Annotated in this window: 93 protein-coding genes, 1 pseudogene and 2 riboswitches (2 of these 96 cut by a window edge); of the genes and pseudogenes, 65 read left to right on the top strand and 29 right to left on the bottom strand. The window is 71.0% G+C overall.

The features are described from left to right. Positions 1-1,827: the 5' portion of a glycine--tRNA ligase gene (locus tag AC07AZ_RS23000; RefSeq protein WP_478850584.1), read on the bottom strand. The gene continues 1,206 nt to the left of window position 1, outside the view; only the first 1,827 of its 3,033 coding nucleotides appear in the window; it begins with the start codon at positions 1,825-1,827; its stop codon lies beyond the left edge, outside the window. A 1,023-nt stretch (positions 1,828-2,850) separates the two neighbouring features. On the opposite strand from AC07AZ_RS23000, the gene AC07AZ_RS22995 reads away from it, so the two are divergent. From AC07AZ_RS22995 to AC07AZ_RS22955, 9 genes are all read left to right on the top strand, one after another. Next, on the top strand, positions 2,851-5,046 hold the full coding sequence (locus AC07AZ_RS22995; RefSeq protein ID WP_478850582.1) for a peptidase domain-containing ABC transporter: 2,196 nt from the start codon (positions 2,851-2,853) through the stop codon (positions 5,044-5,046). Further along, on the top strand, positions 5,034-6,362 hold the full coding sequence (locus AC07AZ_RS22990) for a condensation domain-containing protein (protein ID WP_478850580.1): 1,329 nt from the start codon (positions 5,034-5,036) through the stop codon (positions 6,360-6,362). Before AC07AZ_RS22995 ends, AC07AZ_RS22990 begins: the two co-directional genes overlap by 13 nt. Before the next feature lie 76 nt (positions 6,363-6,438). After that, entirely contained in the window at positions 6,439-6,687 is a 249-nt protein-coding gene (locus AC07AZ_RS22985; protein WP_478850578.1) for an acyl carrier protein, read from the top strand. Positions 6,688-6,693: 6 nt separating this feature from the next. Continuing rightward, on the top strand, positions 6,694-8,106 hold the full coding sequence (locus AC07AZ_RS22980) for a class I adenylate-forming enzyme family protein (RefSeq protein WP_478850576.1): 1,413 nt from the start codon (positions 6,694-6,696) through the stop codon (positions 8,104-8,106). Continuing rightward, positions 8,093-9,838: an AMP-binding protein gene (locus AC07AZ_RS22975; RefSeq protein WP_478850574.1), complete on the top strand. Its 1,746-nt coding sequence runs from the start codon at positions 8,093-8,095 to the stop codon at positions 9,836-9,838. The genes AC07AZ_RS22980 and AC07AZ_RS22975 overlap by 14 nt, the downstream gene beginning before the upstream one ends. Continuing rightward, positions 9,835-10,770 (top strand): JmjC domain-containing protein, encoded by a 936-nt coding sequence (locus AC07AZ_RS22970; protein WP_478850572.1) that lies wholly within the window; start codon positions 9,835-9,837, stop codon positions 10,768-10,770. Before AC07AZ_RS22975 ends, AC07AZ_RS22970 begins: the two co-directional genes overlap by 4 nt. 305 nt (positions 10,771-11,075) lie before the next feature. Beyond that, positions 11,076-11,807, top strand: a complete 732-nt coding sequence (locus AC07AZ_RS22965; protein ID WP_478850570.1) for a LuxR C-terminal-related transcriptional regulator — start codon at positions 11,076-11,078, stop codon at positions 11,805-11,807. A 239-nt stretch (positions 11,808-12,046) separates the two neighbouring features. After that, positions 12,047-12,778, top strand: a complete 732-nt coding sequence (locus AC07AZ_RS22960) for an AfsR/SARP family transcriptional regulator (protein WP_478850568.1) — start codon at positions 12,047-12,049, stop codon at positions 12,776-12,778. A gap of 187 nt (positions 12,779-12,965) precedes the next feature. Continuing rightward, a complete protein-coding gene (locus tag AC07AZ_RS22955) occupies positions 12,966-13,160 on the top strand; it encodes a hypothetical protein (RefSeq protein WP_478850566.1) in 195 nt (64 codons plus the stop codon). A gap of 491 nt (positions 13,161-13,651) precedes the next feature. On the opposite strand, the gene AC07AZ_RS22950 is transcribed toward AC07AZ_RS22955, so the two are convergent. The 4 genes from AC07AZ_RS22950 to gcvT all read right to left on the bottom strand — a co-directional run bounded on the left by AC07AZ_RS22950 (position 13,652) and on the right by gcvT (position 18,138). After that, positions 13,652-15,019: an L-serine ammonia-lyase gene (locus AC07AZ_RS22950; protein WP_478850564.1), complete on the bottom strand. Its 1,368-nt coding sequence runs from the start codon at positions 15,017-15,019 to the stop codon at positions 13,652-13,654. Between the two features lie 110 nt (positions 15,020-15,129). Beyond that, positions 15,130-16,428 carry a serine hydroxymethyltransferase gene (glyA, locus tag AC07AZ_RS22945; RefSeq protein ID WP_478850562.1) on the bottom strand — a complete coding sequence of 433 codons (1,299 nt, stop codon included), beginning with the start codon at positions 16,426-16,428 and terminating at the stop codon, positions 15,130-15,132. Between the two features lie 14 nt (positions 16,429-16,442). Beyond that, complete coding sequence (gcvH, locus tag AC07AZ_RS22940) at positions 16,443-16,820, bottom strand: glycine cleavage system protein GcvH (protein ID WP_356048207.1); 378 nt, start codon at positions 16,818-16,820, stop codon at positions 16,443-16,445. A 199-nt stretch (positions 16,821-17,019) separates the two neighbouring features. After that, complete coding sequence (gene gcvT, locus AC07AZ_RS22935) at positions 17,020-18,138, bottom strand: glycine cleavage system aminomethyltransferase GcvT (RefSeq protein WP_478850560.1); 1,119 nt, start codon at positions 18,136-18,138, stop codon at positions 17,020-17,022. Between the two features lie 37 nt (positions 18,139-18,175). Next, positions 18,176-18,288: riboswitch (glycine riboswitch) on the bottom strand. Next, positions 18,289-18,387, bottom strand: a riboswitch (glycine riboswitch). Positions 18,388-18,558: 171 nt separating this feature from the next. Here gcvT and AC07AZ_RS22930 point away from each other — a divergent pair. The 10 genes from AC07AZ_RS22930 (at position 18,559) to AC07AZ_RS22885 (ending at position 30,184) form a co-directional block, all read left to right on the top strand. After that, positions 18,559-19,233, top strand: a complete 675-nt coding sequence (locus tag AC07AZ_RS22930; protein WP_478850667.1) for an AAA family ATPase — start codon at positions 18,559-18,561, stop codon at positions 19,231-19,233. A 69-nt stretch (positions 19,234-19,302) separates the two neighbouring features. Next, a complete protein-coding gene (locus AC07AZ_RS22925; RefSeq protein ID WP_478850558.1) occupies positions 19,303-20,094 on the top strand; it encodes an enhanced serine sensitivity protein SseB in 792 nt (263 codons plus the stop codon). Positions 20,095-20,219: 125 nt separating this feature from the next. Beyond that, positions 20,220-21,023: an enhanced serine sensitivity protein SseB C-terminal domain-containing protein gene (locus AC07AZ_RS22920; RefSeq protein WP_478850556.1), complete on the top strand. Its 804-nt coding sequence runs from the start codon at positions 20,220-20,222 to the stop codon at positions 21,021-21,023. Positions 21,024-21,419: 396 nt separating this feature from the next. Beyond that, positions 21,420-22,418, top strand: coding sequence for an ABC transporter permease (locus AC07AZ_RS22915; RefSeq protein WP_356048215.1), 999 nt, complete (start codon positions 21,420-21,422; stop codon positions 22,416-22,418). Positions 22,419-22,476: 58 nt separating this feature from the next. Beyond that, positions 22,477-24,222, top strand: a complete 1,746-nt coding sequence (locus tag AC07AZ_RS22910; protein ID WP_478850553.1) for an ABC transporter substrate-binding protein — start codon at positions 22,477-22,479, stop codon at positions 24,220-24,222. Between the two features lie 69 nt (positions 24,223-24,291). Then, a complete protein-coding gene (locus AC07AZ_RS22905; protein ID WP_356048219.1) occupies positions 24,292-25,299 on the top strand; it encodes an ABC transporter permease in 1,008 nt (335 codons plus the stop codon). A 5-nt stretch (positions 25,300-25,304) separates the two neighbouring features. After that, entirely contained in the window at positions 25,305-26,402 is a 1,098-nt protein-coding gene (locus AC07AZ_RS22900; RefSeq protein ID WP_478850665.1) for an ABC transporter ATP-binding protein, read from the top strand. Beyond that, the gene (locus tag AC07AZ_RS22895) at positions 26,399-27,979 is read left to right on the top strand and encodes an ABC transporter ATP-binding protein (protein ID WP_478850551.1); all 1,581 of its coding nucleotides are present in this window, start codon (positions 26,399-26,401) and stop codon (positions 27,977-27,979) included. The genes AC07AZ_RS22900 and AC07AZ_RS22895 overlap by 4 nt, the downstream gene beginning before the upstream one ends. 109 nt (positions 27,980-28,088) lie before the next feature. Further along, complete coding sequence (locus AC07AZ_RS22890; RefSeq protein WP_478850549.1) at positions 28,089-29,480, top strand: M1 family metallopeptidase; 1,392 nt, start codon at positions 28,089-28,091, stop codon at positions 29,478-29,480. Positions 29,481-29,527: 47 nt separating this feature from the next. Next, complete coding sequence (locus AC07AZ_RS22885; RefSeq protein ID WP_478850547.1) at positions 29,528-30,184, top strand: trimeric intracellular cation channel family protein; 657 nt, start codon at positions 29,528-29,530, stop codon at positions 30,182-30,184. Here the strand turns inward: AC07AZ_RS22885 and AC07AZ_RS22880 are convergent. Beyond that, positions 30,093-31,337: an alpha/beta hydrolase gene (locus AC07AZ_RS22880; protein ID WP_478850545.1), complete on the bottom strand. Its 1,245-nt coding sequence runs from the start codon at positions 31,335-31,337 to the stop codon at positions 30,093-30,095. The genes AC07AZ_RS22885 and AC07AZ_RS22880 overlap by 92 nt on opposite strands. 124 nt (positions 31,338-31,461) lie before the next feature. Here AC07AZ_RS22880 and AC07AZ_RS22875 point away from each other — a divergent pair, with 124 nt between their 5' ends. Together AC07AZ_RS22875 and AC07AZ_RS22870 are read left to right on the top strand one after the other, a co-directional pair. Continuing rightward, on the top strand, positions 31,462-32,319 hold the full coding sequence (locus tag AC07AZ_RS22875) for a thioesterase family protein (protein WP_478850543.1): 858 nt from the start codon (positions 31,462-31,464) through the stop codon (positions 32,317-32,319). Positions 32,320-32,523: 204 nt separating this feature from the next. Continuing rightward, entirely contained in the window at positions 32,524-32,886 is a 363-nt protein-coding gene (locus tag AC07AZ_RS22870) for a hypothetical protein (protein WP_478850541.1), read from the top strand. 77 nt (positions 32,887-32,963) lie between these two features. Here the strand turns inward: AC07AZ_RS22870 and AC07AZ_RS22865 are convergent, their stop codons facing one another. Then, positions 32,964-33,587 carry a TetR family transcriptional regulator gene (locus AC07AZ_RS22865; protein WP_478850539.1) on the bottom strand — a complete coding sequence of 208 codons (624 nt, stop codon included), beginning with the start codon at positions 33,585-33,587 and terminating at the stop codon, positions 32,964-32,966. A 145-nt stretch (positions 33,588-33,732) separates the two neighbouring features. Between AC07AZ_RS22865 and AC07AZ_RS22860 the strand changes: the two genes are divergently transcribed. From AC07AZ_RS22860 to AC07AZ_RS22850, 3 genes are all read left to right on the top strand, one after another. Further along, positions 33,733-33,900 (top strand): hypothetical protein, encoded by a 168-nt coding sequence (locus tag AC07AZ_RS22860; RefSeq protein WP_478850538.1) that lies wholly within the window; start codon positions 33,733-33,735, stop codon positions 33,898-33,900. Positions 33,901-33,932: 32 nt separating this feature from the next. After that, entirely contained in the window at positions 33,933-34,199 is a 267-nt protein-coding gene (locus tag AC07AZ_RS22855) for a DUF4190 domain-containing protein (protein ID WP_478850536.1), read from the top strand. Positions 34,200-34,446: 247 nt separating this feature from the next. After that, positions 34,447-35,616, top strand: a complete 1,170-nt coding sequence (locus AC07AZ_RS22850) for a cysteine desulfurase family protein (RefSeq protein ID WP_478850534.1) — start codon at positions 34,447-34,449, stop codon at positions 35,614-35,616. 45 nt (positions 35,617-35,661) lie between these two features. Here AC07AZ_RS22850 and AC07AZ_RS22845 read toward each other — a convergent pair whose 3' ends face one another. Both AC07AZ_RS22845 and AC07AZ_RS22840 read right to left on the bottom strand, forming a co-directional pair. Continuing rightward, positions 35,662-37,239: a multicopper oxidase family protein gene (locus AC07AZ_RS22845; protein WP_478850532.1), complete on the bottom strand. Its 1,578-nt coding sequence runs from the start codon at positions 37,237-37,239 to the stop codon at positions 35,662-35,664. Positions 37,240-37,468: 229 nt separating this feature from the next. Beyond that, on the bottom strand, positions 37,469-38,128 hold the full coding sequence (locus AC07AZ_RS22840) for an N-acetylmuramoyl-L-alanine amidase (protein ID WP_478850530.1): 660 nt from the start codon (positions 38,126-38,128) through the stop codon (positions 37,469-37,471). A 60-nt stretch (positions 38,129-38,188) separates the two neighbouring features. On the opposite strand from AC07AZ_RS22840, the gene mnmA reads away from it, so the two are divergent. The 5 genes from mnmA (at position 38,189) to AC07AZ_RS22815 (ending at position 45,510) form a co-directional block, all read left to right on the top strand. After that, the gene (gene mnmA / locus AC07AZ_RS22835; RefSeq protein ID WP_478850528.1) at positions 38,189-39,319 is read left to right on the top strand and encodes a tRNA 2-thiouridine(34) synthase MnmA; all 1,131 of its coding nucleotides are present in this window, start codon (positions 38,189-38,191) and stop codon (positions 39,317-39,319) included. A 115-nt stretch (positions 39,320-39,434) separates the two neighbouring features. Further along, positions 39,435-40,721: an AAA family ATPase gene (locus tag AC07AZ_RS22830; RefSeq protein WP_478850526.1), complete on the top strand. Its 1,287-nt coding sequence runs from the start codon at positions 39,435-39,437 to the stop codon at positions 40,719-40,721. After that, complete coding sequence (locus AC07AZ_RS22825) at positions 40,718-41,575, top strand: RloB family protein (protein ID WP_478850524.1); 858 nt, start codon at positions 40,718-40,720, stop codon at positions 41,573-41,575. The genes AC07AZ_RS22830 and AC07AZ_RS22825 overlap by 4 nt, the downstream gene beginning before the upstream one ends. A gap of 124 nt (positions 41,576-41,699) precedes the next feature. Next, positions 41,700-44,312, top strand: a complete 2,613-nt coding sequence (locus AC07AZ_RS22820; RefSeq protein WP_478850523.1) for a type I restriction-modification system subunit M — start codon at positions 41,700-41,702, stop codon at positions 44,310-44,312. After that, positions 44,302-45,510: a restriction endonuclease subunit S gene (locus AC07AZ_RS22815; protein WP_478850521.1), complete on the top strand. Its 1,209-nt coding sequence runs from the start codon at positions 44,302-44,304 to the stop codon at positions 45,508-45,510. Before AC07AZ_RS22820 ends, AC07AZ_RS22815 begins: the two co-directional genes overlap by 11 nt. 14 nt (positions 45,511-45,524) lie before the next feature. On the opposite strand, the gene AC07AZ_RS22810 is transcribed toward AC07AZ_RS22815, so the two are convergent. After that, entirely contained in the window at positions 45,525-45,713 is a 189-nt protein-coding gene (locus AC07AZ_RS22810; protein WP_478850519.1) for a DUF397 domain-containing protein, read from the bottom strand. 12 nt (positions 45,714-45,725) lie between these two features. Next, entirely contained in the window at positions 45,726-46,574 is an 849-nt protein-coding gene (locus AC07AZ_RS22805) for a helix-turn-helix domain-containing protein (RefSeq protein ID WP_478850517.1), read from the bottom strand. Between the two features lie 303 nt (positions 46,575-46,877). Between AC07AZ_RS22805 and AC07AZ_RS22800 the strand changes: the two genes are divergently transcribed. From AC07AZ_RS22800 to AC07AZ_RS22790, 3 genes are all read left to right on the top strand, one after another. Further along, positions 46,878-47,405: an ATP-binding protein gene (locus tag AC07AZ_RS22800; RefSeq protein ID WP_478850515.1), complete on the top strand. Its 528-nt coding sequence runs from the start codon at positions 46,878-46,880 to the stop codon at positions 47,403-47,405. A 165-nt stretch (positions 47,406-47,570) separates the two neighbouring features. Beyond that, a complete protein-coding gene (locus AC07AZ_RS22795; RefSeq protein ID WP_478850513.1) occupies positions 47,571-51,131 on the top strand; it encodes a type I restriction endonuclease subunit R in 3,561 nt (1,186 codons plus the stop codon). A gap of 49 nt (positions 51,132-51,180) precedes the next feature. Further along, positions 51,181-51,912, top strand: a complete 732-nt coding sequence (locus tag AC07AZ_RS22790) for a M48 family metallopeptidase (RefSeq protein ID WP_478850511.1) — start codon at positions 51,181-51,183, stop codon at positions 51,910-51,912. A gap of 97 nt (positions 51,913-52,009) precedes the next feature. Here AC07AZ_RS22790 and AC07AZ_RS22785 read toward each other — a convergent pair whose 3' ends face one another. Further along, positions 52,010-52,789, bottom strand: coding sequence for an alpha/beta fold hydrolase (locus AC07AZ_RS22785; protein WP_478850509.1), 780 nt, complete (start codon positions 52,787-52,789; stop codon positions 52,010-52,012). 38 nt (positions 52,790-52,827) lie between these two features. Continuing rightward, a complete protein-coding gene (locus AC07AZ_RS22780) occupies positions 52,828-53,151 on the bottom strand; it encodes a DUF427 domain-containing protein (RefSeq protein ID WP_478850507.1) in 324 nt (107 codons plus the stop codon). Positions 53,152-53,201: 50 nt separating this feature from the next. Here AC07AZ_RS22780 and AC07AZ_RS22775 point away from each other — a divergent pair, with 50 nt between their 5' ends. The 9 genes from AC07AZ_RS22775 (at position 53,202) to gatB (ending at position 64,293) form a co-directional block, all read left to right on the top strand. Beyond that, the gene (locus tag AC07AZ_RS22775; RefSeq protein WP_478850505.1) at positions 53,202-53,741 is read left to right on the top strand and encodes an LOG family protein; all 540 of its coding nucleotides are present in this window, start codon (positions 53,202-53,204) and stop codon (positions 53,739-53,741) included. Positions 53,742-53,759: 18 nt separating this feature from the next. Then, positions 53,760-54,458: an SDR family oxidoreductase gene (locus AC07AZ_RS22770; protein WP_478850503.1), complete on the top strand. Its 699-nt coding sequence runs from the start codon at positions 53,760-53,762 to the stop codon at positions 54,456-54,458. A gap of 219 nt (positions 54,459-54,677) precedes the next feature. Continuing rightward, complete coding sequence (locus tag AC07AZ_RS22765; RefSeq protein WP_478850501.1) at positions 54,678-55,679, top strand: methionine synthase; 1,002 nt, start codon at positions 54,678-54,680, stop codon at positions 55,677-55,679. Between the two features lie 15 nt (positions 55,680-55,694). Further along, a complete protein-coding gene (gene ligA, locus AC07AZ_RS22760; RefSeq protein ID WP_478850499.1) occupies positions 55,695-57,887 on the top strand; it encodes an NAD-dependent DNA ligase LigA in 2,193 nt (730 codons plus the stop codon). Between the two features lie 258 nt (positions 57,888-58,145). After that, entirely contained in the window at positions 58,146-60,386 is a 2,241-nt protein-coding gene (locus AC07AZ_RS22755) for a putative bifunctional diguanylate cyclase/phosphodiesterase (protein WP_478850497.1), read from the top strand. 340 nt (positions 60,387-60,726) lie between these two features. Continuing rightward, positions 60,727-61,023, top strand: a complete 297-nt coding sequence (gene gatC / locus AC07AZ_RS22750; RefSeq protein ID WP_018531282.1) for an Asp-tRNA(Asn)/Glu-tRNA(Gln) amidotransferase subunit GatC — start codon at positions 60,727-60,729, stop codon at positions 61,021-61,023. A gap of 7 nt (positions 61,024-61,030) precedes the next feature. Then, a complete protein-coding gene (gene gatA, locus AC07AZ_RS22745; RefSeq protein WP_478850494.1) occupies positions 61,031-62,524 on the top strand; it encodes an Asp-tRNA(Asn)/Glu-tRNA(Gln) amidotransferase subunit GatA in 1,494 nt (497 codons plus the stop codon). After that, complete coding sequence (locus AC07AZ_RS22740; protein WP_356042466.1) at positions 62,521-62,763, top strand: hypothetical protein; 243 nt, start codon at positions 62,521-62,523, stop codon at positions 62,761-62,763. Before gatA ends, AC07AZ_RS22740 begins: the two co-directional genes overlap by 4 nt. 15 nt (positions 62,764-62,778) lie before the next feature. Continuing rightward, positions 62,779-64,293, top strand: a complete 1,515-nt coding sequence (gatB, locus tag AC07AZ_RS22735) for an Asp-tRNA(Asn)/Glu-tRNA(Gln) amidotransferase subunit GatB (protein ID WP_478850492.1) — start codon at positions 62,779-62,781, stop codon at positions 64,291-64,293. Between the two features lie 62 nt (positions 64,294-64,355). Here the strand turns inward: gatB and AC07AZ_RS22730 are convergent, their stop codons facing one another. Continuing rightward, a complete protein-coding gene (locus AC07AZ_RS22730) occupies positions 64,356-65,159 on the bottom strand; it encodes a methyltransferase domain-containing protein (protein WP_478850490.1) in 804 nt (267 codons plus the stop codon). A 129-nt stretch (positions 65,160-65,288) separates the two neighbouring features. On the opposite strand from AC07AZ_RS22730, the gene AC07AZ_RS22725 reads away from it, so the two are divergent. From AC07AZ_RS22725 to AC07AZ_RS22700, 6 genes are all read left to right on the top strand, one after another. After that, positions 65,289-65,657 carry a hypothetical protein gene (locus AC07AZ_RS22725; protein WP_478850488.1) on the top strand — a complete coding sequence of 123 codons (369 nt, stop codon included), beginning with the start codon at positions 65,289-65,291 and terminating at the stop codon, positions 65,655-65,657. A gap of 190 nt (positions 65,658-65,847) precedes the next feature. Next, positions 65,848-68,085 carry an MMPL family transporter gene (locus tag AC07AZ_RS22720; RefSeq protein ID WP_478850486.1) on the top strand — a complete coding sequence of 746 codons (2,238 nt, stop codon included), beginning with the start codon at positions 65,848-65,850 and terminating at the stop codon, positions 68,083-68,085. A 153-nt stretch (positions 68,086-68,238) separates the two neighbouring features. After that, positions 68,239-68,883, top strand: a complete 645-nt coding sequence (locus AC07AZ_RS22715) for a hypothetical protein (protein ID WP_478850484.1) — start codon at positions 68,239-68,241, stop codon at positions 68,881-68,883. A gap of 196 nt (positions 68,884-69,079) precedes the next feature. Next, positions 69,080-69,265: a hypothetical protein gene (locus AC07AZ_RS22710; protein WP_478850482.1), complete on the top strand. Its 186-nt coding sequence runs from the start codon at positions 69,080-69,082 to the stop codon at positions 69,263-69,265. A 125-nt stretch (positions 69,266-69,390) separates the two neighbouring features. Continuing rightward, a complete protein-coding gene (locus AC07AZ_RS22705) occupies positions 69,391-72,450 on the top strand; it encodes a helix-turn-helix transcriptional regulator (RefSeq protein WP_478850480.1) in 3,060 nt (1,019 codons plus the stop codon). A gap of 43 nt (positions 72,451-72,493) precedes the next feature. Further along, a complete protein-coding gene (locus AC07AZ_RS22700; RefSeq protein ID WP_478850663.1) occupies positions 72,494-72,685 on the top strand; it encodes a DUF6191 domain-containing protein in 192 nt (63 codons plus the stop codon). Positions 72,686-72,761: 76 nt separating this feature from the next. On the opposite strand, the gene AC07AZ_RS22695 is transcribed toward AC07AZ_RS22700, so the two are convergent. Then, complete coding sequence (locus AC07AZ_RS22695; RefSeq protein ID WP_478850661.1) at positions 72,762-73,904, bottom strand: PQQ-dependent sugar dehydrogenase; 1,143 nt, start codon at positions 73,902-73,904, stop codon at positions 72,762-72,764. Positions 73,905-74,450: 546 nt separating this feature from the next. Beyond that, positions 74,451-75,449 (bottom strand): aldo/keto reductase, encoded by a 999-nt coding sequence (locus AC07AZ_RS22690; RefSeq protein WP_478850659.1) that lies wholly within the window; start codon positions 75,447-75,449, stop codon positions 74,451-74,453. Between the two features lie 76 nt (positions 75,450-75,525). Between AC07AZ_RS22690 and AC07AZ_RS22685 the strand changes: the two genes are divergently transcribed. From AC07AZ_RS22685 to serA, 6 genes are all read left to right on the top strand, one after another. After that, positions 75,526-76,476 carry a 2-hydroxyacid dehydrogenase gene (locus tag AC07AZ_RS22685; protein WP_478850478.1) on the top strand — a complete coding sequence of 317 codons (951 nt, stop codon included), beginning with the start codon at positions 75,526-75,528 and terminating at the stop codon, positions 76,474-76,476. Between the two features lie 472 nt (positions 76,477-76,948). Continuing rightward, positions 76,949-79,936, top strand: coding sequence for a putative bifunctional diguanylate cyclase/phosphodiesterase (locus AC07AZ_RS22680; protein ID WP_478850476.1), 2,988 nt, complete (start codon positions 76,949-76,951; stop codon positions 79,934-79,936). A gap of 238 nt (positions 79,937-80,174) precedes the next feature. Further along, positions 80,175-82,028 (top strand): acetolactate synthase large subunit, encoded by a 1,854-nt coding sequence (locus tag AC07AZ_RS22675; protein ID WP_478850474.1) that lies wholly within the window; start codon positions 80,175-80,177, stop codon positions 82,026-82,028. A 20-nt stretch (positions 82,029-82,048) separates the two neighbouring features. Continuing rightward, positions 82,049-82,573: an acetolactate synthase small subunit gene (gene ilvN, locus AC07AZ_RS22670; RefSeq protein WP_478850472.1), complete on the top strand. Its 525-nt coding sequence runs from the start codon at positions 82,049-82,051 to the stop codon at positions 82,571-82,573. Between the two features lie 119 nt (positions 82,574-82,692). Further along, complete coding sequence (gene ilvC, locus AC07AZ_RS22665; RefSeq protein ID WP_478850470.1) at positions 82,693-83,691, top strand: ketol-acid reductoisomerase; 999 nt, start codon at positions 82,693-82,695, stop codon at positions 83,689-83,691. 299 nt (positions 83,692-83,990) lie between these two features. After that, positions 83,991-85,580, top strand: coding sequence for a phosphoglycerate dehydrogenase (gene serA, locus AC07AZ_RS22660; protein ID WP_478850468.1), 1,590 nt, complete (start codon positions 83,991-83,993; stop codon positions 85,578-85,580). Positions 85,581-85,714: 134 nt separating this feature from the next. Here the strand turns inward: serA and AC07AZ_RS22655 are convergent, their stop codons facing one another. Continuing rightward, positions 85,715-87,232 (bottom strand): MFS transporter, encoded by a 1,518-nt coding sequence (locus AC07AZ_RS22655; RefSeq protein ID WP_478850466.1) that lies wholly within the window; start codon positions 87,230-87,232, stop codon positions 85,715-85,717. 96 nt (positions 87,233-87,328) lie between these two features. On the opposite strand from AC07AZ_RS22655, the gene AC07AZ_RS22650 reads away from it, so the two are divergent. Next, on the top strand, positions 87,329-87,919 hold the full coding sequence (locus AC07AZ_RS22650; protein ID WP_478850464.1) for a TetR/AcrR family transcriptional regulator: 591 nt from the start codon (positions 87,329-87,331) through the stop codon (positions 87,917-87,919). Positions 87,920-87,941: 22 nt separating this feature from the next. On the opposite strand, the gene AC07AZ_RS22645 is transcribed toward AC07AZ_RS22650, so the two are convergent. Continuing rightward, positions 87,942-89,165 (bottom strand): PucR family transcriptional regulator, encoded by a 1,224-nt coding sequence (locus AC07AZ_RS22645; RefSeq protein WP_478850462.1) that lies wholly within the window; start codon positions 89,163-89,165, stop codon positions 87,942-87,944. Between the two features lie 164 nt (positions 89,166-89,329). Between AC07AZ_RS22645 and AC07AZ_RS22640 the strand changes: the two genes are divergently transcribed. From AC07AZ_RS22640 to AC07AZ_RS22630, 3 genes are all read left to right on the top strand, one after another. Continuing rightward, the gene (locus tag AC07AZ_RS22640) at positions 89,330-90,256 is read left to right on the top strand and encodes a proline dehydrogenase family protein (protein ID WP_478850459.1); all 927 of its coding nucleotides are present in this window, start codon (positions 89,330-89,332) and stop codon (positions 90,254-90,256) included. Positions 90,257-90,294: 38 nt separating this feature from the next. Beyond that, on the top strand, positions 90,295-91,926 hold the full coding sequence (pruA, locus tag AC07AZ_RS22635; protein WP_478850456.1) for an L-glutamate gamma-semialdehyde dehydrogenase: 1,632 nt from the start codon (positions 90,295-90,297) through the stop codon (positions 91,924-91,926). A gap of 470 nt (positions 91,927-92,396) precedes the next feature. Beyond that, a complete protein-coding gene (locus AC07AZ_RS22630; RefSeq protein WP_356042501.1) occupies positions 92,397-92,528 on the top strand; it encodes a hypothetical protein in 132 nt (43 codons plus the stop codon). 102 nt (positions 92,529-92,630) lie between these two features. Here AC07AZ_RS22630 and AC07AZ_RS22625 read toward each other — a convergent pair whose 3' ends face one another. Then, positions 92,631-94,193: a purple acid phosphatase family protein gene (locus AC07AZ_RS22625; RefSeq protein WP_478850453.1), complete on the bottom strand. Its 1,563-nt coding sequence runs from the start codon at positions 94,191-94,193 to the stop codon at positions 92,631-92,633. A gap of 142 nt (positions 94,194-94,335) precedes the next feature. Here AC07AZ_RS22625 and AC07AZ_RS22620 point away from each other — a divergent pair, with 142 nt between their 5' ends. The 3 genes from AC07AZ_RS22620 (at position 94,336) to cimA (ending at position 99,052) form a co-directional block, all read left to right on the top strand. Further along, a complete protein-coding gene (locus tag AC07AZ_RS22620; protein ID WP_478850451.1) occupies positions 94,336-95,379 on the top strand; it encodes a 3-isopropylmalate dehydrogenase in 1,044 nt (347 codons plus the stop codon). Between the two features lie 250 nt (positions 95,380-95,629). Further along, positions 95,630-96,721 (top strand): branched-chain amino acid aminotransferase, encoded by a 1,092-nt coding sequence (locus tag AC07AZ_RS22615; RefSeq protein ID WP_478850449.1) that lies wholly within the window; start codon positions 95,630-95,632, stop codon positions 96,719-96,721. A 726-nt stretch (positions 96,722-97,447) separates the two neighbouring features. Then, the gene (gene cimA / locus AC07AZ_RS22610) at positions 97,448-99,052 is read left to right on the top strand and encodes a citramalate synthase (RefSeq protein WP_478850447.1); all 1,605 of its coding nucleotides are present in this window, start codon (positions 97,448-97,450) and stop codon (positions 99,050-99,052) included. A gap of 47 nt (positions 99,053-99,099) precedes the next feature. On the opposite strand, the pseudogene AC07AZ_RS22605 reads toward cimA, so the two are convergent. Continuing rightward, a pseudogene (locus AC07AZ_RS22605) lies at positions 99,100-99,659 on the bottom strand (glucosylceramidase); the annotation flags it as partial. Between the two features lie 264 nt (positions 99,660-99,923). On the opposite strand from AC07AZ_RS22605, the gene AC07AZ_RS22600 reads away from it, so the two are divergent. The 3 genes from AC07AZ_RS22600 to AC07AZ_RS22590 all read left to right on the top strand — a co-directional run bounded on the left by AC07AZ_RS22600 (position 99,924) and on the right by AC07AZ_RS22590 (position 105,174). Then, positions 99,924-102,947 carry a glycoside hydrolase family 3 protein gene (locus AC07AZ_RS22600; protein WP_478850445.1) on the top strand — a complete coding sequence of 1,008 codons (3,024 nt, stop codon included), beginning with the start codon at positions 99,924-99,926 and terminating at the stop codon, positions 102,945-102,947. A 63-nt stretch (positions 102,948-103,010) separates the two neighbouring features. Continuing rightward, positions 103,011-104,384 carry a hypothetical protein gene (locus AC07AZ_RS22595; protein ID WP_478850443.1) on the top strand — a complete coding sequence of 458 codons (1,374 nt, stop codon included), beginning with the start codon at positions 103,011-103,013 and terminating at the stop codon, positions 104,382-104,384. A 205-nt stretch (positions 104,385-104,589) separates the two neighbouring features. Further along, a complete protein-coding gene (locus AC07AZ_RS22590) occupies positions 104,590-105,174 on the top strand; it encodes a YdeI/OmpD-associated family protein (RefSeq protein WP_478850441.1) in 585 nt (194 codons plus the stop codon). Between the two features lie 76 nt (positions 105,175-105,250). Here the strand turns inward: AC07AZ_RS22590 and AC07AZ_RS22585 are convergent, their stop codons facing one another. Beyond that, positions 105,251-105,871: a YceI family protein gene (locus AC07AZ_RS22585; protein ID WP_478850439.1), complete on the bottom strand. Its 621-nt coding sequence runs from the start codon at positions 105,869-105,871 to the stop codon at positions 105,251-105,253. A 459-nt stretch (positions 105,872-106,330) separates the two neighbouring features. Here AC07AZ_RS22585 and AC07AZ_RS22580 point away from each other — a divergent pair, with 459 nt between their 5' ends. Next, on the top strand, positions 106,331-107,938 hold the full coding sequence (locus AC07AZ_RS22580; protein WP_478850437.1) for an acyl-CoA carboxylase subunit beta: 1,608 nt from the start codon (positions 106,331-106,333) through the stop codon (positions 107,936-107,938). A 65-nt stretch (positions 107,939-108,003) separates the two neighbouring features. After that, positions 108,004-108,195 carry an acyl-CoA carboxylase subunit epsilon gene (locus AC07AZ_RS22575; RefSeq protein ID WP_478850435.1) on the top strand — a complete coding sequence of 64 codons (192 nt, stop codon included), beginning with the start codon at positions 108,004-108,006 and terminating at the stop codon, positions 108,193-108,195. A 182-nt stretch (positions 108,196-108,377) separates the two neighbouring features. Here AC07AZ_RS22575 and AC07AZ_RS22570 read toward each other — a convergent pair whose 3' ends face one another. The 8 genes from AC07AZ_RS22570 to AC07AZ_RS22535 form a co-directional block, all read right to left on the bottom strand. After that, positions 108,378-108,959, bottom strand: coding sequence for a GTP-binding protein (locus AC07AZ_RS22570; RefSeq protein WP_026248371.1), 582 nt, complete (start codon positions 108,957-108,959; stop codon positions 108,378-108,380). After that, positions 108,940-109,521, bottom strand: a complete 582-nt coding sequence (locus AC07AZ_RS22565) for a DUF742 domain-containing protein (protein WP_478850433.1) — start codon at positions 109,519-109,521, stop codon at positions 108,940-108,942. The genes AC07AZ_RS22570 and AC07AZ_RS22565 overlap by 20 nt, the downstream gene beginning before the upstream one ends. Positions 109,522-109,615: 94 nt before the next feature. Beyond that, positions 109,616-110,029 carry a roadblock/LC7 domain-containing protein gene (locus AC07AZ_RS22560; protein ID WP_356035147.1) on the bottom strand — a complete coding sequence of 138 codons (414 nt, stop codon included), beginning with the start codon at positions 110,027-110,029 and terminating at the stop codon, positions 109,616-109,618. A 10-nt stretch (positions 110,030-110,039) separates the two neighbouring features. After that, complete coding sequence (locus AC07AZ_RS22555; RefSeq protein WP_478850431.1) at positions 110,040-113,336, bottom strand: nitrate- and nitrite sensing domain-containing protein; 3,297 nt, start codon at positions 113,334-113,336, stop codon at positions 110,040-110,042. A gap of 376 nt (positions 113,337-113,712) precedes the next feature. After that, a complete protein-coding gene (locus tag AC07AZ_RS22550; protein ID WP_356035143.1) occupies positions 113,713-114,288 on the bottom strand; it encodes a GTP-binding protein in 576 nt (191 codons plus the stop codon). Further along, a complete protein-coding gene (locus AC07AZ_RS22545) occupies positions 114,269-114,664 on the bottom strand; it encodes a DUF742 domain-containing protein (RefSeq protein WP_030611532.1) in 396 nt (131 codons plus the stop codon). Before AC07AZ_RS22545 ends, AC07AZ_RS22550 begins: the two co-directional genes overlap by 20 nt. A 111-nt stretch (positions 114,665-114,775) precedes the next feature. Next, positions 114,776-115,189, bottom strand: coding sequence for a roadblock/LC7 domain-containing protein (locus AC07AZ_RS22540; RefSeq protein WP_030611534.1), 414 nt, complete (start codon positions 115,187-115,189; stop codon positions 114,776-114,778). A gap of 9 nt (positions 115,190-115,198) precedes the next feature. After that, a protein-coding gene (locus AC07AZ_RS22535) for a sensor histidine kinase (protein WP_478850428.1) crosses the window boundary here: on the bottom strand, positions 115,199-115,343 show its final stretch. The gene runs 3,692 nt beyond the window's last position; the window shows 145 of its 3,837 coding nt (coding positions 3,693-3,837); its start codon lies beyond the right edge, outside the window; the stop codon is at positions 115,199-115,201.

The following is a 115,343-nucleotide window of genomic DNA, read 5'->3' as shown; positions in this document are numbered from 1 at the left end:
GTGCTTCCGCATGACGGTGACGAGGATGTCCGCGGGCAGCGTGAGGTACTTCGGGTCGAAGTCCCCGAGGATCGGAGTGGGGGATTCGACCAGGTTGGTGATCTCGTCGATCAGCGCGCCGTACTGCTCGGTCTGGATGTGTCCGCCCGCGGCCTCGGCGAGTCGCGACGCGCCGTCCACCACGAGGCGCCGCCGCTCCGCGGCGTCCGCGAGGATTCCGTGCTCCTTCAGAAAGGGCAGGTATCCGTCCGCCGTCGGCACCTCCGCCGTGGGAGGCACCGCCTCACGGTGAACCTGTGTCGTACGTCCCGACGTCAGGCTGGACACCGTGAAAGGGACGACCCGCTCTCCCAGCAGAGCCATGATCCACCGGATCGGACGGGTGAAGGAGAGCCGCGGAGCGTTCCACCGCATGTTCTTCTCGGAGCGAAGTCCGGTCACGACCTCCGGGAGGAGAGCCGAGAGGACCTCCTCGGCCGAGCGCCCGACCACCTGCCGGGTGAGCGCGACATGCTCGTTGGCCCCGACGGTGACGCGACCGAGATCCGCCGGTTCGGCACCGTTGCTCCTGGCGAAGCCGATGGCCGCCTTGGTGGGGTTTCCCTCCGCGTCGAACGCCGCCGAGACCCGGGGCCCGCGCACGGTCTGTTCGTAGTCGGCCTCCCGGGGTTCCACACCGACGACGGTTGCCACCACGCGTCGGGGGCTGGCGTCGACCCTGATCTCACCGTGTCCCAGCCGGGTGGCGCCCAGTTTCTCCGTCAACGCGTTACGCACCGCCTGAGAGGTCCGGGTGACCTCGGCCGGCGGCATCTCCTCCACGCCGATCTCCACCACGAGGGTGGCCGGCCCCGGCTCGGCCGGCGGGGCCACCGTGCCCTGCTCGGCCCCGACGGGTTCCGCGGCCCCCGTCCGGTCCGGAGCCTCACCCAACGCGGTGTCGGCCGGGGCGGAGTCGCTGCTCGACACGCGGCCCAGGGGAAAACCGAGTTCCTCGCGCCGCGCGACCCACAACTCGGCGACCTCGTGGGCCAACCCGCGCATCCGGGCGAAGGAACGTGCCCGCTCCGTGGTGGAGATGGCGCCTCGCGCGTCGAGCACGTTGAACGCGTGCGAGCACTTGAGGACGAAGGAGTACGCGGGGACGGGAAGTCGCGCGTCGAGCATGCGGCGTGCCTCGCCCGCGTAGGCCTCGAAGAGGCTCCGCTGGGTCTCCAGGTCGGCCTCGTCGAGGTAGTAGCGGCTCATCTCGTACTCGGCCTGGCCGAACGCCTCGCCGTAGGTGACACCCGGCGCGTACTGGAGGTCCTTGAAGTGATTGACGCCCTGAAGCGCCATCAGGATGCGTTCCATGCCGTAGGTGATCTCGACGGACACCGGGTCGAGGGTGATACCGCCTGCCTGCTGAAAGTATGTGAACTGGGTGATCTCCAGACCATCGAGCCATACTTCCCAGCCGAGCCCCCAGGCGCCCAGCGCCGGGGACGCCCAGTTGTCCTCGACAAAGCGAATGTCATGTGCGGCTGTGTCGATGCCCAGTGCCTGCAGACTCCCCAGGAAAAGCTCCTGCGCGTTTCCGGGCTCGGGCTTGAGGATGACCTGGTACTGCGTGTGGGTCTGCAGCCGATTCGGGTTCTCGCCGTAACGTGAGTCGTCGGGCCGGACGCTCGGTTCCACGTATGCGACACGCCACGGCTCCGGTCCCTGGACCCGCAGGAACGTAGCGGGGTTGAGCGTGCCCGCACCCACCTCGGTGTTCATGGGCTGAACGACCAGACACCCGTGTTCGGTCCAGTACTTGTTCAGCACCAGCATTGCTTCTTGCATCGTCAACACCGAGATCATTCCTCCACGGGTACGGCACATGCTCAGAGCATCTCCCGGCTGAGGCTCAGGAGACCATGGGCTGCGGGAGTCTACCAATCAGAGCGTTTCCGCTCGGCATCGCCGGGGAGCCAACAGGCGCCACGTCCGGGCCAATTGCGACCGGCCGCGCGGGCCGGTCGGCGTTCCCCCCCAGTGGCCGAGACCTGTCGGCGGCCGTCGCCACGGGCCCCGTCGTCCTCGACCGCGTCCCACCGCCGGACGCGCGCGTGCCCGGCGGCCGAACAGGACGGGGAACTCGAAGATCTAGGGAATCCACTAGTCTTTCCGGGCCGCCGTTCGGCCAGTCGATTTTCATGCGACCATGGGTGTGGACGTATATGCGGAACTTTCCTTCCTGCCCGCGCTATTCAGTTCGCAGTGTCGGCGGGCGGGAATTTGTACTCGGCGTGGATTCAGTATAACGCGGGTGGCGAATCGAGGCTTGACCGATCGGATGATGCTCTCTATGGTTCAGTCGTTCGGTCATCCGGACGTGAAGTGAATGCATTACACCCCCTGTGCTTTCTCCCGTCGGGTGGGTCGGTGCCTGTAGTGGATTTCGTCCGGGCATCGCTTTTCGGTGATTTCTTGGTGTGGCTCGACACCGTTCTCTGGTTACAGATTCCGATCCACGGATGCGAAGAAGCCCCTGCGAAAGAGAGAAGTCATGGAAAACTTCGACGACATCGACATTTCCGACCTGTCGGAAGAGGAGCTGGACGACATCGTCGGCGGCCAGTTCGGGATTTCCCTCACCTGCGTCATCTGACGATCTGAAGTCCGCGGTCCGTCCGCCGAAGGGGCCTGCGCTTCTTCGGCGGACGGGTCGACGGCTCACGTCCGGACGTCCTGCCGCGGGCGGACAGGCCAGTGACTCACAACGGGAAGGGACCCATGCCTGGCGATTCGCGTTTCAACGCCGAGGCGCTTGAACACCATCGCAGGAGCGATGGCCTCGGACCGGTCTTCGGCCACACTCCTGCCGTGACCCGGCCCAAGGGAGTAGTCGAGCGGATCACGGCGGTCCGTGAGCGGTTCAGGCGACGCCCACGCGGTCCGCGGCTGCAGGTCTGCTTCCAAACCCAGGTCAGCGACTGCGGTCCCGCCGCTCTTGTGACCGTGCTGCGCTACCACGGCGTGGACGTCTCCCTCGACGAGATCCGCGCGCGCGCGGGTTCCGGACGCAATGGCGCGTCGGCCCGCACCCTCCTGGAGATCGCCCGCGAATACGGCGTCAGGGGCCGCGGCGTACGCGCTGGCACGGAAGCCCTGGCCCGGCTCTCCCCCGGTTCGATCCTCTTCTGGAACTTCAACCACTTCGTCGTCCTGGAGGGAACCGGTAAAGACCATGTGGATGTCATCGATCCTGTCCATGGACGCCGCAGGCTCACCAGGGCAACGGTCGCCGAGTCCTTCACGGGCGTGGCCCTGGACTTCGAGCGGCCGCTCCAAGCCGGCCCCGGTCGGCGTCGACGCGGCAGTGAACTCCCCGGCCCCTGGCACCGCTTGCGGCATTTTCTGCCGCACGGCCGGGAACTGGCGCTGATCCTCGCCTCCTCCGCCGGACTCATGGCCTTCGAACTCGCCCTGCCACTCACCGCCGGATTCCTGGTCGAGCGCGTCCTCGGCAACCGGTCCACCGGGGGAGCGTGGACGGCCTGCGCCATCCTGGCCGGTCTGGTCGTCCTCTATTTCTCCTTGTCCGTGGCGCGATCGTTTCTGGTCACCAGGCGCCAGGCCGTCATCGAGAAGCGGCTCACCCTGGGCATCGTAGGACATATGGCGGACCTGCCCTACGACTTCTTCACCGTGCGCAACTCGGGTGATCTCGCGCTACGGGTCCGCACCGGCAACGTGCTCGTCCAGGTCCTGAGCCTCACCGCGGTCTCGGCCGTCTTCGACAGCCTGCTCATCGTCGTCTACCTGGTCGCCATTGCCGTCGCGAACCCGCTCCTGTCGCTTCTGGTCACCGTGCTGGTCGTCGTGCAGACCGGCATCCTCGTGCTGACCTGGCGCCGGCAGACCGGGCTGAGCCAAGAAGTCCTCGAACGCCAGACCAAGGCCCAGGAGGAACTGGTGGAGATGCTGGAGAGCATCACCACCCTCAAAGCCGCCGGCATGGACGGCCGGGCAGTGGAGCGCTGGTCTCACACCTTGGTCCATGAGGTCAACAAGCGTCTGAGCGCCCGCCGCAACCTCGCTCTGTTCGCGTCCCTCAGCCGCACGCTGCAGTTCGCCGCGCCCCTGATAGTGCTGGTCGCCGGGATCTGGCTGGTCCTGAGCCACCGCTACTCGCTCGGCGAGGCCATGGGCTTCATGACACTGACCATCGCTCTGTTCATCCCGCTGGAAGGCCTCTTCGACGCCGGCTCCCAGCTGGCCGCGGTCCGGCCCACCCTCGCCAAACTCGACGACGTCCTGCGAGCGGCTCCCGAACCGCGGGGTGCCTTCGCCGAGACCGGCGTGGCCAGGCCCGGCCGGATCAAGGCCGAAGCGGTCGCCTTCCGCTATCCGGGGGCTCCGCGGGCCACCCTCGACGACGTCAGTTTCGAACTCGTTCCAGGGCAGTTCATGGCCATCATCGGCCGTTCGGGCTCCGGGAAGTCCACCCTCGGCATGCTGCTGGCCGGACTGTACACACCCACCGGCGGCACCCTGACCGTCGACGGTACCGACCTGGCCGAACTCGACCGGCCCACCTACCGGCGGCGCATCGGCTACGTCAACCAGAACGCGCACCTCTTCGGCGGCACCATCCGGGACAACATCCTCTTCGGCGGCGACGACATCAGCAAGTCGGATCTGATCACGGCGGTCGGGCTGGCGCACATCCACGAGGAGATCGAAGCCATGCCCATGGGGTACGACACCCTCGTCGCCCCCGGCGGCCACGGGCTGTCGGGAGGACAACGCCAGCGGATCGTGCTGGCCCGGGCGCTGGCGAAGAAGCCCGAACTGGTCATCCTGGACGAGGCGACCAGCGCCCTCGACCCGGCTCTCGAGGAAACCATCATGCGGGGGCTGCTGGACGCGGGGATCACCGTCGTCGTCATAGCCCACCGCCTGACCGTGATGGACGAGGCGGACCAAGTCGTCGTCATGCGCGACGGACGCATCGTCGAGGCGGGTTCCCCCGCCGTCCTCAAGGAGAGCGGAACGGAGTACCTGTGCCTGGCCTGATGGGCCCACGGGTCCGTACCCCGTTCCCCCTGACCTACGAGCAGGAGTGGTTCCACACCAAGACCCTCTCCAGCGGCTGGTCCCACAAGAACACTCAGCTCGCGTTCGAGATCCTGGGCGACCTCGACACGGACGCCCTCGCCGCGGCCGTACGTGCCTTCGTGGTCCGGCACGACGCCCTGCACCTCCAGATGGATCCGGTGCCGGGCCCGCACCCGCTGCAGTGGACCCGGGGCATCGAGGCCGAGGAGGAAGTCGTCCGACGGGTGAAGGTGAAGGCCGCCTCGCCCGCACAGTTCTCCCACTACGCCTCGGTCCTCTTGTCCCGCGACTGCGTCACCCCGTGGTCGTACGGCACACAACGGCCGTTCATCATCAGGCTGCTGCGCTACGACGAGAACCACCACGCGCTGCTGGCCACCTTTCAGAACCTCGTCTTCGACGGCCGGGCCCATCACCTTTTCGGGCATGAGGTCTGGCGCGATTACCAGACCCTGCGCACCGGCGGGTCCCCGCCGGACACGGCCCCCTCGTTCGCCGACGCGGCGGTCCGGCAGCGGGAGCGGACGAGCGAGCGGCTGCGCGAGCAGGCGCTGGCGAGCTGGCGAGAACGCCTGGCCTTCATGACCCGCGCCTCCTGGCCCCGGACCAGCCCCGCCGGGGCCGACCGCGCCGAAGGAGGCATGGTGAGCGCGGAGCTGCCGGCCGCGACGGTCACGGCGCTGCGTGGTCTGTGCGCCGAGTTCCGCTTCACCGTCCTGCAGTCGGCGGTCGGATGGTTCGTCACAGCACTGGCCGCTCGAACCGGCATGTCCGAAGTGGGACTGTGGACCTCGATGGACTCGCGTGCGTCCCGGGACATGGACGTGGTGGGCATGTTCGCCGGCTCCTGCCCCCTGACCTTGCGCGACGCCGACGCCGACGCCTTCTCCGTGCGGACACAGTTGCGTGATCAACTGCTCAACGGGCTCCGGCACCAGAGGCTCGACGCCGAGGACCTCACCGCGCTGACCCGGGAGGCGGAGGAGACCGGCGGCGCGCCCGTCAGCCGCGACATCTACGTCAATCTGCGCCGGTTCGAAGGGAACTCCGCGGTCGCGGAAGACACCGGCGGTCTGCGGATCACGGCTGACGCCTACCCGCTGCACAGGATCACCTTGCATGACACCTTCGCACTTCACCTCCGGTGCACCGAGTTCCGCGACAGCCTGTCCATCGACCTCCTCTACGACGGGCACCGAGCCGACCGCCGGCTGGCACGGTCGGTCCTGGACGACATGGCCGCCGGCCTGGCGGCCACCGTGCCCGCCGGATGACCGGGCAAAGGCGGTGAGGGCCGTCCGCCTCCGCCGTACCCGATTGCGACCCACGCCCCCCAGCAGAGAAGGCGCCATGTCCGACACGCCGATCGACGAGGTACTGACCGCCGTGAGCGAGGTGTTCGGCAGGCCGGTCGTGCCCGAGGACGATTTCTTCGCCCTCGGCGGCGACTCCATCACCGCGGTCGAACTGAGCCTCCGTCTGGAGGAGAGCCTGGGCGTCGAGGTCGACGTCGAACTGGTCGTCAGTCTCCCTGACCTCGCGGCACTCGCCGCCGCGCTCGCGCAGCCCTCTCCCGCCTCGCCGACATCCAAGCACTGAGGAATCATGAAGCCTTATCTCTGGGACCCCTGGGCCACCGCGCGGACCCACCCGGACCGCGTGGCCGTGATCGCCGACGGCGAGCAGAGCACGTACGGCGATCTCACCGGCCGCGCGGATGCCCTGGCCCGGGGGCTGCGCGCCCACGGGATCCCGGACGGCGCGGTCGTGTCGACCGACATCCCCACCGGACCGGCCTTCTTCGCGCTGGCCCTGGCCGCGCTGCGACACGGCTTCGGTCTCTTCCCCATCGACCGTGAGCTGCTGGAGATTCCCATGGGATCGTCCCTGCTCGCCTCGGTGTCCACAGCCGCGCACATCAGTGCGCAGCCCTGGGCCGACGGCCCCGCCCTGCCCTGCCCGGTCGTGACCGACACGCAGTTGACGGCCCGGGCGGACGGCCCCGGCACGCCCGCGACGCCGCCCGCCGCGGGCCGCCTCGTGTTTGCCACCTCCGGCACCACCGGACTGCCGCAAGCGGTGGCGCGGACACGTCCACGCAGGCCGTACCGCGGGGTCGCGGTCGTCGAACGCTACGGCGCCGGAGCCGGCCGGGGCCCGCACCTGATGGCCAACCCGACCTACCACCTGGGCACTCTCGGCCCCGCCCTGTACGCGCTGCAGGCGGGCAGCACGGTCGTCGTCCAGCGAACCTGGTCCTGCGACGCCTTCACGGAACTGGCGGACCGTCACCGTGCGGACAGCGTCATGGTCAGCCCCGACCGCCTGACCGACCTCGTCGAGGCCGGCGCGGCACCGCGCCACCCCTTCCAGGTCGTCTTCCACGGCGGAGCCGCCTGCCCACCTGGGGTCAAGCGCGCGGCCATCGACCTGTTCGGGCCGGTCCTGCACGAGTACTACGGCACATCCCACGGTGTCATCACCGAGATCACGACGGCGGAGTGGCTGGCCAGGCCCGGGTCGGTCGGGCGGCCCCTGCCGGGGATCCGTGTCGAGATCTCGCGGGAGGGCCGGCCCGTGCCCGCGGGCGAGACCGGGGACATAGACATCCGGCTGCGGGCGGCCGACCGGGATCCGTCCGACACCGGCGTGCTGAAGACCGGGGACGTGGGCCATCTCGACGACGAGGGATATCTGTTCGTCCTCGGCCGGGCCGAGAACCCGCAGGAGATCCGGATGGCGCGACTCGAGCACGACATCCGATTGCTGCCCGGAGTCACCGATGCCGCCGCCGTCGACGGCGCCGTAGACGGACCGGTGTGCTTCGTGGAACACGGTCACGGTACCGACTTCCAGGACCCGGTGCCCGCCATCGAGGCCACGGCGGAACAACTGGACCTGCCCTGCCCGCGCGTCGTTCTCGCGGTTTCGGGCTCCCTGCCCCGTACGCCCAGCGGCAAGCTGAGGCGGGCCGATCTCGGCGTCCTGGCCCGGAGCGCTCCCCATGGCCCCCGGTAGCGGAGGACCAGCCCACGACTCCGTCACAGCCGCCGGATGGCTCCGGCACCACGCCCGGCACCGGCCGGACGCCATCGCCCTGACCAGCTGGGACGAAGGGGAGATCCGGCGTCGTACGACCTTCGGTGAACTGGACCGGCTGGTGGACACCGTCGCCCGCGCGCTGCGGGGCCTGGACGCCGAACCCGGACAACGGGTGGTCCTGGTCCTGCCGAACGACGAGACGTTCGCCGCCGTCCTGCTGGCCGTGATCGGCACCAGACTCGTCGCGGTTCCCGCCCCGGGCCCGCGCACGATGCGGGCCGAGGCGTTCGAGCAGAGACTGCGGACCATCGTTCGGGACTGCTGCCCGGCTCTTGTGATCACCACCGAAGCGTGGCGGGACACGGTGCGCCCCGCGCTGGAGGACTCCGCAACGCGGGTCCGGATCCGCACCTGGGAGGAGCTGCCGGCGGTCGCCGCCGCCCTGCCGGAGGGCAGCGGCGCGCCCGACGCACGGGTGAGCCCGCGAACACCCGCGTTTCTCCAGTACACCTCCGGATCGACCGGCTCTCCCAAGGGCGTCGTCATCGGTCACCGCGCACTGCGGTCGAGTTGCCGCCAGGCGGCCGCCTGCTACCGCGAGAGCCCGGCGGACGTCGCCGTGACATGGGTGCCGCTCAGCCACGACATGGGTCTGATTACCGGAATCCTCAGGCCGCTGTTCAGCGGATACGAGTCCGTGCTCATGCCGACCGAGCGCTTCGCCCGCCGCCCGGCGGAATGGCTCTCCGCTCTCACCGTCTGCCGCGGCACGCTGTCCAGCGCTCCCGACTTCGCGTACGACCTGTGCGCGCGCAAGACCACCGACGACGAGATGGCCACCCTGGACCTGCGTGCCTGGCGGGTCGCGCGCAGCGCGGGAGAGGTGGTCCGCACCGCCACCGCCGAGCGGTTCGCCGCCCGGTTCGCGGCAGCGGGGTTCCGGGCCGAGGTCCTGTGTCCCTCGTACGGGATGGCGGAGGCGACCCTCACGGTCACCGCCACCACCCCCGAACTCCCGCCGCTCCGCCTCGCCGTCAGTACCGAAGCACTGCGTACGGGCCGCGCGGTCCGCGCCGCGCGGGGAGCCCCCTCCACCACCCTGCTCTCCTCGGGCGTCCCGCTGCCGGGAACCCGGGTACGCATCGGCGACGGCCGCCAGGACGAGCACCGCGTGGGAGAGATCCACATCCGGGGCCCGCAACTCTTCAGCGGCTACTGGTGCAAGCCGGTCCGGCGATCCCGTTGGCACCCCACCAGGGACCTGGGGTTCCTCGACGGCGGCCAACTGTTCGTCCTCGGACGGGCGGACGACGTACTCGTGCACCGTGGCCGCAACTTCCACCCGGCGGACATCGCCGCGGCCTGTGCCGCCGTACCGGGCCTCAGACCGGGGCGGTGCGCCGCCTTCACCGTCGAGGACGAGGCGGCCGGCGACCTCCTGTGCCTGGTGTCGGAAGTGACCGGCGGCCCCGGCGCACCGTCCCCCGCGCACGTGGCCGCCCAGGTGCGGCGCCGGCTCGCCCAGGTCCTCGACCTGTACGTCTCCGAGGTCGCCCTGCTGCCCGCGGGCGGCCTTCCCGTTACGACCAGCGGCAAGGTGCGGATCTCCGAGACGAAACAGCGCTTCGAGCGAGGCGACCTGCCCGTTCTCCGGCCCCACGTGCCCCGGCGCACATCGTCTGAGCACAGAGAGGAACGCATGACATGACCATTGCGCACTCCACGACACTGTCCCGGTGGGTCGGCGACCCGGTGGCCTTCGCCGCCGACCACTGGCGCCGCCGCCCCGGTGTCTTCACTCCCGGCGGCCCCCTCGTCAGTCCCTTCACGCCGGCCGACGTGGACGACGCCCTCGCCAGCGGCTTCCTGCACGAGCCCTACTTGGAGATGACCGGCGCCGAGGGTCCCCTGCCCGCCGACACCTACTTCTCGGCACGTTCGGTCCGAGGCGTCTCCCACCCGGGGTTCGCTGACCAGAAGAAGATACGGGGGCTGATCGAGCAGGGCGCGACCGTGCTCATGCACAGGGTCGACCAGTGGCACGGCCCCACCCGCGATCTCCTGGCACGTCTGTCGGCCGAACTCCAGCGGCCGGTGGAGGCGTTCTGCTTCGTCACCCCGTCCGGCGCCCAGGGGGCTCCACTGCATCGCGACGACGCCGATGTGCTCGTTCTCCAACTGGCCGGCAGCAAGGACTGGCGTGTCTGCGAGGGACCGGCGAACGGTGAATGGCGCGAGGGAAGTGTGGAAGGGGAGAAGCCGGCGGAGGTGCTGCGCGCCACCGTGCACGCCGGGGACGTCCTGTACATCCCACGCGGCTTCGCCCACGAGGCCGTCGGGAGCGGCGGCCTGTCCGTGCACCTGTCACTGACGATCCGTGAGGTCCACAAGGGCGATCTGTTCCGCAGCCTCCAGAAGCTCACGGCCAGGGCGATGAACGTCGAAGCGCGCCCGCTGGACGACGCAGCCGTCCTCGCCGCCGCCGCCGCCATGCTCGAGCACGTGAACAAGGCACTGGCCGGTCTGACCCCCCAGGACCTGGTGGACCACGCCAGGCGGACCAGGCTTGCCGCCCTGCCCGATCCCGGCGCACCGGTCTCCCTCGGTGACCTGGCTGGCGGATACGCCGATCCGCGGTGATCCCGCGCGTCCCGACGGCGGAAGCCGCACCGGTCGCCATCGGGCGTCCGCGGCTGTGCTGACACCCGCGGCTGTGCTGACACCGGGCACCGGTGCGCGGACCCCGGCCGGCCCGTCGTCGTAGCGGCTAGGGGACCGGATGGTCCGCCCGCGCCCGGTGCCGCTCCGCTCGCTGCACCCGGGTGCCGGCCGCCGTCCCGCAGCCATCCCTCGGAAGCGGCCCCGGGACCGCGGGGTTCCGGGTGCGGGCAGCTCCCGCGCTCATCGATTCCGTACTGATCGTGCGCTGATCGCCGTGAGCCACTATGGCCGTAACCGAACAGGTCGGGCGCGTGCAGCGCTCCATGCCGAGCGGCGTCTACGACAGGTCTCCCCTGCGAGTCGCCGTCAATCGGGCCGGCAGGGTGCAGTCGAAAGCCACAGGAGCACGAATGGGTCATTCTGCGCTGACAACGGACAGAGAGGTCTTGGTTTTTCTCGACCGCAAGCACCAGATGCAGTACGGGAGTCCGGAATTCTTCCGGCAGTTCGGCGGGTCGGGCGAGGAACTGTACGGAAGGCCGTTCCGCTACCTCATAGAATCGGACCTCCGCGAGGCTCTCGACCGCGGCCTGAACCAGCTGCTCGTCGGAGACCGGGACCAGTTCAGTCACCGCATAGCACTGCGGCGACGGTCTGCCACACCACTCAGTGCCGTGCTCACGGCGACAGCCCTGTGGGGAAGTTCGCCGAACAGGGCCGTGGCCATACAGCTCTTCCACCCCACGGACCCCGCCGGGCCGAAGACTGTCAGCGAGAGTCTGGTCATCGGTGAGATGGCGGCGAAAATCCTCGAAGGAACCGCGGCAGGACTGACATCAGAATTCCTGGCCTCACGCTTATTCGTCAGCCCCAAGACCATCGATTACCACATCTCGCGCATGCTCCGGCAGTTCGGCATGCCGAATCGGGTGGCGCTGATCGCGCTGGCCTACTCGACGGGAATGCTGCAAACCAATTCGTGGCCGCCCCGGGTCGCCGATGAGTTCATAAAATAGGAATCCGGATGAGTCTATGCCCTGCCCCTCGTCTGACTCGCGGCCCGTCATCAGGACGCGTCGCTATTTCCCCGGATGGTCCTTGTTTCTCGTAAGGGGTAGGAGTGGAGCTCATGCGCAGAGCGTGGCAGGGCGGCGGAACGTCCCGTTCGGACGCCGACCCGGACGCGGGGGTCGATACCGGCCCCACTCAGCTGAATCTCTTAGGGCCGCTCGAGATCCTCGTGTCCGGTGCCACCGTGTCCCCGGGAGGGGCGAAACCGCAGATCCTCTTCGCCTACCTGTGTCTCCACGCCAACCGGCATGTCTCGGTCGACAACCTCATCGAGGCCGTCTGGGGGGAGGCGCCACCCTCGAGCGCCAAGAAGAACATTCAACTGTACGTGAGCCGTCTGCGCCGGCAGTTCGCCTACGCGACCGGCGTCCGTCTGATCACGACCAGCGATGGGTACCAGCTCACAGCCGAGTCCGATCAGGTCGACCTGGATCGGTGCCAGCAACTGTGGCAGCTCGGCCAGGAAAGCCTCCACAACGGTGCGCCCAAGGAGGCCGGCAGGCTGCTGCGTGAGGCGATCCGGTTGTGGCGGGGCAAGCCTCTGAGTGGCCTCACCCACACTCTGGTCATGCAGGCCGAGGCCGCCAGGCTGGAACAGTTCCGGCTCGGACTGCTGATGAAGTACTTCCAGGCGCAGCTAGCGGACGGCCAGCACTTCGAGATAATCCCCGAACTCCTCGCCACGGTCGCTGATTACCCGCACCAGGAACGACTGCGCGCGGATCTCATGATGGCCCTGTGGCGGTCCGGCCAACGCCACGCCGCGCTGGCCACCTATCGCGAGGCGTACCAACTGCTGGCCGACGACCTGGGAATCTTCCCCGGACGGCAGTTGCATGCGCTGCACCAGGCGATCCTGGCCGACGACGCGGAGATCATGGGTGGCTTGACGACGGACCGGAGCGTCGCTCCATGACGTCGTTCACGGCCCGCGGGAAGGCGCTCTCGTCGCGGAGGCGGTCGTCGCGGAATTGGGCACAGCAACCACCGATTCACCGCCCGACCTGCACATTGATCACCTGTTGATCACGGTCTGCCAGCATGGCCAATCGCGGCGGGCCCCGTGGCACGCGGCGCAGAACTCACCAGAACGGATACATGAAGTGAAGCGATACAAATCCGGCGCTCCGCTGCGTCGGTCTCTCCTGGTCGCCGTCCTGGCGCTGCCGTTCATCCTGGCCGTCGTCATCGGCGGTTCCCCCGTCAGCGCTGTGGCGGGCCATCCGTCATCCGGCACGGTGAAGCACCACGACTGGGCGGCCGACGACCCGACGAGGTGGAACGGCACGGGGTCGTGACTCCCCTGGCCCACCTCGTGACCGGCCGGCGACAGGCGGTCGGCGCGGGCGATCGCCAGGTCACGTCCGCTGAAGTGGTGTATCGACGGCCACTCGGTGATCTCGTTTTGAGGCTGTGCGGTCCTACCTTGGTCGCGGGTTGGACCGGCCGTCGTAAGGTCCGGAGACCCAGAGGCACCGGGTAGGGCTTCTCTGCGGCTGCCCTCGATGGTTCCACTCACCTGGCCACCCGGCGTCTCACGACGACTCGGCCGCTGATCAGGAGCTGCGAACGCCTTCGAGCGGATCGCTGAGCAGGACCACGCCGGCGAGGTCGTCCGGGAGAACAGCACATAGAACGACCGGAGGAACTGGTGGCCCGGATCTGGGCGGGTACGGACATCGGCAAGACTCATCACCGTTGCGTGGCATACCTGGCGTCGGCCCGCTGCCGGCGCCGAGTTCCTTGCGGCCACCGCCGGCGACATGAGCCGCTACGGCAGCCCATCCGCTCAGCACTCGATGATGTTCACAGCCAGCCCGCCCCGGGCCGTCTCCTTGTACTTGACGCTCATGTCCGCGCCGGTCTCCTTCATCGTCTTGATGACCTTGTCCAGGGACACCAGGTGCGAGCCGTCGCCGCGCATCGCCATGCGGGCCGCCGTGACCGCCTTCACCGCGGCCATGCCGTTGCGCTCGATGCACGGGATCTGGACCAGACCGCCGACGGGGTCGCAGGTCAGGCCGAGGTTGTGCTCCATGCCGATCTCGGCCGCGTTCTCGACCTGTTCGGGGCTGCCGCCGAGGACCTCGGCGAAGGCGCCGGCCGCCATCGAGCAGGCCGAGCCGACCTCGCCCTGGCAGCCGACCTCGGCGCCCGAGATGGAGGCGTTCTCCTTGAACAGCATGCCGATCGCGCCGGCCGCGAGCAGGAAGCGGACCACGCCGTCCTCGTCGGCGCCGGGCACGAAGTTGATGTAGTAGTGCAGGACCGCCGGGATGATGCCGGCCGCGCCGTTGGTCGGGGCGGTCACCACCCGGCCGCCGGCCGCGTTCTCCTCGTTGACCGCCATCGCGTAGAGCGTGATCCACTCCATGGCGTGCGCGAGCGGGTCGCCCTCCGCGCGGAGCTGGCGCGCCGACATCGCGGCCCGGCGGCGCACCCGCAGCCCGCCCGGCAGGATGCCCTCGCGGGACATGCCGCGCGCCACACACGCCTGCATGACCCGCCAGATCTCCAGGAGACCGGTGCGGATCTCGTCCTCCGTGCGCCAGGCCCGCTCGTTCTCCAGCATCAGCGCGGAGATCGACAGACCCGTCTCCTGCGTCAGGCGCAGCAGCTCGTCGCCCGTGCGGAAGGGGTACTTGAGGACGGTGTCGTCCAGCTTGATGCGGTCGGCGCCGACCGCGTCCTCGTCGACGACGAAGCCGCCGCCCACCGAGTAGTACGTCTTGGACAGCAGCTCCGCCCCCGAGGCGTCGTACGCCCACAGGGTCATGCCGTTCGCGTGGTAGGGCAGGGTCTTACGGCGGTGCAGGACGAGGTCGTCGTCGAAGGAGAAGGGGATCTCGTGCTCGTCCAGGAGGCGGAGGCGGCCGTCCTGCCTGATCCGCTCGACCCGTTCGTCCGCGCCCTCCACGTCCACCGTCCGCGGGGAGGCGCCCTCCAGGCCGAGCAGCACCGCCTTGGGGGTGCCGTGGCCGTGGCCGGTCGCGCCGAGGGAGCCGTACAGCTCGGCGCGGGCCGAGGCGACGGAGCCCAGCAGGTCCTCGTTGCGCAGTCGGAGGGCGAACAAGCGCGCCGCCCGCATCGGGCCGACCGTGTGGGAGCTGGACGGGCCGATGCCGATCGAGAACAGGTCGAAGACCGAGATGGCCACGGTGACTCCTCAAAACGGGGGTGGAACATGGGGCGGGGCACCGCGCGCGCCGCAGCAGCATGTGCTTCCAGTGTGCGCGGTGCCCCGAACAAACGGGACTGGCTGCCCGACTAACGGGACTGGCTGCCCAGCGTGGGATACAGCGGGTGCTTCTCGGCCAGGGCCGTCACCCGGGTCTTCAGGGCTGCCACGTCGGCCTCCCCGAAGGAGGCGGGCGCCTTGAGGGTCTCCGCGATGATGTCCGCGACCTCCGCGAAGTCCTCGGCCGTGAAGCCGCGGGTGGCGAGGGCCGGCGTGCCGATGCGCAGACCGGAGGTCACCATCGGCGGCCGCGGGTCGTTCGGGACGGCGTTGCGGTTGACGGTGATGCCCACCTCGTGGAGGCGGTCCTCGGCCTGCCGGCCGTCCAGCTCGGACTCGCGCAGGTCGACCAGGATCAGGTGCACGTCGGTGCCGCCGGACAGCACGTTCACGCCGGCCTCGCGGGCGTCCGGAGCCGTCAGGCGCTCGGCCAGCAGCCGCGCGCCCTCCACCGTACGCCGCTGGCGCTCCTTGAACTCCTCGCTCGCCGCGACCTTGAAGGACACCGCCTTCGCCGCGATCACGTGCTCCAGGGGACCGCCCTGGAAGCCGGGGAAGACCGACGAGTTGAGCTTCTTGGCGAAGTCCTGCTTCGCCAGGATGATGCCGCCGCGCGGGCCGCCCAGCGTCTTGTGGGTGGTGGAGGTGACGACGTCCGCGTACTCCACCGGGTTCGGGTGGAGTCCGGCCGCGACCAGGCCCGCGAAGTGCGCCATGTCGACCCACAGATAGGCGCCGACCTCGTCCGCGATCCGGCGGAACTCCGCGAAGTCCAGCTGCCGCGGATACGCCGACCAGCCGGCGATGATCACCTTCGGGCGGTGCTCCTTGGCGAGCTGCTCGACCTCGGCCATGTCGACCAGGCCGGAGTCCTCCACGTGGTAGGCGACCACGTTGAACTGCTTGCCGGAGAAGTTCAGCCGCATCCCGTGGGTCAGGTGGCCGCCGTGCGCCAGGTCCAGGCCGAGGATGGTGTCGCCGGGCTGGGCCAGCGCGAACAGGGCGGCCTGGTTGGCGGAGGCACCCGAGTGCGGCTGCACGTTGGCGTACTCGGCGCCGAACAGCTCCTTGACCCGGTCGATCGCGATCTGCTCGGCGACGTCGACGTGCTCGCAGCCGCCGTAGTAGCGGCGGCCCGGGTAGCCCTCGGCGTACTTGTTGGTGAGGACCGAGCCCTGCGCCTCCATGACCGCCACCGGGGCGAAGTTCTCCGAGGCGATCATCTCGAGCGTGGACTGCTGGCGCCGCAGTTCGGCGTCGACCGCGGCGGCGATCTCCGGGTCGAGCTCGTGCAGCGGCGTGTTCAGGTGCGACGTGTGATCGGACATGGGGCTACGACTCCTCAGCCGGCGGAAAAGGCGGTGTACTCGTCGGCGGAGAGCAGGTCGGCCGGCTCGTCCGTCACGCGTACCTTGAACAGCCACCCGCCCTCGAAGGGAGCGGAGTTCACCAGCGACGGGTCGTTGACGACGTCCTCGTTGACCTCGGTGACCTCGCCGGACACCGGGGAGTACAGGTCGCTGACCGACTTGGTCGACTCCAGCTCGCCGATGGTCTCGCCCGCGGTCACGGTGGCACCGGCGTCCGGGAGCTGGACGAAGACCACGTCGCCGAGCGCGTTGGCCGCGTGCTCGGTGATGCCGACCGTCGCGACGCCGTCCGCGGCGGCCGACAGCCACTCGTGCTCTTTGCTGTAGCGCAGCTGCTGGGGGTTGCTCATGGCCTGAATTCTCCTGTACGCGGGGGAGTGCTGGTGAATGGGAAGGGGGGTGAACACGCGTGAGCAGGCACGATGTGCCCGACATCACGTGCGGACGGCTGCGGCCGTGCGGATGGCGGCCGCGACGGTCACGGCCGGGACGGTGACGGCCGTGCCGAGGCCGACGGTGTCACGTCCGCCGGCCGGTGGGACGACAGTGTCACTTCCGCCGCTTGTAGAACGGCAGAGCCACGACCTCGTAGGGCTCGTGGGTGCCCCGGATGTCCACGCCGACCCCGGGTGAACCCGGCCGCGCGTGCGCCGCGTCGACGTACGCCATCGCGATCGGCCGGCCGAGCGTGGGGGAGGGGGCGCCGGAGGTGACCTCGCCGATCACCTCGCCGCCGGCGACCACGGGGTACCCGGCGCGCGGGACGCGGCGGCCCTCGGCGACCAGGCCGACCAGGACGCGCGGCGGGGTTCCGGCCGAACGCTCGGCGGCCTCGCTCAGCGCCTCGCGCCCCACGAAGTCGCCCTCCTTCTCGAACTTCACCACCCGGCCGAGCCCGGCGTCGAAGGGGGTGAGCGAGGTCGACAGCTCGTGCCCGTACAGCGGCATGCCCGCCTCCAGGCGCAGCGTGTCCCGGCAGGACAGGCCGCAGGGGACCAGGCCGGCGCCCTCGCCGGCCCTGGTCAGCGCCTGCCACAGCTCGACGGCGTGCTCCGGCTTCACGAACAGCTCGAAGCCGTCCTCACCGGTGTATCCGGTGCGCGCGATCAGCGCGGGGACGCCGGCGACGGTGCCGGGCAGGCCCGCGTAGTACTTCAGGCCGTCCAGGTCGGCGTCGGTGAGCGACTTCAGGATGCCGGGGGACTCGGGGCCCTGCACGGCGAGCAGCGCGTAGCCGTCGCGGTCGTCGCGTACCTCGGCGTCGAAGCCCGCGGCCCGCTCCACCAGGGCGTCCAGGACCACCTGGGCGTTGGAGGCGTTGGCGACGACCATGTACTCCCGCTCCTGGAGCCGGTACACGATCAGGTCGTCGAGGATGCCGCCGTCCGGCCGGCAGATCATGGTGTAGCGGGCGCGGCCCACGCCGATCGTGCCCATGTTGCCGACCAGGGCGAAGTCCAGCAGGGCCACGGCCTCCGGGCCGGTGACGGTGATCTCACCCATGTGCGAGAGGTCGAAGAGACCGGCCCGGGTGCGTACGGCGTTGTGTTCGTCGCGCTCGGAGCCGTAGCGCAGCGGCATGTCCCAGCCGGCGAAGTCGGTCATCGTCGCGCCCAGCGAACGGTGCAGGGCGTCGAGCGCGGTATGACGGGGTGCGGTACTGCTCATCGGTCGGTCGTCTCCCAGGGCATGACGGCGAGGTCGTTCCTCCCCATCTGTCATCGGAACCTGAGAGGTTCGCCATGACCCGCGAAACGGTCGTCATGGTTTGCACCTTGGGTGGAGCCACTGTCGCAGCGGCCCGCTTTTCAGATGTGCCTCGCCCGCGCGGTAACGGGGCCTGAGAGATTCAAGGGAGGGACTTGCTCCTTCGGCGCCCCGGCGACGTGCTGCCGAGGACTCTCCCGCGCGGATTCAAGCGGCCGGTATGCAGTTGGCGCGGCCATCATTGCACGGCTCACCCGAACCTGGCAGACCACCTCTGTGACCGGCTTGTGGCAGGAAGCGCACGAAAACGCGAGACACCGCGCATTGCCTTCTCTTTACACTTGGCGGGGAGGGTACTCGTGCCCACCCCAGGGGAGGACGATCACGGTGAAGAGGACCACTGCGTACGCCGCGACCTCGGCCGTCGCGCTGCCCGAGCAGCCTTCGGCCCCGGCCCGCGGGGCGTGCGGGGCACGCCCGGCACCCGTCCTGCGCGACCTGCGCGAGCGCGGCGGCCACAGCCCGCACGCCCTCCTCTTCGGACCCCGCGACCTCGTCGTGATCACCGGGCTGCCCGGCAGCGGCAAGTCCACGCTCATGCGGCGTACCGTGCGCGGCCTGCGCGTCGACTCCCAGGACACCCGCGACCGCTGGGACTCCCGGACGCCGCGCCTGCTGCCGTACGCCCTCTACCGGCCGCTCGTACGGCTGGCCCACTACGCCGGGCTGCGCCGCGCCCTGCGCACCGGCGAGGGCGTCGTCGTGCACGACTGCGGCACGCAGGCGTGGGTGCGCGGCTGGCTGGCCCGCGCGGCCCGCCGCCGGGGCGGCACCCTCCATCTGCTGGTGCTCGACGTCCCGCCCGAGACCGCGCGGGCCGGCCAGCGCGAGCGCGGCCGGGGCGTCTCCCGCTACGCCTTCCTGCGCCACCGCACGGCGGCCGGCCGGCTGCTGCGCTCGGCGGAGCGGGGCGACCTGCCCGACGGCTGCGGTTCGGCGGTCCTGCTGGACCGCGACGCGGTGGACGTGCTCGGCCGGATCGGTTTCACCGGCTGACCCGGCGCGGGGCGCCACCCGATAGCCTTTCCAGCCAACCAGTGGTTCTCGGCAGGCGGTCAGACACAGATGGACTTCCCGGCGGACTTTCCCGCGAACTTCCCGGCGCAGGCACACCCCCATCCGCACGGCGGATGGCCCGGCAACGAGCTGGAGGAGGTGCTCTCCGCCGCCCTCGGCATGCCCGCGGCCGGGGGGCGGATCATCGAGGTGCTCGGCCGCAGCTTCGTCTGGGTGCCGCTGCCCGCCGGCGGTGGTCCCCGCAGCGGCCCGCTCGACCTGCCCACGCTGGAGATCGAGGGCCAGACCTACGTGCCGGTCTTCAGCTCCGAGGAGCAGTTCCGGCAGGTCACCGGCTCGCACCTGGCGTACACGATCGCGCCCGCCGTGGAGTTCGCGCGCGGTCTGCCACCGCAGGTGGGCATCGCGGTCAATCCGGACGGCATGGTCGGCGTGCCGCTGCCGCCGCCCGCCGTGGCCGAACTGTGCCGCGCTGGACGGACCCCGCTGGACGGCCCGGCGACCGGCGGCCGGGTCCGGCTCTTCGAACCCGACTGGCAGGACGACCCGGTGGACTTCCTGGCCGCCGCGTCGGCCGAGTTCGCCTCGACGGGCGTCGTGCGCACCGCCCGCCGCTGCCTCGCCGCCATCGAGACGGCCGACCCGGTGATGTTCGTCGGCGTCGAACTCTCCCAGTGGGAGGGCGACTTGAGGGCCCTGCCGACGGAGGCGCTGGGCCGCGCCCTGGCCCGCGTCCCGGTTCCCTGGCCGGTCAACCTGGTGCTGATGGACCTGACCCAGGACCCGGTCGCCGAGTGGTTGCGCGGACAGGTCCGCCCCTTCTGGCAGTACGGTCCCTAGGTGCCGCTGCCGCCGGGGGCCGCGGCCGCGGGAGGGCGATGAGCCGTGCGCTCCTGGGCGGTCGCTGTCGGCCGGGCCGCCTAAGCTGGTTTCATATCCGGAGTCTTCCGAAGGGGCGGTAACAGGTGAGCGCGAGCGGCACCGCCGCGGCCGGGCAGGTCGAGCACATGCTGCGCCAAGTGACGCCCGGGCGTTACGACGCCTACGAGGCGCTGCTCCGCGCCCTCGCGACCCCTTCCTCCGGCCAGGTCTGGATGCTCCTGTGGCACGGCCAGGCCGGGTCGCCCGACGCCCAGTACGGGAACATGGAGGTCGACGGCCACGGCTACGCCCCCTGTGTCACCTCCGCCCAGGAGCTCTCGGCCAGCGGCTGGAACCGGTCGTACGAAGTGGTCGACGCCCTGGACGTGGCCCGCACCCTCTATCCCGACCACTACGGCCTCTGGCTGAACCCGCACGCCCCCGGCGGCGGACTCGGCATCCCCTGGCTGGACCTGCGGCGGATCACGACCGGCCTGGAGCGCCAGCCCGCCGGGCCGCTCCGGCTGTCCGAACCGGGCATCGAGATCCCGCAGTTCTACGCCCTGCTCGTACAGAACGCCCACCGCACCCCGGCCGTCCGCGCGTTGCGGCGCGCCTGGGTGCAGCCCGCGCTGGGGGCGCCGTATCTGGCCATCGGCCTGGACGTGTACGACACCAGTCCGCCCGCGGTGGACTCGGTGCGGGCGATGATGCAGCAGTCCATCGGCGCCGTCCCGGACGGGCTGCCGGTGTCGACGGTGGCGATGTCCGACGAGTACGACCCGGTCGCGATGTGGATGCGGGCGAGCGCCCGGCCGTTCTACGACCGGGAGGCGCACGCCGCGCCGTCCCAGGCGCCGGCCCCGGCGGCCGGCTACGGGTATCCGCCGGCCCAGGGCGGATACTGATCCGGAATCGGACGGCCGCCGCGTCCGCATTTCGGTGACCGCGGCCTCACGCACAGTTCTCCGCGCGTAGATGTGGGTGGAACCTACCCTTCTGTCCCGGTTGTCCCAACTGACACACGTCCGACCCCCGTTACCCACTGTCCGCATAACGGAATCCCCCAGATAGCATCACAGTTGCGCATACTTTCTCCATCAGGTCTGGCACGTGATCGTGAAGCCGTTGAAGACTCGCCTCTCAGGCGCGAGGCCGTCGATCCCCTGAGCGACATCAGCGCGGGATCAGCGTGGCGGTGGCCGTACCCACCGCGGCCGCCACGCACCAGTACCAGCAGATCGAGCCGCCGACAGCGGCGGTAAATGGGGCCGGTCACCACCGGCGAGAGGGGTCAGGTCACTGTGACCGCACCGATCGAGACCACCGGGGCGGCAGCCGAGGCGCAGCCGGAGGCTGTGCTCATCGGCGCCGGGAAGGGGCAGATCGAGGGCCGTTCCCTTGGACAGATCGCCTGGTCCCGCTTCAAGAGGGACCGCATCGCCGTCGCCGGCGGTGTCATCGTCGTCCTGCTGATCCTGGTCGCGGTGCTCTCCCGGCCCATCCAGGCCCTGTTCGGCCTGGACCCCAACGCCTTCCACCAGGACCTGATCGACCCCAACACCTCGCTGCCCAAGGGCGCCTGGGGTGGCATGAGCTGGGACCACCCGCTCGGTGTGGAGCCGAAGTTCGGCCGTGACATCGCCACCCGCATCCTCGAGGGTTCCTGGGTCTCCCTGGTCGTCGCCTTCGGCGCCACGATCCTGTCCAACACGATCGGCGCGGTCCTCGGCGTCGTCGCCGGCTACTACGGCGGCCGGGTCGACACCGTCATCAGCCGGCTGATGGACACCTTCCTCGCCTTCCCGCTGCTGCTGTTCGCCATCGCCATCTCGGCCACGCTGCAGGGCGGCGCCTTCGGCCTGGAGGGCCTGCCGCTGCACATCAGCGTGCTGATCTTCGTCATCGGCTTCTTCAACTGGCCCTACCTCGGCCGCATCGTCCGCGGCCAGACGCTGGCCCTGCGCGAGCGGGAGTTCGTGGACGCCTCCCGCGGCATGGGCGCCAAGGGCCCGTACATCCTGTTCCGGGAGCTGCTCCCGAACCTGGTCGGCCCGATCATCGTCTACTCGACGCTGCTCATCCCGACCAACATCCTCTTCGAGGCCAGCCTGAGCTTCCTCGGTGTCGGCATCCAGCCCCCGCAGGCGTCGTGGGGCGGCATGCTCAACCAGGCCGTCGACTTCTACCAGGTCGATCCGCAGTACATGATCGTGCCCGGCCTCGCCATCTTCGTGACCGTGCTGGCGTTCAACCTGCTCGGCGACGGTCTCCGCGACGCTCTCGACCCGCGCAGCCGCTGACCAGCGGCTACAGCGAGAGTCCATCAAGTTTTCACCAATGGAGGGGAAGCAGACCATCATGCGAAGGTCAGCGCTGGCCGCAGTTGCGGCCATCGGCGGAGCGAGCCTGCTCATCGCAGGCTGCAGCAAGGCCGATGACACGAATGACAACGACGGAAGCAAGTCGGCTGGGGCCAACGCAGCGACCAAGGACGTCGTCAACGCCTCGACCAAGAAGGGGGGCACGGTCACGTACGAGTACTCGGACGTGCCGGACTCCTTCGACCCCGGCAACACGTACTACGCGTACATGTACAACCTGAGCCGGCTCTACGCCCGCCCGCTGATGACCTTCAAGCCCGCCGCGGGCGAGAAGGGCAACGAGCTGGTCCCGGACCTCGCCGCGAGCGCGGGTGTGCCGTCGGACGGCGGCAAGACCTGGACGTACAAGCTGCGTACCGGCCTGAAGTACCAGGACGGCACCGCGATCACGTCCAAGGACGTCAAGTACGCGGTCGAGCGCTCCAACTTCGCGCGTGACGTGCTCTCCCTCGGCCCGAACTACTTCCAGCAGTTCCTCCAGGGCGGCGACAAGTACAAGGGTCCCTACAAGGACAAGAAGGGTCTGTCGTCCATCGAGACGCCGGACGACAACACGGTCGTCTTCCACCTGAAGACGGCGTTCCAGGAGTTCGACTACCTGGTCGCGACGCCTCAGACGGCCCCGGTGCCCGAGGCGAAGGACAAGGGCATCGACTACGTCAAGAACATCGTGTCCTCGGGTTCGTACCAGTTCCAGAGCTACGACGAGGGCAAGCAGGCCGTCCTCGTCCGCAACAAGAACTGGGACGCGAGCACCGACCCGCTGCGCAAGCAGTACCCGGACAAGATCGTCGTCAACCTGAAGGTCAACGCGGAGACCATCGACCAGGACGTCCAGGCCGGTGACGCGATAGACCTCGGCGGTACGGGTGTCCAGGCCGCGACGCAGGCGAAGGTCGTCAACGACGCCTCGAAGAAGGCCAACACGGACAACACCTACGGTGGCCGTCTCGTCTACATGGCGATCAACACCAAGGTGAAGCCGTTCGACAACGTCGCCTGCCGCAAGGCCGTGCAGTACGCGATCGACAAGGTCTCGGTGCAGACCGCCGAGGGCGGCCCGATCCGCGGTGACGTGGCCTCCACCGTCCTGCCGCCCGACATCCCGGGCTACGAGAAGTCGGACGTCTACGCGTCCGCCGGCAACAAGGGCGACGCGGCCAAGGCCAAGGACCAGCTCAAGGCCTGCGGCAAGTCGACGATCAGCACCAACATCACCGCGCGCAGCGACCGCCCGCAGGAGATCGACGCGGCCACCGCGATCATCAACTCGCTGAAGAAGGTCGGCATCAACGCCAGCCTGAAGCAGTACCCGTCGGGCAAGTACTTCACCGACTACGCGGGTGTGCCGAAGTTCACCGAGAAGCAGAACATCGGCCTGATCATGATGCAGTGGGGTGCCGACTGGCCGTCGGGCTACGGCTTCCTGCAGCAGATCCTGAACGGCAGCGCGATCGGCGCGTCGGGTAACACCAACCTGTCGCAGTACGACAACAAGGACGTCAACTCGCTGCTGGAGAAGGCGATCGGCACGCAGGACAAGACCGCGCGTGACGCCCTCTACACCGAGATCGACAAGAAGACCATGGACGACGCCGTGCTCGTCCCGCTGACCTACTTCAAGGTCCTGCTGTACCGCCCCACCACCTACACCAACCTGGTGTCGACGGCGGCCTTCAGCGGTCAGTACGACTACCTCAACATCGGCTCGACCAAGAAGTAGCCCCGGAAGGCAGGTGAAGGCATTGGTGCCCGCGGGCCGTGAGGTCCGCGGGCACCAGCGCCGATCCCCGTGATCTCGTACATCCTCCGTCGGACGATCGCAGCGGTGATCCTGCTGCTGGTCGTCTCCGCGGTCACCTTCGCCATTTTCTTCCTGCTGCCACGGCTCGCCGGCCAGTCCGCCGACCAGCTGGCGCAGCAGTACATCGGCAAGAGCCCGTCGAAGGCAGACATCGCCGCGGTCAAGCAGAACCTCGGTCTGGACCAGCCCCTTTATGTCCAGTACTGGCACTTCATCAAGGGGATCGTGTCCGGCGCCACCTACAACCTGGGCCCCACCACGGCACACTGCAGCGCGCCGTGCTTCGGCTACTCCTTCAAGACCCACGTCGAGGTCTGGCCGCAGCTGACGTCCCGTCTTCCGGTGACGATCTCGCTGGCCAGCGGTGCCGCCGTGCTGTGGCTGGTGTCCGGCGTGGCGGTCGGTGTCGTCTCGGCGCTCAAGCCCCGGTCGTTCTTCGACCGGTCCTTCATGGGGGTCGCGCTCGCCGGTGTCTCGCTGCCCATGTTCTTCACGGGCAACCTGGCGCTGCTGCTCTTCACCTACCAGTGGCCGATCTTCGGCCGCACCTACGTCCCGTTCACCGAGAACCCAGCGCAGTGGGCCAACACGCTGTTCCCGGCGTGGTGTTCGCTCGCGCTGCTGTACTCCGCCATCTACGCGCGGCTCACCCGCTCGGGCATGCTGGAGACGATGAACGAGGACTTCATCCGCACGGCCCGCGCCAAGGGCCTGCGGGAACGCAGGGTCGTGGCCCGGCACGGCCTGAGGGCCGCACTGACCCCGATCATCACCGTCTTCGGCATGGACCTCGGTCTGCTGCTCGGCGGCGCGCTGATCACCGAGACCGTGTTCTCCCTGCACGGCATCGGCGAGTACGCGGTGAAGTCCATCGAGGACAACGACCTGCCCCCGATCCTCGGCGTCACCCTGCTCGCCGCGTTCTTCGTCGTGATCGCAAATCTCCTGGTGGACCTGCTGTACGCCGCCGCCGACCCGCGGGTGAGGCTCTCGTGACCGAACTGACCCCTTTGTCTGCGAACGGCGCCGCCGTGGGGGAGCCCGTCGGCTCGCCCCCGGCCGCACCCACCGCCTTCCTCGAGGTCCGCGACCTCAAGGTGCACTTCCCCACCGACGACGGCATCGTCAAGTCCGTCGACGGACTCAGCTTCCAGGTGGAGAAGGGCAAGACCCTCAGCATCGTGGGCGAGTCGGGCTCGGGTAAGTCCGTCACCTCGCTGGCGATCATGGGCCTGCACCGGCTCGGCGCCCGCGGCAAGAACGTGCGGATGTCCGGGGAGATCTGGCTCGACGGCAAGGAACTGGTCAACGCCGACCCGGACGAGGTGCGCAGGCTCCGCGGCCGTGAGATGGCGATGATCTTCCAGGACCCGCTGTCCGCGATGCACCCGTACTACACGATCGGCAACCAGATCGTGGAGGCGTACCGCGTCCACAACGACGTCAGCAAGAAGGTCGCCCGTACCCGGGCGATCGAGATGCTCGACCGGGTCGGCATCCCCGAGCCGGCCAAGCGGGTGGACGGCTACCCGCACGAGTTCTCCGGCGGTATGCGCCAGCGCGCGATGATCGCGATGGCGCTCGTCAACAACCCCGAACTGCTCATCGCGGACGAGCCGACGACCGCCCTGGACGTGACCGTCCAGGCGCAGATCCTCGACCTCATCCGGGACCTGCAGAAGGAGTTCGGCTCCGCGGTCGTCCTCATCACCCACGACCTGGGTGTCGTCGCCGAGATCGCCGACGACGTCCTGGTGATGTACGGCGGCCGGTGCGTGGAGCGCGGTCCGGTGCACGAGATCTTCGAGAAGCCGGAACACCCCTACACCTGGGGTCTGCTCGGCTCGATGCCCCGCATCGACCGGGACACCTCCGACCGGCTCATCCCGGTCAAGGGCCAGCCGCCGAGCCTCATCAACGTGCCGTCGGGCTGCGCCTTCCACCCCCGCTGCCCGTACGCGGACATCCCCAAGGGCGATGTCACCCGTACCGTGCGCCCGGAACTCCAGCAGGTCGTCGGCGGGCACTGGTCCGCCTGCCACCTCTCGCCGGAGGACCGTACGCGGATCTGGACCGAAGAGATTGCGCCGAAGCTGTGAGTGACACGAAGAAGACGGACGAGGCGCCCCCGATCCCGCACCAGGCGTCGGCTCCCGACGAGCGCGAGGTACTGCTCAAGGTCGAGGGCCTGCAGAAGCACTTCCCGATCCGCAAGGGTGTGCTCCAGCGCCAGGTCGGCGCGGTCAAGGCGGTCGACGGCATCGACTTCGAGGTGCGCAGGGGCGAGACCCTGGGCGTGGTCGGCGAGTCGGGCTGCGGAAAGTCGACCATGGGCCGGGTCATCACCCGGCTCCAGGACCCGACCGGTGGAAGCATCCACTTCGAGGGCCAGGACATCACGCGGCTGAAGGCGGCCGGGATGCGTCCGCTGCGGCGGGACATCCAGATGATCTTCCAGGATCCGTACGGTTCGCTGAACCCGCGGCACACCATCGGCGGGATCGTCTCGACGCCGTTCCGGCTCCAGGGCGTCGAGCCCGAGGGCGGTGTGAAGAAGGAGGTCCAGCGGCTCCTGGAGCTGGTGGGCCTGAGCCCCGAGCACTACAACCGCTACCCGCACGAGTTCTCCGGCGGTCAGCGCCAGCGCATCGGCATCGCCCGCGCGCTCGCCCTGAAGCCGAAGCTCGTGGTGGCGGACGAGCCCGTCTCCGCGCTCGACGTGTCCATCCAGGCGCAGGTCGTCAACCTGATGGACGACCTCCAGTCCGAGCTCGGCCTGACGTACGTGATCATCGCGCACGACCTCTCGGTCGTCCGGCACGTCTCGGACCGTATCGCGGTGATGTACCTCGGCAAGATCGTCGAACTCGCCGAGCGCACCGCCCTGTACGAGTCGCCGATGCACCCGTACACCAAGGCGCTGATGTCGGCCGTGCCGGTGCCCGACCCGCGGCGCCGGGGTGCCAAGAGCGAGCGCATCCTGCTCAAGGGTGACGTGCCCTCGCCGATCTCGCCGCCGAGCGGCTGCCGGTTCCACACCCGGTGCTGGAAGGCGACGCAGGTCTGCCAGACCACCGAGCCGCCGCTGCTGGAGCTGAAGCCGGGTCAGCGCGTCGCCTGCCACCACCCGGAGAACTTCGAGGACCAGGCTCCACAGGACAGCGTCCTGCTGTCCGCGGCCAAGGAGGCCGCGGAGCTGGTGCCGGACGCGGTGCTGGAGGAGTCGGCGGAGACGTCGGCGGCGCTGGCGGCCGAGGTCGGTGCGGTGTCCTCCGAGGAGAAGGCGGCCCCCGAGGCGGCTGTCTCCGAGACGGTCGTCCCCGAAGCGACCGCCCCCGAGGCGACTGCCCCCGAGGCGACGGCTGCGGAGGCGACTGCCCCCGAGGCGACGGCTGCGGAGGCGACCGCCCCCGAGGCGACTGCCCCCGAGGCGACTGCCCCTGAGGCGACGGCTGCGGAGGCTACTGCCCCTGAGGCGACGGCTGCGGAGGTGACCGCCCCCGAGGCGACGGCTGCGGAGGCGACCGCCCCCGAGGCGACCGCCCCCGAGGCGACGGCTTCCGAGGCCGCCGTGACGCCCCTCTCCAAGGAGCCGGAGGCCGCGGCCCCGAAGTCCCCGGCGGCGACGGACCAGGAGTCCCCGGTCGCGACGGACCAGGAGTCAACCGACAAGTAGCGCATGACAAGTTGGCAAAGTCATGCACATGCCCGAACGGGAGAGCGCAGAGTCGGCCGTGTCCGTCTGATCCACCCGATCAACACGAACACGCTCGAAGGGACGACTCGTGAAACTCTCCCGTTCGGCACGCTTAGGGGCCCTCGCGACCGCGACGGCCTCTTTCTTCGTCATCGCCGCCTCCTCCGCACCCACCCCCGGGGCCGACGGCATCGGTGACCCCTACTTCCCCCAGCTCGGCAACGGTGGCTTCGACGCCCGCCACTACGCGCTGGACGTGGCCTACAACCCGGACACCGACCGGCTGGACGGCCGTACGACGCTCACGGCGCGCGCCACCCAGGCCCTGTCCTCCTTCGACCTCGACCTCCAGCAGCTGACGGTCACCAGGGTCGAGGTGAACGGCAGACGGGCGCAGTTCACCCGTGCCGGGGACGAGATCCGCGTCACCCCGCGCGACGCGCTCCGCAAGGGCCGGATCTTCACGGTCACCGTGACCTACGGCGGCGTCCCGGAACCGCTCAGCGGACCCATCGTCTTCGGCTCCGACTACGGCTGGATGAAGACCGGCGACGGCGTCTTCGTGGCCTGTGAGCCCAACGCCGCCTCCACCTGGTTCCCCTCCAGCGACCACCCCTCCGACAAGGCCACCTACGACATACGGGTCAAGGCGCCCAGGGGCCTGACCGCCGTCTCCAACGGCCGGCTGGTCTCGGCGTACGACAAGGGCTCCTCGACCTACACCCACTGGCGCGAGTCGAAGCCGATGGCGACCTACCTGGCGACGGCCACCATCGGCCGGTTCGACGTGAAGAGCGGCACCACGCCCGGCGGAACCCCCATCTACGTCGCCGTCGACCCGGTGCTCGCGGGCAGCAACAGCGTCGACGTGTACGCCGTGACGGCCGAGGCCACCGACTACTGGTCGCAGGTCTTCGGGCCCTATCCCTTCGAGGAGACGGGTGCGATCGTCGACGACATGCCGCAGGCCGGGTTCTCGCTGGAGGTGCAGTCGAAGCCGGCCTACTCGGCGGTGCGCAACGAGACGACGATCGTGCACGAGCTGGCCCATCAGTGGTTCGGCGACTCCGTCTCGGTGGCGCACTGGAAGGACATCTGGCTCAACGAGGGCTTCGCGACCTACGCCCAGTGGCTGTGGGCCGAGCACAAGGGCACCCGCTCGGCACACGACTCCTTCCTCGCCGGGTACAACGCCCGCCCCGCCGACAACGCCTTCTGGCAGATCACCGTCGGCGACCCGCAGCGCGACACGATGTTCGCCTCCGCGGTCTACCAGCGCGGCGCGATGACCCTCCAGGCGCTGCGTGAGCGCATCGGCGACACCGCCTTCTTCCGGCTCCTGCCCGCCTGGACGAAGCTGCACCGCTACGGCAACGCGGACACCGGCGACTTCATCCGGCTCGCGGAGAAGGTGTCCGGGCGGCAGCTGGACGACCTCTTCCAGACCTGGTTGTTCACGACAGGGAAACCCGCCCTCTAGACCTTGCATCGTAAGGTCCACACCCGTTTTCGGGTAAGAATGTAGGGGTGTTCCAGCAACTGTTCAGTCCCTCCGTCCAGCACACGCTCGACCTCGTCGGCATCTTCGTGTTCGCCATCTCCGGCGCGCTGCTGGCCGTCCGCAAGAACTTCGACGTCTTCGGCATCGCCGTCCTCGCCGAGGTCACCGCGCTGGGCGGAGGGCTGTTCCGGGATTTGGTCATCGGGGCCGTCCCGCCCGCCGCCTTCACGGACCTCGGCTACTTCACCACCCCGCTGCTCGCCGCTCTCCTCGTCTTCTTCCTGCACCCGCAGGTGGAGCGCACCCAGGCCGCGGTCAACGTGTTCGACGCGGCCGGCCTCGGCCTGTTCTGCGTCGCCGGGACGGTGAAGGCGTACGACTACGGGCTCGGCCTCACCGCGTCGGCCGCCCTGGGCCTGGCCACCGCGGTGGGCGGCGGCGTGCTGCGGGACGTCCTCGCCAACGAGGTGCCCTCGCTGCTGCGCTGGGACCGCGACCTGTACGCCGTCCCTGCGATCGTCGGCGCCACCCTGGTCGCCCTGTGCATCCGCTACGACGCCCTCACCCCCTTCACCAGCGGGTTCGCCGTCGTCACCGCCTTCGTGCTGCGGCTGCTCGCGATGCGCTTCCACTGGCGAGCGCCGCGCGCGTGGAACCGCCGGTCGACGGTGCGCGAGGAGTAGGCGCGCGAGGAGCAGCCCCGCGCGGGGCGGGGCGTTCGCCCATCTCCTCGGTCAGCCAGCGGAAGGCCGGGACCACCTGCGGCCGCCACAGCGCCATGGTGTGGCCGCCCGCGCTCTTCGGGATGTACACCACGTGCACCGTCGTCGGTGCCTTCGCGGCCTGTTCGAGGGCCACGCCCGCCTCGTAGCCGTCATGCGGCTGACCGGAGACGTAGAGGGCGACCTGGGGCGGTACGGTCGCCCGGCGCAGCAGCAGGTAGGGGTTGTTCGCGCTGCGGAGGGCGGGGCTCTGCGCGGCCAGCGAGGCGCGTTCGCCGATCGGGTCGTTGTAGCCGGACATGCTGACCGCGGCCCGGTAGCGGTCGGGGTGGGCCAGGGCCAGCTTCGCCGCGCAGTGCCCGCCCGCCGAGTACCCGGCCACCGCCCAGCCCGCCGGCGCCGCCTGGGTCCGGAAGTTGTCCGTGACCATCCGCGGCACGTCGACGCTGAGCCAGCTGTCCGCGTTCACCGTGGCCGGGACGTTCGCGCAGCCCGTGTCCACGCCGGCCAGCAGGTTGGTGCGCGGCGCGACCAGGGTGAACGGCGCGACGCGCCCGTCACGCATCAACGGCAGCAACTGCTCGTGCGCCTGCAGCGACCCGAACCACGCCTTCGCCGACCCGGGGTAGCCCGGCAGCAGCTCCACCACCGGGAACCTGTGGTGGCGGTAGGCGGGCTCGCCGTACTGCGGCGGCAGCCACACGTAGACCTCGGCGTTCACCCCGGACACCCGGCCCCGGAGTTGGGTGACACGCACTCCGCCGGCGGCGTGCATGCCGGGACCGTCGGCCGCGGCGAACCGCTGGGCCGTTCTGGGCAGCCGGGTCAGCGTGATGCCGCCGGTGCCGTCGGGGCCCAGGTCCACGGCCCGCTGGACGTGGTCGCCCGTGCCGAGCAGGTCCGCCCAGTTGTCGTAGAGGCTGTTCTGGTTGTTGACCAGCACGAACACCAGGGCGACCGCGGTGCCCTGGGCGAAGAGCAGCATCAGTGCCCGCGCCGCGGTGCGCAGGGGCCGGGGCCCTCGCAGTCGCGACCACAGGACGAACGGCAGCAGCAGGGCGAGGACGGCCAGCGCCACGAGGGTGTAGAGGAACGAAGTCCCAGTGAGGCTCATGTCCCTGCAGAGGGGCGGACGGGGCTCCGGGTTTACGGACGAGTAGGGACACTTACCAAGATATTGCCCTTGTCTCACCTTGGCAAAGCTACCGCTTAGTATTTTGTTGTTGTAGCGTTCGGGCATGCCAGAAGCAGCCTCCGCGATCACCCGGGCCACGATCGGCGACAGCGAGTTCGACCGGGACACCGCGCTCACCCCACGCGAACCCGGCGTCTACGACACCGACCTCTCGGCGGGCTGGACGATCATCAGCGCCGTCAACGGCGGCTATCTGCTGGCCGTCATCGGCCGCGCGCTGGCACACGCCCTGCCGCACTCCGACCCGTTCACGGTCTCGGCGCACTACCTGACGGCGTCCCAGCCCGGACCGGCTGTCGTGCGCACCGACCTCGTCCGCACCGGGCGGACCCTGTCGACCGGGCAGGCCTCCCTCTTCCAGTACGACGACCAGGGCCGCGAGGTCGAACGCATCCGTGTCCTCGCCTCCTACGGCGACCTGGACGCGCTCCCCGACGACGTCCGGACGACGGCGCGGCCGCCGGCGATCCCGCCCATGGAGCAGTGCTTCGGCCCGGAGGACGGGCCCGCCCCGATCGAGGGCAGCTCGGCCATCACCGACCGGCTGATGCTCAGGCTCGACCCGGCCACCCTGGGCTGGGCGCTCGGCTCGCCCTCCGGCAACGGGGAGATGCGCGCCTGGTTCGGGCTCGCCGACGGCCGGGACGCCGATCCGCTCTCGCTGCTCCTCGCGGTCGACGCGCTGCCGCCGACCGCCTTCGAACTCGGCCTGACCGGCTGGGTGCCCACGGTCGAACTGACCGTGCACGTCCGCTGCCGGCCGGCCCCGGGCCCGCTGCGGGTGTCGATCGGCACCCGCAACCTCGCCGGCGGCTTCCTGGAGGAGGACGCCGAGGTCTGGGACAGCGCGGACCGGCTGGTGGCGCAGTCCCGGCAACTGGCGCGCGTGCGTCTCGGCTGAGCAAGGACCGGCGGCGACCCGTGTCACGGAGCCGTACCGGTGGGCAGCGGCGGGGGAACGGCTGCCCCGCAGGTCGGCGGGGTGCGTTGAGGCGCGCTTTGCCCTACGTACAGGCGGCCCACAGGGCGGTCCCAACTCAGCCCTAAGCGCCCTTGGTTGAGTGCCCTCCTCACGGTTCCCCCATCCGATGTGGAGTTGTCCCTCATGCAGCGTGCCCGTCTCGTCCCCGCCGTCGCCCTGCTGGCCCTGTCCCCGCTCCTGCTGACGGCCTGCGGCGGCGGCGACTCGTCGTCCTCGACCACCGGTACCTCGGGGCAGCAGAGCTGCCAGGCACCCTCCGGCATGCCGAGCGGCAACCCCTCGGGAAGGCCCGGTGGAGCGCCCTCGGGAGCCCCGTCGGGCGCCGCCTCGGGAGCGCCGACCGGCACCCCGACCGGAACGCCGTCGGGCATGCCGAGCGGTGGGCCCGGGGGTGGCCAGGGCGGCCCCGGTGGAGGCCAGGGTGGCGGTCAGGGCGGTGGCTGCGGTGGCGGGCCGGGCGGAGGCGACCAGGCCCCGCAGGGCTGACCCCGGATCCCGTACGCCGGACGGCGGCGCGCCCGAACCCGGGTGCGCCGCCGTTGTGTTGCCCTTCCCGCGGCTCGTCAGGCGAGCCAGTGCCTGCGGCCGAGGCTGATCAGCCGCAGCTGCTGGGTCGCGAGCCGGGTGACGTGGTCCCGCTTCTCCGGGGCCTCCAGCGCCTCCAGGAACAGCGAGGCCGTGATCAGCATCTGGTCGACGTACAGATGGGCGAGCATGAGCAGGTCGTCGTCGTTCCATCCGGCCGATTCGGGGTCCTTGGCCAGCTCGTCCCTCACCTCCTCGGCGAACCGGACCAGTTGCTGCCGGATGGCCTCGCGCACCGGCTGCACCCCGCCATGGCGTTCGCGGGCGATGAAACGGACGTGGGCGGGGTAGGCGTCCACGTGACCGGCGATCAACTCGATGGCACGGTCGATGCGTTCGTCGCTGTCGCCAGCCGTGGACACCGTCGTCCGGATCATCGGGTGCAGGCTGCCCAGCGCCTCCTCGACCAGGGCCACTCCGAGGTCCTCGGTGGAGCGGAAGTGCCGGTAGAAGGCCGTCGGGGCGACGCCGACGGCGCGCGTGACCTCGCGCAGGCCCAGGCTGCTCAGGGACTGCTCCTCCAGGAGCGTCAGCGCGGCGTCCAGGAGCGACTGCCGGGTCTTCTGCTTCTGGGCCTGCCGGATGCCGAGGGTGTGACTCATGCCATGCAGTTAACAACTGTTCTCCGGAATTGAAAAGCCGTGCGGCACGCTAGACTCTGGAGTCAGTGAACAAGTGTTACTACAACCGTTCACCCAAATGTAACGAGCGGCATCTCGCACGCATCTCGGAGGGGGATCTCATCCCATGCTGTTCCTCGTCGCCGCACTTCTGCTGCTCGGCCTCGTGATGGGCACCGTGGCCCACACGTCGCTCACCGTCACCGTCGTCGCCGCCGCCGTCATCGCCGTCTGGCTCGCCGTCTTCGCGCTCCGCGAGCGCCACGGCCGCCGACGTCACACCTCGACCCACTGAACGCCGTCCCACGTCACCGGGAGCTGACTGACATGCAACTCACCGCATCGGCCACGAGCCACACCGGGGCCCGCGACGCCGACGGCATGGCCGTCGCGTCCTTCATCCTCGGTCTCCTCGGCCTCCTCGTGCTCAACGTCTTCCTCGGCCCGATGGCCATCGCCCTGGCCGGTGTGGCCCTGTGGCGCGGCACGGCCCGCCGCGGCCGTGCCATCCTCGGCCTCGGCCTGGGCGTGGCGGACCTCCTGGTCCTGGCCGCCTTCGTGCAGGCCGACAGTTCGCTGTCCTGGAGCCTGTGACCACCGCGGGCCAGGTGGGGTGCCGCGCCTCGCGGAAGCCCAGAGCCGCGAAGCCGCGGGGCACCGTGCTCCGCCGGATGTGCGACGCCAGGTGCGAGACGGCGGGAGGCGGCCGGGGACGAGCCGCACACCGTCGCACCCGCGCTCCGGGCAGGCCGGTCACCGAGGCCGGTGACGGGGTCCCCGTAGAGCTCCGGGCGGCCTGTCGCCGGGGCCGCCGACCGGGTCCCCGTAGAATCGGGTCACCATGGCATACCTCGACCACGCCGCGACGACCCCGATGCTTCCCGAGGCAGTCGAGGCACTCGCCGCGCACCTGAGTGTCACCGGCAACGCCTCCTCCCTCCACGCATCCGGCCGACAGGCCCGCCGCACGGTCGAGGAGGCCCGCGAGACCCTGGCCGAGTCCCTCGGCGCGCGCCCCAGCGAGGTCGTCTTCACCTCCGGCGGCACCGAGGCCGACAACCTCGCCGTCAAGGGCCTGTACTGGTCCCGCCGCGACGCCGACCCGGCCCGGACCCGGGTGCTGGCCGGCCCTGTCGAGCACCACGCCGTCCTCGACGCCGTGCACTGGCTCGGCGAACACGAGGGCGCCACCGTCGAGTACCTCCCGGTCGACTCCTACGGCAGGGTCCACCCCGAGGCGCTGCGCGAGGCCATCGTCCGCAACCCCGACGACGTGGCCCTGGCCACCGCGATGTGGGCCAACAACGAGATCGGCACCATCTCCCCGGTCCGCGAACTGGCGGACGTCGCCGCCGAGTTCGGGATCCCGTTGCACGCCGACGCGGTGCAGGCGTACGGCCAGGTGCCGGTCGACTTCGCCGCCTCCGGCCTAGCCGCGATGGCCGTGTCCGGTCACAAGATCGGCGGCCCGTACGGCATCGGCGCCCTGATCCTGGGCCGTGAGCACACCCCCGTGCCCGTGCTGCACGGCGGGGGCCAGGAGCGGCACGTCCGCTCCGGAACCCTCGACGTGCCCGCGATCGCGTCCTTCGCGGTCGCGGGCACGCTGGCCGCCGAGCGGCGCGAGTGGTTCGCGCGGGAGGTCGGCGCCCTGCGCGACAGCCTGGTCGAGGCGGTCCGTACGGCGGTCCCCGACGCCATCCTCGGCGGGGACCCGGCACCCGGCGGCCGCCTCCCGGCCAACGCCCACTTCACCTTCCCGGGCTGCGAGGGCGACTCGCTGCTCCTGCTGCTGGACGCCCAGGGCATCGAGTGCTCCACCGGCTCCGCCTGCACCGCGGGCGTCGCCCAGCCCAGCCACGTCCTGCTGGCCACCGGAACCGACCCGGACCTGGCCCGCGGCACCCTCCGCTTCTCCCTCGGCCACACCTCCACCGGGGCCGACGTCGAGGCGGTCGCCAAGGCGATCGGTCCGGCCGTGGAGCGGGCCCGCGCGGCGGGCCTCACCTAGGGAGGACCTCCCGTCCCTATCAGGCCGCCTCCCGGGGCCCGGCGCTCAGCTGTCCAGCACCATGAGGGACGCCATCATGCCCTCGTCCTCGTGCTGCAGCAGATGGCAGTGGAGCATGTACATGTAGGTGTCGTCGGAGAAGTCGGTGAACTCCATCGCGATCTTGATGGAGCCGCCGCCGACGACCTCGAACGTGTCGTACCAGCCGAGCTGGACCCCGGTGGGGCTCGCCCCGTTGATCGAGACCAACTGGTAGGGCACGTCGTGCAGATGGAAGGAGTGCTCCAGCTGGGAGGCGTTGGTGATCGTCCAGATCTCCTTGGCCCCCAGCGTGGTGCTGATCATGGTCATGCCGGACATGGTGAGCCCGGCCTGACCGTTGATCTTCATCGTCGCGCCCGTGTTGCTGAGCGTGATGGTGCGGGCCGTGAAGTCGCCGGTGTCGTACCGCTCGATGGTGTTGAGGCTGCTCGGCAGGTCGTCCGGAGTGTCGCTGCCGCCGGCCGCGACCGTGAGGAAGTCGTACGTGCCGGAGCCGCCGCGGATCCAGCCGGTCGTGATGACGACCTGGAGGGTGACGTCCTCGGTGACGTCCATGACGAACTCGGCGCGGGCCCCGGCCACCAGGCGGATGGTGTCCACCGAGGTCGGCGCCGTCAGATAGCCCTGGTCGGTGGCGATCTGGGTCAGCTTGCCGCCGTCGCTGCGCTGGAGGGTGATGATGTCCGACGGCGAGGCGTTGAGCGCCCGGAAGCGGTTGCGGGTCTTGGTGGCGGCGAAGGTGAGCGTGGTGTCGTCGACGTTGGCGCCGTTGACCAGCACCGGGAAGCTGAGGCCGCTGGCGAGGTAGCCGGCCTGGTCGTACTTGATGTCGCCGGCGCTGTCGACGGCCAGGCACTGGAAGACGAGCGGGATGTCGTCGACGCCGTAGTCGCTCGGCAGGGCCGCGGAGGCGGTGGAGTCGTCCTCCACGATGATCATCCCCGCCAGCCCGTGGGTGGCCTGCTTCGCCGTGGTGCCCAGGGCGTGCGGGTGGTACCAGAGGGTCTTGGCCTCGTCCAGGACGGTGAAGGTGGGGGACCAGGTCGCCCCGGCGGCGAACGCGTTCTGCGGGCCGCCGTCCATCGTGGGCGGGACGTGCGCGCCGTGGAAGTGGACGGTGGTCTCCTCGGTGAGGCTGTTGGTGATGTTCAGCAGGATCTTGTCGCCGTTGGTCCACTTCATGGTCGGGCCGAGGAACGACTGGTTGTAGCCGGCTGTGGTGCTGGTGACTCCGCTGAGCACCTCACCGGTGCCGGCCTTCGCCTCCAGGGTGAAGGTGGTGGTGCCGTCGGCGGTGGTGCCTTCGAGGAGTTCGGGCACGGGCAGCGTGCCCGTGCCGGTGGCGGCTCCGGCCTTGTTGCCGCCCGCGTCGGTCAGCAGCCCGAAGGTCGCCCCCGCCGCCCCGACGGCGCCGAGGCCGACTCCGGCCATCCCGCCGAGGAAGCGGCGCCGGTGCATTCCCTTCCCGCTCCGGGCCCTGGCCGTCCCGGTGTGCTCGCCCCTGCCGCCCCGGTCGCTCCTCGCGTGGGCGCCCCTGCCGTCTCGCTCCGCGCCGGACGCGGGCTCTGCGCTGTTCGTCATGGCCGTGGAGCCTCGACGTAAGGGCTGTGTGAGGACTGGGGCGAACCTGGCAGCGAGCCGGGCCGGCTGTGAGAACGCCCAGCGCGGGCGACGCCGTCAACTACGCTGGAAACAAGGTCGGTTGGCGGATCGCAGGTCACGCTCGGCGGTCGGGACGCAACGGACACGCGGCCGTCGGCGATTGGTCACCATATGACGCCCATGTGGGCTGCGTCACACAGGTTCCCCGCTACGCGGTCGCTGTCCGCGCCTCGCGCACCAGGCGGAGATACCGCTTCCAGTCCCAGTGCGGCCCCGGGTCGGTGTGGTCGGTCCCCGGCACCTCCGCGTGCCCGATGACGTGCCCGCGGTCGACGGGGATGCCGTACCGCCCGCATATCCCCGCCGTCAGCCGCGCGGAGGCCGCGTACATCGCGTCGGTGAAGTCCTCGGGCCGGTCCACGAAACCCTCGTGCTCTATGCCGACGCTGCGCTCGTTGTACTCCCGGTTGCCCGCGTGGAAGGCCACGTCCAGCTCCCGGATCATCTGGGTGATGCGGCCGTCCTGCCGGACGATGTAGTGGGCCGCGGCGCCGTGCCCGGGGTCCTGGAACGCCTTCACCGCGCTCGCGAAACCCCCCTGGGTGACATGGACGACGACCCGGTCTATGGCGTAGTCGTCGGGCCGGTCCGCCCGCCGCCAGTTCGCCGGGGAGGCCGCCACCCACCGCGCGCCCCGGAAGTCGACCGCGCCCGCCACCCGCGGCTTCTCCACGCCGGGCAGCCGCCACCACAGGTGCGCCAGCTCGTCGCGCGCGAGCGCGGCCGTGCCGGCGGCGGCCGCGGCCCCGCCGATGAGCAGGGCGCGCCGCCCGATGCGCCGGTCGGTGTCGCGCTGTGTGTCCCCCATGTGATCGAGAACGGATACTCGCGGGTTCTGGTTCCCGCGCCCCCTTACCCTTGAAGGGCTATGACTGACACCCCGCAGCTTTCCCGTCCGCTCCGTGTCCTCGCCGCCATGTCGGGCGGTGTCGACTCGGCCGTCGCCGCCGCGCGCGCGGCCGAGGCGGGCCACGACGTGACCGGCGTCCACCTCGCGCTGTCCGCGAACCCGCAGTCGTTCCGTACGGGCGCGCGGGGCTGTTGCACCATCGAGGACTCGCGTGACGCCCGCCGCGCCGCGGACGTGATCGGCATCCCGTTCTACGTGTGGGACCTCGCCGACCGCTTCCGCGAGGACGTCGTGGAGGACTTCGTCGCCGAGTACGAGGCCGGGCGCACCCCGAACCCGTGCCTGCGCTGCAACGAGAAGATCAAGTTCGCCGCCCTGCTCGACAAGGCGCTCGCCCTCGGCTTCGACGCGGTCTGCACCGGCCACTACGCCCAGGTCGTCGTCCGCGAGGACGGCAGCCGCGAGCTGCACCGCGCCTCCGACATGGCCAAGGACCAGTCGTACGTGCTCGGCGTCCTGGACGAGCGGCAGCTCGCCCACGCGCTGTTCCCGCTCGGCGACACCCTCACCACCAAGGACGAGATCCGCGCGGAGGCCGAGCGCCGGGGCCTGGCCGTGGCCAGGAAGCCGGACTCGCACGACATCTGCTTCATCGCCGACGGCGACACCCAGGGCTTCCTCGCGAACCGCCTCGGCAAGGCCGAGGGTGACATCGTCGACGAGTCGGGCGCCAGGATCGGCACCCACGAGGGCGCGTACGGCTTCACCATCGGCCAGCGCAAGGGCCTGCGCATCGGCACCCCGGCCGCCGACGGCAAGCCGCGCTACGTCCTCGACATCTCCCCGGTGGACAACACGGTGACGGTCGGCCCGGCCGCCGCCCTGGACGTCGGCGCGCTCACGGCGATCAGGCCGCGCTGGTGCGGAACCGCGCCGAGCGGCCCGGGCACCTACACCGCCCAGCTCCGCGCGCACGGCGGCGAGACGGAGGTGACCGCCGAACTGGTCGAGGGCACCCTCCAGGTGTCGTTCGCCGAGCCGGTCCGCGGAGTCGCCCCCGGCCAGGCGATCGTGCTGTACGACGGCACGCGCGTGGTGGGCTCGGCGACGATCGCGACGACCGCGCGGGCTGCGGCCGGGGTGGCCTAGAAAAGATCTTCGGGGCTGGCCCCGGCTCCGCCGCCGTCATAGTCTTCCCCTGCGGAGCGTCCGCAGGGGTAACAGAACGACGGGGCCATCTTCCCCGTCCGCCAGGAGGTCGAGGGTGCTCCTCCGTTTTCGGGTGGCGAATCACCGCTCGATCCGTGACGAGTGCGAGCTGTCGTTGATCGGTGCCGCGCTCAAGGAGGGCACCGCCCGCGACACCGGTCTGGTCTACGAGAGCCGGCCGGTTCCGGGGCTCTCGGTCCTGGGCGTCTTCGGTGCCAACGCGTCGGGGAAGACCAATCTGCTCAGCGCCATGACGGCCATGCGGGAAGCGGTGCGTACATCGTTCGCCGACTGGCCCAAGCAGCCCGGTGTTCCCCGCCAGCCTTTCAAACTTGACCAGGTCAGCGTCAACGAGACGACTCTCTTCGAGGTCGATCTGGCCCTGGGGAGCCACCGCAAGATCCGCTACACCTACGGATTCGAACTGTCCGACGAGCGTGTCGAGGCGGAATGGCTGCACGCCTACCCCGACGGTGAGCGCCAGGTCTGGTTCGACCGGGAGGCCGACCGGCCGGAGTCCGAGGGCCCCGAATTCCTCTTCGAAGGGGCCGCCTTCACAGGGACCCGCCGGGATGACCTGGTGACGTACACGCGGCCTGACGCGCTGTTCCTGTCCGCTGGGGCCACCCTCAACCACCCTGTGCTCTCGGCGCTGCACAGCTGGTTCCTCGACAACCTGTGGCTGGTCACGCCCGGCGAGGACATCACGGGGCGCACGACGTTCACCCAGCGGATGCTGGCCGACAAGAGTCCGAAGAACACGAAGCTCGCGTACCGGGAACGGATCCTCCAGCTCCTCGCCATCGCCGATCTGGGCATCACCGGCATCGACGTCGATCCCGACTCCGGCGGCATCCGGCTGAGGCACCGTACCCCGGACGGCGGCGATGTCCCGCTGGAGTTCCTGCGCGAGGAGTCGTTCGGCACCCACGCCTGGTTCGCGTTCCTCGGACCCATGCTCACAGTGCTGGACAGGGGAACGACTCTGCTGGTCGACGAACTCGACTCCAGCCTCCATCCCACCCTGGCAGCCGAGGTCGTACGGATCTTCCAGGACCCGAAGGCCAACCCCAACAACGCCCAACTCGTCTTCACGACGCACGACGCCACCCTGCTGGGTAGCGCCGTGCTGGACCGTCCGCTGGACCGGGAGCAGGTGTGGATCGCGGCGAAGGAACGCTCGGGGGCGACCAGCGTCTATCCCGTGACCGCTGCCCACCCGGCGGAGGACGAGGACCTGGAGAGCGGTTACCTACGCGGACGTTACGGCGGGGTACCACGCGTCGGCGCGGGAGCGATCGCTCGTGAACTGTCCTGGCAGGAGGCGAAGGAAACAGCGTGAGCAGGCGGGGCGGACAACAGCAGGACAGCGGTGCCGGGGGAGCGGGAGGGGTTGGGGGCGCGGATACCTCACGCAAGCGCAGGGGAAGCCGGAACGACCAGTTCGCGCCCGTTCCGTACCGGCCGCCGGTCTCCAAGGAGCAACGGGTTCTCTTCATCGCGTGCGAGGGCGAGGTCACCGAGCCGCAGTACCTCGACCACCTCAACGCCCGCTACGGGGACGGTGGGGACGGGCAGAGACAGCCGTTCCTGATCCACCCCATCAGCGCCAAGAACGGCCTCATCCCCTCCAGGACGGTCGCCGCCGTCCGCGACCACAGGCAGGCCTCGGGCGAGGAGGCGTGGGTGCTGTTCGACCGGGACAGGCACCACGACATCCCGAAGGCGCTCAAGGAGGCCGCCGAGGCCAACATCCAGGTCTGCTTCTCACACCCTTCCTTCGACCTGTGGCTGCTGCTGCACTTCCAGGCGATGAGCGGGCGGCAGAGCGGCAGCAGCAAGGACGTGGTGAAGAAGCTGCGGGCGGCGCACCCGGCGTTCAAGTCGTTCGACGTGAAGAACGACAAGAGCGTCAAGGGCGAGCGTCGGGACGCGCTGGACGACGAAGACGACGCCGTCGTGAAGAGGGCCGTCGCCCACGCCCGAAGCCTGGTCAACCAGTGCGAGCACGGTGACTGCAAGGCCGACAACCGCAAGCCCAAGGCGGTGCCGCGCGGCAGTGCGCCGGAGTCCGAGAGGAAGTGGGCCGCGCGCTCCGGTCACGCCGAGGACTGCCCCGTCCTCAACCGGGACCCGTCCTCCGACGTCTGGCGGCTGCTGGTCAGCCTCGGCATCGTGGACGACCGGTCCAGGTAGCCCACCGCATGGCCGAAAGCAGCCGCTCGGGTGGTTTTCGCCCGCGTCGGTGAGCGGTCTAGGCTGCCCTGGCACGATCGCTCGACCTCCTGTCCACCACCACTCCCCACCGAAGGACCGGCGCGTGGCCCGCATCACCCTCCCCCAGTTGAACCGGCATCTCTTCGCGGCCGCCGACATCCTCCGTGGCCGGATGGAGCCCTCCGACTACCGGGACTACATCTTCGGGATGCTGTTCCTGAAGCGGGCCTCGGACGAGTTCCAGCCCGAATGGGACCGCACCTACCAGCAGCGGTTGAAGGAGACGGGCAGCGAGACGAAGGCCCTGCAACGGGCCGACAACCCCGAGTGGTACACCAAGGTCTTCTACGTCCCTCCGCGCGCCCGCTGGTGGACCGGCCCGCACGTGCTCGACCCCGAGCACCCGGAGGAGACCGTCCCCGGGATCGAGGCGCTCACCGCCGAGACCAAGGGACCCGACGGCAAGGTCGTCCAGGCCGGCGAGTACCTCGACAAGGCGCTCGCCGCCCTCCAGGAGGGCAACTCGCGGCTGACCGGCGTCGCCTCGCACATCGAGTTCAACGCGGTCGTCGGCAACAAGCCGCGCTTCACCACCAACGAACTGCTGTCCCTGATCCGGCACTTCAGCATCTACCGGCTCCGCAACGAGGACTTCGAGTTCCCCGACATGCTGGGCGCGGCGTACGAGTACCTGCTCGGCCGGTTCGCGGACAGCGCGGGCCAGAGCGGCGGCGAGTTCTACACCCCGCGCTCGGTCGTCCGGATGCTGGTGCGCCTGCTCGACCCGAAGCCCACCGAGAGCGTCTACGACCCCTGCATGGGCTCCGGCGGCATGCTCATCGCGGCCCGCGAGTACGTGGAGGAGCACGGCGGCAACCCCGACGAGCTGGGCATCAACGGCCAGGACCGCAACCCCGCCTCCTGGTCCATGGCGAGCATGAACATGGTGCTGCACGGCATCCGCACGTTCGATCTCCAGCACGGCGACACCCTCACCGAGCCGCTCCACCTCGACCCCGGCAAGCGCCTGCTCACGTTCACCAAGGTCCTCTCCAACCCGCCGTTCTCCCAGCCGTACGACCAGCAGGCGGTGGCCGCCGCGGACGGGGTGCACGGCAGCCGTATGAAGTGGGGCTGGGCGCCCGAGAAGGGCAAGAAGGCCGACCTGATGTTCGTCCAGCACATGATCTCGGTGCTGGAGGAGGACGGCATGGTCGCCGTCGTCATGCCCCACGGAGTGCTCTTCCGCGGTAGCAGGGAGAAGGACATCCGTGAGGAACTGCTCCGCGACGACTGCGTGGAGGCCGTGATCGGCCTCGGTCCGAACCTCTTCTACGGCGTCGGCATCCCGGCCTGTGTGCTCGTGCTCCGGCGGCCGCGCAGGAAGCCGGACGCGGACCGGCGCAAGAAGGTCCTCTTCATCAACGCCGACCGCGAGTTCACGGTGGGCCGCAACCAGAACGAGCTGGGCCCCGAGCACGTCGAGAAGATCGTCACCGTGTTCAAGGACGGGCGCGAGCTTTCCGGCTACTCACGCTGGGTCACGGTGGACGACCTCCTCGCCGAGGGTGCCAACCTCAACATCCGCCGCTGGGTCGACAACTCGCCCCCGCCCGAGCCGCAGGACGTACGGGCCCACCTGTACGGAGGCGTGCCGGTAGCGGAGGTGACGGCGCGGTCGGGGCTCTTCGAGGCGTACGGGGTGGACGCGTCGACCCTGTTCGCGGAACGCGGGGCCGACCCGGCGTACTACGACTTCCTGCCGGAGGGCCCCGAGGCGACGGAGATGCGCATCGCCGGCCTGACGGCGGAGAAGCAGGCGGAACTTCGGGCCGCGTACGCGGACTGGTGGGCGGAGGGCTCGAAGCTGTTCGCCCAGCTGGCCGAGGACCGCCTGCTGATGAACCTGCGCTCCGGCCTGCTGGACGGCTTCATCACGGCGATCGGCGGGGTCGGCGCCATCGACGACTACCGTACGGCGGGCATCATCGCCGACTGGTGGACGCACGCGCGCTACGACATGAAGGCCCTTGCGGCCGGTGGTTTCGCCCGCGTCCTCGAAGGCTGGGTCGACTCGACGGAGGCGATCGTCAAGCCGGCGGAGGGCGCGGTGAGCACGGGCACCACCTCGCGCAAGCAGACCGTGACGGCCACGGACCGCCGCCGCGCGATGGACCAGCCCGTCGTACGCCACCTCATCCCCGAGTTCCTCGACCGGTACGCGGTGGTGGAGGCGGAGGTCGCTGCGGCGGACGCGGCCTACAAGGAGGCGGTGGACGCGCTTGCTGCGGCGAAGCCCGCCGAGGACGGCGAGGAGGAGGACGAGGCCGCAGACAGCGCCGAGTCGGCCGAGCCGGTGTCGGAGGAGGAACTGGCGCGGCTCGAGCGGGATGTGGTGGTCTGCCGCAAGGTACGCACGGCCGCGACGAAGAAGCGCAAGGCGCTGGACGACCTGTTCCTGAAGGACCTCAAGGCGGCGGCCAAGGTCGTCCTGGCGGACGAGGCGCGGACCAAGGAGATCGTCCTGGACGTCCTGAACGAGGACGTGTCGGGACGGGTGGATGCGGCGTTCGCGGTGGGACGCCGGGAACTGATCGCGGTGTTCCGCCGGTGGGTGGAGAAGTACGCGGTGTCGCTGAGCGAGCTGGAGGGGGCGAGCGAGGCGGCTCAGGGGGAGCTGGGGAAGTGGCTGGAGGAGCTGGGTTATGGGCGGTGAGGTTCGGGCTGGGTGGCGGTACGTGCCCCTTGGCGAGGCGGGCACTTGGCTTTCAGGCGGAACGCCCAGTACATCGAATGCAGCCTACTGGGGAGGTGAAATCCCGTGGATCAGTGGGGCCAGCCTCAAGAGCTTCCGTATCTCGGAGTCGGAGCGGCGGTTGACGTCGTTCGGCGCAGCTAATGGCTCCCGTTTGGTGGACAAGGGCACAACTCTCTTCATCGTGCGCGGCATGAGCCTCAAGTCGGAGTTCCGTATTGGCGTGACCGAGAGGCGAGTTGCCTTCGGGCAGGATGTCAAAGCCCTGATTCCGGGCGATGGTGTCGATCCGCACTTCCTTGCCCATGCGATTCAGGCCAGGACGAACAAGATCCTTACCATGGTCGAGGACACCAGCCACGGCACGGGTCGCCTGGACACGATGCGTCTTCAAGCCATGGAGATTGGGATCCCATCGCTCGACGAACAGCGCCGGATCGTCGCCGCGCATGCCGCCTTCGAGCGGCGGACCGAGGCTTTGGAGCGGACGCTCGGCAAGTTGAAGTCGGCCGAGCACGCCTTGTCTTCCGAGGCTTTGTCGCGCGGGGAATTGTGGGACGAGGCTCCGCTGAAGACCGTTGCGACTGTCGCCGCTGGGGTGACCCTTGGATCAGAGCCTGTTGGCGCGGGAACTGTCGAACTGCCTTACCTGCGCGTCGCCAACGTCCTGGACGGGAGCATCGATACAACGGACGTCAAGCGGGTCCGGATTCTCCGTGCTCAGCACGAGCGGTACGCGCTGGAAAAGGGAGACCTGCTGCTCACCGAGGGTGGGGACCTCGACAAGCTCGGGCGAGGCGCGGTCTGGGACGGACGCATCGAGCCCTGCCTTCACCAGAACCACGTGTTCCGGGTTCGCTGCGGTGAGAGGCTGTCGTCGGACTTCCTCGCCTTGTACACGGCGTCGCCCGCAGGTCGGGCCTACTTCCAACGAGTGGGCAAGCAGACCACGAACCTCGCGTCGATCAACTCGACTCAGGTGAAAGCGATGCCCGTCCCGGTGCCTCCGCTGGAGGAGCAAGAGCGGTTGCTCGAGCCGATTCGTGCGGTCAGACGGCGTTCCGAAGCATTGGAAAAGCAGATGGCCAAGCTGAGGGCTGTTCAACGAGCGGTGGTCGAGGACCTGCTACTCGGGCGAGTAGAGCCTTCCGCTGCCTGAGCGGAGCCGCCTACTCAACTGCCAAGTCCTGCCTTGATGCTTGTCACGAGCGCCCCGAGCGTGGCCCGGTCCGTGGTGAGAACGCGGGCCGGGCTCTCGCTCTCGCGCAGGGCGATCCCGTCGGGGCTCGGCGCGGCTATCTCGACGCAGTTGTTGCCGCCCTCCCCGGAGAAAGACGACTTCAACCAGCACAACTCCGACAAGGCCCGCTCCTCTTACAACTCTTCGGCGATCGCGCGGATGAAATCGACAGACTCCTTCGGAGCCAACGCCACTCGCTCGGCCAGGTCCAGGCGCTGGCGAAAGTTGTCCAACTGGGTTGGCGAGTCGAAGAACAGTGGGCCGGCCGGTGAGTCCATGTGCACGGTGTCCAGGTGCGGGTTCTCGGCCGCCGCATACAGCACGGCGTCCCCCACTGTGGGGAAGCCTCCGCTCGCGAACGGGATCACCAGCAAGGTCACGTTGTCACGCTCGTTCTCGTCCAGCAAGTGATGAAGTTGGGCGCGCGCCACGTCTCGGCCGCCGAACTGCATCCGCAGCGCGGCCTCGTGAATGATCCCGACGTAGGGCACCGCCTTGTCCCCCGCGATGACACGCTGCCGCGCGAGCCGGTGAGCGATGCGCAACTCGACTTCCAGGCGGGGCAGTTTCGGCACGACGAGGTCGAAGATCGCCCTGGCGTGGTCCTCGGTGTGGAACAGCCCCGGAAGATGGGATGTCTGTACGGTGCGCAGGTGTACGGCATAGTGCTCGATCTCGGAGATGTCGAGATGCCCCGGAGGTACTTTGCCCCGGTACTCGTCCCACCAGCCCGGCTTGCGACCGCCCGTCATCCCGGCCAACGTGTCGATCAGTTGCTCGTCGTTGCACTCGTAGATGCTGGCCAGTCGGCGTAGGCGCTCCTCGCCGATGCCGTACCGCCCTGCCTCGATGTTCGAGATGTTCGTGCGGTCCGTACCCAGTGCGCCAGCCGCTGCGGGGGCTGACATGCCAACCGCTTCACGGAGTCGCCGCAACTCCAGACCCAGGCGGCGCTGCCGGATAGTCGGGGTGTTCGGTGCCATCAAGGCCCTCCTTGCTCGCGCACAGTGTGCCGATGGTCGCGCTCCGAGTCCATCTCACAACGAAACTACACCCGTTCCAGTGAGATGGATGGCACGGGTTAAATCACTCTCGCTATGGTGTGACTCAGGCCACCACCCCTGCCCCGCCCAGCGGAAGCGCACCGGCACGACCCCCGCCCATCCGGAGGGGCGGCACACGTACCGGCAGAGACACCGCACGCACCCGGGGCCGGAGGCCATGGCCGCCCGCGCGGTTCACCACCGCGCACTCACCACAGCCACTCGCACCAACGGAGGTGCCGCGTGACCCGACCCCCCACCACCCCCACCGCCCCGGACACCCTCATCACCCACGCCGACGACCCCGAACCCCCTCCGCATCCCACGTCCCTCCCTTTCACCGCCCCCTGGAGTTACGAGCTCCACTTTCCCTGCGACCCCCGCGCCCCCGGCATCGCCCGCCTCACCCTCCGGGCCGTCCTCACCGCCCACGGCCTCGCCGAACTCGTCGAGCGGGCGGAACTGCTGACGTCCGAGCTCGCGACGAACTCCGTGCGGCACACCAAGGGGCCCGCGTTCGTCCGCCTGCACTGGCTGGATCCCGTACTGCGGGTCAGCGTCTGGGACATGAACCCCGACCTGCCGACACTCGTGTCACCCCCGGCCGTGCCCGCGCATGCGTACAGCGGGCGAGGCCTCCTGATCCTCGACCTCCTCGCCGACCGCTGGGGCGGCTGCGGGACGGGCGAGGGACCTTACGGACCGGCCGGCAAGACGATCTGGTTCGAGCTGGCCCTTCCGCCGGGCCCGCCACCCGCGCTCGCGGCCTGATCCGGAGGCTCCGAACTCCCTTCATCGCCGCCCGATCCCGCCTGAGGACGCCGTGGCTTGATCGTGCGGCTGAAAGATCCCTGGTCGCTCCTCTGCCCGTGAGTAAAGTCTCCTGTACGTCCCATGGCGACGCTGGGGCGCACGGTGAGGGCAGGGAGTCCAGCGGTGGGTCGGCGGGAGCAACCGGAGTACGACAAGACCGAGAAGCCGCTCATACGGCAACTGGTCGAACTCGGATGGGAGCACCTGGAAGGCGCGCCGCCCGGCCAACCCGCCAGCACGCCCGGCCCGTCCGGACGCGACGCCTTCACGGACGTCGTGTACGCCGACCGGTTCCGGGACGCCGTATCGCGGATCAACACCCGCTCGAACGGTGGCGGCACCTGGCTCACGGCCGCCCAACTCGACTACCTCCTGGCCCTCGTGCTCGGCACGGCACCCGGTCAGGGCCCGATGGACCGCGGTGTCGGCGGAAACCTCGCCGTGACCCGGCTGCTGCGCAAGGGCGTCAACGCCCGCATGCTGCCCGGCTGGAGGAAGGGCGACCCCGAACACGTCCAACTCGTCGACTGGGCCGGGGAGAACGGCGGTCGCAACGACCTCCTCGCGGTCAGCCAGTTCCGGGTGGAACGCAAGGACGCCGGGCCCGTCACCCCCGACCTGGTGCTCTTCGTCAACGGGCTGCCCTGGGTCGTCATCGAGTGCAAGGCCCCGCTCACCTCCGGAGGCAGGGAGGAGAGCAGGGCCGCGCTCGATGAGGCGGTCGGGCAAGTGTGTGGCTACGCGAGTCTCGAATCACCCGCCCCCGTAGCCGAGTTCACCCGGTTCGCGCAGGTGCTGGTCGGCACCGACCGGACGTACGCGGAGCTGGGCACCGTCACCTCCACGCCCGAGTACTTCACCCCGTGGCGGACCACCGAGCCCGCGCCCGCCGACGGCTGCGACACCGACATGGCAGTGCTCACGGCGGGAGTGCTGCGGCCCGGTCATCTCCTCACTCTCGTACGGGACTTCACCACCGAGCGCGGTCAGGGCCGCCGTACGCTCAAGGTGATCGGCCGGTACCAGCAGTTCAAAGCCGTGCACCGACTCGCCCGCCGGCTCCGGGAGCGCGGGAGAGCGGTCGCGGCGAAGCAGGACGTCGACCAGCGCGGCGGTGTCGTCTGGCACACCCAGGGCTCCGGCAAGAGCCTCACCATGGCCTTCCTCGTGCGCCATCTCAGGAGCGACAACGAGCTCAAGCGGCACAAGATCGTGATCGTCACGGACCGTATCGACCTGGAGAAGCAGATCAGGTCGTCGATGGCGGCCACCGAGGAGACCGTGCACCGGGCCGACGGTGTCGTCGACGCGCGTGCGCAGCTCGCCGTACGCGTGCCGGACGTCGTCCTGGTCATGCTCCAGAAGGCCCAGCGCGACGACAGCGCCTACGACGGCCGTAACGACAGCCTTCTGCCGCAGGGAGCCGACAAGGACGCCCCCGCCGACGACCGCCCGGCGAACCCCGGCCACGACATCGTCGTCCTGGTCGACGAGGCGCACCGGGGCCACGCGGGCTGGCTGCACGCCCGGCTGCGCGCCCTCCTGCCGAACGCCGTCCTCGTCGGGTTCACCGGCACGCCCATCATCCGGGGCGCCCGCAAGGAGACCGAGGAGATCTTCGGGAAGCTCGTCGACGCCTACACGCTGCGCGAGGCCGAGCTGGACCGGTCTGTCGTCCCGGTGCGCTACGAGGCGTACGACGTGCCGATGGAAGTGATCGAGAAGGCCGCGCTTGACGCCAAGTTCGACGAGCAGGTGCCCGGCGATCCCGAGCGGCGTGAGCGGGTGCTGCGGAAGTTCGCCCGCAGGAAGGAAGTTCTCGAAGCGCCCTCGGTGATCGCCCACAAGGCCGACTTCATGCTGCGGCACTGGGCGGTCAACGCGCTGCCCGACCGCTTCGGAGCCCAGCTGGCGGCGGCGTCCCGGCTGGCCGCCGTCCGCTACCGCGACGCGCTGCTCGACGCCCGCGACCGGCTGCTCGCGCAGCTCGATGCGCTGGATCCCGCCATCGCCCACGATCCGATGGCGGCCCTCGGCGCCGACGACGAGATGCGCAAGCTGCTCACCGTCCTGCCGCACCGGGATGTCCTCGCCTCCATCGACGCGGCGGTCGTGATCCATGGCGACCCGAGGAAGGACCCCTCCGGCTGGCGGCAGTGGACGCTGAAATCGCGGCAGGACGGGTACGTCGAGCGCTTCAAAGCGGGACTCGGGGACCCCCTGGCCGCGGCCGTCGACCCCTCGTGGCCCGTCGAGCCTCATGGCGCGTCGGGGCAGGCGCACGGTGCCTCCGGTGGACCCGTCACGGACGTGTTCCGGCTTGAGCACCCGGAAGCGGAGGACACCCCGGACGACGACCAGGACGACGGGGAGGCGGCGGAGCCCCTCGCCTTCCTCGTGGTCCAGTCGATGCTGCTCACCGGCTTCGACGCACCCGTCGAACAGGTCCTCTACCTGGACTGCGCCCTCTCCGGCGCGGGCCTGCTCCAGGCCGTGGCCCGCACCAACCGGCCGTATCCGCGCAAGCGGTGGGGAACCCTCGTCGACTTCGTCGGCATCGGCGTCGAACTGGCCCGTTCCCTCCGGGCCTACGAGCAGCACCACCTGCGGGAGGTCTACGGCTACGAGAACGTCTCCGTCGACCACCTCCGTCCGGACTTCGAGGGGACACCGCCCACCGGCGAGGGGCTGCTGCTCCAGGCGGACGCCGCCGCGGACCGGCTTCTCGACGATCTCCACGGCCGGATCGCCCGCTTCCTCGACGGCCACGGACTCGCGTTGTACGACGAGCGCGGCATCCTCTCCCTGGCCGACGAACAGCGCCGCGAGGTACTGCTGGACGTGCTGGAGGACCCGCTCGCGCGCGGTCAGTTCGACGAACACGCTCGGGACTTCCTCACCGCCCTGAGCGCGGTCCTGCCCCGGCCGTACGCACTGCGGTACGAGCGGTTCGCGGGTCTGCTGGGCGAGGTGCAGTACCTGGCGCGCCAGCGCTACCTCGACGGACGTGACGAGTTCAGCCCGCGCCGGTATGGGGCGAAGGTGCGCCAGCTCATCGCCGACCACCTCCGGGTGACCGGTGTCGAACTGCGTGTACCCCCGGTCGAGCTGAGCGCTGCCGACTTCATGGAGCGCGTCGACGCCAACCCTGACGCTCGCGCCAGGACCAGGTACATGGTCAGCCGCCTGCGGACCCACATCACGGCGAGGATCGGCACGGACCGCGCCCGCTACGAGCTGTTCAGCGTCCGGCTGGAAGAGATCGTCCGGCGGATGCGCCAGGACTTCGAGCAGGCCGCGGCCGACCTGGCACAGCTCGTCGGCGAGATCACGGTGGACGTCGAGGAGACGGGCCCGAGCCTCGACCCGCTGACGGAACGGCCCGTGTACCGGGCGCTGAGGAGAGAACTGGAGCAGGCGGGCGCGGCACCTCTGCCCGCCGAGGTGGATCTGTACGAGGCGGCCTGTCTCCTCACCGCGAACATCGCGGTCCTGGTGCGGGCACCGCACTTCGTGACCCAGGCCGACGCCCGTATCGAGGCCCGCAGGGAACTGCGCTTCAAAGTGGCCACTCATCTCCACATGGACTGGGACGACACCGCGGACATGGCCGCAGCCCTGCAGGAACTCGCCGTGGAGCGGCGCGGCGATTTCCTGCGGTACGCGGCGCGGCCGCACGCGTGACAGGACACCGGTTGCGGCCGTTGTCGGTGCGCAGTGGTACCAATGCCGGGTGAGTGTCTCCGTGCGGTCCGCCCTCACGTCGCTTCCTCTGCCGGGCGAGTGGACGTGGGAAGTCGTCGTACGGCCACGCCGCCGGACACTCGGGATCGAGATCCGCGAGGACGGGGGTGTGCTCTTCGCGGTGCCTCCCGGTGCAGACCCGCAGGAGGTCGCGGCTGCCGTCCGGTCCCGGCTGCCGCGCATCGCGAGCGAGGTCGACCGGCGCAGGCGCGGAGGAGGTGAACCTCGCAAGGAACTGGTCAGCGGAGCGAGCTTCTCCTATCTCGGCCGCCGCCACCGGCTGAGAGTCCTGCCCGCGGAGCCGGGCGCACGGGTACGACTGCACCATGGGTGGCTGGAACTCCCGCGACGCGAGTCCGCTCGGGAAGGCGCGCGGCTCATCGCCGACTGGTACACCGCACGAGGCGCGGAATGGATGACCACCCGTGTGCGGCCTCTGGCCGTGCGGGTAGGTGTGACTCCCAGAGACGTGCACGTACGCGATCTCAAGGAGCGCTGGGGTGCCTGTGATCCGGACGGGACCATCACCGCGCACTGGGCGCTGATGCAACTGCCCCCCGCCCTCGTGGATCTCGTCCTCGTACACGAGCTGACGCATTTGAAGGTGTCGGCTCACGGGCCGGCGTTCCGGCGCAGGATGCGGTTGGTGCTCGGAGGTCTCGACGACCTGGAGCGTCGCTTTGCCCTGGCGGAACGGGAGCTGTGGCGCGGAATGGTGTGACGCGGTTTCCCGCCGACGCCGGAATCCGGTGCCCGAGGGGAGCCACAACGCGCGCGGGCGACGTGAAGGAGCGGGCCACGGCGCCCGCGCGCAGGAACTATGCCGTGAAGAACTCCGCCAGCACCGGCGCCAGGGCGGCGGGGTCCACCGCGTGGGTCTGGCCGTCCAGGGTGCGGTACGCGCCCTCGGGTGCCGCGTCCGCGACGTCCTGGGCCGCCTGCCGCAGCCAGCCCGGACTCGCCCCGCCGGCCAGCGCCAGGACCGGCACACCGACCGAGGCCAGCCGGCCCCGGGGCACCAGGCCGTCGCCCATCACGGCGTCGTCGTAGGCGAGGCTCGGGGCGACCGCCTCCAGGTCGGCCCACATCGGGGACCGGCGGGCGCCCGCGATCATGTCCTCGGCCAGACCGGTCAGCCGCAGGAACAGCTCCACGGCGTCCCCGCGCCGGCCCTGTGCGAGCGCCTCGGTCAGGTTCTCGGTGTACGCGGCCCGCTCCGGCGCGCCGCCCCCGTGGTCGGCGAACGGCGGCTCGTACACGGCCACCGCACGGACCGGCAGCCCGGCCGCCGCCGCCTCCAGTACCAGCGCGCCGCCCGAGGAGATGCCGTACAGGGCCGCGTCGCCGCCGGCCGTCTCAATGATCGCCGCGAGGTCCTCGACCTCACGGGCCACGGCGTACGGCGTCGTGTCGCCGCTGCCGCCGCGGCCCCGCCGGTCGTAGGCGACGACGGTGAAGCGGTCCGCGAGCAGCGGGGCCAGGGGCGCCACCGTGGCGCCCGTCGACATCGCGCCGCTCACCAGGACGACCGCCGGGCCCTGTCCGGTGCGTTCGTACGCGAGGGACGTGCCGTCGCGCGAAAGGGTCTTCTTGTCCATGCCTGGGGAGACTGCCGTACCCCCACGCGATTAATCGGTCACGACACTTCCACTTCGTAGAAGCACAGGTGGTCCTTGATCTCGGCGACGTCGGGTTTCGGGTCCGGGTAGCCCCACACCAGGTCCGCCGCGTCCGGCAGCGACCAGTAGGAGGCGGTGCCCTTGAACGGGCAGTACGTGTGGGTGTCGGAGGGGGTCAGCAGCTCCAGCCGTACGTCCTCGGCGGGCAGGTAGTACCGCACGGGGGAGCCCGTCTCCCGCAGGACCAGCGGCCGGTCGCTCTCCGCCAGTACCCGGTCGCCGTGGACGACCCTCACATGCTGCGTGGAGTGCTCGATGGTGATCGTGTGTCCTTTGGCCATACCGGAAGAGCACCCGCGGACCCGCCGTTCTTCCCGCGTACGCTGACGTCGTGCGAATCTACGTCTTCCTCTCCGCCGCCGACCTCGACGACCGCTACACGCGCCCCGCGCGGGAGTTCGCGAAGCTGTTGGGCAAGGGCGGGCACACCCTGGTGTGGGGCGGCTCGGACGTCGGTCTGATGAAGGTGGTCGCCGACGGGGTGCAGGAGGCGGGCGGCCGGCTGCTGGGCGTGTCGGTGGACTTCCTGGCCGCCAAGGCACGCGCGGGCGCCGACGAGATGCTGATCGCCCGTGACCTCGCCGAACGCAAACGGCTGCTCCTGGAGAAGGCCGACGCCGTCGTGATCATGGTCGGGGGCACCGGGACGCTCGACGAGGCGACCGAGATCCTGGAGCTGAAGAAGCACGGCCACACCGACAAGCCGGTCGTGCTCCTCAACACCGCCGGGTTCTACGACGGCCTCAAACAGCAGTTCCGGCGGATGGAGGACGAGGGGTTCCTGCCCCGCCCGCTGACCGACCTGGTGTTCTTCGCGGAGGAAGCGGTCGGCGCGCTGGCGTACCTGGAAGAGAGCCGGGGCGTCGGGTGAACCACCGGTGATGCGAGCATGGCGGGCATGGCTACCCATGTGATCACCGGCGCCGGCTCCGGCATCGGCGCCGCCCTCGCCCGCCGCCTGCACGCGCGCGGGGACGACCTCGTGCTGCACGCGCGCGACGCGGGCCGCGCGAAGGAACTCGCGGCACGGTTCCCGGGCGCCGCCACGCTCGTCGGAGACCTGGCCGACCCCGACAAGCTGAGCTGGGCCTTCTCGCACCAGAGCCTCCCGGACCGGGTGGACTCGCTGTTCCACATCGCCGGCGTCGTCGACCTCGGCACGGTCGGTGAGCTGACCCCCCGGTCCTGGCGCCACCAGCTCAACGTCAACCTGATCGCCCCCGCCGAGCTCACCCGCCACTTCCTGCCCCAGCTGCGCACCGCCCGCGGCCACGTGGTGTTCGTCAACTCGGGGGCCGGACTGAACGCCCACGCCGAGTGGTCCGCGTACGCCGCCTCCAAGCACGGACTGAAGGCCCTCGCGGACTCCCTGCGCCAGGAGGAGCACGGCAACGGCGTCCGCGTCACGTCCGTCTACCCGGGCCGCACCGCCAGCCCCATGCAGGCCAAGGTCCACCAGCAGGAGGGCAAGGAGTACGACCCCGCGCGGTGGATCGACCCCGAGTCCGTCGCCACGACGATCCTTACGGCCGTCGACCTGCCCAGGGACGCCGAGGTCAACGACCTGACGGTACGTCCGGGGCGCTGACCCCCCGGACAGCGCGGACGCCGGCCCACGGGTACCGGGGACGCCGACGGGCCGGACACGGCGGGCGCCGACCGGCCGGGTACCGCGGGCGCCGACCGGCCGGGTACCGCGGGCGCCGACCCACCTGGCACCGTGGGCGCTGACCCACCGGGTACCGCGGCGCTGGGAAAGCCGGGGTCCGGGGGCCGCGCACCCGGGAAACCTCCGTAGGCTTCCCACGTGAACGCACACCTCAGTCTCGGCCCCGCCACCGGCATCGGCTCCATGCCCGGGGGCGACGCCATTGAAGCCGCCAAGACCGTCACCGGGTCCGTCGAGGCCTTCCCCTTCCTGGCCGAACTCCCCGCCCGGGGACCTGGCGCGGACATGATCGGGCGCACCGCCGGGCTGCTCGTCGAGCTCTACGCGCGCGTGGAGCCCAGCGGCTGGCGGCTCGGTGACCGGCCGGGCCGGGACACCCGGCGGGCCCGCTCCTGGCTCGGCGAGGACCTCGACGCGCTGGAGCAGTTCACCCAGGGCTACCAGGGCCCGCTCAAGGTGCAGGCCGTCGGCCCCTGGACGCTGGCCGCCGCGCTGGAGCTGCGCAACGGCGAGGTCGTCCTGTCCGACCCCGGCGCCTGTCGCGACCTGGCCGGTTCGCTCGCCGAGGGGCTGCGGACGCACCTGGAGGAGATCGCGCGTCGGGTGCCCGGCGCGCAGGTCGTGCTCCAGCTCGACGAGCCTTCCCTGATGAACGTACTGCGGGGACATGTGAGGTCCGCGAGCGGCTACCGCACCCACCGCGCCGTCGACCGGCAGGCCGTCGAGGCCACCCTGCGGGACGTCGTCGCCGTGCACGGCGACGGTCCGGTCGTCGTCCACTCCTGCGCGCCGGACGTGCCCTTCGCCCTGCTGCGCCGGGCGGGTGCGGCGGCGGTCTCCTTCGACTTCTCCCTGCTCACCGAGCGTGACGACGACGCGATCGGGGAGGCGGTGGAGGACGGCACCCGGCTGCTCGCCGGTGTCGTGCCCGGCACCGACGCCGCGTTGTCAGACCCGGCCGGTAGCGTCATGGGTGTCAGGACGCTGTGGCGCAGGCTGGGGCTGCGACCGGGGCTTCTCGCGGAGGCGGTGACCCTCACCCCGTCGTGCGGACTCGCGGGGGCCTCCCCGGAGTACGCGCGCCGGGCCCTCGCCCACTGCGTCCGGGCGGCGAGATCCCTCGCGGACAACCCAGAGTAACGGGAGGACCACACGGTGGCCGGCGACAAGCAGGCGGAGACGACGGTGCCCGCCGAGGCACGGGAGAAGCACGCGCAGCTCGCTGAGCAGATCGAGGAGCACCGCTTCCGGTACTACGTGAAAGACGCCCCGGTCGTCAGCGACGCCGACTTCGACCGGCTGCTGCGCTCGCTGGAGGCGCTGGAGGAGGAGTATCCGGAGCTGCGCACGCCCGACTCGCCCACCCAGAAGGTGGCGGGCGCCTACGCGACGGAGTTCACCTCCGTCCAGCACCCCTCGCGCATGCTCTCCCTCGACAACGCCTTCAGCGACGAGGAGCTGGCCGCCTGGGCCGAGCGCGTCGCCAAGGACGTGGGCGCCTCCCCGCACCACCTCCTGTGCGAGCTGAAGGTCGACGGCCTCGCCGTCAACCTCACCTACGAGCACGGCCGCCTCACCCGCGCCGCCACCCGCGGTGACGGCCGTACGGGTGAGGACATCACCCCCAACGTCCGCACCATCGCGGAGATCCCCGAACGGCTGCACGGCGACCGCGTCCCGGACCGGGTGGAGATCCGCGGCGAGGTCTACTTCCCGATGGAGAAGTTCGAGGAGCTCAACGCCCGCCTGGTGGGGGCCGGTGACAAGCCCTTCGCCAACCCGCGCAACGCGGCGGCCGGTTCCCTGCGCCAGAAGGACCCCCGCGTCACCGCCACCCGCCCCCTGCACATGGTCGTGCACGGCATCGGGGTCCTGGAGGGCTACACCGGCCTGACCCGTCTCTCCCAGGCGTACGACCTGCTGAAGACCTGGGGCCTGCCCACCTCCCCGCACAACAGGGTGGTCGACGGACTCGACGGCGTACGGGAGTTCATCGCGCACTACGACGAGCACCGCCACTCGGTGGAGCACGAGATCGACGGCGTGGTGGTCAAACTCGACGAGATCCCGCTCCAGGGACGCCTCGGCTCCACCTCCCGCGCACCGCGCTGGGCGATCGCCTACAAGTACGCGCCGGAGGAGGTCAACACCAAGCTCATCAACATCCGGGTCGGGGTCGGACGCACCGGCCGCGTCACCCCGTACGCCCAGGTCGAACCCGTCACGGTCGCCGGCTCCGAGGTCGAGTTCGCCACCCTGCACAACCAGGACGTCGTCAAGGCCAAGGGCGTCCTCATCGGTGACACGGTGGTGCTGCGCAAGGCCGGCGAGGTCATCCCGGAGATCCTCGGCCCGGTCGTCGACCTGCGCGACGGCAGCGAGCGGGAGTTCGTCATGCCGTCCGAGTGCCCCGAGTGCGGCACACCGCTGGCGCCCTCAAAGGAGGGCGACGTCGACCTGCGCTGCCCCAACGCCCGCACCTGCCCGGCCCAGCTGCGGGAGCGGCTGTTCTACCTCGCCGGCCGCAAGGCGCTCGACATCGACCACTTCGGCTACGTCGCCGCAGCCGCCCTGACCCGGCCGCTGGAGCCCGCCGAGCCGCCGCTGAAGAACGAGGGCGACCTCTTCGACCTCACCGTCGAACAGCTGCTGCCCATCAAGGCGTACGTCCGTGACCAGGACAGCGGCCTGCCCAAGCGCGACCCGAAGAGCGGCGAGGAGAAGGTCGCCACCGTCTTCGCCAACCAGCAGGGCGAGCCGAAGAAGAACGCGCTCGCGATGCTGGACACCATCGCCGCGGCCAAGGAGAGCCCCCTCGCCCGCATCCTCACCGGCCTGTCGATCCGTCACGTCGGCCCGGTGGCCTCCGAGGCGCTGGCCCGCGAGTTCCGTTCCATCGACCGCATCCAGCAGGCATCGGAAGAGGAACTGGTCGCCGTCGACGGGGTGGGGGAGATCGTGGCCAAGGCGGTCAAGGAGTGGTTCGCCGTGGACTGGCACCGCGAGATCGTCGCCAAGTGGAAGGCCGCCGGCGTCCGCATGGAGGACCAGGGTTCCGGCGAGGACGAGGGCCCCCGGCCGCTCGACGGCATGACCCTCGTGGTCACCGGCACCCTCGAACGCTTCACGCGCGACGCCGCCAAGGAGGCACTGCAGAGCCGGGGCGCGAAAGTAACCGGATCGGTCTCCAAGAAGACCTCGTTCGTCGTCGTGGGTGACAACCCCGGTTCGAAATACGACAAGGCGATGCAGCTCAAGGTTCCCGTCCTGAACGAGGACGGCTTCCAGGTCCTGCTGGACCAGGGGCCGGACGCGGCGGCCGAAGTCGCGCTTCCGACCCAGGAGTAGCGGTTGAAGGCCACCCGATCGGCGCATACCAGATGCATACGGGTGGCAGGGCGGCATTCGGGCAACCGTCGCCGACCGCTGCCCGTGGAAGCCTTCTGCGGCCTACTGTTGAGGGGTGCGCCCGCCGTGCCCGGCCGCGGTCGGGGCAATCCTCTGCTCCCGGAGGGCGGGGGAAGGGATGCCGAACGCGGCGCCGTTGACGGATGCAGGGCACCGGGCCGCGTGGCGTGGGCACCGCCGGTTGTGAGAGGGACGGGAATGGAACCGACCGAGAGCGCCGCCCCGGACTCCTGGCTGCGCGTGCGCCGGATGGCCGGCGCACTGCGCGAGAGCCGGTGGCCCGGGCGGCCTCCGGAGCGTCCGGGCGCCGCCGGACGCACGGCCGGACGGCACCCCGTGGTGGACGGCCACGGCGCCGCGCACCTCGCCCCCGGACACGGACTGCCGGGCGCAGAGCCCGAACGGCACCCGTCCTGGCCCGCGCTGCCCGCCGCAGTCGTCGCGGCCGCCGGCATCGTCCTGGGCGCCGGCTTCTACCGGGGCTTCCGCGGGGACCAGGCGCTCTTCCCGTCCGGCACGGTGGGCTGGTCCCTGGCCGTGCTCACCGGCGTCATCGTCGGCCACCTGGTCGCGCTCGGCCGCGCCCGCTGGTGGGGCGGCACCGGCTCCGGCGCCGCCCTCACCCTCGCCGGCCTGCTGCTGTACGGCTGGGTGCCGGCCGGCATGGTCAGCCTCACCGTCGTCGTCCTGGTCGGTATAGCCAGGCGCCACCGCTGGCGGCAGGGCCTGCTGCACGGCGCGATGGACATCCTCGGCATCGGCGCCGGCGCCCTGGTGCTGGCCTCCTTCGGCCGGGTGCCGTCCGTCGAGCACCCCTGGAACCCCGACACCTGGACCGTCGGCACCGCTCCCGAGGTGGTGCTCGTCGCGGTCGCCTATCTCGCGGTGACCCGGGTCCTGCTCTGGTACCTGTACGCCCCGCGCGGCGGTCTGCCCACCGTGGCCCGCACCGCCCTGGTCCGGCAGGGACTCCTCGCGGTCGCGCTGCTCGGCATCGCCCCGCTGATCTGTGTCGTCGCCGCCGCCATGCCGATCCTGCTGCCGCTGTTCGCCATCCCCCTCATCGCCCTCGACTCCACCCTCTGGATAGCCAGGGCCCGCGCCGAGGAGCAACTGCGCGACCCGCTCACCGGCCTGCCCAACCGTCAGTGGCTGCTGGAACGCATCTGGACCGCGCTGGACGACGCCGAGCGCATCGACGCCCGCGCCGCTCTGATGCTGATAGACCTCGACCGTTTCCGGTCGGTCAACGACACCCTGGGGCATCTCGCGGGTGACCGGCTGCTGCTGCAGATAGCGGACCGGCTGCGCCTGGCGCTGCCGCGCGGGGCGGAGGCCGCGAGGCTCGGCGGTGACGAGTTCGCCGTCTTACTGCCGGTCGCCGACTCCACGACCTCCGCGACCCGCATCGCCCGCGGTCTCGTGGGCGCGCTCAGCTCCCCGCTCGACCTCGACGGCCTGACCCTCGTCCTGGAGGCGAGCGCGGGAGTGGCCGTCTTCCCCGACCACGCCCTCGACGCCGAAGGACTGCTCCGGCGCGCGGACGTGGCGATGTACCAGGCGAAGCGGGACCGCACGGGCGTCGAGGTCTACGAGTCCAAGCGGGACTCCAACACGCCGGACCGGCTCGGACTCCTCGGCGACCTGCGCCGGGCCCTGGACGCGCACGAGGTCCAGCTGCACTACCAGCCCAAGGTCCGCTTCGACGGCCAGGTCGCCGGGCTTGAGGCACTGGTCCGCTGGGTCCATCCCGAGCGCGGGAAGGTACCGCCGGACGAGTTCATAGCGATCGCCGAGTCCTCGGGGCTGATGCCCCACCTCACCGAGTACGTGCTGGACACGGCGCTCGCCCAGGTCGCCCGGTGGCGGGCCCAGGGCCTGTTCGTGCCGGTCGCCGTCAACGTCTCCCCGCGTGACGTGCACACCCCCGGGTTCGCCGGCTCGGTGGCCGCCCGGCTCGCCCGCCACGGGGTCCCGGCGGGATCGCTGCAGCTGGAGATAACCGAACACGTACTGCTCGAGGACCCGCAGCGGGCCGCCGACACCCTGGCCGGACTGACCGGGCACGGCGTGAAGATGTCCCTGGACGACTTCGGGACGGGCTACTCCTCGCTGGTGCACCTGCGCCGGCTCCCGGTCAGCGAACTCAAGATCGACCGCTCGTTCGTCGCCCGGCTGGCCGTCGACACCGAGGACGCGGAGATCGTCCGCTGCACGGTCGACCTCGCCCACTCGCTGGGCCTGGTCGTGGTCGCCGAGGGCGTCGAGGACGACGAGACCTGGGAACGACTGCGGGACCTGGGCTGCGACGCCGTACAGGGCTGGCTGGTGGCGGCCGCGATGCCGGCGGAGGAGGCCACGGCCTGGCTGCTGGCGCGGGGCTCACGCGGCTGGCAGCGCCCGCGCGCGGCCCTGCCGGCGGTGGTGACCGACGACTGACTTTCCCCTCCGGCCGGCCGGCCGTTCAGCGCAGGCGCAGGCGCAGGCCAGACACAGACGCAGGCCAGGCGCAGGCGCACCGTGAGCGTCTCCTGTGCCGGACGCTCGACGTAGGCGGCCGTGAGGCTCCGGGGCGGGCGGGTGCCGTCGGCGACCCCGGGCGGCGGACGAGTACGGTCCGCGCGCCGCGTATCCGCCTCCCCGGCGCGGTCCCGGAGAGCCGCTTTTGAGGTGAACCACCCGGTGGTGGGAACCGGTCGCGGCAAACCGTTTAACGGGCACGGCCCGCGGCCCCATAGGATTGGGCCCACCACACACACTCACCCCAGAGGAACGCCGCATGCCTGGCATCACGCGCGAGGAGGTCGCCCACCTCGCCCGGCTGGCGCGTCTGGAGCTGAAGCCCGAAGAGCTCGACCACTTCGCGGGACAGCTGGACGACATCATCGGCGCGGTCGCCCGCGTCAGCGAGGTCGCCGACCAAGACGTACCGCCGACCTCCCACCCGCTGCCGCTGACGAACGTCATGCGCGCGGACGAGGTCCGTCCCTCGCTCACCCCCGAGCAGGCGCTCTCCGGCGCCCCGGCCCAGGAGCAGCAGCGTTTCAAGGTGCCGCAGATCCTGGGGGAGGACTAACACCACCATGACGGACATCATCAAGCTCACCGCCGCCGAGATCGCCGCGAAGGTCGCCTCCGGCGAGCTCACGGCCGTCGAGGTCACCGAGGCCCACCTGGCCCGGATCGAGGCCGTCGACGAGAAGGTGCACGCCTTCCTGCACGTCGACCGCGAGGGCGCCCTCGCCCAGGCGCGCGCCGTCGACGAGAAGCGGGCCCGGGGCGAGCGGCTCGGTCCGCTGGCCGGCGTCCCGCTCGCGCTCAAGGACATCTTCACCACCGAGGGCATCCCGACGACCGTCGGCTCCAAGATCCTCGAAGGCTGGATCCCGCCGTACGACGCGACGCTCACCAAGCGGCTGAAGGCCGCCGACGTCGTCATCCTCGGCAAGACCAACATGGACGAGTTCGCCATGGGGTCCTCCACCGAGAACAGCGCCTACGGCCCGACCGGCAACCCCTGGGACCTCACCCGGATCCCCGGCGGCTCCGGCGGCGGTTCCTCCGCCGCGCTCGCCTCCTACCAGGCCCCGCTGGCCATCGGCACCGACACCGGCGGTTCCATCCGCCAGCCGGCCGCCGTCACCGGCACGGTCGGCGTGAAGCCGACCTACGGCGCGGTCTCCCGCTACGGCATGGTCGCCTTCTCCTCCTCCCTCGACCAGGGCGGCCCCTGCGCCCGCACGGTCCTGGACGCGGCGCTGCTGCACGAGGTCATCGCCGGCCACGACCCGCTCGACTCGACGTCGATCGACGCCCCGGTCCCGCCGGTCGTCGAGGCCGCCCGCAACGGCAGCGTCGCCGGGATGCGCGTCGGCGTCGTCAAGCAGTTCCGCGGCGAGCACTACCAGGCCGGCGTCATGCAGCGGTTCGACGAGTCCGTCGCGCTGCTGAAGGAGCTGGGCGCGGAGATCGTCGAGCTGGACTGCCCGTCCTTCGACCTGGCGCTGTCGGCGTACTACCTGATCGCGCCGTCGGAGTGCTCCTCCAACCTCGCCCGCTTCGACGGCCTGCGCTACGGCGTACGCGTCGGCGACGACGGCACGCACTCCGCCGAGGAGGTCACCTCCCTGACCCGCGAGGCCGGCTTCGGCCCCGAGGTCAAGCGCCGCATCATGCTGGGCACCTACGCCCTGTCCAGCGGCTACTACGACGCGTACTACGGCAGCGCCCAGAAGGTCCGCACGCTCATCAAGCGGGAGTTCGACGCGTCCTTCGAGAAGGTCGACGTGATCGTCTCCCCGACGACGCCGACCACCGCCTTCCCGATCGGCGAGCGCGCCGACGACCCGATGGCGATGTACCTCGCGGACCTGTGCACCATCCCGACCAACCTGGCGGGCAACGCGGCCATGTCGCTGCCCTGCGGTCTCGCGCCGGAGGACAACCTCCCCGTCGGTCTCCAGATCATCGCCCCGGTGCTGAAGGACGACCGTCTCTACAAGGTGGGGGCCGCCGTCGAGGCCGCCTTCGTGGAAAGGTGGGGTCACCCGCTGATCGAGGAGGCTCCGTCGCTGTGAGCAAGGCACTGTCCAAGGCCAAGGGATTCAAGAAGTCGAAGTCCGGCCTGTACCTGTCCATGGCCACCACCGCGTTCGGCGCGGTCGCCGTCGCCAAGCAGGCCAAGCTGGCCCGCACCGACAACGACACCCTGCGCCTGATCGACGCGGCCGTGTCCGCCGCCGCCATCGCCACCGGCCTCGCCATCCTCTACCGCGAGCTGAAGCGGCTGGGCGACGACGACGTCCTGCTGGGCTGAGAGGGAAGTTTCACCGTGACCACCACGATCGACCTGGTGTCGTACGAGGACGCGCTGGCGTCGTACGACCCCGTCATGGGCCTGGAGGTCCATGTCGAACTCGGCACCAGGACCAAGATGTTCTGCGGCTGTTCCACCGAGCTGGGCGCCGAGCCCAACTCGCAGACCTGCCCGGTCTGCCTCGGCATGCCCGGCGCGCTCCCGGCCGTCAACGCGATCGGCGTCGAGTCCGCGATCAAGATCGGTCTCGCGCTGAACTGCGAGATCGCCGAGTGGTGCCGCTTCGCCCGGAAGAACTACTTCTATCCGGACATGCCGAAGAACTTCCAGACCTCCCAGTACGACGAGCCGATCGCCTTCAACGGCTACCTCGACGTGCAGCTGGAGGACGGCGAGAGCTTCCGCGTGGAGATCGAGCGCGCCCACATGGAGGAGGACACCGGCAAGTCGCTGCACGTCGGCGGCGCCACCGGCCGTATCCACGGCGCGTCCCACTCCCTGCTGGACTACAACCGCGCCGGCATCCCGCTCATCGAGATCGTCACCAAGCCGATCGAGGGCGCGGGCGAGCGCGCTCCCGAGGTCGCCCGGGCGTACGTCCGTGAGCTGCGGGAGCTGATCCGGGCGCTCGGTGTCTCCGAGGCCCGGATGGAGATGGGCCAGATGCGCTGCGACGTGAACCTGTCGCTGCGCCCGCACGGCCGGGAGAAGTTCGGCACGCGTTCCGAGACGAAGAACGTGAACTCGCTGCGGTCCGTGGAGCGTGCGGCCCGTTTCGAGATCCAGCGGCACGCCGCCGTACTGAACGGCGGCGGCACGATCATCCAGGAGACCCGCCACTTCCACGAGGACACGGGGTCCACGACCTCGGGCCGCGTGAAGGAGGAGGCGGAGGACTACCGCTACTTCCCCGAGCCGGACCTGGTGCCGGTGGCCCCCTCGCGCGAGTGGGTCGAGGAACTGCGCGCCGGGCTCCCGGAGATGCCGCTGGCCCGCCGTAACCGGCTGCTCGGAGAGTGGGGCATCAGCGCCACCGAGATGCAGGCCATCCTCAACGCCGGTGCCCTGGACACGATCGTCGCCACGATCGAGGCCGGTGCGGACGCCGCCTCCGCCCGCAAGTGGTGGATGGGTGAACTCGCCCGCAGCGCCAACGAGTCGGGCACCTCGCTGGACGAACTGGCCATCACGCCGGAGCAGGTCGCCCGGGTCACCGCGCTGGTCACGGCCGGCGACCTGAACGACAAGCTGGCCCGCCAGGTCATCGAGGGCGTGCTGGCCGGCGAGGGCACCCCGGACGAGGTCGTCGACAAGCGCGGCCTGAAGGTCGTCTCCGACGAGGGCGCGCTCACCACCGCCGTCGAGGAGGCCATCGCCGGCAACCCGGGCGTCGCGGACAAGATCCGCGGCGGCAAGGTGGCCGCGGCCGGCGCCCTGGTCGGCGCGGTCATGAAGGCGACCCGCGGTCAGGCCGACGCGGCCCGCGTCAAGGAACTGATCCTGGAGAAGCTGGGCGTGGCCGAAGGCTGAGCCGCTTCCCGAACGCCCCTGGGGGGACGCGCCGTTCGCGGTACGTCCCCCCAGGTGTGTGTTCAGACGCGGCGGCCGACGAGCCGTACGAATCCCAGTGCGCGGCCCTGGTCCGCGCGCAGCATCTCCACGCACCGGCCGGCCATTCGCACATGGAAGTCGTCGGTGCTCTCCTCGGCGACGACCTCGCTCCACAGCAGCCAGTCCCGCCAGCCGTCCGGCTGCCAGTCGGCGGCCTCCACCTCGACGGCCCCGCCGCGCGTCCAGTGGCGGCGCCACCAGCCGGGGGAGTGGAAGCACCAGAAGTCGGGCTCCCACCACGGTTCGAGGTGTTCCGGCGGCTCGGTGCCGGCGGGCTCCTCCCGCAGCGCCGGTACGACGACGCCGATCCGCCCGCCCGGCTTCAACAGCCGGGTGAGGGTGGGCAGATACAGGTCGTCGGTGCCGAAGTACTGGTAGGCGTCGACGGACACGACGGCGTCGAAGGTGCCGTCGCCGAAGGGCAGGTCGTGCGCCTCGGTGTGCACCGGCAGCACACGGTCGCCGACGCCCGCCTCGGCGACGCGTACGGCGTTGTCCTCGGGCCGCACCCACAGGTCGGCCGCGGTGACCTGGACGTCGTACTCCCGGGCGAGGAAGACGGACGTCATGGCGCGGCCGCAGCCCAGGTCGAGGACGCGTGCGCCGGGCGCCAGCTCCGCCAGGCCGAGGGCGGGGGCCAGCCACTCCAGCAGCCACAGGGCGTGCGGGCCCATCTGGTTCTCGATGGTCCAGCGCACGTCGTAGCGGCCGCTGCGCGGGTAGCGGGGGAGGGTCAGACGGTCAGTGAGGCGGTCGTTCGGGGTCCGCGATGTGTCGGGGGACATCGGTGAACGGGCTCCTTGTGATCTTCGTAGTGGAAGGAAATGCGTAGGAGCTCGGTCGGACCTTCAAAAAACGCACCCGCTTCGGTCGACGGCGAGGAGCCGGGGACGGCTGACGCGCGGAAGCTAGCAGTGGTCGGGGTCGCGCCGCACCCGGTTTCCCGGCCGGGCGCGCGGCCCTCGCCCGCCGGGAGCGCGCGCGGCGATTCCCGGGCCCCCGGCGGGGCCGGGCCGGCGGACGCCGTGGACGCGGCCGAGGACGCCCGGCGGGCCCGCTGGACGGCGGCCGGCACCGGGGTGCTGCTGGCCCTCGCCGGGCTGGCCGCGGCCCTGGTGCGGGCCACCGGCACCGCTCCGGTGCTCGTGCCCGCCGCCTACGCCTCTGGCGCCTCGGTGTGCGCGGTCGCCGCGGTGCTGGGCTCGCGGGGGCACACCCGGCGGGCGCTGTGGCTGCTGGTGGCCGGGGCGATGGTGATGGCGCTGGGGGATCAGTTCGACTGAGGTGACAGAGGTGTCGTTACTGTCCTGTGATCTGCCTCGCACTCCCGTGAATACGCGCACGAATGCGATAAACGATCATTTCTGCCTGCAAGAGTGGTGCTCGCATCGCTCATGCGTTCTTTGCGGGCCGTTCATGTCGTGAACCACTGTTCCCGGTCAAAGATCCACACATCCCCCCGGGAGCACGTTCGTGGCAGCCCTCGCCCGCTGGTGTGTCCGCCACCGCCTCCTCGCGGTGCTGGTCTGGCTTCTCGCCTGCGGCGGGGTGAGCACCGCCGCCGCCGTCGCCGGCTCCGCGTACTCCGACGACTACGAGGTCCCCGGCACCGAGTCGGGCCGTGCGGCCCAGCTGCTCCAGCAGGGCTTCCCCGGACTGGGCGGTGACAGCGACACGGTCGTGTGGCACACCACGGCGGGGACCGTCCGCGCCGCCGCCGTCGAGCAGACGATGACCGCGACCCTGGACACGATCGCGGACCTGCCCGGAGTGGCCTCGGTCACCGGCCCCTACCAGGGCCGGGGCGCGAGCCGGATCAGTGCCGACGCGCACACCGCGTACGCCACGGTCGTCTTCGAGCACCGGGCCGAGGACGTCACCGCGGCCCAGGCGCGGGCGGTCGTCCACACGGCCACGGCCGCCGCCGGTGACGGCCTCCAGGTCGAACTGGGCGGTAGCGCCGTCGCGCTGACCGAGTCCTCCGGCGGGCACCTCGCAGAGATCGTCGGCGTGGTCGTCGCCGCCGTCGTCCTGCTCCTCGCCTTCGGCTCGCCCGCCGCCTCCGCGCTGCCCATCGCGACCGCGCTGGTCGGCGTCGGCACCGCGTACGCCGCGACCGGGCTGCTCGGACACGCCATGACCGTCGCCGACTTCGCGCCCATGCTCGGCATGCTGATCGGCCTGGGCGTCGGCATCGACTACGCGCTGTTCATCGTGACCAGACACCGGCGCGGGCTCAAACGAGGGCTCACCGTCGCCGAGGCGGCCACCGACGCGGTGGCCACCACCGGACGCGCCGTCGTCTTCGCGGGCGCCACGGTGTGCATCGCGCTGCTCGGCATGCTCATCCTGCGGCTGAGCTTCCTCAACGGCGTCGCCGTCGCCGCCTCGCTGACCGTCGTCCTGACGGTCGCGGCCAGTGTCACCCTGCTCCCCGCGCTGCTGTCCCTCGTCGGGACGCGCGCCCTGAGCCGGCGCGAGCGGCGCCACCTGGCCGAGCACGGGCCGCGGCCGGAGCTGCCGACCGGGTTCGCCGCCCGCTGGTCGGCGTTCGTGGAGCGCCACCCGAAGGTCCTCGGCGCCGTCGCCCTGGCCGTCATGGCCGTGCTCGCGCTGCCCGCCTTCTCCCTCCACCTCGGCTCCTCGGACCAGGGCAACGACCCGAAGGCGTCCACCACACGGCAGGCGTACGACCTCCTCGCCAAGGGTTTCGGACCGGGCGTCAACGGCCCGTTGACACTGGTGACGCGCGTCGGCGGCGCCGAGGACAAGCTCGCCCTCGACAACCTCGACGCCACCGTCCGCACCACCGAGGGCGTCGCCTCGGTGACCCCCGTGACCTACGGCACCGGCACCGCGTACTTCACGATCGTCCCGGAGTCGGCGCCCCAGTCGCGGCGGACCAGCGAGCTCGTCGACCGGCTGCGCACCGAGGTGCTGCCCCGCGCCGAGACCGGCACCTCGCTCGACCTGCACGTCGGCGGGGTGACAGCCGGCTACGACGACTTCGCCGACGTCGTCGTCGGCAAACTGCCGCTGTTCGTCGGGGTCGTCGTCGGCCTGGGCTGCCTGCTGCTCCTGCTGGCCTTCCGGTCCGTCGGGATACCGCTGAAGGCCGCCGCGATGAACGTCGTCGCCGTGGCCGCCGCCTTCGGGGTGGTCGTCGCGGTCTTCCAGTGGGGCTGGGGCAGCGAACCGCTGGGGCTGGGCCGCCCGGGCCCGATCGAGCCCTTCCTGCCCGTGATCATGGTGTCGGTGCTGTTCGGGCTCTCCATGGACTACCAGGTCTTCCTGGTCGGCCGGATGTACGAGGAGTGGCTGGAGACCGGCGACAACCGGCGGGCCGTCCGGGTCGGCCTCGCCGAGACCAGCCGGGTCATCAACTCCGCCGCGGTCATCATGATCTCCGTGTTCCTGGCCTTCGTGCTCAGCGGCGACCGGGTGATCGCCATGTTCGGCATCGCCCTCGCCTCCGCCGTCGCCCTGGACGCGTTCGTCCTGCGCACCCTCCTGGTGCCGGCCCTCATGCACCTGCTCGGCGGCGCCAACTGGTGGCTGCCGCGCCGGCTCGACCGGTACCTGCCCCGCATCAGCATCGAACCGCCTCAGTGCCGGGCCGCCCACGAGAGGCCGGCCGCCGCGAGGGACGCCGAGGCTGCGGACGTACTGGCGGGGGAGCGGCAGCCGGACACCCGCGACCTCCCCGGGTGACGGCGGGCCGGAGCCGTGCCCGCTCTGGTCCGCCCCACGCCGACGGGTTCGTGGCGCGCCGGAAGGGGCGGCCGCTCTCCGCCCCGGCCGGCGCGGGTCCGCGCACAGGGGTCATTAAGGAACCTCTCAGACTCCGTCCGTACGGTGCGGAGCATGGGAACCGAGACAGTGGACGAGACCGGCGCCGCAGCCGGCGCCGAGGCGACGACCGACAAGGAGCAGGCGAAGGCCACCAGGACCGACGAGGCCACGCGGACCGGGGCCCCGGCGACGGGCCCGGCGGCCGCCGCGACCCCGGGTGAGGCCGCCTCGGCCGGCGCCGACGACACGGACACCCCCGAGGACGACGCCGACGACACCGAGGACGACGTCCTCGCCGCAGGCCCGACCGGCGACCAGGGTTCGGCCGGTGTCGGCCAGGGCGCCGGCGCGGTGGTCTCCGCCGCGCTCGGCCTCGTCTCGCTCACCGGTGGCTGGATCGCCACCGTCGCCGCCGCCCGCCAGACGCTCGTCGGACAGCTCAAGACCTCGTCGGGCGCGAGCGTCGCCACCCAGGTCAAGGAGATCTACGGCGACGCCTGGCACACCACCGCGCTGTGGGGCGGCCTGTTCGCGCTGGCCGCGCTGATCGTCGGCGTCGTCGTCCTCGCCCGGCCCGCGTTCGGCGCCCCGGGCAGGCCGCAGGCGCCGTGGATCAAGTCGGTGGCCTGGGGCGGCGTCGCGCTCGGCGTCATCGGCCTGCTCCTGGCCGTCCTGAAGTACACCGACCTCCTGCTCGGCCTGCCGTCGGCGACCTGAGAAACAGCCGCTCCTGAGGGGTCTTAGGGCGTCCGTAAGCACCTTACGGACGGACCTGAGGCCCCTCCGCCACGTCTAAGGCCCCCCACGCCGCGGAAGATGCGGAACTCTCCCGATGTGGCGGACCCCCCTGGCGGACGAAGGTTGAGGCATCGCACCGAGCGAGACCGAGACCGACTCTCCCAGAGGACACACCATGTACGAGTACGAGCTCCAGCAGCTGCGTTCCGCCGAACTGATCCGCCGGGCCGACAACGAGCGGCTGGCCCGCGAGGTCGTCCGCGGCCGCCGCGCCGCCCGCCGCGAGGCCGCCCGGCAGGGCGCCGAGGGCGAGGTGCATACCGGCCGTCCGCGCCGGCCCCGGTTGCCGCGCACCGCGTGAGCGCCGGAGCACGACGGCCCGGCCGTACGGCACCGGCGGCCGACCACGGCCCGCCGCTCCTCCCCGCGGCGGCCGTGCCGGCCGTCCTCGCGAAAACCGGTGCACCGCCGGCGGAACACCGTGCGATGCTCGGGCCCGTGGAAACCAGATCCGTCAGTCCGGTGTTCGTCGGCCGCGCCGAGGAACTGCGGGCGCTGAACGACGCGCTCGCCCGCGCCGGCGCGGGCGAGCCGCAGGCGCTGCTGCTCGGCGGCGAGGCCGGGGTCGGCAAGACCCGCCTCGTCGAGGAGTTCGCCACCGCCGCCTGCCGGCAGGGCGCCGTCGTCGCGCTCGGCGGCTGCGTCGAGATCGGCGCCGACGGACTGCCGTTCGCCCCCTTCTCCACCGCGTTGCGCGCCCTGCGCCGCGCGCTGCCCGGCGAACTCGACGCCGCGGCCGCCGGGCAGGACGAGGAACTGGCCCGGCTGCTGCCCGAACTCGGCGAGCCGGCCACCGCCCGCGGTTCGCGCCGCGACGACGAGGAGGGCATGGCCCGCCTCTTCGAACTCACCGCCCGCCTGCTGGAGCGCGTCGCCGCCGACCGTACGGTGGTCGTCGCCCTGGAGGACCTGCACTGGGCCGACGCCTCCACCCGCCACCTTCTCGCCTACCTCCTGCGCACCCTGCGCACCGGCCGCCTCGTCGTGCTCGCCACCTACCGCGCCGACGACATCCACCGCCGCCACCCGCTGCGCCCGCTGCTCGCCGAACTCGACCGGCTGCGCACCGTCCGCCGCGTCGAACTCGGCCGGTTCAACCGCACCGAGGTAGGCCGTCAGATCGCCGGCATCCTCGCCCGCGAACCCGACCCGGCCCACGTCGACGACATCTTCGAACGCTCCGACGGCAACGCGTTCTTCGTCGAGGAACTCGCCGTCGCCGTCCACGAGGGCTGCTGCACCGGCCTCACCGACTCCCTGCGCGACCTGCTGCTCGTGCGCGTGGAAGGACTGCCCGAGAGCGCCCAGCGGGTCGCCCGGATCGTCGCCGAGGGCGGCTCCACCGTCGAGTACCGGCTGCTGGCCGCCGTCGCCCGGCTCGCCGAGGACGACCTCATCGAGGCGCTGCGCGCCGCCGTCAACGCCCACATCCTGCTCGCCGCGCCCGACGGCGACGGCTACCGCTTCCGGCACTCCCTGGTCCGCGAGGCCGTCAGCGACGACCTCCTGCCCGGCGAGCGCTCCCGCCTCAACCGCCGCTACGCCGAAGCCCTGGAGGCCGACCCGACGCTCGTCCCCGCCGACGAACGGGTCCTGCGCCTGGCCAGCTACTGGTACCACGCCCACGACCCCGCCAAGGCCCTCCCCGCCGTCCTGGACGCCTCCGCCGTCGCCCGCCGCCGGCACGCCTACAGCGAGCAACTGCGGCTGCTCGAAAGGGCGATGGAGCTGTGGGACGCCGCGCCGCCGGAGGTGCGGGCCCGGCTGCGCCCGGCCGGCCAACGCGAGACCCTCCCGCCGGGCGGCGGCGACCCGCACACCACCCCGCTCGGATACCTCGACCTGCTGGCCCAGGCCGCGGTCGCCGGCCGGCTGTGCGGGGAACGCGAACGCGCGCTCAAGATCACCAAGCGGGCGCTGCGGCTCCTGGAGGACGAGAACGACCCGCTGCGTGCCGCCTGGTTCTGGGTGCAGCGCTCCCGGCTCGTCCAGGCGAGGACCCACGGCGGCGACGGCTGGGCCGAACTGTCCACCGCGCAGGAACTGGTGCGCGGCATGCCGCCCTCCGAGGTGCACGCCGAGGTGCTGGGCACCGTCGCCAGCTGGTCGATGATGCACGCGCCCGGCCCGGAGGCCCTGTCCGCCGCGGAGCGGGCCGTGGAGTACGCCCGGATGGTGGGCGCGCACGAGATCGAGCTCAACGCCCGCCTGACGCTGGGCGTCCTCATGGTCGACGCGGGCGACGTCGAAGCCGGCCTCGCGCAGCTGTACGAGGTCAAGAAGCGGGCCCTGGAGGCGGACAGCCCCTTCGTCCTCGGCCGGGCCTATGTGAACCTGCCCGCCGAACTCGAAGCGGTCGGCCGGTCCCGGGAGGCGGTCGAGCTCCTTGAGGAAGGCGCCGTCGGCACCCGGAAGTTCGGCCTGCGGGACTCCGAGGCATGGGTGTGGGGCAACCTCTCCGAGTCGCTCTACTCGCTCGGCCGCTGGGACGAGGCCGTCGAGGCCGCCGAGCGCGCGCTACGGCTGGGACGGGACAACAAACCCCACGCCGGGAGCGCCCTGATCCTGGCCCAACTGGCGCTCGACCGGGGGGACGTGGCCGAGGCCGCCCGCCACGTCGCCCACGTCCGCGAACACCTGGGCGCCCAGGACCCCGCCCCCGCGCACTCGATACCGCTGGCGTACCTCGGCATCGGCATCGCGGCCGGCGAAGGCCGGCTCCTCGACGCCCGGGCCGAACTCGCCCGCGCCCTCGGCGCCGGCTTCCCCGTCGGCACCCAGCGCTACGCCTGGCCCCTGCTGCTGGCCGCGGCCACCGCCGAGGCCGACGCCCCGCCCCTGCCCGCCCTGACCGAGGGGCGCGCCGCCGTCCTCGAACAGATCCTGGAGGCCGCCCGCAAGACCACCACCGGCGCCCCGGTCTGGCTCGCCCACGACCGGTGGGTCCGTGCCGAACTCGACCGCGCCGAGGGCCGGGCGTCCGCCGACACCTGGGCGGAGGTGGTCGCGGCCTTCGAGGAGCTCGAGAACCCGCACGGTCTCGCCCGCGTCCGCCACCGCCTCGCCGAAGCCCTCCTCGCGGCCGGCGGCGACGAGGAACGCGACCGCGCCACCGAGCTGCTCCGGCTCTCCCACGCCGTCGCCGACCACCTCGGGGCCCGTCCGCTCGCCGACGCCGTCACCCAGCTCGCCCAGCGCGCCCGCCTCACCCTCACCTCCGCGCCGGCCCGGCCGGGGGTGCCGGCCGACCCGGTCGAGGCCCTCGGCCTGACCGGCCGGGAACGTGACGTGCTGCGGCTGGTCGCGGCCGGCCGGACCAACCGCCAGATCGCCGGGGAACTGTTCATCTCCCCGAAGACGGCGAGCGTCCACGTCTCGAACATCCTGGGCAAGCTCGGCGTCTCCGGCAGAGGAGAGGCCGCGGCTATGGCCCACCGCCTGGGACTGTTCCCGCCGGAGGCCGTCGAGGCCCCCTCGGCGGGCTGAGGCGTACGCTGTCAGGGACCGGCAGGGAGGCGCTGTGTTCAACATGTTCGAGGAACTGTTCGCACCCGGTCGCAAGCACACACACGACGAGCAGAAGCGGCTCGAACTGACCCGGGAGGACGTCGGAGACGGCGACCCGGGCCGCGGCCCGATAGACCTCAGCTCGGGAAAGGTCGTCGTACGGCGACCGACGAAGGACCCGGACGACGAACCCTCGGCCGACGACAAGCCGTAGTCGGCGCCGGGACCGCCGCCGAGGACCGATACCCGGGACGGGACTCCGGCGCCGCAGCCGGGGCCGGACGCCTCTCTCAGGTCACCCGGAGCTCCAGGATCCGGTCGTCCCCGTCCTTCGGCTCCCCCCTTCCGTCCGTGTTGCTGGTCGTGACCCACAGCCGGTCGCCGCCCGCCGACACCACCGTGCGCAGCCGGCCGTACGCGCCGTCGAGGAACGCCTGGGGGTCCGCCGAGGCGGCCGTGCCCTTCAGCGGGACGCGCCACAGACGCCGCCCCTTCAGGCCGGCCATCCAGACCGAGCCCTCCGCGTAGGCGATGCCGCTGGGGGAGGCGTCGTCGGTGTGCCACTGGGCCACGGGGTTCTGGTACGCGGAGTCGCTCGACCTGCCCTCGGCCTTCGGCCAGCCGTAGTCGGCGCCCGGCTTGATCGCGTTCAGTTCGTCCCAGGTGTCCTGGCCGAACTCCGAGGCGAACAGCCGCTGTCTGTCGTCCCAGGCGAGGCCCTGCACATTGCGGTGGCCGTACGAGTACACGGGGGAGCCGGGGAAGGGGTTGCCCGGGGCCGGCTCGCCCTCGGGGGTCAGCCGGAGGATCTTGCCCCCCAGGGACTTCCGGTCCTGGGCCAGGCCGCGGTCGCCGCTCTCGCCCGTGCCGGCGTACAGCATCCCGTCGGGGCCGAACGCGATCCGGCCGCCGTTGTGGATGAAGCCCTTCGGGATGCCCTTGAAGACCGTGTCCGGGGCGCCCAGCTGCTCACCGGACGGCTTCTCCGGCTGGTACAGCACGCGTACGACGCGGTTGTCCGAGGCCGAGGTGAAGTAGGCGTAGACCATGTGATCGGCCGCGTAGTCGGGGGACAGGGCGATGCCCAGCAGGCCGCCCTCCCCGGCCGCGGACACCCCCGGCACCTGGCCGAGCAGCGTCTTGCGGCCCGTCTTCCCGTCGATCCGGGTGATCGTGCCGTCGTCCCGGGAGGAGACCAGGAGGCCGCCGTCGGGGAGGGCGGCGAGGCCCCAGGGCGTCTTCAGGTGCTCGGCGACGGTGCGCAGCACACGCACCGAACCCCTCGCGGGAGGGGCCGACTCGGCCCGCGCCGAGGACGGGGAGCGCGAGTCCGCACCGCCCGGCGACGCGCTTCCGCCGCCGCCCGAGGACCCGCCCGCCCCTCCGTCACCGCCAAAACAGCCGGCCGTGAGCAGGAGCGCGGCGGCGGCCATGACGGCCGACACAGCTCGACGTTGCACGATCGGGTCCCTTCGACGCGACGGGTTCTCCCCTACATACTCCGCTCACGCCTCACAGGTTCCCGGTCCCCGAATCCGGAACCGCACGGGCGGTCCCGGCCGACCGGCCGGGACCGCGCCATGGCCCGGTTCGTTCCGGCGGCTCCCTCGGCCTCGGGGCCGCGCTGAGCCGGCTCGGCTCGGTGACCTGGTGGCTCGGTGGCCCGGCGGCTCCGAAACCGGGCGGCCTGGTGGCTCCGTGACCGCGCGGCCTGATGGCCTGGTGGCTCCGTGACCGGGTGGCCCGGCGGCCCGGTGTCCCGGTGGCCTGGTGGCTCGGCAGCTCGGGGACTTGGCGTCCGGTACCTCGGTGGCCTGGTGGCCTGGTGGCCTGGTGGCCTGGTGTCCGGGTGGCTCGGCGGCTCAGTAGCTCGGTGACCTGGCGGCCAGGCAGCTCGGTGCCCGGCGGCCCGATGACCGGTGTTCCCCCTGCCCCCCTGCCCCGGACCCCGCTCAGGTCCCACCCGGTCCGGCTCCCGCTCAGTCCCACGACCCCAGCGCCCGCGGCAGGCGCGAGAGTTCCGCGAGGTCCTGGGGCGTCAGGCGGAGCGTGGTCGCGCCCGCGTTCTCCGTCACCCAGCGCTCCCGCTTGGCGCCCGGCACCGGGACCACGTGCCGGCCCTGCGCCAGGACCCACGCCAGGGCGACCTGGGCGGGGGTGACGTGTTCGCCGTGCCGGCGGGCCACCCGGCGCAGGCCCACCACGATCGGCTGGTTCGCGGCCATCATCTCCGCGGTGAAGCGGGGGTGCCGGGCGCGCACGTCGTCCGGTTCGAAGCCCTCACCGGGGGTCAGCGTGCCGGTCAGGAAGCCGTTGCCGAGCGGCATCGCCGCCAGGAGACCCACCCCGCGCGCCTCGCACCAGGGCAGCAGTCCCTCCAGCGCCTCCGGTGACCACACCGACAGCTCCGCCTGCACCGCGCTCACCGGGAAGACCTGCTGCACCCGCCGCAACTGCCGGATCGTCGCGTCGTGCAGCCGGGCCCCGGAGCGGCGGCCGCCCCGCGCGCCCACCGCGCACAGCCCGAGCGCCCGCACCTTTCCGGCCCGCACGAGCTCCCCCATCGCGCCCCAGGTCTCCTCGACGGGGACCTCCGGGTCCGCCCGGTGCAGCTGGTAGAGATCGATCACGTCCGTCTGCAGCCGCCGCAGCGAGGCGTCGCACGCCCTGCGCACATAACCGGGGCGGCCGTTGGCCACCACGTGCTGCTCACCCACCAGCAGGCCGACCTTGGTCGACACGAAGGCGTCCCCGCGCCGTCCCCTCAGCGCCCGCCCCACCAGCAGCTCGTTGGTGAACGGGCCGTACATGTCGGCGGTGTCGAGCAGGTTCGAGCCCGCGTCCAGCGCCCGGTGCACCGTTCTGAGCGACTGCTCCCCCCGCTGCCGCGACCCGCTGTAGGCCCAGCTCATCGGCATGCACCCGAGTCCGACGGCTCCCACCGCGAGCGCCGCCGCGCCGATCGTCCTGCGCTCCACCTGCCCGTGACCCTCCTTGTACAGACCCACCAACCTAACCTCTGTATCGGCGTGTGCCTGACATAGCCTCCCCACCATGAGTACTGACGTGTGGCTCCCCATCCGGCCGGACGAGATCGACGGCCTGCCGAAGGGCCCGGACTACCGCTTCTGGGACGGCGGCGACGACTTCCCGGCGGACCCCGCCGACTGCGCCTTCTACGTGGTCCCCTACATGAAGCCCGCCGACGTGGGACGACGGCCCCTGCCCGCGATGACCTCCCTGCGGGTCGTGCAGACGCTGTCGGCCGGCATCGACCACGTGCAGCCCGCCCTCCCGGACCTGCCGTCCGGCGTACGGCTGTGCAACGCCCGCGGAGTGCACGAGGCGAGCACCGCCGAACTCACGCTCACCCTGATCCTCGCCTCGCTGCGGGGCGTCCCCGACTTCGTGCGGGCCCAGGACCGCGGGGAGTGGCTGGGCGGGTTCCGGCCCGCGCTGGCCGACCGGAGCGTCCTCATCGTCGGCTACGGCTCGATCGGAGCGGCCATCGAGGACCGGCTCGCGCCGTTCGAGCTCGCGCGGGTGGCGCGCGTCGCGCGCTCGGGGCGCACCTCGGCGCGCGGACCGGTGCACCCGCTCACCGACCTGCCCGCCCTCCTGCCGGAGGCGGACGTCGTCGTCCTGTCCACGCCGCTCACCGAGGACACCCGGCACCTGGCCGACGCCGGGTTCCTGGCCCGGATGAAGGACGGCGCCCTGCTGGTCAACGTGGCCCGCGGCCCGGTCGTGGACACCGAGGCGCTGCTCGCCGAGCTGGAGTCCGGGCGCCTCACCGCCGCCCTCGACGTCACCGACCCCGAGCCGCTGCCGCCGGGGCACCCGCTGTGGCGGGCGCCGGGCGTGCTCGTCAGCCCGCACGTCGGGGGGCCCACGTCCGCGTTCCTGCCGCGCGCCAAGCGGCTGCTGGTGGACCAGTTGGGCCGGTTCGTGAACCGGGAGCCGCTGCGGAACGTGATCCTGACGACGGGCGCGAGCGATGCGTGACGTCCGCGGGACGAGCCCCGTGCACGCGGTCCTCAGGGCGCGCGCGACGGGCGCGTGATCCGGTTCCGGTACCCTCCGCGACCCTCTGGAAGCGGTCCGTACGCACGGCTGCCTGCGCCGTCACGGAGCGTAGAGGAACTATGTCCCTGAGTGACGAGACTGGTGTATCGTCCCGACAGGGGCTGCGCCGCGGACCGTTCGGCGCCGGGGATGGACATTGCGGACTGTGAGGGGGGCGACGGGCGATGCACGGCCAATGGACGAACGATCCGACGCGGCGAGGCCGCCGGCGACGGCCCTGGCGCGCGACCCTGCGCCGACGCGGTCACCACAGCGGCCCCGACAGCCGGCCGACCGGTCACGGCGGTCGGCAGAGCCCTCACCATCCTCGCCCGAACAGCCGCCGGAGGCATGCCCATCCGGCGCACCGGGACCCCCGGGACCCGGGAGCGGCACGGACCGGGAGGGCCCGGTGAGTTCGCCCCCGCCCCCCACGACCACGCTGCACGGAGCGCTGCGGCCACCACCCGCGCCGAGCGCGCCGAGGACCCGCCTGCCCCGCCCGCCCGCCCCCGACGGCGAGACCGGCCTGGCGCAGCAACTCGTCCTCGCCCTGGTCTGCGCGGGATACGCCGTCGGTGCCGCGCTCGGCTGGGGTTCCGGCGAAGTCGCTCTGATCATGGGCGACTTCGGGCTGAGCGCCGCCGCCGGCACCGCCGCCGTCTCCTGCTTCCTCTACGCCCGCAACCGCCGCATCCGCTTCCGGCCCGCCTGGCTGCTGTTCGCGCTCTCCTCGGCCATGGCGTCCCTCGGCAACCTGGTCTGGGGGTGGTACGAGGTCGTCCTGGGACGGCCCGTGCCCAGTCCCAGCTACGCCGACCTGTTCTTCCTGTGCTTCGCGCCGCCCGCCATCGTGGGCCTGCTGGTGCTCGCCAAGCGGCCGGTGACCAGGGCCGGGTGGGGCTGCCTCGCCCTGGACGCCTGGCTGATCGGCGGCTCGCTGCTCACCCTCGCCTGGAGCCTGGCCCTCGCGCAGGCGGCCAAGTCCGAGGGGCCGAGCGTGGCGCACACCGCGCTCTCCCTCGCCTACCCGCTGCTGGACATCGCCCTGGTCAGCATGGTGCTCGCGCTGCACTTCCGGCGCTCACCGGGCAACCGCACGGCGGTGAACACCGCGATCGGGGCCCTCGCCCTCACCGTGATGTGCGACGCCCTGTTCACCTCACCGCTGCTGCACAACAACTACCGCTCCGGACAGCTGCTCGACGCGGGCTGGTTCGCCGGCTCGCTGCTCCTCGCGTACGCCCCCTGGGCCGCCCCGCGCGGAACCGGCCCGGCGGACGACCCGCACACCCGCGTGGTGCACGAGCACCTGCCCGGGCAGCGCACCGGCCCGCCCCACCCCGCGCCCCCGCAGGGCGGCGACCACGGCCGGTATCCGGCCACCCGGCCCATCACCGGCTCACTGTCCGCCCTCACCCCGTATCTCGCCGCCGCCGTCTGCACGCTGGGGATCCTCTACAACGTCCTCAACGGCAACAGCGTGGACCGCGTGGTGCTGCTGACCGGCGGCACCGTGGTGCTCGCCCTCGTGGTGCGGCAGGGCATCATGCTGCTCGACAACATCACCCTCACCCAGGAACTGGCCCAGAAGGAGAACCACTTCCGCTCCCTGGTGCAGGGCTCCAGCGACGTCATCATGATCGCCGCCCCCAACGGCATCCTGCGGTACGTCTCGCCGGCCGCCGCCGGGGTCTACGGCCGCCCCGCGGAGGACCTGGTCGGCACCGAGCTGGCCGGTCTCATCCACCCGGAGGACCTGGGCTGCGTGGTGCACGAGGTGCGCCGCTTCCTCGCCGCCAGCCCCCAGGACGAGCCCACCACACGCATCGAGTGCCGTTTCCGGTCCGGTGACGGCGGCTGGCTCAACGTCGAGTCGACCGTCAACCGCCACCACGGCGGCCTCATCTTCAACAGCAGGGACGTGACCGAGCGGGTGCGGCTCCAGGCCCAGCTCCAGCACAACGCCGAGCACGACCCGCTCACCGACCTGCCCAACCGCGCCCTGTTCACCCGGCGGGTGCAGCAGGCCCTGTCCGGCCGCCGTTCCTCCGACCGCGGGACGGCCGTCCTCTTCATCGACCTCGACGGTTTCAAGGCCGTCAACGACACCATCGGACACCAGGCCGGGGACGAACTCCTCGTCCAGGCCGCCCGCCGACTCCAGGACGCCGTGCGGTACGGCGACACGGCCTCCCGGCTCGGCGGGGACGAGTTCGCCGCCCTGATCGTCGGGGACGGCACCCGGGACCGCGCCGCCCGCGAGCGCCACATCCAGGAGCTCGCCGACCGCCTCAGGATCACGCTCTCGCAGCCCTACATCATCGACGGCAACGACGTCCGGGTCGCCGCGTCCATCGGCGTCGCCTTCGCCGAACCCGGCCTCGGCGCGGGGGAGCTGCTGCGCAACGCCGACCTCGCCATGTACCGCGCCAAGGCCGGCGGCAAGGGCCGGGTCGAGCTGTACGCCCCACAGATGCAGCAGGACGTCGTACGCAAGGCGGAGCTGGCCACCCGGCTGCGGGCCGCACTGCACGACGGCGAGTTCGCGCTGCTGCACCAGCCGGTGGTGTGTCTGGAGGACGGCCGGATCACGTCGGTCTCCGCCCAGGCGCGCTGGCGCTCCTCCCAGGGCGTGCTGTTCACGCCCGCCGAGTTCCTGCGGGTGGCCGAGGACAGCGACAGGACCGCCGAGCTGGGCCGGTGGATGCTGGAGGAGGCCGTCGAGCAGGCCGCCGAACGCGCCGCGACCGGAGCCGCCGTGCCGGTGGCGGTCCGGATGAACGCCCGCCGGCTGCTGGACCGGTCGATGCCGCTCGGCTCGATCGAGGCCCTGCTGACCCGGCACGGGCTGCCGTCCGGGTCCCTCGTGATCGAGCTGTCCGACACCGACCCCCGGGTCCCGCTGGACGAACTGGAACGCCGGCTGAGCGCGCTGCGCAGGCTCGGCGTGCGGATCGCACTCGACGGCTTCGGCAGCGGATACGCGGCGATCACCGCCCTGCGCCGCCTCCCCCTCGACGCGCTGAAACTCGACCGCGGCCTGGTGGAGGGCGTCGTGGAGTCCGCGCGGCTGCACAAGATCACCAGTGGGCTGCTGCGGATCGCCGCCGATCTCGGACTCCAGTCCGTGGCCGACGGCGTGGACCTTCCGGAGCAGGTCGTGGCGTTGCGCGCGATGGGCTGCACCCACGGGCAGGGCATGGCCTTCTCCGGGCCGCTGGACGAGTACCGGCTGCGCCGGGCGCTCGCTTCCAGCCATTGTCCGGTGCCTGGCGGACCCGCCGAACCCGCGTTCGCGGGGGGTGCCACGAAGGTGTACACAGGGGGTGTGTCCGCCGTTCTCGGTGGCGGGAGTGTGCTGCGCTCACATAATGAGACTCCCGTCCCACCCACTTGACACGTGGTGCGTGCCGGGGGGAGGGTCAGTTCCATGCGCACCCGAATTCTCGTACTTGGAAAGCGCGTCGGCTGAAGCTGGTGACGTCCGCACGGACCCGGAACTCCCAGCGACCACCTCCCGGCGCGCTCCCCTCGCTTGCCTCACGGCACGAGGGGTTTTTTGTTGCACAGACACTTGCCGCACAACCGTCGTACACCGCACAAACGTCGCAAAAACCCTCAGCATCGAGAAGAGAATGCCGATGACCGAGCAGGCCACCGGGGCCCATCAGCCGCAGCCACGGCCCCGATCCGGAGGACAGTCCGCGCCCGAGCGCGTCACGGGTGCGAAGTCCCTCATCCGCTCTCTCGAGGAGGTCGGGGCCGACACGGTGTTCGGCATTCCCGGCGGTGCGATCCTTCCCGCGTACGACCCGCTGATGGACTCCACCCGGGTGCGTCACGTCCTGGTCCGCCACGAGCAGGGCGCCGGACACGCGGCCACCGGCTACGCGCAGGCCACCGGCCGGGTCGGCGTCTGCATGGCGACCTCGGGTCCCGGCGCCACCAACCTGGTCACCCCGATCGCCGACGCGCACATGGACTCCGTGCCGCTGGTCGCGATCACCGGCCAGGTGGCGTCCAAGGCGATCGGCACGGACGCCTTCCAGGAGGCGGACATCGTCGGCATCACGATGCCCATCACCAAGCACAACTTCCTGGTCACCCAGGCCGAGGACATCCCGCGGGTGATCGCGCAGGCGTTCCACATCGCCTCCACCGGCCGCCCTGGCCCGGTCCTGGTCGACATCGCCAAGGACGCCCTCCAGGCGCAGACCACCTTCAGCTGGCCGCCGGTCATGGACCTGCCCGGCTACCGCCCGGTGACCAAGCCGCACGCCAAGCAGATCCGCGAGGCCGCGAAGCTGATCACCTCCGCGAAGCGGCCCGTCCTGTACGTCGGCGGCGGCGTGCTGAAGGCACAGGCCACCGCCGAGCTGAAGGTCCTCGCCGAACTCACCGGAGCGCCCGTCACCACCACCCTGATGGCGCTCGGCGCATTCCCCGACAGTCACGAGCTGCACGTGGGAATGCCGGGCATGCACGGTGCGGTCACCGCCGTCACCGCGCTGCAGAAGGCCGACCTGATCGTCGCCCTCGGAGCCCGCTTCGACGACCGGGTCACCGGCAAGCTGGACAGCTTCGCGCCGTACGCGAAGATCGTCCACGCCGACATCGACCCGGCCGAGATCGGCAAGAACCGCACCGCCGACGTGCCGATCGTCGGGGACGCCCGCGAGGTCATCGCCGACCTGGTCCAGGCCGTGCAGAAGGAGCACAGCGAGGGCCACCGCGGCGACTACACCGCCTGGTGGAAGGACCTCAACCGCTGGCGGGACACCTACCCGCTCGGCTACGAGCAGCCCGACAACGGCTCGCTGTCGCCGCAGCAGGTCATCGAGCGCATCGGGCAGCTCGCGCCGGAGGGCACGATCTTCGCCGCGGGCGTCGGCCAGCACCAGATGTGGGCCGCGCACTACATCCAGTACGAGAAGCCCGCGACCTGGCTGAACTCCGGCGGCGCCGGGACGATGGGCTACGCGGTGCCGGCCGCGATGGGCGCCAAGGCCGGAGCCCCGGACCAGACCGTCTGGGCGGTCGACGGCGACGGCTGCTTCCAGATGACCAACCAGGAGCTCACCACCTGCGCCCTGAACAACATCCCGATCAAGGTCGCCATCATCAACAACGGCGCCCTCGGGATGGTCCGCCAGTGGCAGACCCTGTTCTACAACCAGCGCTACTCCAACACCGTGCTGCACTCGGGCCCCGGGGCGAGCGGCAAGGAGCCGAGCGCCGGCACCCGCGTCCCCGACTTCGTGAAACTGTCGGAGGCGATGGGCTGTTACGCGATCCGCTGCGAGTCCCCTGACGACCTCGACAAGGTCATCGAGGAGGCGAACTCGATCAACGACCGCCCGGTCGTGGTCGACTTCATCGTCCACGAGGACGCGATGGTGTGGCCCATGGTGGCCGCCGGCACCTCCAACGACGAGATCATGGCCGCCCGGGACGTCCGCCCGGACTTCGGCGACAACGAAGACGACTGAGCGAGAGAGACGAAAGAGAAATGTCCAAGCACACGCTCTCCGTCCTGGTGGAGAACACCCCGGGCATCCTGGCCCGGATCGCCGCCCTCTTCTCCCGCCGCGGCTTCAACATCGACTCGCTCGCCGTCGGAGTCACCGAGCACCCCGACATCTCCCGCATCACCATCATGGTGAGCGTCGACGACCTTCCGCTGGAGCAGGTGACGAAGCAGCTCAACAAGCTCGTCAACGTGCTGAAGATCGTCGAGCTGGAGCCGGGTTCGGCCGTTCAGCGTGAACTCGTTCTGGTGAAGGTGCGCGCCGACAACGAGACGCGCTCGCAGATCGTGGAGATCGTGCAGCTGTTCCGGGCCAAGACGGTCGACGTCTCCCCGGAGGCCGTGACCATCGAGGCCACCGGCGGCAGCGACAAGCTGGAGGCCATGCTCAAGATGCTGGAACCGTACGGCATCAAGGAACTGGTCCAGTCCGGCACGATCGCGATCGGACGCGGTGCCCGTTCGATCACCGACCGGTCGCTGCGCGCCCTCGACCGGTCTGCATAACGACGTATACGGGCGGCCGGGGAACACCGGCCGCCCGTATACCGAGACCCCGAATCCTTCCTTCCGCCCGCCGTCATACGGTGGGACGCAACACCCGTACCCCAAGGAGAGAACCCAAAGTGGCCGAGCTGTTCTACGACGCCGACGCCGACCTGTCCATCATCCAGGGCCGCAAGGTCGCGGTCATCGGTTACGGCAGCCAGGGCCACGCCCACGCCCTGTCGCTGCGCGACTCGGGTGTCGACGTCCGCGTGGGTCTGCACGAGGGCTCCAAGTCCAGGGCGAAGGCCGAGGAGCAGGGGCTGCGCGTGGCGAGCCCGGCCGAGGCCGCCGCCGAGGCCGACGTCATCATGATCCTCATCCCGGACCCGATCCAGGCCCAGGTCTACGAGGAGTCCATCGCCCCGAACCTGAAGGACGGCGACGCGCTGTTCTTCGCCCACGGCTTCAACATCCGCTTCGGCTTCATCAAGCCCCCGGCCGGCGTGGACGTCGCCCTGGTCGCCCCGAAGGGCCCGGGCCACCTGGTGCGCCGCCAGTACGAGGAGGGCCGCGGCGTTCCCGCGATCGCGGCCGTCGAGCAGGACTCCACGGGCAACGCCTTCGAGCTGGCCCTGTCGTACGCCAAGGCCATCGGCGGCACCCGCGCCGGCGTCATCAAGACGACCTTCACCGAGGAGACCGAGACCGACCTGTTCGGTGAGCAGGCCGTGCTGTGCGGTGGCACCTCGGCGCTGGTCAAGGCGGGCTTCGAGACGCTGGTCGAGGCGGGCTACCAGCCGGAGATCGCGTACTTCGAGTGCCTGCACGAGCTGAAGCTGATCGTCGACCTCATGTACGAGGGCGGCCTGGAGAAGATGCGCTGGTCGGTCTCGGAGACCGCCGAGTGGGGCGACTACGTCACCGGCCCGCGCATCATCACCGACGCCACCAAGGCCGAGATGAAGCAGGTCCTCGCCGAGATCCAGGACGGCACGTTCGCCCAGAACTGGATGGACGAGTACCACGGCGGTCTGAAGAAGTACAACGAGTACAAGACGCAGGACGAGAACCACCTGCTGGAGACCACCGGCAAGGAGCTGCGCAAGCTCATGTCGTGGGTCAACGACGAGGCGTGACCCCGCCGGTCCGGCCTCGGCGACGGGTGCGCCCTGCGCCGCGGCCGGACCTCGGGGCTCCGCCCCGGACCCCGCTCCTCGAACGCCGAAGGGGCTGATTCCGGTGTTGGCCGCCATGTACAGCCACGTCCGGGTGATCCTTCCGCGGAGGCGCAGGACGGCCTCCACGGCGCCACTACACTGCCGTACTACATACGCGTCAGGCCCACAGCGTCGTGCGTCTTCCACGCGGCTAGCACCCTCCACCGCCTGCGGCCGTCGGGACGGCCGTCCGCATGCACGGACTTGTGAGGACTCACGTGAGCTCGAAACCTGTCGTACTCATCGCTGAAGAGCTGTCGCCCGCGACTGTCGACGCCCTTGGCCCGGACTTCGAGATCCGCCACTGCAACGGCGCCGACCGGGCCGAGCTGCTGCCCGCCATCGCCGACGTGGACGCGATCCTGGTGCGGTCCGCCACCAAGGTCGACGCGGAGGCCATCGCCGCCGCGCACAAACTGAAGGTCGTCGCACGAGCCGGCGTCGGCCTGGACAACGTGGACGTCTCCGCCGCCACCAAGGCCGGCGTGATGGTCGTCAACGCGCCCACCTCGAACATCGTGACCGCCGCCGAACTGGCCTGCGGTCTGCTGCTCGCCACCGCCCGGCACATTCCGCAGGCCAACACCGCGCTGAAGAACGGCGAGTGGAAGCGCAGCAAGTACACCGGCGTCGAGCTGGCGGAGAAGACCCTCGGTGTCGTCGGCCTCGGCCGCATCGGCGCGCTCGTCGCGCAGCGCATGTCGGCCTTCGGCATGAGGGTCGTCGCCTACGACCCCTACGTCCAGCCGGCCAGGGCCGCGCAGATGGGCGTGAAGGTGCTGTCGCTGGACGAGCTGCTGGAGGCCTCCGACTTCATCACCGTGCACCTGCCGAAGACGCCGGAGACCGTCGGTCTCATCGGCGACGAGGCCCTGCACAAGGTCAGGCCGTCGGTGCGGATCGTCAACGCCGCGCGCGGTGGCATCGTCGACGAGGAGGCGCTGTACTCGGCGCTCAAGGAGGGCCGCGTCGCCGGCGCCGGCCTCGACGTGTACGCGAAGGAGCCCTGCACGGACTCCCCGCTGTTCGAGCTCGACCAGGTGGTCTGCACCCCGCACCTCGGCGCCTCCACGGACGAGGCGCAGGAGAAGGCGGGCATCGCCGTCGCCCGGTCGGTGCGGCTCGCTCTCGCCGGTGAACTGGTGCCGGACGCGGTCAACGTCCAGGGCGGGGTCATCGCCGAGGACGTCAAGCCGGGCCTGCCGCTGGCCGAGCGCCTCGGCCGTATCTTCACCGCTCTCGCGGGCGAGGTCGCGGTCCGGCTCGACGTCGAGGTGTACGGCGAGATCACCCAGCACGACGTGAAGGTGCTCGAACTCAGCGCGCTCAAGGGTGTGTTCGAGGACGTCGTGGACGAGACCGTGTCGTACGTCAACGCCCCGCTGTTCGCGCAGGAGCGCGGCGTCGAGGTGCGGCTGACCACCAGCTCGGAGTCCGCCGACCACCGCAACGTGGTCACCGTGCGCGGCACGCTGGGCAGCGGCGACGAGGTGTCGGTCTCGGGCACGCTGGCCGGACCCAAGCACCTCCAGAAGATCGTTGCCGTCGGCGAGTACGACGTCGATCTCGCGCTCGCCGACCACATGGTGGTGTTGCGCTACGAGGACCGTCCCGGTGTCGTCGGCACGGTGGGCCGGATCTTCGGCGAGGCGGGCATCAACATCGCCGGTATGCAGGTCGCCCGTGCGGCGGCCGGCGGCGAGGCGCTGGCCGTGCTGACGGTCGACGACACGGTGGAGGCCGGTGTGCTGGCCGAGGTCGCGGAGGAGACCGGGGCGACGTTCGCCCGGTCGGTCAACCTCGTCTGAGGTGACCGAGCCCGGGGGCTGCCGCCCCCGGACCCCCGCTTCGGCCTGAACGACCCTGTCCGCAGACGCCGGACAGGCTGCAACGACGCCGGGTGCGCTGAGACTTCTCAGCCCACCCGGCGTTCGTGTGTTCCCTACTCCTCGCCCACGGAGATCCCGCGCAGGGTCACCGCCGCCAGGACCGCCGCCCCGGCCAGCAGGGCGGCTCCCGCGATCGCCGCCCCCTGCATCCCGTGGGTGAACGCCTCCCGGGCCGCCGTGGCCAGGGCGTCTCCCGCGCGCCCCGGCAGCTGTCCGGCGACTGCCAGCGCGCCGCCCAGTGTCTCGTGGGCCGGAGCGGGCGCCGAGGCCGGGATGTCGTGGCGGTAGATCGCGGTGCCGATGGAGCCGAGGACGGCCATCCCCAGGGCACCGCCGAACTCGGTGCCGGTCTCCAGCAGGGACGACGCGGCGCCCGCCCGTTCGACCGGGGTGGTGCCGAGCGCGAGGTCCGTCATCTGGGAGAGGACCATCACGATGCCCGAGGCGAGGACACCGCACGCGGTGAGCACCAGCCACATCGAGTCGGTGCCGGCCAGGGCCAGCAGGCCGTAACCGCAGGCGGCGACGGCGAAGCCGGCGGTGACGACGTGTGCCCGGTCGACGCCCCGCTGGACGAGCGCGGTGGCCGTCGGGGCCGCCATGCCGATCGGCACCGAGGGGAGCAGCGCCCACAGGGCGGCGGCCATCGCGCTCTTGTCGAGCACCGACTGCAGGTACTGCGTGGTGAAGAGCGCCGACCCGAGCATCCCGAAGGCCGACACCAGGTTCAGGACGACGGCCGGGGCGAAACCGCGGCCGCGGAAGAGGGCCGGGGAGATCATCGGTGAGGCCGCGGTGCGCTGGCGGTGGACGAAGGCCGCCGCGACGAGCAGGCCGAGGGCGATCGAGACGACGTACTGCGGGTGCCAGCCCCGCGAGGTGATCTCCTTCAGGCCGTAGATGACGGGGAGCACGGCGGCCATCGACAGCGGGACGCTCGGCCAGTCGAAGCGGCCGGGCGCGGGGTCCTTCGACTCGGGGAGCAGGACCGGGCCGAGGACCAGCAGCAGGGCCATGGCCGGCAGGTTGACCAGGAACACCGAGCCCCACCAGAAGTACTGCACGAGTACACCGCTCAGCACCGAGCCGAGCGCGATCCCGGCCGTCATCACGCCGGACCACAGGCCGATCGCCTTCGCGCGCTGGGCGGGGTCGGTGAACATCGTGCGCAGCAGCGCCATCGTGGACGGCATCAGGGTCGCGCCGCCTATGCCGAGGACCGCGCGGGCTGCGATCAGGGTCTCGGCGCTGTCGGCGTAGGCGGCCACCAGGGAGGCGGCGCCGAAGGCGGCCGCGCCGACCAGCAGCAGCCTGCGCCGGCCGATGCGGTCGCCGAGCGAGCCCATCGTCATCAGCAGGCCGGCCAGGACGAAGGCGTAGATGTCGAAGATCCACAGTTGCTGGGTGCCGCTGGGCTCCAGGTCCGCGCTGATCGCCGGGATGGCGAAGTACAGGACCGAGACGTCCATCGAGACCAGGAGCAGCGGGAGCATCAGCACGCCGAGGGCGGTCCATTCGCGGCGTCCGGCACGGGTGGCGGAGGCCGGGGTGGTGCGGGTCGGGTTTGTCATGGCCGCCAATGTACGGGCGTATTAAACGCTTGTCTAGAACGCTTGTGTAAGTCGTCTGTATAGGACGGTTGTATGGATCGGGGTAGGCTGGTCCTCATGGGACACCGTGAGGATCTGCTCGAAGGCGCCAAGCGCTGCCTGCTGGAAAAGGGCTTCCTGCGTACGACCGCCCGCGACATCGTCAAGGAGTCGGGGACCAACCTGGCGTCGATCGGCTACCACTACGGCTCGAAGGACGCGCTGCTCGTGCAGGCCTACGTGTCGCTCATCGAGGGGATGGGGGACAGCTTCGACCCGGGTTGGGGCGCGGGGGGTGCGACGACGGCGCCCGCGCGGTCCCTGGAGCGCTTCCAGGAGGTCTGGGCGAACATCATCCGCTCGTTCCCCGACTCCCGCCCCGTCTGGCTGCTGAGCTTCGAACTCATCCTCCAGGGCGACCGCGTCCCCGAGGTGCGCAAGCTGCTCGCGGAGGCGCAGGAGGAGGGCCGGTCGGGCATCGTGCCGCTGTTCACCGGCGTCCCGGAGGCGGACCTCGACCAGGAGACCGTCGACACCGAGGGCCGCCTCTACCAGACCCTGCTCCAGGGCCTGATGGTGCAGTGGGTCTTCGACCCGGGTACGGCCACCGACGCCGAGCGCCTCACCGAGGGGCTGCGCCGGCTGATCGCGGGCGCCGCGGACACCTGAGGGGTCCGTTCCGGGAGGTGGCCTACAGCCGGGCCGCCTTCAGCGCCATGTGCAGCAGCAGCCGGTCCTCCCCGTCGTCCAGGTCCAGGCCCGTCAGCTTCTCGACACGGGAGAGGCGGTAGTACAGCGTCTGGCGGTGGATGCCGAGCTCGGCCGCCGTCCGGCCCGCCTGGCCCGCGCAGTCGAGGTAGACCTCGGCGGTCCGGGCGAGTTCGCGGTGGGCGGGGGAGAGCAGGGGCCGTACGGCGGGGTCCCGCGCGGTCTCCGGGGGCAGCGCCGTGAGCAGGCGGAACGGGCCGATGGACGCCCACTCGGCGACCGGACCGAACCGGGGCTCCGACAGGGCCGCCCGCGCCGCCGCCGACGCCTCCCGCCAGGCCGCGCCGAGCTCCGTGAGCCCGGGGCGGCCGGCCGCGACTCCCGCCGCGACGCCGGTCGGCGCGCCCGGGCCGACGGGCCCCGTCCCGCTCCCGCGTGCCCGCTCCAGCAGCCGCGTCGCCGCCGACACCGCCGGCGCCGGGACGTCCGCCGAGCGCAGTCGCACCAGCAGCGCCAGGCACTGGCCGGCCGCCCCCCACGGCACCGTGCACAGCGCCGTGGCGCCCGGCAGCGTACGGACCGAAGGGGCGTCGTCCGGGTCCGCGGACGGCCAGGGCGCCACGCACACCACCGCGTGCGGGCCGTCCGCGCGGGCCCCCAGGGCGGTACGGAGCTCGGCGATCGCCATGTCGCGCTGCCAGTCGTGCTCCGCCGTCAGGACCGCCCGCAGCTCGCGGGTGAGATCGGCGCCGTGCTGGGCCTCGTCGGCGAGCAGTGCGCCGATACGCGCGGTCACCTCCATCGCCGCGGCCAGCCGGCCCGCGCTGGGGCCCGGGTCGTCGTCCAGCAGCCAGACGTAGCCCAGGGCGACCCCGCGGTGCCGTACCGGAAGACACACGCGCCCGCGGTACACCCCGGCCTCCGGGGTGGGCGGGATACGGACGGGGCCGGTGGCGCGGGTGATGCCGAAGCCCTCGAACCAGGAGCGGATCGCCGCCGTCGAGCGGCGGGTCAGGATCGAGCGGGTGCGCACGGGGTCCAGGGCGGCCGCGTCGAGGTCGTCCTCGCTGTCGTACGCCCCGAAGGCGATCAGTTCGAAGTCCCGGTTCTCCAGGGTCGCGGGGGCGCCGAGCAGCTCCGAGATCTCGTCGACCAGCTCCTGGTAGTCAGCCCTGAATTCCGGCGTCACCCGGGCATTCTCCCCCATCCCCACGGCCTCTTCATACAGTTGTCTGAGATCGGTGGCACGGATGCGTGACAGCTGTCGATGGCCGACGATCGGAGGGATCCTTAGGTTTCACGGTGGTTCTCCGTGCCGTTCCCGAAGCTCCGGGAGTCGGCCTCGTATGGGTTGGTAAGTGGAGGTGCCCCGTGCTGGGTCCCGTGATTCTCGCCGCGTCGCGCAGCGACCGGATGCGCCGCCTGATCTCGGCCGCCCCGGTCACCAGGCAGGTCGTCGACCGGTTCATCCCCGGTGAGAGCGTGGACGAGATCGTCCCGATCGTCAGGGACCTCACCGACCGGGGTCTCGAACTCACCATGGACGTCGTCGGCGAGGACATCACCCGCCCCGAGCAGGCCGCCGCCGCCCGGGACGCCTACCTGGCGCTCGTCGACCGGCTCGGGCAGCTGGAGCTGGGCACCCGCGCGGAGATGTCGGTCAAGCTGTCCCTGTTCGGGCAGTCGCTGGAGGGCGGTCACGAGCTGGCGCTCGCCAACGTCCGGCCCGTCGTGGAGGCGGCCGCCGCCATCGGCACCACCGTCACCCTCGACGCCGAGGACCACACCACCCTCGACTCGATGTTCGCCATCCACGAGGAGCTGCGGAAGGACTTCCCGCAGACCGGCTGCGTCATCCAGGCCTACCTGTTCCGCACCGAGGCCGACGCCCGCCGGCTCGCCGCGAGCGGCAGCCGGGTGCGGCTGGTGAAGGGCGCGTACAAGGAGCCCGCCGAGGTCGCGTTCCAGCAGAAGAAGGAGATCGACAAGGCGTACGTCAGGGTCCTGCGCATCCTGATGGAGGGCGACGGCTACCCGATGATCGGCTCCCACGACCCGCGCCTGATCTCCATCGCGCAGGAACTGGCCCGGCGCGCCGGCCGCAAGCTCGACGAGTACGAGTTCCAGATGCTGTACGGCATCCGCGGCGAGGAGCACCTGCGGCTCGCCGCCGAGGGCCACCGCATGCGCGTCTACACCGCCTACGGCACCGACTGGTACGGCTACTTCATGCGGCGGCTCGCGGAGAAGCCCGCCAACCTGCGGTTCTTCGTACGCAGCATGATCACCAAGGGCTGAGCCCGGACCACACCGCTCAAGAAGGAGCAACGGAACCCATGGACGCTGTGACCCAGGTCCCCACCCCCGTCAACGAGCCGGTGCACGGCTACGCCCCCGGCTCGCCCGAGCGCGCCCGCCTGGAGGCCAAGCTCAAGGAGCTGGCCGAGAACCCGATCGAGCTGCCGATGACCATCGGCGGCGCCAAGCGGCTCGGTGGCGGTGAGCGCTTCGAGGTCGTGCAGCCGCACAACCACAAGGCCGTCATCGGCACCGGCGCGCACGCCACCCGGCAGGACGCCCAGGACGCGATCGACGCGGCCCTCGCCGCCGCGCCCGCCTGGCGCGCGATGTCCTTCGACGACCGTGCCGCGATCATCCTGCGCGCCGCCGAGCTGCTGGCCGGCCCGTGGCGCGAGACGCTGGCCGCCTCCACCATGCTCGGCCAGTCCAAGACCGCCCAGCAGGCGGAGATCGACTGTCCCTGCGAACTGGTCGACTTCTGGCGCTTCAACGTCAAGTACGCCCGCGACCTGCTCGCCGAACAGCCGCCGGCCAACTCCCCCGGCGTCTGGAACCGGCTCGACCACCGCCCGCTGGAGGGCTTCGTCTACGCGATCACGCCGTTCAACTTCACGGCGATCGCGGGCAACCTGCCGACCGCGCCCGCGCTGATGGGCAACGTCGTGGTGTGGAAGCCGTCCCCCACCCAGACCCACGCCGCCGTGCTGCTGATGCAACTGCTGGAGGAGGCCGGTCTGCCCAAGGGCGTCATCAACCTCGTCACCGGCGACGGCATCGAGGTCTCCGAGGTCGCCCTGACCCACCGCGACCTCGCCGGCATCCATTTCACCGGCTCGACGAAGACCTTCCAGTACCTGTGGAAGACCGTCGGCGCCAACATCGAGAAGTACCGCTCCTACCCTCGCCTGGTGGGGGAGACCGGCGGCAAGGACTTCGTCGTCGCCCACCCGAGCGCCGACCCCGCGATCCTCAAGACCGCCCTGACCCGCGGCGCGTTCGAGTACCAGGGCCAGAAGTGCTCGGCGACCTCCCGGGCGTACGTCCCCGCGTCGATCTGGAACGGCGGTTTCCGCGAGGAGTTCGCCGCCGAGGTCGACCACCTCACGATGGGGGACGTCACCGACCTGTCGAACTTCGTCGGCGCGGTCATCGACGAGCGGTCCTTCGCGAAGAACAAGGCCGCCATCGACCGGGCGAAGCAGGACCCGGCCTGCACGATCGTGGCGGGCGGCTCCTACGACGACTCGGTCGGCTACTTCGTCCGCCCGACCGTCGTGGAGTGCACGGACCCGGAGAACGAGGTCTTCACGACCGAGTACTTCGGCCCGTTCCTCGCGGTGTACGTCTACGAGGACGAGCGCTACGACGAGATGCTGGCCCAGATGGAGTCGGTCTCGGACTACGCCCTCACCGGCTCGGTCATCGCGGGCGACCGGGCGGCGGCCGCGTACACGATGGAGAAGCTGCGCTACGCGGCCGGCAACTTCTACATCAACGACAAGTCGACCGGTGCCGTCGTCGGCCAGCAGCCCTTCGGCGGCGGCCGGGCGTCCGGCACCAACGACAAGGCCGGCGCCCCGCAGAACCTGATGCGCTGGACGCTGACCCGCGCCATCAAGGAGACGCTGGTCCCGCCGACCGACTACACCTACCCGCACATGGGCTGACCGCCCCCGCGTGCGTGACGGGCCGGGTCCTCGGCGGACCCGGCCCGTTCGCGGCCGCGGGCACGTCGACCGTCTCCGCCCCACCTCGGGGGCACCCACCCGGATCACCTACCTGGGACCGGACCGGCCCACCCGCACGATCGGTTACGTCACCCCACGAACCCGCCGCCACCGCGACCGTGCGGGCGGCCGTCCGGGAGCTTCGGGCGCTTCCGTCGGGGGAGAGGAAAGCGCAGGTCGCGCCGGTGTGAAGGGAGGCGCCGTCTCAGATAGTAGGAAGTCCGAGTAATTGTGGAGACAGACGCGCGCTCCTCGCCTACTTTTGTAGGAGCCGAACGTCTCGCTCGATCAAGCGAATGGCGGTCGTGAGCCGGGCCCCATGCAGGCAACCCCTGCGGCACCGCTCCCCGCCCCTTCCGGCGTCTCGTATTCCCCTTCCGCCTTCCGGAATTCGAAGGAGTCGATTCCCCATGGCCGAGACGACCGCCCGCCGACGAGTCCGCCACACCTCCCGTATCAGCGAGTCGGACCGCAAGAACGCGGCCGCCGCCCTCCAGCGCGCCCTCGACCGCCGGGACAACGGCGGTTCGACCGGTCACTGAACCGCCGGGCACCCACCGAGCCGCGCTCCGGTCACTGAGCCGCGGCCCGGAGGGGTAGAACCCTCATGCCGGGAGCCGCACCCGCCGGGGTGCGCCGCGGCCTCAACCGCCGCGCCGCACCTCGAAATGGTCGATGCGCTCACCGTTCTGCGCGAGCGCCGACACCGCGAGCCTCGGGGTGCTGCCGCTCACCGCCTCCACCGACAGCAGCGAGAAGCCCCGGTAGCGCACCCGCGACCACTCGACGCTCTCCTTGTCGGCATCCCCGGACCGGGTCCACCGGAAGGTGTCGACGGATTCGCCGCGGGTCACGTGCCCCTCGTAGCTCTCCTTCACCCCCGGCGGGAAGCCGTACAGGTCACGGCCGCCGCCGCCCGCCGTGACGTACACGGTCCCGTCCCGGGTGGGGTCCGTGCTCGCGCCGATCGGCACCGGCCTGCCGACGCGGCCGTCCTTGACGGCGTCGGTCCGCTCGTACACGTGGTTGTGCCCGTTGATCACCAGGTCCACCTGGTGCTTTGCGAACAGCGGCAGCCACTCGGCGCGGACGCCGCCGTCGGAGGCGTGCGAGGACGTCGAGTAGGCGCAGTGGTGGAAGAAGACGACCACGAAGTCGACCGCCGGGTCCGCGCGCAGCCCGGCCAGCTTCCGGTCCAGCCACACCGTCTGCCGGCCGCCCGTGTGACCGAGGTTGGCGGGAATCTCGTACGAGACGTCGTTGGCGTCCAGCGCGACGACCCCGACGTTGCCGTAGGTGAACGCGTAGGCGCCCGGGGTCGTGCGCGGGTCGAAGCCGCTGTCGGGCAGGGAGAAGCGGGCCAGCTGACCGCCGTAGCCCTCCGGCGAGTACCACGCCTCCATGTCGTGGTTGCCGGTGGTCACCATCCATGGCACCGACCTCGCGACCGGCTCGTTCTGCTTGAGGAACAGGTCCCAGAAGGCGGGGTCGTAGCCGTCGGTCTTCAGGCCCCGGCCGTTGCCGTCGGCGTAGCAGATGTCACCCGCGTGGAGGTGGAAGGCCGGCTTCCGGCGCAGCAGGACGTCGTCGTTGGCGGCGGCCGCCCGGCTCACGCCCTGGTCGCCGAAGGCGGTGAACACGAACGTCCGCGGGCTCACAGGTGCCGTGTCGAAGGAGGTGATCGTGCGCCGGTTGGCGGGCGAGGCCGGATCGAAGCCGTCGTGGCCGACGCCGTAGTAGTACGTCGTGCCGGGGTGCAGGCCGTCCAGGGCCGCGTGCAGGTAGTACTGGTCCAGCGCCGCCCGCACGCCCGTCAGTCCCGGGGTGTGCAGGTGGCGCACCTCGGCCTCGATCTTGTGGCTGAGCTGGTCGGGTCGCGGGCCGACGCGGATGTACGGCCTGCGGACCGTCAGCGGCACCTGCCAGGAGACCCGCATCTGCGTCTTCGGATCGGCGCCGAAGGCGAGATGGCGGCCGAAGGGGCGGACGACGGAGCCGTTCACGCGCTCCACGGGCGACGCGGAAGCCGGGGCTCTGCCGGCCGTGGCGCCCGCGCCCGAGCAGCCGCTCAGCAGGCCGCCCGCCACCGCGCCCGCCGTGACCAGGGTGCGGCGCCGGGTCAGTCTCGTGCGCAGGTACTCGTACTGCTCCGCCATGCTCATCCGGCGGGCGAGCCGCTCGGGGATGCCGACGTCCGGTGTCTCCATGTTCCTCACGTTCCCGCCGGAAGCCGACGGCCGCCCCACGCCCGGGTGAACGCACGGAGAAGGGCTGACGCCTTCCCCCGTGCGGGTGTCCGGATCGCGGACACCGCATGTCATCCCATGGGACAAGGAGTACGGTGCCGACATGTCTCGCAGCATCAATCTCGCAGTGATTCCCGGTGACGGCATCGGCCAGGAGGTCGTGGCCGAAGGTCTGAAGGTCCTCTCCGCCGTCCTTCCGCAGGATGTGAAGCTGGAGACCAAGGACTACGACTTCGGCGCCACGCGCTACCACGCGACCGGTGAGACCCTCACCGAGGCCGACCTCGACGCCCTCAGGCAGCACGACGCCATCCTGCTCGGCGCGATCGGCGACCCGTCGGTGCCGTCCGGTGTCCTGGAGCGCGGCTTCCTGCTCAAGCTCCGTTTCGCCTTCGACCACCACGTCAACCTGCGTCCGTCGAAGCTCCTTCCGGGTGTCGCCACCCCGCTCGCCGGCGAGCCGCACATCGACTTCGTCGTGGTCCGCGAGGGCACCGAGGGCCCGTACACCGGAAACGGCGGCACCATCCGCAAGGGCACCGAGCACGAGGTCGCCACCGAGGTGTCGGTCAACACCGCCTTCGGTGTGGAGCGCGTGGTCCGCGACGCCTTCGCCCGCGCCCAGGCCCGGCCGCGCAAGAAGCTGACCCTCGTCCACAAGAACAACGTGCTCACCTTCGCGGGTCACCTGTGGACGAACGTCTTCAACCGGGTGGCCGAGGAGTTCCCCGAGGTCACCACGGACTACATCCATGTGGACGCCGCGACGATCTACCTCGTCACGGACCCCGCGCGCTTCGACGTCATCGTCACCGACAACCTCTTCGGCGACATCATCACCGACCTCGCCGCGGCCGTCTCCGGCGGCATCGGCGTCGCCGCCTCCGGGAACATCAACCCGAGCGGCGAGTTCCCCTCCATGTTCGAGCCGGTGCACGGCTCGGCCCCGGACATCGCCGGCCAGGGCAAGGCCGACCCCAGCGCCACGGTCCTGTCCGTCGCCCTGCTGCTGCGCCACCTCGGATACGAGACCGAGGCGGCCCGCATCGAGGACGCCGTCTCCGCCGACCTCGCGGAGCGCACCGGGGGCCCCGCCCGCAGCACCGCCGAGATCGGCGACGCGCTGGCCGTACGAGTAGCCGGCTGACCCCGCGCCCCTCGAACCACCCTCGAAGCCGCCGGGTCACTCCGTACCCGGCGGCTTTCGTATGTCCCCGCCGGGTGCCACCATCATCCCCTGAGCCGCATTCACGCCGTTTTCGTCCACGGTCCCCGCTCTTGAGACAATCGAACGCGGAGCCGCGGAATGAGGGAATGCTCGGACGTCCTAGCACTGGCCACTGGCAGTACGGGCGTGAGCGCGGCCCGTCACTACAACCGGTGAAGGACAAGCATTCATGACGACGCCCACGACGATCGAACTCAAGCCGTCCGCCAGCCCGCTGGCCGACGCCGAGCGCGCGGCGCTCCTGGCCGACCCCGGGTTCGGCCGCCACTTCACCGACCACATGGTGACGATCAGGTGGACCGAGGGCCGCGGCTGGCACGACGGGCAGCTGGTGCCGTACGGCCCGCTCTCCCTCGACCCCGCCAACATGACACTGCACTACGCGCAGGAGATCTTCGAGGGCCTCAAGGCGTACCGCCAGCCCGACGGGAGCGTGGCCACCTTCCGCCCCGAGAAGAACGCCCGCCGCTTCCAGGCATCCGCGCGCCGGCTCGGCATGCCGGAGCTTCCGGTCGAGACGTTCATCGAGGCGTGCGACGCGCTGGTCCGCCAGGACCGTGACTGGGTCCCGGCGCACGGCGGCGAGGAGTCCCTCTACCTGCGCCCGTTCATGATCGCCACCGAGGTCGGACTCGGGGTGAAGCCCGCCAACGAGTACCTCTTCCTGGTGATCGCCTCCCCGGCCGGCGCGTACTTCCCCGGCGGCGTGCGGCCGGTCTCCATCTGGCTGTCCGAGGACCGCGTCCGCGCCGTGCCCGGCGGCATGGGCGACGCGAAGACCGGCGGCAACTACGCGGCCTCCCTCCTCGCCCAGGCCGAGGCCGCCGCCAAGGGCTGCGACCAGGTCTGCTACCTCGACGCGGTCGAGCACAAGTGGGTCGAGGAGCTCGGCGGGATGAACCTGTACTTCGTGTACGGGGACCGGATCGTCACGCCCGCCCTGACCGGCTCGATCCTGGAGGGCGTCACCCGGGACAGCCTGCTGACGGTCGCCCGCGACCTCGGCTACACCTCCGAGGAGGGACGCGTCTCCGTCGACCAGTGGCAGCGCGACGCCGAGAACGGCACCCTGACCGAGGTGTTCGCCTGCGGCACCGCCGCGGTCATCACCCCGGTCGGCACGGTCAAGCGTGCGGGCGCCGAGTGGCGGCAGTCCGGCGGTGAGCCCGGGAAGGTGACGCTCGCCCTGCGCGGGGCCCTGCTCGACATCCAGCGCGGTATCGCCGAGGACACCCACGGCTGGATGCACCGGCTGGGCTGAGCCCGGCCGGCGGTGACGGCGCCGGAGCCGGGCCGGAGCGAGATCAGAGCCCGTCTCCGGCGTGAGCCGGTTCCGCACGGCCCCGGACGTCGAGGGCGCCGGGCGCGGCGCGAGCAGCGGGTGGGCCACCGCGCCCACCGCGCCCGGCAGCAGGAAGCTGCGGTCCACCCCGCCGGTCAGGGGTGGCAGCGGGTCCCGGTACGACGGCGGGGACACGGCCGGCGGGCCGCTCGCGGCCGGGCGCCCGGGAGACGGTGGCGGGGATGTTCCGGCCGGCCCTGCACCAGTGGATCCCGTCTCGGGAAGGGCGGTTGACGACCTGGAGCGCCTCCGCGTCGTGGACCCGGCAGCGGGCGAAGCCGATGAGGGTGTCCTCGGGCATGTGCGCGAGTTCCTGGACCAGGACCTGTGCGGCCCGGACCACCCGCCGTTCGCATCCTGAGACGGACGGTGAGCGCGGCGGCGGCGTGTGCCAGACTGCCACCGTGCTCTCGTTCGCCACGATTATTGGCAGCAGGCGCGCCGGTCCGCAGTGACCGCCACGTACGACCAGGTACGGGCGGACACCGTCGCCCTCGACCCGCGCGCAGACCTCTCGCACCCGCGAGGGGTTTTTCGCTTTTCTGGCCCACCTCAAGCCGGGAGCGCAGCGCGAGGGATCATTGGAGGACGGTGGAGCCGGTCATTCCGGTACAGACCGAGATCCGACACAGGAGCCTTGACACCATGACGGAAACCAGCGAGCTCGACGACTCGTTCCACGTCTTCGACACCACCCTGCGCGACGGCGCCCAGCGCGAGGGCATCAACCTCACCGTCGCCGACAAGCTGGCCATCGCACGGCACCTGGACGACTTCGGCGTGGGCTTCATCGAGGGCGGCTGGCCCGGCGCCAACCCGCGTGACACCGAGTTCTTCGCCCGCGCCCGCGAGGAGATCGACTTCCGGCACGCCGAGCTCGTCGCGTTCGGCGCCACCCGCCGGGCCGGCGCGAAGGCGTCCGAGGACCCGCAGGTCAGAGCGCTCCTGGAGTCCGGCGCCCCGGTGATCACCCTGGTCGCGAAATCCCACGACCGGCACGTCGAACTCGCCCTGCGCACGACGCTGGAGGAGAACCTGGAGATGGTGCGGGACACCGTCTCCCACCTGTGCGCCCAGGGCCGCCGGGTGTTCGTCGACTGCGAGCACTTCTTCGACGGCTACCGCGCGAACCCCGAGTACGCCAAAGCCGTCGTCCGTACGGCGTCGGAGGCCGGCGCGAGCGTGGTCATCCTGTGCGACACCAACGGAGGCATGCTCCCCGCGCAGGTCCAGGCGGTCGTCTCGACCGTCCTGGCCGACACCGGCGCCCGCCTCGGCATCCACGCCCAGGACGACACGGGCTGCGCGGTCGCCAACACCCTCGCCGCGGTGGACGCCGGCGCGACCCACGTCCAGTGCACGGCCAACGGCTACGGCGAGCGGGTCGGCAACGCCAACCTGTTCCCGGTGGTGGCGGCCCTGGAGCTCAAGTACGGCAAGAAGGTCCTGCCCGAGGGGAAGCTGCGCGAGATGACCCGCACCTCGCACGCCATCGCGGAGGTCGTCAACCTCACCCCCTCCACGCACCAGCCCTACGTCGGCGTCTCGGCGTTCGCCCACAAGGCGGGCCTGCACGCCTCCGCGATCAAGGTCGACCCCGACCTCTACCAGCACATCGACCCCGAGCAGGTCGGCAACACCATGCGGATGCTGGTGTCCGACATGGCGGGCCGCGCGTCGATCGAGCTCAAGGGCAAGGAGCTCGGCGTCGACCTGGGCGGCGACCGCGAACTGGTCGGCCGGGTCGTCGAGCGGGTCAAGGAGCGCGAACTCCGGGGCTACACCTACGAAGCGGCCGACGCCTCCTTCGAGCTGCTGCTGCGCGCGGAGGTCGACGGCAAGCCTCTGAAGTACTTCGAGGTGGAGTCCTGGCGCGCCATCGTCGAGGACCGTCCCGACGGCAGCCACGCCAACGAGGCCACGGTCAAGCTGTGGGCCAAGAGCGAGCGCATCGTCGCCACCGCCGAGGGCAACGGCCCCGTCAACGCCCTGGACCGGGCGCTGCGGGTAGCCCTGGAGACGATCTACCCCCAGCTCGCCAAGCTGGAGCTCGTCGACTACAAGGTCCGCATCCTGGAGGGCGTGCACGGCACCCAGTCCACGACGCGGGTCCTCATCTCGACGTCCGACGGCACGGGGGAGTGGTCGACGGTGGGCGTGGCGGAGAACGTCATCGCCGCCTCCTGGCAGGCTCTGGAGGACGCGTACGCGTACGGGCTGCTGCGGGCGGGTGTGGAGCCCGCCGAGTAGGCACCGAGGGCGGGACCGCCCGGCGGGCCGGGCGGCCTCCGCACCGACGCTCCGGGCGTCCACAGCCGCCAGGAGGCCACGACGGTGAGGGACGGGTTCAGCCGCAGGGCCTGTTTCGTCAGCGGCACGACGTCGGCGAGGTCGTGCGCGAGGGAGAACCGGGACAGCGGGGGATCGGTCTGTCCGGCCGGCACGTCGTCGTAGGTGTAGCCGTACCGGGCCAGGTCCGAGGCGCCCATCGGGTTGCGCAGGAACGACAGGCCGATCCCCTGCGCCGGTGAGAACAGCTTCGTCATGGCGGCGTCCCGGGCCGCCGGGTCAGCGCCCCGCTGCTGTTCATCAGCCAGGCCGCGGTGTCGGTGAAGGAGGCGCCGCCGCCGGTGAAGGTCTGGTAGCGGGTGTTCTCGTCCACGGTGATGTTCTCGCCGCCGCCGCCGGTGCCGGACTGGAAGGCGAACGGCGTCTGGGCCTGGAGGCCGCGGACCACATGGCGTCCGCCGGTGTCGTCGGTGGTGGTCAGCCAGGCGGTGACCTGCTCGCCGGCCGCGTGCGCCGGCCCGGTCGCGGCAGTGAACCCGGCGGTCGTCAGTAGCCCGGCGAGTAGCAGCCGGACCGCCCGGGTGGATCTCCTCGTGGTGCGCCGCCCTTCGAGAGGTGGGGGATGGGAGGCGTGCGAGGCGTGAGTAAAGGGCGACTTTGTGTACACGTCAAGGGGGTGCGCGTTCACTTTCCGAAGTGACGGCCGCTTCGATCCGGCCGCACCCCGGACTCGCACCGGTCCGGTGCGACGTCTTGACGGCCTCACGGGGCGCCAGTTAACTCACGGCGTGAGCTAAGTCATGAGTGGACTACGAGAGCCGAGGAATGGTCCATGCGAAGAACCGCCCTGCTCGCCTCCGCCGCACTTCTCACCACCCTGCTCCCGCTCGCCACCGCCGCCACGGCGTCCGGCGCCGACGACCCCGCCCCCGCGGCCGTCGACCGCTTCGAGGGCGAGGTGCCCTTCGCCGCCCAGCCCGCCGAGGGCCTCTTCACCTGGGGCGGCGACACCGACGACCCGCCCACCCTCGCGCTGACCGCCCGGGACGACGCGCCCGAGGGCGCCAAGGTCCTCTCCGGGACCTACGACATCAGCGGCTACGGCGGCTTCACCCACGACTACGCCGCCGACCGGCCCGCCCACGACTGGTCCGCCCACCAGGGCGTCCGCTTCTGGTGGGAGGGCCGCGGCAGCGGCAGGAAGATCGCCTTCGAGATCAAGGACGGCGGCGCCCACGGCGAGGCCTCCGAGCTCTGGACGACCTCCTTCACCGACGACTTCACCGGCTGGAAACAGATCTCGCTGCCCTTCACCGACTTCACCTATCGCACGGACTACCAGCCCGTCGGCGGCATCGACCACGTCCTGGGCCTGACCCGGATGTGGGGATACGCCCTCACCCTGCCCACCGGCGTCAAGGGCACGTTCGCCATGGACGACGTCGAGGTGTACGGCAGGGCCGACCAGTCGCTGCGCGCCTCCGTCACCACCGACTCCGCCGTCCACCCGGTCCGGGAGGGCGCCGCGGCCTCGGTCCGGATCACCGTCGCCACGACCGGCTCCGCCCCGATCGACGAACCCGTGACCGTCGCCTACGAGACGACCGCCGACGGCACCGCCCGGCCGGGCCGGGACTACACCCCGGTCAGCGGCACGATCACCTTCCCCGCCGGCACCGCCTCCGGCACCTCCCGCACCGTGCGTGTGCGTACGCTCGGGGACAAGGCCGCCGAGGCCGCCGAGACGATCCCGCTCGAGCTGACCGTCACCGGCGCCAAGGCCCCGGCCGAGACCCCGCAGGTGGTGATCGACGCCCACGGACTGCCGTACCTGAACCCGAAACTGCCGGTCAGGAAGCGGGTCGCCGACCTCGTGTCCCGGCTGTCCCTGGCGGAGAAGGCCGGCCAGATGACCCAGGCCGAACGCGGCGCGGTCACCGCCCCCGGCGACATCGCCGCCTACGCGCTCGGCTCGCTGCTGTCCGGCGGCGGCTCCACCCCGACGCCCAACACCCCCGAGGGGTGGGCGAAGATGATCGACGCCTTCCAGCTGCGGACGCGGGCCACCCGCTTCCAGATCCCGCTGATCTACGGCGTCGACGCGGTGCACGGCCACAACAACCTCGTCGGTGCCACCGTCATGCCGCACAACATCGGCATCGGGGCTACCCGGGACCCCCGGCTCGCCGGGCGCACCGGCGCGGTGACCGCCGCGGAGGTCCGCGCCACCGGCATCCCCTGGGACTTCGCGCCCTGCCTCTGCGTCAGCCGCGACGAACGCTGGGGCCGCTCGTACGAGTCGTTCGGCGAGGACCCGGCGCTGGTGAAGTCCATGGAGACCGTCGTCCAGGGCCTCCAGGGCGCCCGGGACGGCAGCGACCTCAAGGACCACGACAAGGTCCTGGCCACGGCCAAGCACTTCGTGGGTGACGGCGGCACCGGCTACGGCACCTCCACCACCGGGACGTACACCATCGACCAGGGCGTCACCAGGGTCACCCGGCAGCAGCTGGAGGCCGTCCACCTGACCCCGTTCCAGGAGGCCGTCGACCGCGGGGTCGGCTCGGTCATGCCCTCGTACTCCTCCCTCGACGTCATCGGCGACGGCAGGGGCCCGGTCAAGATGCACGCCCGCGCCGACATGATCAACGGGGTCCTGAAGAACCGCATGGGCTTCGACGGCTTCGTCATCAGCGACTGGGCCGGGATCGACCAGATCCCCGGCGACTACGCCTCGGACGTCCGGACGTCGGTCAACGCGGGCCTCGACATGATCATGGTCCCGTACGCCTACAAGGACTTCGGCTCCACGCTCGTGAGCGAGGTCGAGGCCGGCCGGATCAGCGAGCGCCGGATCGACGACGCCGTGTCCCGCATCCTCACCCAGAAGTTCCGGCTCGGCCTCTTCGAGCACCCCTACGCCGACACCACCGGCGCCGCGGCCATCGGCTCGCCCGCCCACCGGGCCGTGGCACGCCGGGCGGCGGCCGAGTCCCAGGTGCTGCTGAAGAACGCCGGCGGGGTGCTGCCCCTGAAGAAGTCGCAGAGGGTCTACGTGGCCGGGTCCAACGCCGACGACATCGGCAACCAGACCGGCGGCTGGACCGTCACCTGGCAGGGCTCCTCCGGAGACATCACCCCGGGCACCACCGTCCTCGCGGGGCTGCGGAAGGCCGGTGGCGACGTCACCTACTCCAAGGACGCCTCGGCGCCCACGCGGGGCTACGACGTCGGTGTGGTCGTCGTCGGCGAGACCCCGTACGCCGAGGGCGTCGGAGACGTCGGCAACGGCAACGACCTGGAGCTGACCGCCGCCAACCGGGCGGCCGTGGACCGGGTGTGTGCCGCCATGAAGTGCGCGGTCCTGATCGTCTCCGGACGCCCCCAGCTCATCGGTGACCGGCTCGGCGACATCGACGCCCTGGTGGCCTCCTGGCTGCCGGGCACCGAGGGCGACGGCGTCGCAGACGTCCTCTACGGCAGGCGGCCCTTCACCGGGCGGCTCCCGGTCACCTGGCCCCGGTCGGAGGCCCAGCTGCCGATCAACGTCGGCGACACGGCGTACGACCCGCAGTTCCCGTACGGCTGGGGCCTGACGACCCTGGCGAAGGTGCCGCGCGGCGGCGCGAGCACGCTGAAGGTGCTCGCCGCGGCGGCCGCGGTGGCCGAGCGCACCGGGGCGCGGGAGGCGGGCGGCGCGCTCGTCGCCCGGGCCCGGCTGATCGTGCAGCAGCGGGTGGGCGGCCGTCTCACGGCGGCGGTGTCGAAGCCGTTCGCGGACGCCGACCACCTCCTGCTGACCGGCCGGTACGGCGCGGCCGTGCTGAAGCTGCGGGAGGCATACCGGGCGGCCTGAGCCGGACGGCACCTCCCACCAGCGTCATGTCATGTTCTGGGAGGCTTCGGGTAGCGTCGAACCATGAAGGCCGCCTACCGGACCCGAAGCCTCCCAGGGCTGCTGTCGGCCCTGGTGCTCGCCGCCCTGGCCGTGCTGGCGGTGGGGCCCGGGCCCGCGTCCGCCGCCACGGACGTCTCCACCGTCGCCGAAGCGCTGCGGGAGAGCCCCGTGTACGTCGACCCGGCAGCGAGGTCCCAGCTGTCCGCGGCCGACGCCGACGCCCTGGCACGGCAGATCAAGGCGGCGGACAGGCCCCTGTTCGTCGCGGTGCTGCCCGCCGGATACCCGACCCAGGACCTGTTCACCAAGCTGCGCACCGACACCGGCGTCACCGGGCTCTACGCGATCCGCCTCGGCGACCGCTTCGACGCCCGCGCCGACTCCGTCGTCCTGCCCCGCACCGCCGTGCGGAACCTCGTCACCAGCGTGCGCGGGGAGGACGCCCGGGCCCAGCTGAACGACTTCACCCGCAACGCCCTCACCACCATGCGCGGCTCCGCGCCCTCGTCCTGGGGCACCTCCCACCACGGCGGCACCGGTGTGTCCACCACCGCCCTGATCACCGTCGGCGCGGTGCTGGTGGCCGGCGGGGCGGGGACGTACACGCTCGTCAGGCGGAACCGGCGGCGTGGGGAGGAGGAGCGGCGGGCCGCGCTGGAGCGGCTGCGGGTCGTGGTCGACGAGGACATCACGGCCTTCGGCGAGGAACTCGACCGCCTCGACTTCCATCCGGCGGAGGCGGGCGCCGACGACAGCATGCGCGCCGACTACGAACGCGCGCTGGACGCCTACGAACAGGCGAAGACGTACATGGCGCAGGCGCGGCGGCCCGAGGACGTACGGGCGGTCACCGGGGCCCTGGAGGACGGCCGCTTCTCGCTCGCCCAGCTCGCCGCCCGCCGCGGAGGTCTGCCCCTGCCCGAACGCCGGCCGCCCTGCTTCTTCGACCCCCGCCACGGCCCCTCGGTCGCCGACGCCCCGTGGACCCCGCAGGCCGGGGTGCCCCGCGAGGTTCCCGTCTGCGCGGCCGACCGGACCCGGCTGGCGGACGGCCGCGACCCGATGGTCCGCGAGGTCGACACCGACCAGGGCCGCCGCCCCTACTGGGACGCGGGCCCGGCCTACGGCCCCTGGGCGGGTGGCTACTTCGGCGGCGGCATCCTGCCCGGCCTGCTGGTCGGCACGGTCCTCGGCAGCATGATGGCCGCCCCCGCCTACGCGGCCGACTACGGCTCCGGCTACGGGGACTTCGGCGGCTTCGACGGCGGCGACGTCTCCGGCGCCGACTTCGACCCCGGCGACTTCGGCGGCGGCTTCGACGGCGGCGGGGGAGGCGACTTCGGCGGGGGCTTCGACGGGGGCGGGGGAGGGGACTTCGGCGGCGGCGGGTTCTGACCGCGCCGGGCGACGCTCGCACGACGTTTCCGGCATGGGGGGATCTGTCACTGGATCATGAGAACTCCGCCGGTACCCGCGCAGGGGGCACGCAAGGGGCAGGATCCGGCCGCCCCCGGGCGGCTCCGGTCGGCGCGACAGGGCTTTGCCCCGGGCACACGGTTCGGTGCCCCACGGGCACACCTTTGGGGCCTACGGTCGTCCCATGTCGCCTTCCGAGACGCCGACGCCGATGCCGGAGCCCCGGACCTTCGCCTCCGCGGCCGCCCTGGACGCCTGGCTGACCGCCCATCCGGCGCCGCACCCGGGCCTGTGGGTGCAGGTCGCCAGGAAGGGCTCGGGTCTGCCGTCGGTCACGGCGGGCGAGGTCAACGACGTGGCCCTGTGCCACGGCTGGATCACGGGTCAGCGCAAGGGACTCGCCGCCGCGTACTACCTCCAGAGGATCACCCCGCGCCGGCCGGGCAGTCTCTGGTCGATGGTCAACGTACGGCGGGTGGAGGAGCTGTCCGCGGCCGGCTGGATGCGCCCCGCCGGACTGGCCGAGGTGGCCGCCGCGCAGGCGGACGGGCGGTGGGAGGCGGCGTACGCCTCGCAGAAGGAGGCCGCCGTCCCCGGCGACCTGGCGGCCGCGCTGGAGCGCAGTCCGCGCGCCGGGGAGGTCTTCGGCAGGCTCGGCCGGACCGACCGGTACCTCGTCATGCTCGGCCTGCTCAGGGCCCGGACCCCGCAGAGCCGGGCGGCCCGGCTGGCGGCCGTGATCGCGAAGCTGGAATCCGCCTCCGAGTGACCGCCGGGTACGACCGAGCGCCCGTCTTCCACAGGGTGTGGAGGGCGGGCGCTCTCGGGTCCTGCGGGCCGGCGGCTCAGACGTTCTTGATCGCCGAGATGTCGAAGTTCAGCTTGATCTTGTCGGAGATCAGCACGCCGCCGGTCTCCAGCGCGGCGTTCCAGCTCAGGCCGAACTCGGAGCGCAGGATCTCCGCCTTGCCCTCGAAGCCGACGCGGTCGTTGCCGAAGGGGTCCTTCGCGGCGCCGTTGAACTCCAGGTCGATGGTGAGCGGCCGGGTGACGCCGAGGATCTGCAGGTCACCGGTGATCCGGTAGTCGTCGCCGCCGAGGGACTCCGCCTGGGTGGAGCGGAAGGTCATCGTCGGGAACTCGTCCGTCTTGAAGAAGTCGGCGCTCTTGAGGTGGCCGTCGCGGTCGGCCGAACCCGTGTCGATGCTGTCCATCGTGACGTCGAGGGACGCCGTGGACTTCGACGGGTCGGCGCCGTCGAGGTGCAGCGTGCCGCTGAAGTCGAGGAACTTGCCCTTGACGTTGGTGACCATCGCGTGGCGGGCGACGAAGCCGATCGAGGTGTGGGACGGGTCGATCGTGTAGTCGCCGCTGATTGCGGCCAGCTCGGGGTTCACGGCGGCGGGTGCGCCGGTCGTGAGGCTGGTGCCGTCGGTGGTGTCGGTCTTGCGGCCGAAGATGCCCATGATGTTCTCCTGACGAGAGGATGTTGAATGTTCAACGAGGCCAACACGGATGACCGTAGTCCTATTCCGTTCAATGTTCAACATCCTCGGCGGGGATGTCCAGGGGGATCGGGATATCCAGGGGGATATCGTGAGGACTGACCCGTTCGGGCTAGTCGCGCGGGATTTTCGCGGGGACCTGGCGTGCGGACCGCTCCAGGCGGGTGAATTGGTCCAGACCCTTGCGGTAGAGCGCCCGCCGGGCCCGCCCGGGGTCACCGGGGCAGGGGCGCGCCGCCCGCGGATGTGAGGTGACTCTCAGCCCGCCTCTTTGTGTGACCTCTACAAGCCTGACGCCCCCTGAGCAGTCAGAAGCCCTGCACGCCACCCCGGTTCTGTATAGGGGTACCAGGAAAACGGGTCGGAGACTGTACGGAGTCGACGGCTCGCTTTCCTTGCCGGACTTCGTAAGGTCGCTACATGACCGTTTTGGATGAGGCGCCGGGTGAGTCGACCAGCGAGCCGACGGGTGAGCCGACGGACGCCCGCGGGCGAGTGGCCGAGTTGCACGAGATCCGTGCGCAGGCACTGGCCGGCCCCAGCGAGAAGGCGACCGCGGCGCAGCACGCCAAGGGCAAGCTGACCGCCCGGGAGCGCATCGAGCTGCTCCTGGACCCGGGCACCTTCCGGGAGGTCGAGCAGCTGCGCCGGCACCGGGCGACCGGCTTCGGCCTGGAGGCCAAGAGGCCGCACACCGACGGTGTCATCACCGGCTGGGGCACGGTGGAGGGCTGTACGGTCTTCGTCTACGCCCACGACTTCCGCATCTTCGGCGGCGCCCTCGGCGAGGCCCACGCCACGAAGATCCACAAGATCATGGACATGGCCATCGCGGCCGGGGCGCCCCTGGTGTCCCTGAACGACGGCGCCGGTGCCCGTATCCAGGAGGGCGTCAGCGCGCTCGCCGGCTACGGCGGCATCTTCCAGCGCAACACCCGGGCCTCCGGCGTCATCCCGCAGATCAGCGTGATGCTCGGCCCGTGCGCGGGGGGCGCGGCCTACAGCCCCGCCCTGACCGACTTCGTCTTCATGGTCCGCGAGACCTCGCAGATGTTCATCACCGGCCCGGACGTCGTCAAGGCGGTCACCGGCGAGGAGATCACCCAGAACGGCCTGGGCGGCGCCGACGTGCACGCCGAGACCAGCGGTGTCTGCCACTTCGCCTACGACGACGAGGAGACGTGCATCGCCGAGGTGCGCTACCTCCTGTCGATGCTCCCGCAGAACAACCGGGAGAACCCGCCGCGCGTGGAGCCCACCGACGCGGCCGACCGGCGCTCCGACGTCCTCCTGGACCTGGTCCCGGCGGACGGCAACCGCCCCTACGACATGGCCAAGGTCATCGAGGAGATCGTCGACGACGGCGACTACCTGGAGATCCACGAGCGCTGGGCCCGCAACATCATCTGCGCCCTGGCCCGTCTCGACGGCCAGGTGGTGGGCATCGTCGCCAACCAGCCGCAGTCCCTGGCGGGCGTCCTGGACATCGAGGCCAGTGAGAAGGCCGCGCGCTTCGTCCAGATGTGCGACGCCTTCAACATCCCGATCGTCACCTTCCTCGACGTGCCCGGCTTCCTCCCCGGTGTCGACCAGGAGCACGGCGGGATCATCCGCCACGGCGCCAAGCTCCTCTACGCCTACTGCAACGCGACCGTCCCGCGGATCTCCCTCATCCTGCGCAAGGCCTACGGGGGCGCCTACATCGTCATGGACAGCCAGTCCATCGGCGCCGACCTCACGTACGCCTGGCCGACGAACGAGATCGCCGTGATGGGCGCGGAAGGCGCCGCCAACGTCATCTTCCGCCGCCAGATCGCCGGGGCCGAGGACCCCGAGGCCATGCGGGCCCGCATGGTCAAGGAGTACAAGTCCGAGCTCATGCACCCGTACTACGCGGCCGAGCGCGGACTGGTGGACGACGTGATCGACCCCGCCGAGACCCGCGAGGTCCTGATCCAGTCACTGGCGATGCTGCACAGCAAGCACGCCGACCTGCCCTCCCGCAAGCACGGCAACCCCCCGCAGTAGTCCAGCGGATCCGAGGTAACCCACCGGTTGCCCCGCGGAAACCTCATCCACGGAGACTGAGACCTATGACGACCCCTGACATCCGTGTCGAGAAGGGCCACGCCGGCCCCGAGGAAGTCGCCGCGATCACGGCCGTCCTCCTGGCCCGCGCGGCGGCCGCCCCGGCGGCCCCCACCCACCGCAAGCACCCCAAGGCCGGCTGGCGCCGCCTGGAGCGCGAGCCCGGCTTCCGCGCACCGCACAGCTGGCACGGCTGAGTCACAACCGACCGCCGCCGGCCGTCCCGTCGTACGACGCAAGGGGGCCCCTCCGCACGGAGGGGCCCCATTCGCGTGCGCGGGGGCACGAAAAGCCGGGCCCCCTCCCACGCGGAGGGGGCCCGGCTTTCTTGTCGCTGTGTTCCCGTGTTCCCGTGTTCCGTGTTCCCGGGTGCCGCGTGCTAGCGCAGACGCGCCATCAGCGCGTGCTCCACCAGCGTGATCAGCGCCGACTTGGCGTCCGCGCGGTGGCGGGCGTCCGTCGTGATGATCGGGGTGTCCGGGCCGATCTGCAGCGCCTCGCGGACCTCGTCCGGGTTGTACGGCTGGTTGCCGTCGAAACCGTTGAGGGCGATCACGAAGGGCAGTCCGCTGTTCTCGAAGTAGTCGACGGCCGGGAAGCAGTCGGCGAGACGGCGGGTGTCGACCAGGACGATCGCGCCGATGGCGCCGCGCACCAGGTCGTCCCACATGAACCAGAAACGGTCCTGGCCCGGGGTACCGAAGAGGTACAGGATCAGGTCCTGGTCCAGGGTGATGCGGCCGAAGTCCATGGCCACCGTGGTGGTGGTCTTGTCCCCGGTGTGGGTCAGGTCGTCGATGCCCGCCGAAGCAGACGTCATGACGGCCTCGGTACGCAGCGGGTTGATCTCCGAGACGGCCCCGACGAACGTGGTCTTGCCCACGCCGAAGCCACCCGCCACCACGATCTTCGCCGAGGTGGTGGAGCGGGAAGGACCGCCGCTAGAGCTTGCGAAGTCCACTGAGCACCCTTTCGAGCAGTGTCACGTCTGGCTGGCCGCCGGCGTTCTCGTCGCCGCCGGGCTGATGGATGGCGACCAGGCCCGCCTCCGCCAAGTCGGCGACGAGGATCCTGGCCACGCCGAGAGGGATCGTCAGGAGGGCCGAGATCTCGGCCACCGACTTGATCTCCCGGCAGAGGTTGCAGATCCGCTGATGCTCGGGCAGCTGGCCCTGCATCTGGTGCGGCTGCGCGGTGGTGTGCACCAGTGCCTCGATGGCGAGCTGGTACCGCGGCCTGGTGCGGCCGCCCGTCATGGCGTACGGGCGCACCAGGGGATTGCTGGCCGAGCCGGCGGGCGCCGACTCGGGGGCCCGCCGCTGCGGCTGCACGGGCTGGATGCGCGGCGCGGGCGGCTGGTCGTACGGCGAGGGTCCGGGACCCTGGGGCGCGTACGGCTGCTGGTGCCGGCTCGGGGCGGAGGGGAAGTTGTAACGGTTCGGGTTCTGGGAACCGTCGTTCGGACCCTGGGCAGGGCCGTACGACCAGTTGCCCGAAGACGAACCGCCTGGGGGTGTTGCCACTTTCTCCTCCTCCGACTGTGCCGGGCACCCATCAATGTGGAGCCGCGTCTCGAAACCTTATGGCCTCGGGACGCCAAAACGCACGGTCTGACTGTTAGTTGAGCAGGCTCCCCTGGAGCTCCGCACGCAGATCGGGCGTCAGGACAGTACCGGCACGGTCCACCAGAAGGGCCATCTCGTACCCGATGAGGCCGATGTCCGCCTCCGGATGTGCCAGAACCGCGAGCGAGGAACCGTCGGAGATGGACATGAGGAAGAGGAATCCCCGCTCCATCTCCACAACCGTCTGGTTCACGCTGCCACCCTCGAAGATGCGGGAGGCACCTGCCGTCAGGGAGGTCAGGCCGGACGCGACGGCCGCGAGCTGGTCGGCGCGGTCGCGCGGAAAGCCTTCGGACATCGCCAGAAGGAGTCCGTCGGCGGAGACCACCACCGTGTGGGACACACCGGGGGTGTTGTCCACGAAGTTGGTGATCACCCAGTTCAGGTTCTGTGCCGCCTGGCTCATCGGGCTCACACTAACGCTCCTGGTTGTAGGTGCTGTCAGGCCCACCGTGGTGATTCCTGGTGGCCTGGCCGTTCGTTTCACTGCCTGCGTCGCGTCCCCGCTGGACCCCGCGGCGCAGATTGCTCAACCTGCCCCGGACGTCCTCGGGGGCGCGGGAGACCTGTGGGCCTCCCTGGGGGGTCGTCTCGGCGGCACCCTCGATCAGGTTGGCCTTGGGTACCCGCCGGGGCAGGCCGGAGGAGGTCACTCCGCCCGCCTTGGGCTTGCGGAGCTGTGAGGCCTGCTGCCAGCGCTCGTCGTTCGCCGAACGCCAGTCCGCGGGGCCGGTCCCGTTGCCGTTGCCGTTGCTCTCCGGCGCGGACGCCGGCTGCTCGTGGCTTCCGGGCCCGGTGCCGTTGCTGCCGCTCGTCGTGGTGGATCCGCGGCGCGGGAGGCCGGCGTCGGTGAGCGCGTGGGCGGCGGAGGCGGTCGGCCCCGGTCGGTCGAAGCCTACGCGCTCACGCTCGCTCACGTCAGCGGCCTGCACGGACTCCGCTTCCGGAGCGTACTGGTCCGGGTAGGCGTTCTGGTAACCGTCCTGCTGCGGCCAGTCGTCCCGGTAGGTCTGCTCCTCGAAGGCCGGGTAGGTCTCCGGGGCCGCGGCGTGGGCGCCGGCCCGCTCCTCCTGGACCGGCTCCGTGTACGCGGGCTCGGGGTAACCGCCGCCCGCCGAGAAGCCGTCGTTCTGCGTCAGGCCGCCGTTCGGCGCGTAGTACTGCTCGTCGTACGACGGCTGCTGCTGCTCCTCGTACGGCGCGCGCTGCTGCTCCTCGTACGCCGGCCGCTGGCCGTCGTAGGCGGCGGGCTGCTCCTGGTAGCCGTTGCCGTTGCGGTAGCCGCTCTGCGCGTCGAAACCCTCGGCGTACGAGGCGCCCTCGGTGCCCTGCTCCGGGCCGGGCTGGCCGCCCTGGGCCTCCAGGGCCGCACGGCGCTCCTCACGCATGAGGGAACGGCCCACCGGGTCCAGCTCCCGGATGTCGTCCGGGACCTCCGTGTAACGGCTGTCGTCGAAGCCGAGCTCCGCGGCCGTGCGCATCGGCAGGCCGTTGCTGAAGTCCTCGCCGTGGTAGCCGGGCTGCTGGTCCGGCATGATCTGCGAGACCGTGAACTCGTCGCGCTCCGGGTGGTGCGTCTCGCCGCCGCCACCGTGGGTGATCGCGTCGGGGAGCATGACCAGCGAGGTGGTGCCGGCCTGCTCGCCCGAGGGGCGCAGCTGGACGCGGATGCCGTGCCGGTCGGACAGCCGGCCGACCACGAACAGGCCCATCCGCTGCGAGATCGCGGCGTCCACGGTCGGCGGGTTGGCCAGCTTGTGGTTGATGTCCGCGAAGTCCTCGGCGGTCAGGCCGATGCCCTTGTCGTGGATCTCGATCATGATGCGGCCGTCGGGCAGCCGGGTCGCGGTGACGCGGACCTTGGTCTGCGGGGAGGAGAACGTGGTGGCGTTCTCCAGCAGCTCGGCGAGCAGGTGCACGAGGTCGGTCACGGCGCGGCCGTGGATCTCGGCCTCCGGGACGCCCGACAGCTCGACTCGTTCGTACTGCTCCACCTCGGAGGAGGCGGCGCGCAGCACGTCGACCAGCGGGACCGGCTGGTCCCAGCGGCGGCCCGGCTCCTCGCCGGCGAGGACCAGGAGGTTCTCGCCGTTGCGGCGCATACGGGTCGCGAGGTGGTCCAGGCGGAAGAGGTTCTCCAGCTGGTCCGGGTCGGCCTCGTTGTTCTCCAGGTCGGTGATCAGGGTCAGCTGGCCCTCGATCAGCGACTGGTTGCGGCGCGAGAGGTTGGTGAAGATCGCGTTGATGTTGCCCCGCAGCAGCGCCTGTTCGGCGGCGAGCCGGACGGCCTCACGGTGGACCTGGTCGAAGGCGCGGGCGACCTCGCCGATCTCGTCCCGGGTGTTGATCGGGATGGGCTGGACGCGGGTGTCCACACGGCCGGGGTCGGTGCGCGAGAGCTGGTCGACCAGCATCGGCAGCCGCTGCTCGGCGATGCCGAAGGCGGCGTTGCGCAGCTGGCGCATCGCGCGGCTCATCTGGCGGGCCACCATGCCGGCCAGGATGAACGCGGCGAGCAGGGCGACGACGACGGCGGCACCGGTGATGAACGCGGACTGCTTGGCGTCGTCGGCGATGCCCGCGGCCTCGTTCACCGCCTTGTCGGCCAGGTCGGACTCGATCTGCCGGTAGGCGTTGTACTTGAGGGTGTTGACCGCCCACCAGTTCTGCGCGGTGATGCCCTGCTGGGCGAGCTCGACGCGGTCGGCGGTGTCCATCGACTTCAGCGTCGCCACGGCCGCGACCATCTTGGACGGGTCGGCCGGCGGCGGCACGTAGGTCTCGCCCTTGGCGGCGGCCTGCTGCGCGGCCTCCTTGGCCTGCGCCTCGCCGTCCGACTTGATCTTCGCCTCGGCGGTCGTGAGCTTCTGCGCGTCGGCCTCGGTGCCACCGCCGATGTACTCCTCGACGGCGATGCCCTCGAGATAGGCGTACGACGACAGGGCGACCTTCTGGCTGGCGAAGCTGCCGGCGCCGGGGCCGGGCTTGATCAGCAGGTGCATGCCGATCGAGCGGTCGAGCGACAGCGCCGCCTTGGTGAGCGAGATCGCGTAGACGGTCCGGCCGTAGCTGGTGATGTTTCCGGTGCCCAGGCCCAGCTCGTTCGCGAACTCCATCAGGGGGTGCGCGATCAGGGTGTAGCCCTCTTCGGTCTTCACACCGGTGAGCTGGGGCGAGACGTAGGCGCCCTTGCGCAGGGTCTCCAGCTTGGGCTCCTCGTCGCGGAACAGCTGGAGGCGGCGCAGCAGACCGCTCTTCTTCGGCATGTTCTGCGCGGCCTGGTCGAAGGCGTCGGCCGCCTTGTCCGTGGCCGAGCGGACGCTGGTGACCGTCGCCTTGTCCTTGGCGGTCTGGCTCGCGCCCTTCAGCAGCGGAGCGGCGGAGACGTCGCGCTCGGTGTAGAGGGCGTCGGCGTAACCCAGGGAGGCCCGCACGAGACGCGCCGTGTTCTCCGCGTCCTGCGCCTCCTGCCAGGTGTCGATCGAGCTCTTCACCTGGAAGCCGCCCATGATGAGGCCGACGACCACGGGTATGAGCAGGATCGCGTTCAGCCGGGTCGGCACCCGCCAGTTGCGCGGGGAGAAACGGCTGCCGCTGGGAGCGGGGACTGCCGTCGGCTCCGAACCCGGCACAGGGGCGGGCGCCGCTCCGCGCGGCGGCGGGGTGAAGTTGCCCCGGGCCGACGGCTCGGGACCGTTCTTGCTTCGCCTCACTCGACCAACAACCTTCCGGCGGTCGGCACCAACGTTGTGCCGCTGTGTCTCAGAGCCCAGGGACGCATCATCTGATGAGTACGTCTTTGACTATTGGGCAGTTCAGGCATTCCAGCACGACGGCCTCCGCACTTCCAAACACTGGAAGGTGTGGATACCGAGTGATGTAAGCCCCAGATAAAACGGTCATAAAGAACGAGCCCCGCCAAAAGGCGGGGCCTTCGTGCGCGCAGCGAGACCGGATGACCGCGACGCGTTGCCATACCACCCGATTCCTCTGCCGAAACGTTATGAATGCCGTGGCCGACCGTGTCAAAGGACACAGCCGGCTCCGGTACATCTACGACAACCGCCGTACGTCTCTCCAGATGTGTTGCTACCTCAGCCGTGCCATGAGCGCGTGTTCCACCAGGGTGATCAGCGCGCTCTTGGCGTCGGAGCGGTGGCGGGCGTCCGTGGTGATGATGGGGGCGTCCGGACCGATCTGGAGCGCCTCCCGCACCTCCTCGGGAGCGTACGGCTGGTGTCCGTCGAAGCCGTTGAGGGCGACGACGAACGGTAGTCCGCTGTTCTCGAAGTAGTCCACCGCGGGGAAGCAGTCGGCCAGGCGCCGGGTGTCCACCAGGACCACCGCGCCGATCGCACCCCGCACGAGATCGTCCCACATGAACCAGAAGCGGTCCTGACCGGGCGTACCGAACAGGTACAGGATCAGGTCCTGGTCGAGCGTGATGCGGCCGAAGTCCATGGCCACCGTGGTGGTGGTCTTGTCCCCGGTGTGGGTCAGGTCGTCGATGCCCGCGCTCGCGGACGTCATGACGGCCTCCGTGCGCAGCGGGTTGATCTCGGAGACGGCGCCCACGAACGTGGTCTTGCCGACGCCGAAGCCGCCGGCCACCACGATCTTCGCGGAGGTGGTCGTCCGGCCTCCGTCAGAGCTTGCGAAGTCCACTGAGCACCCTTTCGAGCAGTGTCACGTCCGGGGCGCCGGTGCTCTCGTCGCCGCCCGGCTGGTGAATGGCGACGAGCCCCGCCTCGGCGAGGTCGGCGACGAGAATCCGGGCCACGCCGAGCGGCATGGCCAGCAGCGCCGACACCTCCGCGACCGACTTGACCTCACGGCACAGGTGGCAGATGCGCTGGTGCTCCGGGAGCAGCCCCATGAGTGCTGCCGGGTCGGCCGTGGTGCTGATCAGTGCCTCGATGGCGAGCTGATAGCGCGGCCGCGTCCGGCCGCCGGTCATCGCATAAGGACGTACCAGCGGCTGGTCGCCCTCATCCTCGTACGGCTCCGCGTACGGATCATGAGAGGCGGTGGGCGGGGTCATGAATCCTCCGGGCGGGACAGCAAGTCGGTCAGTCGTGCCGTCTGACAGGGCCGGTGGGGGGATTGTGGCGGCCGGACGGTGATTTGGTGAGGCTGGTGGTGCCGGGGCCGATCAGTGGAGCAGACTGCCTTGGAGCTCGGCACGCAGGTCAGGCGTGAGCACCGCGCCCGCGCGGTCGACCAGAAGTGCCATCTCGTAGCCGACGAGGCCGATGTCGCAGTCGGGGTGTGCGAGTACGGCCAGGGACGAGCCGTCCGAGACGGACATGAGGAAGAGGAAACCCCGCTCCATCTCGACGACCGTCTGCGCCACGGAGCCGCCCTCGAAGATCCGGGACGCTCCGGCCGTCAGCGAGGTGAGGCCGGACGCGACGGCCGCCAGCTGGTCGGCACGGTCGCGTGGGAATCCTTCCGACATGGCGAGCAGAAGGCCGTCGGCGGACACGACGACGGTGTGGGACACCCCGGGGGTGTTGTCCACGAAGTTGGTGATCAACCAGTTGAGGTTCTGTGCCGCCTGGCTCATCGGGCTCAACTAACGCTCCTGCTGGTGAGTGGGGCTCGGGAAGCTTCCGGTCTGGCCGGTACCACCGGCTTGACGACCCTGCGCGATACCCCGACGGAGATTGGTCAGCCGGCCGCGTACGTCATCGGGCGCACGCGAGACCTGCGGACCGCTT

This window comes from Streptomyces sp. NPDC043878, from assembly GCF_056435735.1.
The sequence above is the reverse complement of the archived record's forward strand: the minus strand, read 5'-3'. Positions and strand labels throughout refer to the sequence as shown.

Coding starts and splice junctions, on each gene's coding strand:
- AC07AZ_RS22985 (WP_478850578.1), top strand. CDS start 6,439: ATGTCCGACACGCCGATCGACGAGGTACTGACCGCCGTGAGCGAGGTG.
- AC07AZ_RS22980 (WP_478850576.1), top strand. CDS start 6,694: ATGAAGCCTTATCTCTGGGACCCCTGGGCCACCGCGCGGACCCACCCG.
- AC07AZ_RS22975 (WP_478850574.1), top strand. CDS start 8,093: ATGGCCCCCGGTAGCGGAGGACCAGCCCACGACTCCGTCACAGCCGCC.
- AC07AZ_RS22970 (WP_478850572.1), top strand. CDS start 9,835: ATGACCATTGCGCACTCCACGACACTGTCCCGGTGGGTCGGCGACCCG.
- AC07AZ_RS22965 (WP_478850570.1), top strand. CDS start 11,076: ATGGCCGTAACCGAACAGGTCGGGCGCGTGCAGCGCTCCATGCCGAGC.
- glyA (WP_478850562.1), bottom strand. CDS start 16,428: ATGTCCGATCACACGTCGCACCTGAACACGCCGCTGCACGAGCTCGAC.
- gcvH (WP_356048207.1), bottom strand. CDS start 16,820: ATGAGCAACCCCCAGCAGCTGCGCTACAGCAAAGAGCACGAGTGGCTG.
- gcvT (WP_478850560.1), bottom strand. CDS start 18,138: ATGAGCAGTACCGCACCCCGTCATACCGCGCTCGACGCCCTGCACCGT.
- AC07AZ_RS22925 (WP_478850558.1), top strand. CDS start 19,303: ATGGACTTCCCGGCGGACTTTCCCGCGAACTTCCCGGCGCAGGCACAC.
- AC07AZ_RS22910 (WP_478850553.1), top strand. CDS start 22,477: ATGCGAAGGTCAGCGCTGGCCGCAGTTGCGGCCATCGGCGGAGCGAGC.
- AC07AZ_RS22880 (WP_478850545.1), bottom strand. CDS start 31,337: ATGAGCCTCACTGGGACTTCGTTCCTCTACACCCTCGTGGCGCTGGCC.
- AC07AZ_RS22875 (WP_478850543.1), top strand. CDS start 31,462: ATGCCAGAAGCAGCCTCCGCGATCACCCGGGCCACGATCGGCGACAGC.
- AC07AZ_RS22870 (WP_478850541.1), top strand. CDS start 32,524: ATGCAGCGTGCCCGTCTCGTCCCCGCCGTCGCCCTGCTGGCCCTGTCC.
- AC07AZ_RS22865 (WP_478850539.1), bottom strand. CDS start 33,587: ATGAGTCACACCCTCGGCATCCGGCAGGCCCAGAAGCAGAAGACCCGG.
- AC07AZ_RS22860 (WP_478850538.1), top strand. CDS start 33,733: ATGCTGTTCCTCGTCGCCGCACTTCTGCTGCTCGGCCTCGTGATGGGC.
- AC07AZ_RS22855 (WP_478850536.1), top strand. CDS start 33,933: ATGCAACTCACCGCATCGGCCACGAGCCACACCGGGGCCCGCGACGCC.
- AC07AZ_RS22850 (WP_478850534.1), top strand. CDS start 34,447: ATGGCATACCTCGACCACGCCGCGACGACCCCGATGCTTCCCGAGGCA.
- AC07AZ_RS22845 (WP_478850532.1), bottom strand. CDS start 37,239: ATGACGAACAGCGCAGAGCCCGCGTCCGGCGCGGAGCGAGACGGCAGG.
- AC07AZ_RS22840 (WP_478850530.1), bottom strand. CDS start 38,128: ATGGGGGACACACAGCGCGACACCGACCGGCGCATCGGGCGGCGCGCC.
- mnmA (WP_478850528.1), top strand. CDS start 38,189: ATGACTGACACCCCGCAGCTTTCCCGTCCGCTCCGTGTCCTCGCCGCC.
- AC07AZ_RS22815 (WP_478850521.1), top strand. CDS start 44,302: ATGGGCGGTGAGGTTCGGGCTGGGTGGCGGTACGTGCCCCTTGGCGAG.
- AC07AZ_RS22805 (WP_478850517.1), bottom strand. CDS start 46,574: ATGGCACCGAACACCCCGACTATCCGGCAGCGCCGCCTGGGTCTGGAG.
- AC07AZ_RS22785 (WP_478850509.1), bottom strand. CDS start 52,789: ATGGACAAGAAGACCCTTTCGCGCGACGGCACGTCCCTCGCGTACGAA.
- AC07AZ_RS22780 (WP_478850507.1), bottom strand. CDS start 53,151: ATGGCCAAAGGACACACGATCACCATCGAGCACTCCACGCAGCATGTG.
- AC07AZ_RS22770 (WP_478850503.1), top strand. CDS start 53,760: ATGGCGGGCATGGCTACCCATGTGATCACCGGCGCCGGCTCCGGCATC.
- AC07AZ_RS22755 (WP_478850497.1), top strand. CDS start 58,146: ATGGAACCGACCGAGAGCGCCGCCCCGGACTCCTGGCTGCGCGTGCGC.
- gatC (WP_018531282.1), top strand. CDS start 60,727: ATGCCTGGCATCACGCGCGAGGAGGTCGCCCACCTCGCCCGGCTGGCG.
- gatA (WP_478850494.1), top strand. CDS start 61,031: ATGACGGACATCATCAAGCTCACCGCCGCCGAGATCGCCGCGAAGGTC.
- AC07AZ_RS22730 (WP_478850490.1), bottom strand. CDS start 65,159: ATGTCCCCCGACACATCGCGGACCCCGAACGACCGCCTCACTGACCGT.
- AC07AZ_RS22715 (WP_478850484.1), top strand. CDS start 68,239: ATGGGAACCGAGACAGTGGACGAGACCGGCGCCGCAGCCGGCGCCGAG.
- AC07AZ_RS22710 (WP_478850482.1), top strand. CDS start 69,080: ATGTACGAGTACGAGCTCCAGCAGCTGCGTTCCGCCGAACTGATCCGC.
- AC07AZ_RS22705 (WP_478850480.1), top strand. CDS start 69,391: ATGCTCGGGCCCGTGGAAACCAGATCCGTCAGTCCGGTGTTCGTCGGC.
- AC07AZ_RS22700 (WP_478850663.1), top strand. CDS start 72,494: ATGTTCGAGGAACTGTTCGCACCCGGTCGCAAGCACACACACGACGAG.
- AC07AZ_RS22695 (WP_478850661.1), bottom strand. CDS start 73,904: ATGGCCGCCGCCGCGCTCCTGCTCACGGCCGGCTGTTTTGGCGGTGAC.
- AC07AZ_RS22685 (WP_478850478.1), top strand. CDS start 75,526: ATGAGTACTGACGTGTGGCTCCCCATCCGGCCGGACGAGATCGACGGC.
- AC07AZ_RS22675 (WP_478850474.1), top strand. CDS start 80,175: ATGCCGATGACCGAGCAGGCCACCGGGGCCCATCAGCCGCAGCCACGG.
- ilvN (WP_478850472.1), top strand. CDS start 82,049: ATGTCCAAGCACACGCTCTCCGTCCTGGTGGAGAACACCCCGGGCATC.
- AC07AZ_RS22655 (WP_478850466.1), bottom strand. CDS start 87,232: ATGACAAACCCGACCCGCACCACCCCGGCCTCCGCCACCCGTGCCGGA.
- AC07AZ_RS22650 (WP_478850464.1), top strand. CDS start 87,329: ATGGGACACCGTGAGGATCTGCTCGAAGGCGCCAAGCGCTGCCTGCTG.
- AC07AZ_RS22645 (WP_478850462.1), bottom strand. CDS start 89,165: ATGGGGGAGAATGCCCGGGTGACGCCGGAATTCAGGGCTGACTACCAG.
- pruA (WP_478850456.1), top strand. CDS start 90,295: ATGGACGCTGTGACCCAGGTCCCCACCCCCGTCAACGAGCCGGTGCAC.
- AC07AZ_RS22630 (WP_356042501.1), top strand. CDS start 92,397: ATGGCCGAGACGACCGCCCGCCGACGAGTCCGCCACACCTCCCGTATC.
- AC07AZ_RS22625 (WP_478850453.1), bottom strand. CDS start 94,193: ATGGAGACACCGGACGTCGGCATCCCCGAGCGGCTCGCCCGCCGGATG.
- AC07AZ_RS22620 (WP_478850451.1), top strand. CDS start 94,336: ATGTCTCGCAGCATCAATCTCGCAGTGATTCCCGGTGACGGCATCGGC.
- AC07AZ_RS22615 (WP_478850449.1), top strand. CDS start 95,630: ATGACGACGCCCACGACGATCGAACTCAAGCCGTCCGCCAGCCCGCTG.
- cimA (WP_478850447.1), top strand. CDS start 97,448: ATGACGGAAACCAGCGAGCTCGACGACTCGTTCCACGTCTTCGACACC.
- AC07AZ_RS22600 (WP_478850445.1), top strand. CDS start 99,924: ATGCGAAGAACCGCCCTGCTCGCCTCCGCCGCACTTCTCACCACCCTG.
- AC07AZ_RS22595 (WP_478850443.1), top strand. CDS start 103,011: ATGAAGGCCGCCTACCGGACCCGAAGCCTCCCAGGGCTGCTGTCGGCC.
- AC07AZ_RS22590 (WP_478850441.1), top strand. CDS start 104,590: ATGTCGCCTTCCGAGACGCCGACGCCGATGCCGGAGCCCCGGACCTTC.
- AC07AZ_RS22585 (WP_478850439.1), bottom strand. CDS start 105,871: ATGGGCATCTTCGGCCGCAAGACCGACACCACCGACGGCACCAGCCTC.
- AC07AZ_RS22580 (WP_478850437.1), top strand. CDS start 106,331: ATGACCGTTTTGGATGAGGCGCCGGGTGAGTCGACCAGCGAGCCGACG.
- AC07AZ_RS22575 (WP_478850435.1), top strand. CDS start 108,004: ATGACGACCCCTGACATCCGTGTCGAGAAGGGCCACGCCGGCCCCGAG.
- AC07AZ_RS22560 (WP_356035147.1), bottom strand. CDS start 110,029: ATGAGCCAGGCGGCACAGAACCTGAACTGGGTGATCACCAACTTCGTG.
- AC07AZ_RS22545 (WP_030611532.1), bottom strand. CDS start 114,664: ATGACCCCGCCCACCGCCTCTCATGATCCGTACGCGGAGCCGTACGAG.
- AC07AZ_RS22540 (WP_030611534.1), bottom strand. CDS start 115,189: ATGAGCCAGGCGGCACAGAACCTCAACTGGTTGATCACCAACTTCGTG.